99 protein-coding genes (2 of these 99 cut by a window edge) are annotated in these 114,347 nt (G+C 71.7%); 54 read left to right on the plus strand and 45 right to left on the minus strand.

Going from position 1 to position 114,347, the window contains the following annotated elements:
- Positions 1-510: the 5' portion of a carboxyl transferase domain-containing protein gene (locus tag ACTOQ2_RS14660; RefSeq protein ID WP_440100121.1), read on the minus strand. It extends 1,059 nt beyond the left edge of the window; 510 of the gene's 1,569 nt are visible here — the first part of the coding sequence; its start codon is at positions 508-510; the stop codon falls past the left edge of the window.
- Positions 511-627: 117 nt separating this feature from the next.
- On the opposite strand from ACTOQ2_RS14660, the gene ACTOQ2_RS14665 reads away from it, so the two are divergent.
- Complete coding sequence (locus ACTOQ2_RS14665) at positions 628-1,227, plus strand: SACE_7040 family transcriptional regulator (protein ID WP_440100219.1); 600 nt, start codon at positions 628-630, stop codon at positions 1,225-1,227.
- Between the two features lie 6 nt (positions 1,228-1,233).
- On the opposite strand, the gene ACTOQ2_RS14670 is transcribed toward ACTOQ2_RS14665, so the two are convergent.
- Positions 1,234-2,100 (minus strand): universal stress protein, encoded by an 867-nt coding sequence (locus tag ACTOQ2_RS14670; RefSeq protein ID WP_440100122.1) that lies wholly within the window; start codon positions 2,098-2,100, stop codon positions 1,234-1,236.
- 310 nt (positions 2,101-2,410) lie between these two features.
- Positions 2,411-3,052, minus strand: a complete 642-nt coding sequence (locus ACTOQ2_RS14675; RefSeq protein WP_440100123.1) for a hypothetical protein — start codon at positions 3,050-3,052, stop codon at positions 2,411-2,413.
- Positions 3,053-3,438: 386 nt separating this feature from the next.
- On the opposite strand from ACTOQ2_RS14675, the gene ACTOQ2_RS14680 reads away from it, so the two are divergent.
- Both ACTOQ2_RS14680 and ACTOQ2_RS14685 read left to right on the plus strand, forming a co-directional pair.
- Complete coding sequence (locus ACTOQ2_RS14680) at positions 3,439-5,655, plus strand: thiamine pyrophosphate-dependent enzyme (RefSeq protein ID WP_440100124.1); 2,217 nt, start codon at positions 3,439-3,441, stop codon at positions 5,653-5,655.
- 136 nt (positions 5,656-5,791) lie between these two features.
- Positions 5,792-6,259, plus strand: a complete 468-nt coding sequence (locus ACTOQ2_RS14685; RefSeq protein WP_440100125.1) for a hypothetical protein — start codon at positions 5,792-5,794, stop codon at positions 6,257-6,259.
- Between the two features lie 184 nt (positions 6,260-6,443).
- Here the strand turns inward: ACTOQ2_RS14685 and ACTOQ2_RS14690 are convergent, their stop codons facing one another.
- Together ACTOQ2_RS14690 and ACTOQ2_RS14695 are read right to left on the minus strand one after the other, a co-directional pair.
- Positions 6,444-7,589 carry a magnesium and cobalt transport protein CorA gene (locus tag ACTOQ2_RS14690; protein WP_440063933.1) on the minus strand — a complete coding sequence of 382 codons (1,146 nt, stop codon included), beginning with the start codon at positions 7,587-7,589 and terminating at the stop codon, positions 6,444-6,446.
- Positions 7,590-7,599: 10 nt separating this feature from the next.
- Complete coding sequence (locus ACTOQ2_RS14695) at positions 7,600-8,076, minus strand: nuclear transport factor 2 family protein (protein ID WP_440100126.1); 477 nt, start codon at positions 8,074-8,076, stop codon at positions 7,600-7,602.
- Between the two features lie 407 nt (positions 8,077-8,483).
- Between ACTOQ2_RS14695 and ACTOQ2_RS14700 the strand changes: the two genes are divergently transcribed.
- From ACTOQ2_RS14700 to ACTOQ2_RS14750, 11 genes are all read left to right on the plus strand, one after another.
- A complete protein-coding gene (locus tag ACTOQ2_RS14700; protein ID WP_440100127.1) occupies positions 8,484-9,197 on the plus strand; it encodes a M50 family metallopeptidase in 714 nt (237 codons plus the stop codon).
- Between the two features lie 491 nt (positions 9,198-9,688).
- Positions 9,689-10,390, plus strand: coding sequence for a sensor histidine kinase (locus tag ACTOQ2_RS14705; protein WP_440100128.1), 702 nt, complete (start codon positions 9,689-9,691; stop codon positions 10,388-10,390).
- A 148-nt stretch (positions 10,391-10,538) separates the two neighbouring features.
- The gene (gene lanKC / locus ACTOQ2_RS14710; protein ID WP_440100129.1) at positions 10,539-13,187 is read left to right on the plus strand and encodes a class III lanthionine synthetase LanKC; all 2,649 of its coding nucleotides are present in this window, start codon (positions 10,539-10,541) and stop codon (positions 13,185-13,187) included.
- Positions 13,188-13,191: 4 nt separating this feature from the next.
- Positions 13,192-13,323: a SapB/AmfS family lanthipeptide gene (locus ACTOQ2_RS14715; protein WP_440100130.1), complete on the plus strand. Its 132-nt coding sequence runs from the start codon at positions 13,192-13,194 to the stop codon at positions 13,321-13,323.
- 48 nt (positions 13,324-13,371) lie between these two features.
- Complete coding sequence (locus ACTOQ2_RS14720) at positions 13,372-13,506, plus strand: SapB/AmfS family lanthipeptide (protein ID WP_362692965.1); 135 nt, start codon at positions 13,372-13,374, stop codon at positions 13,504-13,506.
- A 59-nt stretch (positions 13,507-13,565) separates the two neighbouring features.
- Positions 13,566-13,697, plus strand: coding sequence for a SapB/AmfS family lanthipeptide (locus ACTOQ2_RS14725; RefSeq protein ID WP_440100130.1), 132 nt, complete (start codon positions 13,566-13,568; stop codon positions 13,695-13,697).
- A gap of 48 nt (positions 13,698-13,745) precedes the next feature.
- Positions 13,746-13,877, plus strand: a complete 132-nt coding sequence (locus ACTOQ2_RS14730) for a SapB/AmfS family lanthipeptide (RefSeq protein ID WP_362511959.1) — start codon at positions 13,746-13,748, stop codon at positions 13,875-13,877.
- Positions 13,878-14,101: 224 nt separating this feature from the next.
- Positions 14,102-16,033: an ABC transporter ATP-binding protein gene (locus ACTOQ2_RS14735; RefSeq protein WP_440100131.1), complete on the plus strand. Its 1,932-nt coding sequence runs from the start codon at positions 14,102-14,104 to the stop codon at positions 16,031-16,033.
- Positions 16,030-17,763 (plus strand): ATP-binding cassette domain-containing protein, encoded by a 1,734-nt coding sequence (locus ACTOQ2_RS14740; protein ID WP_440100132.1) that lies wholly within the window; start codon positions 16,030-16,032, stop codon positions 17,761-17,763. Before ACTOQ2_RS14735 ends, ACTOQ2_RS14740 begins: the two co-directional genes overlap by 4 nt.
- A gap of 55 nt (positions 17,764-17,818) precedes the next feature.
- Positions 17,819-19,813 (plus strand): prolyl oligopeptidase family serine peptidase, encoded by a 1,995-nt coding sequence (locus tag ACTOQ2_RS14745; RefSeq protein ID WP_440100133.1) that lies wholly within the window; start codon positions 17,819-17,821, stop codon positions 19,811-19,813.
- Complete coding sequence (locus ACTOQ2_RS14750) at positions 19,810-20,130, plus strand: hypothetical protein (RefSeq protein ID WP_440100134.1); 321 nt, start codon at positions 19,810-19,812, stop codon at positions 20,128-20,130. Before ACTOQ2_RS14745 ends, ACTOQ2_RS14750 begins: the two co-directional genes overlap by 4 nt.
- Positions 20,131-20,138: 8 nt before the next feature.
- Here the strand turns inward: ACTOQ2_RS14750 and tnpB are convergent, their stop codons facing one another.
- The 4 genes from tnpB to ACTOQ2_RS14770 form a co-directional block, all read right to left on the minus strand.
- Entirely contained in the window at positions 20,139-21,485 is a 1,347-nt protein-coding gene (gene tnpB, locus ACTOQ2_RS14755; protein WP_440100135.1) for an IS607 family element RNA-guided endonuclease TnpB, read from the minus strand.
- 83 nt (positions 21,486-21,568) lie between these two features.
- Positions 21,569-21,694 carry a hypothetical protein gene (locus tag ACTOQ2_RS14760; protein ID WP_440100136.1) on the minus strand — a complete coding sequence of 42 codons (126 nt, stop codon included), beginning with the start codon at positions 21,692-21,694 and terminating at the stop codon, positions 21,569-21,571.
- Positions 21,695-22,017: 323 nt separating this feature from the next.
- On the minus strand, positions 22,018-22,392 hold the full coding sequence (locus ACTOQ2_RS14765) for a hypothetical protein (protein ID WP_440100137.1): 375 nt from the start codon (positions 22,390-22,392) through the stop codon (positions 22,018-22,020).
- Positions 22,393-22,986: 594 nt separating this feature from the next.
- Positions 22,987-23,583 carry an ATP-binding protein gene (locus tag ACTOQ2_RS14770; protein WP_440100138.1) on the minus strand — a complete coding sequence of 199 codons (597 nt, stop codon included), beginning with the start codon at positions 23,581-23,583 and terminating at the stop codon, positions 22,987-22,989.
- Positions 23,584-23,748: 165 nt separating this feature from the next.
- On the opposite strand from ACTOQ2_RS14770, the gene ACTOQ2_RS14775 reads away from it, so the two are divergent.
- Together ACTOQ2_RS14775 and ACTOQ2_RS14780 are read left to right on the plus strand one after the other, a co-directional pair.
- Positions 23,749-25,107, plus strand: a complete 1,359-nt coding sequence (locus tag ACTOQ2_RS14775) for a helix-turn-helix domain-containing protein (RefSeq protein ID WP_440100139.1) — start codon at positions 23,749-23,751, stop codon at positions 25,105-25,107.
- A gap of 651 nt (positions 25,108-25,758) precedes the next feature.
- Positions 25,759-26,214 (plus strand): transposase, encoded by a 456-nt coding sequence (locus ACTOQ2_RS14780; RefSeq protein WP_440100140.1) that lies wholly within the window; start codon positions 25,759-25,761, stop codon positions 26,212-26,214.
- A 214-nt stretch (positions 26,215-26,428) separates the two neighbouring features.
- Here the strand turns inward: ACTOQ2_RS14780 and ACTOQ2_RS14785 are convergent, their stop codons facing one another.
- Positions 26,429-26,911, minus strand: a complete 483-nt coding sequence (locus tag ACTOQ2_RS14785; RefSeq protein WP_440100141.1) for a hypothetical protein — start codon at positions 26,909-26,911, stop codon at positions 26,429-26,431.
- Positions 26,912-27,210: 299 nt separating this feature from the next.
- A complete protein-coding gene (locus tag ACTOQ2_RS14790) occupies positions 27,211-27,966 on the minus strand; it encodes a helix-turn-helix domain-containing protein (protein ID WP_440100142.1) in 756 nt (251 codons plus the stop codon).
- 236 nt (positions 27,967-28,202) lie between these two features.
- Between ACTOQ2_RS14790 and ACTOQ2_RS14795 the strand changes: the two genes are divergently transcribed.
- Complete coding sequence (locus tag ACTOQ2_RS14795; RefSeq protein WP_440100143.1) at positions 28,203-28,868, plus strand: DUF4097 family beta strand repeat-containing protein; 666 nt, start codon at positions 28,203-28,205, stop codon at positions 28,866-28,868.
- On the opposite strand, the gene ACTOQ2_RS14800 is transcribed toward ACTOQ2_RS14795, so the two are convergent.
- Positions 28,849-29,139, minus strand: coding sequence for a hypothetical protein (locus tag ACTOQ2_RS14800; RefSeq protein WP_440100144.1), 291 nt, complete (start codon positions 29,137-29,139; stop codon positions 28,849-28,851). The two genes, ACTOQ2_RS14795 and ACTOQ2_RS14800, sit on opposite strands and share 20 nt — an antisense overlap.
- Before the next feature lie 107 nt (positions 29,140-29,246).
- On the opposite strand from ACTOQ2_RS14800, the gene rph reads away from it, so the two are divergent.
- Positions 29,247-31,871: a rifamycin-inactivating phosphotransferase gene (gene rph, locus ACTOQ2_RS14805; RefSeq protein ID WP_440100145.1), complete on the plus strand. Its 2,625-nt coding sequence runs from the start codon at positions 29,247-29,249 to the stop codon at positions 31,869-31,871.
- Positions 31,872-31,965: 94 nt separating this feature from the next.
- Positions 31,966-33,573 (plus strand): carboxylesterase/lipase family protein, encoded by a 1,608-nt coding sequence (locus tag ACTOQ2_RS14810; protein WP_440100146.1) that lies wholly within the window; start codon positions 31,966-31,968, stop codon positions 33,571-33,573.
- Between the two features lie 219 nt (positions 33,574-33,792).
- Here the strand turns inward: ACTOQ2_RS14810 and ACTOQ2_RS14815 are convergent, their stop codons facing one another.
- The 4 genes from ACTOQ2_RS14815 to ACTOQ2_RS14830 all read right to left on the minus strand — a co-directional run bounded on the left by ACTOQ2_RS14815 (position 33,793) and on the right by ACTOQ2_RS14830 (position 38,729).
- Positions 33,793-35,403 (minus strand): glycoside hydrolase family 27 protein, encoded by a 1,611-nt coding sequence (locus ACTOQ2_RS14815; protein WP_440100147.1) that lies wholly within the window; start codon positions 35,401-35,403, stop codon positions 33,793-33,795.
- A gap of 921 nt (positions 35,404-36,324) precedes the next feature.
- Positions 36,325-36,981, minus strand: a complete 657-nt coding sequence (locus tag ACTOQ2_RS14820; protein WP_362692920.1) for a response regulator transcription factor — start codon at positions 36,979-36,981, stop codon at positions 36,325-36,327.
- Positions 36,982-37,398: 417 nt separating this feature from the next.
- Positions 37,399-37,782, minus strand: coding sequence for a hypothetical protein (locus ACTOQ2_RS14825; protein ID WP_440063952.1), 384 nt, complete (start codon positions 37,780-37,782; stop codon positions 37,399-37,401).
- An 83-nt stretch (positions 37,783-37,865) separates the two neighbouring features.
- Complete coding sequence (locus ACTOQ2_RS14830) at positions 37,866-38,729, minus strand: helix-turn-helix domain-containing protein (RefSeq protein WP_440100148.1); 864 nt, start codon at positions 38,727-38,729, stop codon at positions 37,866-37,868.
- A 360-nt stretch (positions 38,730-39,089) separates the two neighbouring features.
- Here ACTOQ2_RS14830 and ACTOQ2_RS14835 point away from each other — a divergent pair, with 360 nt between their 5' ends.
- From ACTOQ2_RS14835 to ACTOQ2_RS14860, 6 genes are all read left to right on the plus strand, one after another.
- Positions 39,090-39,290: a hypothetical protein gene (locus ACTOQ2_RS14835; RefSeq protein ID WP_440100149.1), complete on the plus strand. Its 201-nt coding sequence runs from the start codon at positions 39,090-39,092 to the stop codon at positions 39,288-39,290.
- Positions 39,290-39,631, plus strand: coding sequence for an ArsR/SmtB family transcription factor (locus ACTOQ2_RS14840; RefSeq protein ID WP_440100150.1), 342 nt, complete (start codon positions 39,290-39,292; stop codon positions 39,629-39,631). Before ACTOQ2_RS14835 ends, ACTOQ2_RS14840 begins: the two co-directional genes overlap by 1 nt.
- Positions 39,632-39,636: 5 nt before the next feature.
- Entirely contained in the window at positions 39,637-41,328 is a 1,692-nt protein-coding gene (locus ACTOQ2_RS14845; RefSeq protein WP_440100220.1) for a SulP family inorganic anion transporter, read from the plus strand.
- A gap of 154 nt (positions 41,329-41,482) precedes the next feature.
- Positions 41,483-42,700, plus strand: coding sequence for a hypothetical protein (locus tag ACTOQ2_RS14850; protein WP_440082250.1), 1,218 nt, complete (start codon positions 41,483-41,485; stop codon positions 42,698-42,700).
- Positions 42,690-44,075, plus strand: coding sequence for a hypothetical protein (locus ACTOQ2_RS14855; RefSeq protein WP_440100151.1), 1,386 nt, complete (start codon positions 42,690-42,692; stop codon positions 44,073-44,075). Before ACTOQ2_RS14850 ends, ACTOQ2_RS14855 begins: the two co-directional genes overlap by 11 nt.
- Positions 44,076-44,248: 173 nt before the next feature.
- Complete coding sequence (locus tag ACTOQ2_RS14860) at positions 44,249-47,701, plus strand: chromosome partitioning protein ParA (RefSeq protein WP_440100152.1); 3,453 nt, start codon at positions 44,249-44,251, stop codon at positions 47,699-47,701.
- 41 nt (positions 47,702-47,742) lie between these two features.
- On the opposite strand, the gene ACTOQ2_RS14865 is transcribed toward ACTOQ2_RS14860, so the two are convergent.
- The 3 genes from ACTOQ2_RS14865 to ACTOQ2_RS14875 all read right to left on the minus strand — a co-directional run bounded on the left by ACTOQ2_RS14865 (position 47,743) and on the right by ACTOQ2_RS14875 (position 50,119).
- Positions 47,743-48,201, minus strand: a complete 459-nt coding sequence (locus ACTOQ2_RS14865) for a nuclear transport factor 2 family protein (RefSeq protein ID WP_440100153.1) — start codon at positions 48,199-48,201, stop codon at positions 47,743-47,745.
- Positions 48,202-48,354: 153 nt separating this feature from the next.
- Positions 48,355-49,119 carry an SDR family NAD(P)-dependent oxidoreductase gene (locus ACTOQ2_RS14870; protein ID WP_440100154.1) on the minus strand — a complete coding sequence of 255 codons (765 nt, stop codon included), beginning with the start codon at positions 49,117-49,119 and terminating at the stop codon, positions 48,355-48,357.
- A gap of 40 nt (positions 49,120-49,159) precedes the next feature.
- Complete coding sequence (locus ACTOQ2_RS14875; protein ID WP_440100155.1) at positions 49,160-50,119, minus strand: NADP-dependent oxidoreductase; 960 nt, start codon at positions 50,117-50,119, stop codon at positions 49,160-49,162.
- A gap of 158 nt (positions 50,120-50,277) precedes the next feature.
- On the opposite strand from ACTOQ2_RS14875, the gene ACTOQ2_RS14880 reads away from it, so the two are divergent.
- Together ACTOQ2_RS14880 and ACTOQ2_RS14885 are read left to right on the plus strand one after the other, a co-directional pair.
- On the plus strand, positions 50,278-50,661 hold the full coding sequence (locus tag ACTOQ2_RS14880; protein ID WP_440100156.1) for a winged helix-turn-helix transcriptional regulator: 384 nt from the start codon (positions 50,278-50,280) through the stop codon (positions 50,659-50,661).
- Positions 50,662-50,743: 82 nt separating this feature from the next.
- Positions 50,744-51,472, plus strand: coding sequence for a class I SAM-dependent methyltransferase (locus ACTOQ2_RS14885; RefSeq protein ID WP_440100157.1), 729 nt, complete (start codon positions 50,744-50,746; stop codon positions 51,470-51,472).
- Between the two features lie 13 nt (positions 51,473-51,485).
- Here ACTOQ2_RS14885 and ACTOQ2_RS14890 read toward each other — a convergent pair whose 3' ends face one another.
- Positions 51,486-52,388, minus strand: coding sequence for a DNA-3-methyladenine glycosylase family protein (locus ACTOQ2_RS14890; protein ID WP_440100158.1), 903 nt, complete (start codon positions 52,386-52,388; stop codon positions 51,486-51,488).
- 270 nt (positions 52,389-52,658) lie between these two features.
- Between ACTOQ2_RS14890 and ACTOQ2_RS14895 the strand changes: the two genes are divergently transcribed.
- Positions 52,659-53,039: a VOC family protein gene (locus tag ACTOQ2_RS14895; RefSeq protein WP_440100159.1), complete on the plus strand. Its 381-nt coding sequence runs from the start codon at positions 52,659-52,661 to the stop codon at positions 53,037-53,039.
- A gap of 90 nt (positions 53,040-53,129) precedes the next feature.
- On the opposite strand, the gene ACTOQ2_RS14900 is transcribed toward ACTOQ2_RS14895, so the two are convergent.
- The gene (locus ACTOQ2_RS14900) at positions 53,130-53,582 is read right to left on the minus strand and encodes an ATP-binding protein (protein ID WP_440100161.1); all 453 of its coding nucleotides are present in this window, start codon (positions 53,580-53,582) and stop codon (positions 53,130-53,132) included.
- A gap of 192 nt (positions 53,583-53,774) precedes the next feature.
- Between ACTOQ2_RS14900 and ACTOQ2_RS14905 the strand changes: the two genes are divergently transcribed.
- Together ACTOQ2_RS14905 and ACTOQ2_RS14910 are read left to right on the plus strand one after the other, a co-directional pair.
- Positions 53,775-54,605: a helix-turn-helix domain-containing protein gene (locus ACTOQ2_RS14905; RefSeq protein ID WP_440100162.1), complete on the plus strand. Its 831-nt coding sequence runs from the start codon at positions 53,775-53,777 to the stop codon at positions 54,603-54,605.
- Complete coding sequence (locus ACTOQ2_RS14910; protein ID WP_440100163.1) at positions 54,596-54,805, plus strand: DUF397 domain-containing protein; 210 nt, start codon at positions 54,596-54,598, stop codon at positions 54,803-54,805. The genes ACTOQ2_RS14905 and ACTOQ2_RS14910 overlap by 10 nt, the downstream gene beginning before the upstream one ends.
- 85 nt (positions 54,806-54,890) lie before the next feature.
- Here the strand turns inward: ACTOQ2_RS14910 and ACTOQ2_RS14915 are convergent, their stop codons facing one another.
- The 3 genes from ACTOQ2_RS14915 to ACTOQ2_RS14925 form a co-directional block, all read right to left on the minus strand.
- Positions 54,891-56,291 carry a serine/threonine-protein kinase gene (locus ACTOQ2_RS14915; RefSeq protein WP_440100164.1) on the minus strand — a complete coding sequence of 467 codons (1,401 nt, stop codon included), beginning with the start codon at positions 56,289-56,291 and terminating at the stop codon, positions 54,891-54,893.
- Positions 56,292-56,336: 45 nt separating this feature from the next.
- The gene (locus tag ACTOQ2_RS14920; RefSeq protein WP_440100165.1) at positions 56,337-57,023 is read right to left on the minus strand and encodes a response regulator; all 687 of its coding nucleotides are present in this window, start codon (positions 57,021-57,023) and stop codon (positions 56,337-56,339) included.
- A 67-nt stretch (positions 57,024-57,090) separates the two neighbouring features.
- Positions 57,091-58,200: a sensor histidine kinase gene (locus ACTOQ2_RS14925; RefSeq protein WP_440100166.1), complete on the minus strand. Its 1,110-nt coding sequence runs from the start codon at positions 58,198-58,200 to the stop codon at positions 57,091-57,093.
- Between the two features lie 111 nt (positions 58,201-58,311).
- Here ACTOQ2_RS14925 and ACTOQ2_RS14930 point away from each other — a divergent pair, with 111 nt between their 5' ends.
- Positions 58,312-59,376 (plus strand): DUF418 domain-containing protein, encoded by a 1,065-nt coding sequence (locus ACTOQ2_RS14930; protein WP_440100167.1) that lies wholly within the window; start codon positions 58,312-58,314, stop codon positions 59,374-59,376.
- Between the two features lie 151 nt (positions 59,377-59,527).
- On the opposite strand, the gene ACTOQ2_RS14935 is transcribed toward ACTOQ2_RS14930, so the two are convergent.
- Positions 59,528-60,661 carry an ice-binding family protein gene (locus tag ACTOQ2_RS14935; protein ID WP_440100168.1) on the minus strand — a complete coding sequence of 378 codons (1,134 nt, stop codon included), beginning with the start codon at positions 60,659-60,661 and terminating at the stop codon, positions 59,528-59,530.
- A gap of 411 nt (positions 60,662-61,072) precedes the next feature.
- On the opposite strand from ACTOQ2_RS14935, the gene ACTOQ2_RS14940 reads away from it, so the two are divergent.
- Positions 61,073-61,198 (plus strand): hypothetical protein, encoded by a 126-nt coding sequence (locus ACTOQ2_RS14940; protein ID WP_440100169.1) that lies wholly within the window; start codon positions 61,073-61,075, stop codon positions 61,196-61,198.
- Between the two features lie 92 nt (positions 61,199-61,290).
- Here the strand turns inward: ACTOQ2_RS14940 and ACTOQ2_RS14945 are convergent, their stop codons facing one another.
- The gene (locus tag ACTOQ2_RS14945; protein WP_440100170.1) at positions 61,291-65,403 is read right to left on the minus strand and encodes an AAA family ATPase; all 4,113 of its coding nucleotides are present in this window, start codon (positions 65,401-65,403) and stop codon (positions 61,291-61,293) included.
- The gene (locus tag ACTOQ2_RS14950; protein WP_440100171.1) at positions 65,404-66,531 is read right to left on the minus strand and encodes an exonuclease SbcCD subunit D; all 1,128 of its coding nucleotides are present in this window, start codon (positions 66,529-66,531) and stop codon (positions 65,404-65,406) included.
- 142 nt (positions 66,532-66,673) lie between these two features.
- On the opposite strand from ACTOQ2_RS14950, the gene ACTOQ2_RS14955 reads away from it, so the two are divergent.
- Entirely contained in the window at positions 66,674-68,191 is a 1,518-nt protein-coding gene (locus ACTOQ2_RS14955; RefSeq protein WP_440100172.1) for an alpha/beta hydrolase family protein, read from the plus strand.
- A 125-nt stretch (positions 68,192-68,316) separates the two neighbouring features.
- Here ACTOQ2_RS14955 and ACTOQ2_RS14960 read toward each other — a convergent pair whose 3' ends face one another.
- The gene (locus ACTOQ2_RS14960; protein WP_440100174.1) at positions 68,317-69,255 is read right to left on the minus strand and encodes an alpha/beta hydrolase; all 939 of its coding nucleotides are present in this window, start codon (positions 69,253-69,255) and stop codon (positions 68,317-68,319) included.
- A gap of 359 nt (positions 69,256-69,614) precedes the next feature.
- Here ACTOQ2_RS14960 and ACTOQ2_RS14965 point away from each other — a divergent pair, with 359 nt between their 5' ends.
- Together ACTOQ2_RS14965 and ACTOQ2_RS14970 are read left to right on the plus strand one after the other, a co-directional pair.
- A complete protein-coding gene (locus tag ACTOQ2_RS14965) occupies positions 69,615-71,093 on the plus strand; it encodes an LCP family protein (RefSeq protein ID WP_440063992.1) in 1,479 nt (492 codons plus the stop codon).
- A gap of 156 nt (positions 71,094-71,249) precedes the next feature.
- Positions 71,250-71,363 (plus strand): transposase, encoded by a 114-nt coding sequence (locus tag ACTOQ2_RS14970; protein WP_440100221.1) that lies wholly within the window; start codon positions 71,250-71,252, stop codon positions 71,361-71,363.
- Here ACTOQ2_RS14970 and ACTOQ2_RS14975 read toward each other — a convergent pair.
- From ACTOQ2_RS14975 to ACTOQ2_RS14990, 4 genes are all read right to left on the minus strand, one after another.
- Positions 71,360-72,181, minus strand: coding sequence for an APH(3'') family aminoglycoside O-phosphotransferase (locus ACTOQ2_RS14975; protein ID WP_440100175.1), 822 nt, complete (start codon positions 72,179-72,181; stop codon positions 71,360-71,362). The two genes, ACTOQ2_RS14970 and ACTOQ2_RS14975, sit on opposite strands and share 4 nt — an antisense overlap.
- A gap of 102 nt (positions 72,182-72,283) precedes the next feature.
- Entirely contained in the window at positions 72,284-73,297 is a 1,014-nt protein-coding gene (locus ACTOQ2_RS14980) for an enolase C-terminal domain-like protein (protein WP_362846451.1), read from the minus strand.
- A 428-nt stretch (positions 73,298-73,725) separates the two neighbouring features.
- Positions 73,726-75,171, minus strand: coding sequence for an MFS transporter (locus ACTOQ2_RS14985; protein ID WP_440100176.1), 1,446 nt, complete (start codon positions 75,169-75,171; stop codon positions 73,726-73,728).
- Between the two features lie 49 nt (positions 75,172-75,220).
- On the minus strand, positions 75,221-75,958 hold the full coding sequence (locus tag ACTOQ2_RS14990) for a TetR/AcrR family transcriptional regulator (protein WP_440100177.1): 738 nt from the start codon (positions 75,956-75,958) through the stop codon (positions 75,221-75,223).
- Between the two features lie 171 nt (positions 75,959-76,129).
- On the opposite strand from ACTOQ2_RS14990, the gene ACTOQ2_RS14995 reads away from it, so the two are divergent.
- Positions 76,130-77,587: an MFS transporter gene (locus ACTOQ2_RS14995; protein ID WP_440100178.1), complete on the plus strand. Its 1,458-nt coding sequence runs from the start codon at positions 76,130-76,132 to the stop codon at positions 77,585-77,587.
- Positions 77,588-77,733: 146 nt separating this feature from the next.
- Here the strand turns inward: ACTOQ2_RS14995 and ACTOQ2_RS15000 are convergent, their stop codons facing one another.
- From ACTOQ2_RS15000 to ACTOQ2_RS15020, 5 genes are all read right to left on the minus strand, one after another.
- On the minus strand, positions 77,734-78,894 hold the full coding sequence (locus ACTOQ2_RS15000; RefSeq protein ID WP_440100179.1) for a VWA domain-containing protein: 1,161 nt from the start codon (positions 78,892-78,894) through the stop codon (positions 77,734-77,736).
- On the minus strand, positions 78,887-81,604 hold the full coding sequence (locus ACTOQ2_RS15005; protein WP_440100180.1) for a DUF5682 family protein: 2,718 nt from the start codon (positions 81,602-81,604) through the stop codon (positions 78,887-78,889). Before ACTOQ2_RS15005 ends, ACTOQ2_RS15000 begins: the two co-directional genes overlap by 8 nt.
- A gap of 174 nt (positions 81,605-81,778) precedes the next feature.
- Entirely contained in the window at positions 81,779-82,846 is a 1,068-nt protein-coding gene (locus ACTOQ2_RS15010; protein WP_440100181.1) for an ATP-binding protein, read from the minus strand.
- Positions 82,846-84,258 carry a DUF5691 domain-containing protein gene (locus tag ACTOQ2_RS15015; protein ID WP_440100182.1) on the minus strand — a complete coding sequence of 471 codons (1,413 nt, stop codon included), beginning with the start codon at positions 84,256-84,258 and terminating at the stop codon, positions 82,846-82,848. The genes ACTOQ2_RS15010 and ACTOQ2_RS15015 overlap by 1 nt, the downstream gene beginning before the upstream one ends.
- Positions 84,255-85,754: an SWIM zinc finger family protein gene (locus ACTOQ2_RS15020; protein WP_440100183.1), complete on the minus strand. Its 1,500-nt coding sequence runs from the start codon at positions 85,752-85,754 to the stop codon at positions 84,255-84,257. The genes ACTOQ2_RS15015 and ACTOQ2_RS15020 overlap by 4 nt, the downstream gene beginning before the upstream one ends.
- A 97-nt stretch (positions 85,755-85,851) precedes the next feature.
- Between ACTOQ2_RS15020 and ACTOQ2_RS15025 the strand changes: the two genes are divergently transcribed.
- The 4 genes from ACTOQ2_RS15025 to ACTOQ2_RS15040 all read left to right on the plus strand — a co-directional run bounded on the left by ACTOQ2_RS15025 (position 85,852) and on the right by ACTOQ2_RS15040 (position 89,025).
- On the plus strand, positions 85,852-86,283 hold the full coding sequence (locus ACTOQ2_RS15025) for a cupin domain-containing protein (RefSeq protein ID WP_440100184.1): 432 nt from the start codon (positions 85,852-85,854) through the stop codon (positions 86,281-86,283).
- A 19-nt stretch (positions 86,284-86,302) separates the two neighbouring features.
- Positions 86,303-86,428: a hypothetical protein gene (locus ACTOQ2_RS15030; RefSeq protein WP_440100185.1), complete on the plus strand. Its 126-nt coding sequence runs from the start codon at positions 86,303-86,305 to the stop codon at positions 86,426-86,428.
- Positions 86,429-86,484: 56 nt separating this feature from the next.
- Positions 86,485-88,020, plus strand: coding sequence for an aldehyde dehydrogenase family protein (locus tag ACTOQ2_RS15035; RefSeq protein WP_440100186.1), 1,536 nt, complete (start codon positions 86,485-86,487; stop codon positions 88,018-88,020).
- Between the two features lie 195 nt (positions 88,021-88,215).
- Complete coding sequence (locus ACTOQ2_RS15040) at positions 88,216-89,025, plus strand: class I SAM-dependent methyltransferase (protein ID WP_440100187.1); 810 nt, start codon at positions 88,216-88,218, stop codon at positions 89,023-89,025.
- 39 nt (positions 89,026-89,064) lie between these two features.
- On the opposite strand, the gene ACTOQ2_RS15045 is transcribed toward ACTOQ2_RS15040, so the two are convergent.
- Positions 89,065-90,894 (minus strand): M14 family zinc carboxypeptidase, encoded by a 1,830-nt coding sequence (locus ACTOQ2_RS15045; RefSeq protein ID WP_440100188.1) that lies wholly within the window; start codon positions 90,892-90,894, stop codon positions 89,065-89,067.
- Between the two features lie 152 nt (positions 90,895-91,046).
- On the minus strand, positions 91,047-91,454 hold the full coding sequence (locus tag ACTOQ2_RS15050; RefSeq protein WP_440064013.1) for an ATP-binding protein: 408 nt from the start codon (positions 91,452-91,454) through the stop codon (positions 91,047-91,049).
- Positions 91,455-91,646: 192 nt separating this feature from the next.
- Between ACTOQ2_RS15050 and ACTOQ2_RS15055 the strand changes: the two genes are divergently transcribed.
- Together ACTOQ2_RS15055 and ACTOQ2_RS15060 are read left to right on the plus strand one after the other, a co-directional pair.
- Complete coding sequence (locus ACTOQ2_RS15055; RefSeq protein WP_440064015.1) at positions 91,647-92,471, plus strand: helix-turn-helix domain-containing protein; 825 nt, start codon at positions 91,647-91,649, stop codon at positions 92,469-92,471.
- 33 nt (positions 92,472-92,504) lie between these two features.
- Positions 92,505-92,735, plus strand: a complete 231-nt coding sequence (locus ACTOQ2_RS15060) for a DUF397 domain-containing protein (RefSeq protein ID WP_440064758.1) — start codon at positions 92,505-92,507, stop codon at positions 92,733-92,735.
- Between the two features lie 303 nt (positions 92,736-93,038).
- Here ACTOQ2_RS15060 and ACTOQ2_RS15065 read toward each other — a convergent pair whose 3' ends face one another.
- On the minus strand, positions 93,039-96,020 hold the full coding sequence (locus ACTOQ2_RS15065; RefSeq protein ID WP_440100189.1) for an AAA family ATPase: 2,982 nt from the start codon (positions 96,018-96,020) through the stop codon (positions 93,039-93,041).
- Positions 96,021-96,034: 14 nt separating this feature from the next.
- Entirely contained in the window at positions 96,035-96,727 is a 693-nt protein-coding gene (locus tag ACTOQ2_RS15070; protein ID WP_440100190.1) for a hypothetical protein, read from the minus strand.
- Between the two features lie 896 nt (positions 96,728-97,623).
- Between ACTOQ2_RS15070 and ACTOQ2_RS15075 the strand changes: the two genes are divergently transcribed.
- The 10 genes from ACTOQ2_RS15075 to ACTOQ2_RS15120 are packed head-to-tail and all read left to right on the plus strand — an operon-like array spanning position 97,624 to position 103,534.
- Complete coding sequence (locus tag ACTOQ2_RS15075; protein ID WP_440100191.1) at positions 97,624-98,337, plus strand: hypothetical protein; 714 nt, start codon at positions 97,624-97,626, stop codon at positions 98,335-98,337.
- Positions 98,338-98,342: 5 nt separating this feature from the next.
- Complete coding sequence (locus tag ACTOQ2_RS15080; RefSeq protein WP_440100192.1) at positions 98,343-99,542, plus strand: SRPBCC family protein; 1,200 nt, start codon at positions 98,343-98,345, stop codon at positions 99,540-99,542.
- A gap of 25 nt (positions 99,543-99,567) precedes the next feature.
- On the plus strand, positions 99,568-100,008 hold the full coding sequence (gvpJ, locus tag ACTOQ2_RS15085; RefSeq protein ID WP_440100193.1) for a gas vesicle protein GvpJ: 441 nt from the start codon (positions 99,568-99,570) through the stop codon (positions 100,006-100,008).
- A 1-nt stretch (position 100,009) separates the two neighbouring features.
- Positions 100,010-100,888, plus strand: coding sequence for a GvpL/GvpF family gas vesicle protein (locus ACTOQ2_RS15090; RefSeq protein ID WP_440100194.1), 879 nt, complete (start codon positions 100,010-100,012; stop codon positions 100,886-100,888).
- Between the two features lie 16 nt (positions 100,889-100,904).
- On the plus strand, positions 100,905-101,126 hold the full coding sequence (locus ACTOQ2_RS15095; protein WP_440100195.1) for a gas vesicle protein GvpG: 222 nt from the start codon (positions 100,905-100,907) through the stop codon (positions 101,124-101,126).
- Between the two features lie 45 nt (positions 101,127-101,171).
- The gene (gene gvpO, locus ACTOQ2_RS15100; protein ID WP_440100196.1) at positions 101,172-101,615 is read left to right on the plus strand and encodes a gas vesicle protein GvpO; all 444 of its coding nucleotides are present in this window, start codon (positions 101,172-101,174) and stop codon (positions 101,613-101,615) included.
- A 10-nt stretch (positions 101,616-101,625) separates the two neighbouring features.
- The gene (locus ACTOQ2_RS15105) at positions 101,626-102,051 is read left to right on the plus strand and encodes a gas vesicle protein (RefSeq protein WP_440100222.1); all 426 of its coding nucleotides are present in this window, start codon (positions 101,626-101,628) and stop codon (positions 102,049-102,051) included.
- The gene (locus ACTOQ2_RS15110; RefSeq protein ID WP_440100197.1) at positions 102,044-102,838 is read left to right on the plus strand and encodes a GvpL/GvpF family gas vesicle protein; all 795 of its coding nucleotides are present in this window, start codon (positions 102,044-102,046) and stop codon (positions 102,836-102,838) included. Before ACTOQ2_RS15105 ends, ACTOQ2_RS15110 begins: the two co-directional genes overlap by 8 nt.
- Positions 102,828-103,103: a gas vesicle protein gene (locus ACTOQ2_RS15115; RefSeq protein WP_440064030.1), complete on the plus strand. Its 276-nt coding sequence runs from the start codon at positions 102,828-102,830 to the stop codon at positions 103,101-103,103. Before ACTOQ2_RS15110 ends, ACTOQ2_RS15115 begins: the two co-directional genes overlap by 11 nt.
- Positions 103,100-103,534: a gas vesicle protein K gene (locus ACTOQ2_RS15120; RefSeq protein ID WP_440100198.1), complete on the plus strand. Its 435-nt coding sequence runs from the start codon at positions 103,100-103,102 to the stop codon at positions 103,532-103,534. The genes ACTOQ2_RS15115 and ACTOQ2_RS15120 overlap by 4 nt, the downstream gene beginning before the upstream one ends.
- Before the next feature lie 101 nt (positions 103,535-103,635).
- On the opposite strand, the gene ACTOQ2_RS15125 is transcribed toward ACTOQ2_RS15120, so the two are convergent.
- The gene (locus ACTOQ2_RS15125) at positions 103,636-106,299 is read right to left on the minus strand and encodes a glycoside hydrolase family 3 N-terminal domain-containing protein (protein ID WP_440100199.1); all 2,664 of its coding nucleotides are present in this window, start codon (positions 106,297-106,299) and stop codon (positions 103,636-103,638) included.
- Between the two features lie 589 nt (positions 106,300-106,888).
- A complete protein-coding gene (locus ACTOQ2_RS15130; RefSeq protein ID WP_440100200.1) occupies positions 106,889-108,259 on the minus strand; it encodes a hypothetical protein in 1,371 nt (456 codons plus the stop codon).
- A 253-nt stretch (positions 108,260-108,512) separates the two neighbouring features.
- On the opposite strand from ACTOQ2_RS15130, the gene ACTOQ2_RS15135 reads away from it, so the two are divergent.
- A complete protein-coding gene (locus ACTOQ2_RS15135; RefSeq protein ID WP_440100201.1) occupies positions 108,513-108,980 on the plus strand; it encodes a glycine-rich domain-containing protein in 468 nt (155 codons plus the stop codon).
- 100 nt (positions 108,981-109,080) lie between these two features.
- Entirely contained in the window at positions 109,081-109,824 is a 744-nt protein-coding gene (locus ACTOQ2_RS15140; RefSeq protein ID WP_440100223.1) for a phosphotransferase, read from the plus strand.
- Positions 109,825-110,038: 214 nt separating this feature from the next.
- On the opposite strand, the gene ACTOQ2_RS15145 is transcribed toward ACTOQ2_RS15140, so the two are convergent.
- Positions 110,039-111,583, minus strand: a complete 1,545-nt coding sequence (locus tag ACTOQ2_RS15145) for an MFS transporter (protein ID WP_440100203.1) — start codon at positions 111,581-111,583, stop codon at positions 110,039-110,041.
- 180 nt (positions 111,584-111,763) lie between these two features.
- Positions 111,764-114,347, minus strand: partial view of an AfsR/SARP family transcriptional regulator gene (locus ACTOQ2_RS15150; RefSeq protein WP_440100204.1) — the 3' portion only. It continues 749 nt past the right edge of the window; the window shows 2,584 of its 3,333 coding nt (coding positions 750-3,333); its start codon lies off the right edge, out of view — the gene reads right to left on this strand; its stop codon occupies positions 111,764-111,766.

A 114,347-nucleotide genomic window follows, 5' to 3' on the forward strand; every position in this document is an offset into this window, starting at 1 on the left:
GAAGATCCGGCCGAAGTGCTCGCGGTCAGGGAAGACCTCGTCCTGCCTGGGCAGGAACGCGCCCCCCGAGTCGACGAGGTAGACGCACGGCAGGTTGTTGTGGAGGGCGACCTCCTGGGCGCGCAGGTGCTTCTTGACGGTGATCGGGTAGTAGGTGCCGCCCTTGACGGTGGCGTCGTTGGCGACGACGACGCACTCGCGCCCGGAGACGCGGCCCACCCCGGTGATGATCCCGGCGGCGGGGGCCGCGTCGCCGTACATCCCTCCTGCGGCCAGCTGGGAGAGCTCCAGAAAGCGCGAGCCCGGGTCGAGCAGGGAGTCGACGCGGTCGCGGGGCAGCAGCTTGCCCCGGGAGACGTGCCGGGCGCGCGACCTCTCCGGGCCGCCCAGGCCCGCCGCGGCGACGCGTTCCCGAAGGTCGGCGACGAGGCGCTCGTTGACCTCGGCGTTGCTCTTGAACCCCTCGCCGCCCGGGTCGCAGGCGCTTCGCAGCACCGGCCAGCCACTCATCCGAGCCTCCCCGTCCGGCCTGCCCGGCCTGTCTGATCTGCCCGGCTTCGCCGACGCTGGGTCACCGGTCATCAACTCCATCGCAGATGTTAGTCATTATTAACGTTACCGTCTACCATACGAGGGGTGACGACTGCTCAGCCTTCCACCCGCAACCGCGGCTCACGACGCGCGGAGATCCTGGACGCCGCGGCGGAGCTGTTCGCCGCGCGCGGCTTCCACGGCGTCTCGATCGAGGACATCGGCAGCGCGGTCGGCACCTCGGGCCCGGCCCTCTACCGGCACTTCAGCGGCAAGGAGGCCCTGCTCGCGGAGATGCTGCTGGACGTCAGCGAGCGCCTGCACACCTCGGGCGCGCGCCGCGTGACCGAGGCCCCCGACGCGGAGCAGGCGCTGGACGCCCTGCTCGGCTGCCAGATCGAGTTCGCGCTCAGCCATCCGGCGCTGATCACCGTGCACGACAGGGAGCTGGGCAACGTCCCCGAGCCCGCCCGGCGGCGGATCCGCCGGCTCCAGCGGCTGTACGTCGAGGAGTGGGTCACCGTCCTGAGCGAGCTCTACCCGGGACGCTCGCAGGCCGGGCTGCGCGCCGCGACCCACGCCGTCTTCGGGCTGCTCAACTCCACCCCGCACAGCGCGGGCGAGCTGCCGCCCGCGGCGATGGCCGAGCTGCTGCGCGGCATGGCCCGTGCGGCGCTGGCCGCCGCCCAGAGTTAGGAAGCGCTAACTCCTGACGAGGCGTTCCCATCGCGGGGACGGGTGCCACGCCTGCGAGGGGGTCACCACGACCGTGCACGGCGCCTCGCGCAGCATCACCTGGCAGACCGGGCCGATGGCGGGATCCAGCGGGTCGTCCCGCTCCCGGTCGGCGACCACCAGCAGGTCCGAACGGTCGGCCGCGTGGCGGAGCACCTCGACGTGGGAGCGGGTCTCGATCAGGCTCTCCACCTCGACCGTGGGGTACTTCTCCTCCCACACCGCGACGTCGGTGTTGAAGCGGACGGCCGCCTGCCTGGTGTCGTGGGCGTTCTCGGGGCAGAGGCAGATGATCAGTAGCGCCGCCCTGCGCAGCCTCGCCTCCTCGAAGGCGATGCCCAGCTCCGGCGAGTCGAGGCCGGAGTCCTCCACCGCGATCGCCACGCGGCCGGAGCGCGGGTGGCCGGACCGCCTGACGACGGCCACCGGGCAGTGGGCGTGCGCGGCGACCTCGACGGTCGAGCCGATCCTCAGCTCGTCGGGACCGCCGGCGCCACGCGGGCCGATCGCGATCAGTTCGGCGGCGCCCGACAGGCCCACCAGTGCCGCGGCCGGTGTCCCCTCCACCAGCTGCCCGCGCACCCTCACCCTGGGCGCCAGCTCGCGCACCATCGTCAGCCCGCTGTCGAGGACGCGCCTGCCCATGCGGCGTACGACCTCGGTGGTCTCGGGGGCGAGGGAGAGCCTGGGGTAGGGCCACTGCCAGGCGTGGCAGACGAGCAGCGGGAGAAATCTCAGGCGGGCCTCCTCGACGGCCCACCGCAGGGCCAGCCGGCTCTCCGCCGAGCCGTCGAATCCGGCGACCACCGGCCGCCCGTCGTCCTGTACCGGCATCACGGCTCCTCTCCCCCGTCACTCCTTTCCATCCTTCTCCGATCCGCCTGCCGGGAAGGGTGTGCTTTTCCAAGACTCTTCGCGTTTTGCGGCCTGTATCGGCAAAGACGCCTTCTCCCGCCCGAGGGGCGGCGGGAGGGCGTCGTAAGCGGGAGGGCGCTCATAACCGGTCAGGGCCGGAACACGTGCCGCCCGGGCCCGCGGGAGCGGTACCGCGGCCGGTCACCGGCACGGCCGCCGATCTGTCACCGGCATGTCACCGGAACAGGGCGGTCACGGGCCTGGATCTCGGATCACCGGCACGAACCGGTCACAGGCAGGATCCCACCGCCACGACGGCGGCCGGCGTGCAGAGCACGCTCGCCCAGGCGGCGACGGCCGACGTGACCGCGAGCGGGGTGCCCGGCGCGGCGAATATCACCGGAGCCGGTGCGACCGGGACCGGCGGGACGGCCACGGGCGGCACGACGCCCGACGGCGGGGTGCCGTCGACCGGCGGGACGGCACCGGGCGGGACGGCGTCGACCGGCGGAACGGCACCGGGCGGGACGGCACCGGGCGGGGTGTTGTCGGGCGGGGTGGTGTCGACCGGCGGGGTGGTGCCGGGCGGGACTGCGCCGGGCGGCAACTGGTCGTCCGGCGGCGGCGGGGTCCCGGGTACCCCGGCCGTGGGCGCCGGGGCGGTCCCCGACACCGGGGCGGGCGGGGGCGGTGTCTCGGCCGAGGGTGACAGCGCGGACATCGATGCGGCCCCCGGCACCGGTGCGCTTCCGGGCGCCGGTGCGCTCCAGGCGGCCGGTGCGGCGGGGTCCGGTATCCCGGGTACCGGCGTGTCGCCGGAAAGCGCCGGGACGGGCGACGCCGTATCCAAAAACGGCACGGCGGCGTGGGCGGCGGCCGGCAGCATGACGGCCGCCCCCACCGCCCCGGTGAGAATCAGTTTTCCAAGCATGTGCGCCTCCACTGATGTGACCGATGTGGCCGGTGTGATGGACGTGAACTCCGAAGATGCTGGCAGCCGCTGTGTCCGCGGATGGCAAAGACACCCCCCTGGGGAAGTCCGCAGGAGGAACGGCTTGTGGCAACAGGGGCGCGAGATGCCCGGGGATGGCAACACAGGACCCGGAAACGAATGTGCTCCCACCGTTCGGGGCTTCCGCCCCTTGTGCTGGTCAGACCCGGCATGAGGGTTCCGGTTCATTCATCGGGCGGATCGGTGAAAACAGCCCTGACGAGCTGTCATGAATAATGGTTAAATGCGATCGGCCCGCGAGTCCGTACGCATCAAAGATGTCAAGGTTGAGGACGGCATCCATCCATGGGGGACATAATCGGGCTGTGGCGCGCGACACTGTTGAGACCCATTTCACCGAGGCCGTGACCGCCCTTTCCCCCGGGGCGCCGCGCGATCCCGGCCTGCCCGTGCGGGAGGGCACGACCCTGACGGGCGCCCGCTGCCGCGAGCTGTTCGAGTTCCAGCTCGGCAGCAGGCTGCTGGACGTCACCGCCCGCTGGCTGCGCGAGCAGGGCCAGGGCTTCTACACCATCGGCTCGGCCGGCCACGAGGGCAACGCCGCGGTCGCCGCCGCGCTGCGCGCCACCGACCCCGCCCTCCTGCACTACCGGTCGGGCGCCTTCTACCTGACCCGGTCGGCGATGGCGGGCCGGCTGCCCGAGGAGGGGCTGCGCGACGTGCTGCTCGGCCTGACCGCCTCGGTCGAGGAGCCGATGGCGGGCGGGCGGCACAAGGTCTTCGGCCACCCCGACCTGGCGGTGATCCCGCAGACCTCCACGATCTCCAGCCACCTGCCCCGCGCGGTGGGCGTGGCCTTCGCCATCGAGCGCGCCCGCCAGCTCGGCCTGCCGGGGCCGTGGCCCGCCGACGCGATCGCGACGTGCAGTTTCGGTGACGCCTCGATGAACCACGCCAGCGCCCTGTCGGGCCTCAACACGGCCGCCTACGGCTCGTACCAGAAGCTGGCGCTGCCGATCCTGTTCGTCTGCGAGGACAACGGACTGGGCATCAGCGTGCGCACCCCCGACGGCTGGATCAGGGCCGCCCACCACCCGCTGATGAGGTATTTCGAGGCCGACGGCTGCGATCTCGCCGACGTCCACGACGTGGCGCTGGCCGCCGCCGACCATGTCCGCGCGCACCGCGCCCCCGCCCTGCTGCGCGTCGGCACCGTCCGGCTGATGGGCCACGCGGGCTCGGACGTGGAGCTGTCCTACCGGACCAAGCGGGAGATCGACGCCGACCTGGAGCGCGACCCGCTCGTGGCGACCGCCAGGCTGCTCGTCGAGGCCGGCCTGATCACCCCCGACGAGCTGCTGCTCCGGTACGAGACGACGCGCGAGCACCTGTTCAAGATGGCGATGGAGAGCTCCCGGCGGCCCCGGCTCGTCTCCGCCTTCGACATCGTGGAGCCGCTGGCCCCGCGCACTCCCGCGGCCGTCGCCGCGGCCGGCACCGGGGTGGCGGCCCCGGAGGCCAGGGCGAGGGCCTTCGCCGGCAGGCTCCCGGAGCAGGAGGGCCCGCTCACCTTCTCCCAGTCCGTCAACCGCACCCTCGCCGACTCCCTGGCCGCCCACCCCGACGTGCTGGTCTTCGGTGAGGACGTGGCACGCAAGGGCGGCGTCTACGGCGTCACGCGCGGCCTGCAGAAGCGCTTCGGCCCGGGCCGGGTGTTCGACACCCACCTGGACGAGCAGGCCGTGCTCGGCCTCGCGCTCGGCTCCGGGGTCTCCGGCCTGCTGCCGGTGCCCGAGATCCAGTATCTGGCGTACCTGCACAACGCCCTGGACCAGATACGGGGCGAGGCCGCGACGCTGCAGTTCTTCTCCCAGGGGGCCTTCCGTAACCCGATGGTGGTGCGCGTCGCCTCCTACGCCTACCAGAAGGGCTTCGGCGGCCACTTCCACAACGACAACTCCGTCGCCGCGCTGCGCGACATCCCGGGCCTGGTCGTGGCCTCCCCCGCCCGGCCCGACGACGCCGCCTCGATGCTGCGCACCTGCCTGGCCGCCGCCCGCGTCGACGGCAGTGTCTGCGTCTTCCTCGAGCCCATCGCCCTGTACAACACCCGCGACATGTTCGAGGAGGGCGACAGCGGCTGGCTCGCCCCGTACGCTCCCCCGGCCCGGTGGGCGGAGACGCACATCCCGATCGGGCGGGCCCGCAGCTACGGCGACGGCCGCGACCTGACCATCGTGACCTTCGGCAACGGCCTGCGGATGAGCCTGCGCGCCGCGGTGAGGCTCACCGCCGAGGGGCACGGCTGCCGGGTCCTGGACCTGCGCTGGCTCTCCCCCCTTCCGGTGGAGGATCTGATGCGGGCCGCCGAGCTGACCGGCAAGGTGCTGATCGCCGACGAGACCCGCCGCACCGGGGGCGTCTCGGAGAGCATCGTCGCCGAGCTGCTCGACGCGGGCTTCACCGGCAGGATCGCCCGGGTGACCTCCTCGGACAGCTTCATCCCGCTGGGTGAGGCGGCCCGGCACGTGCTGCTGTCGGAGGCCGAGATCGAGGCGGCCGCCCGCAAGCTGCTCGGCTGACCCGCCCCTCGGTCCGGAATCCCGGAATCGGCCTCACCGCCCCACCGGAACGTGTTCAATTGCTCACATACCGTCACGGGTCGTGGCCCCGGCCCGCCGGCAGGCCGACCCTCCATTCCCCCGAGCAGGAGGTACCATGCCCGACGTGGCGACCAAGAGCACCGTTCAGCGCGTGGCGGACCTGGAGGCCTGGGCCTTCAGGACCGGCAGGGACCTGGCGGACATCAAGGAGACACTGCACGATCTTCCCAAGATCATCCGCGAGGAGGTCATGACCTACACCGCGCCGATGTTCGAAGAGATCATGAACCGGATGGCCACCAAGGAGGATCTCTTCGCCCTCTCCGCCAAGGTGGACGGCCTCGACACCAAGGTAGATGGCCTGGAGACCAAGGTGGACGGCCTTGACACCAAGGTCGACAACCTTGACGCCAAGGTCGACGGCCTTGAGGCGAAGATGGACACCCGGATGGAGTCCTTCGAAGGCCGGATGAAGTCCTTCGAAGGCCGCATGGAGTCCTTCGAAGGCCGCATGGGCTCCGTGGAAGGCCGGATGGACTCCATGGAGGGCAAACTGGACCTGATCCTGGCCAAGCTCAGCTGATAGCGAGGATGGAGGTGAACGCCTCCCGGTGAGGTCTGGCTCGTCATCTGACTGACCGCGGTGTCTTCAACGGGATCTGCCGGCCTCGGCCAGCACAAGAAGATCTGGCTTCTGCCGCTTGACGAACCATGGGAGCATCCTTCGCCGTGAGCCCCGGGCCGGTGGTCCGGGGCCCGTGGCGGGGTCAGAGCCAGTCGCGGCGTTTGAACACCAGATAGAGCGTGAGGCAGACGCCCGCCATGAGCAGGACCGCGAAGGGATAGCCCCACTTCCAGTGGATCTCGGGCATCACGTCGAAGTTCATGCCGTAGATGGTGCCGACGAGAGTGGGGGCGAACAGGATCGCGGCCCAGGCGGAGATCCGCTTGACCTCCTCGTTCTGGGCGTTGCTCGCCTCGGTGAGGTTGGTCATGTGCTCGTTCTGGGCCTGGGCGACCATGGTCGAGTTGACCACGAGGATGTCGTGGAGCATCTGGCGGAAGCCGCTGACCCGCTCGGCGACGGTGATCGCGTGGTCGGCCACGTCCCGCAGGTATCTCTGCAGCTCCTGGTCCACCCCGTACTTGGCGGCCCCCGCGATGAAACCCTCGATCATGCCGAGGAGCGGCTGGGTGGCCCGCTGGAACTCGATCACCTCGCGCGACAGCTCGTAGATGCGGCGGGAGACGCCGGGCTCGTTGCCGAAGACCTGGACCTCGATCTCGTCGATGTCGTTCTGCAGGCCGGCGACCACGGGGGCGTAGCCGTCCACGACCGCGTCGAGGATGGCGTAGAGCACCGCCTGCGGGCCCTGGCCGAGCAGCTCGGGGTCGTGCTGCATGCGGCGGCGGACCTGCGACAGGTCGGGCGCCTCGCTGTGCCGCACGGTGATCACGAAGTTACGGCCGACGAAGACGTGCAGCTCGCCGAAGTCGACCTCCTCGGCCTCGTCGAGGTAGCGGGCCGGGCGGAGCACCACGAACAGGGTGTCGCCGTAGCGGTCGGCCTTGGGCCGCTGGTGGGCGACGATGGCGTCCTCGACCGCCAGCTCGTGCAGGTCGAACTCCTCGGCGACGTTGAGGATGACACCGTCCTCCGGCCGGTAGAAGCCGATCCAGGCCATGCTGTCGGGGGTGTTCTTCAGGCGTTCGAAGGCGTCGGGCAGCGACTCGGGGGTCGCGGCTCGATGGCCGTTGACGTAGATCGCGTTGTCGATGACGCGCGAGCGGGGCGGGACCGGCCGCCCGTCGCCGACGGACCTGGGGTCCATCGACCGCTCGGGAGACTCCCGGCCGGTGCCGGGACGCCCGCGCATCAGGCTCCGCAGGCCCCGCATTCGCCGGTCGGTCACGCGTCTCTCCTCATCGGGCGCTCATGAACTCCTGCAGCGACCGCATCGCGGTGGTGCGGATCTTCGCCCTGAGCATCGGGGTCCAGCCGAGGACGATACCGGCCGGCCGGCCCATCGCCATCTTGGACCAGCGCCTGAGGTCGAAGTCGTCGTGGTGGCGGACGATCAGGCCGTCCTCGAAGCGGAAGAGGGCGTCGACCTCGTTGACGACCTTCCTGCCCGTCTTGCCGAAGGTGTAACGGCCGGTCCAGTGCGCCGTGCCCTCGTGCGGGCGGGCGGTGATGTCGCGGACGGTCACGTTGAGGTCGGCGCTGCGGCCGAGCAGCATCCGCCACATGCCCATGACCCTGTCGCGTCCTTCGAGGTCCTGGAAGACGGGGTCACCGAAGGTGACGTCGGGGTGGTAGCAGAGCTCCATCGCGTCGGCGTCGCGGCGCGCGAAGGCTTCGTAGAACGTCTTGATGAGCTCGGCGTTCCGATCGTTCACGAGTTTCTCCCGGTCATCAACATCCTGCCGACCGAGTGTAGTGCGCGGAAAGGTCGGGGAGATTGCCCGCGTTGTTCCAGCACACCGCGCGGAGTCGGCCGTCGCCGAGGCCGAGGCGGTCGAGCGCGTGGAGCCGGTGGGCGTACGGGTGGGGGATGCTCGGGGCCACCCGTTCCCCATCAGGGGGCTGCCGTGCTCGAAATGGTGCCAGACTCGGCGTTCCATCCGCTCCGACAGGAAGCGGACGTGCACGTCCGCCAGACCGGGCAGGCCCAGCCCTCGCCACCGGGCGGGGACGCCCGCGTCCGCGAGTTCCGGAATCATGTTCGGCACGGTTCCGACTTTATCGCCAGCACACCGGCAGTCGTGGGACGCTTTGCTCTCACGCCGCAAAGGAGAAACGAGCGTTGTCCGACCTCTGGGTGACCCTGACCACGACCCGTTCCGGGCCGCCCCTGTGGGTCGTGCTGCTGTCCGCCCTGGTCGCGCTGGGCGTGGTGTCGTGGTCCACCTCGTGGCAGCTGTCACGAGGGCTGATCACCATCGCCCACGAGGGCGGGCACGCGCTGGTGGCCCTGCTCACCCGGCGCAAGCTGGAGGGCATCCGGCTGCACTCCGACACCTCGGGCGTGACCCTTACCAGGGGAAAGCCCCGGGGGTTCGGCATGATCCTGACCGCCGCCGCCGGATACGTCGCCCCCTCCCTGCTGGGACTGGGCGGGGCGTGGCTGACCGCCTCCGGCTACGTGGCGGTGCTGATCACGATGGTGATCGGGCTGCTGTTCTGCATGCTGCTGCTGATCCGCAACCTGTTCGGCGTGGTGAGCCTGCTGGCCACCGGGGGCGCCATCTTCGCCTTCACCTGGTACGCCGCGCCCGACATGGACGCGGTCCTGGCCTATCTGGCCGTGTGGTTCCTGCTGCTGGGAGGCGTACGGCCGATCGTGGAGCTCCAGCGCAAGCGGCGTCGCCACCAGGCGCCCGACTCCGACGCCGACCAGCTCGCCAGGCTGACCTTCCTGCCCGGCGGGTTCTGGGTGTTCCTGTTCCTGGTGGTGGCGGGCGCGTGCCTGGTGGCCGGGTCCTACCTGCTGCTCCCCCCGGTGTTCGCACTGCTCTGAACGGCTCCGTCCCGCCTCGCTCCGGCTAGGTCCGCCCCGCCGTCGCGCCCCTCGGGTTCCCTTTCGCGTCCGCCGTCATGTTCTCCGTCGCCTCCGTCGCCTCCGTCGCCGCCGTCCGGGGCCGCCCCTGCGGTGGCCTCTCATCACGACGGCGCATGAGAGGGAGCGAGATCGGCAAGGGCGCGGAACCGTATTCAACGGTCACTCGCCGTAACGGTTCGTCGCCATGCCGCGGCTTCGGGAGATCCGACCGCGTCCGGTCACGACGGCCGTCCGTCCGGGCGGCGCGCCCGGAACGGGAGCGTGGCACCCCGGCATGTCCACTTCTCCGAGATTCGCCTAATTGTGCGATTCATATCATGATGTTGGGGTAATTATCAGGCACTCACCCCTCGCCTGGTTACGCTCAGTAACCACACCTCTGAATTGACGCTCAGATAATTTTTCGATTTTATCATCGGGAATATCATTTCTCCTGCGAGAGGCGTTCCATGCCCCACCCCGCTTACCTCGTCGGAGCGGCCGGGGCGGGCGTCCTGCTGGTCTCGCTGGGCGTGACGCTCACGCTCCTCCGGCGGCTCAGGCGGCTTCGCGCCGAGCGGGAGAGGGCGCTCACCAGAGCGTACGAGGGGTTCGCCCGCGACATGCACGACATCGTGGGGCACTGGCTCTGGCTGGCGTCCATCAAGGGAGAGCTGGCCCACCGCAGGGCGAACGGCGACGCGCGCCTGCGCGAGGACCTGGAAGAGGTGCTGCGGGCGGTGCGACAGGCCGCGCACGCCGTACGGAACGTGTCGGAGGCCCGTCACCGGCTGTCGTTCTCCGGCGAGGCCGCGCGGGCCAGGACCCTGATGGAGGGCTTCGGGGCCTACTGCTCGGTCCGGGTGGACGTGGACGAGCTTCCCGAGGCCGTGAGCGCCACGCTGGGCGCCGTGGTCCGCGAGGGCGTGACGAACATGCTGCGGCACAGCCAGGCGAAGCGGTGCGCGATCGAGTTGGTCGAGCACGACGGCCGGCTGCGCCTGACCGTCGTCAACGACGGGGCTCCCCGGCGGGAGGCGCACTCCACCGGCAGCGGCGTGGACAACCTGACCCACCGCGTGGGCAAGCTGGGCGGCACGGTGCGGGCGGTCGGCGGCGCGGACGGGTGGTTCACCCTGATAGCCGAGGTTCCTGGGAATTTTTCCGAATAACCTTCACGTCCGCCGCGAAAGCGCAGGTAGCGTACACCTTCACGGTTGACACTGTGAGTTTCGCATATACGAGTGGTTTAATTTGTAACTAGTGGTTTCTCGGGTTATCCGTAATTCTCTCTTCTGGAAGACAGCAGGGGAGAATGCCATGGATGACCAGTATGAACTTTATTGCCTGGCGGACCCGCTTTTTTATGACACGCTTGACGGCCGCCGGGGGGATCACCCCGATTTCGCGCTCGCTGCCCGGGACGTCCCGGACGGCTGGCAGCACCAGGCGACCGACACCTGGATGCACTACGCGCCGCTCGCCGGCCGCACCCCCGCCCAGGGCTGGAAGATCCACGTCTCCGCCCGCGCCGAGGACGCCGACCGCGCCATAGAGGCGGTCTGGGACTACTGCGTCCCCCGCGACATCGCGTTCAAGTTCCTGCGCAGCCTGCCGGTCATGACCATGCTGAACTCCAAGGCCGCCCCCCGCGGCGCCAGCGGGAAGCTCGTGACGATCTACCCGGTGGACGAGGCGCAGCTGGAGCTCACGCTCAAGGAGCTCGACGAGCTGCTGCGGGGCGTCGAGGGGCCGTACATCCTCAGCGACCTGCGCTACGGCCAGGGCCCGCTCTTCGTGCGGTACGGCGGTTTCGCCGGACGGCGCTGCCTGGCCGACAACGGCGAGCTGGTGCTGGCCATCGAGGACGGTGAGGGGCGGCTCGTCCCCGACGTGCGGGAGCCCGCCTTCGGCGTGCCGTCCTGGGTGACGCTGCCCGCCTTCCTCGAACCCCACGTGGCCGCCCGCAACGCGGTCACCACCGAGGGGCTGCCGTACCGGGTCGAGAGCGTCATGCAGTTCTCCAACGGCGGCGGCGTCTACCTGGGAGAGGACCTGCGCACCGGGGAGCGGGTCGTGCTGAAGGAGGCCCGTCCGCACGCCGGCCTGGACGCCGCCGGCCGGGACGCGGTGGCGCGGCTGGCGCACGAGCGCGACATGCTGGAGCGCCTGGCCGGGCTGGACGCGGTGCCCGCGCTGATCGACTACTTCACCCTGGGCGGGCACCACTTCCTGGTCGAGGAGTTCGTCGACGGCAACCCGCTCCAGCGGCAGCTCGTGCACAAGTACCCGCTGACCAGAGCGACCTGCGACGACGACGCCATCACCGAGTACACCGGCTGGGTGCTCGACACGCTCCCCAAGGTACGCCGGGCGGTGGAGTCCCTGCACGGGCGCGGGGTGGTCTTCGGCGACCTGCACCCCAACAACATCCTCGTGACCGAGGACGGCCGCCTGGCACTGATCGACTACGAGGTGGCGACCCTCATCGAGGACCGCGGCCGCGCGGCACTCGCCCACCCGGCGTTCGGCGCGCCGGCCGACCGGCAGGGCGTCGACGTCGACCTGTACGCCCTCGCCTGCCTCTGCCTCGGGCTGTTCGCCCCGCAGCTCACCATCATGCTGCCGCTCGACCGCGCCAAGGTGACCGACCTGGCCAGGCTCATCGGCGAGACCTTCCCCGTACCGCGCGAGGTGCTCGACGAGGCGGTCCTGACCGTCGCGGGCCCCGAGCCCGTGGCGGCCACGCCGTACCCGAAGCCGGGGCTCGACGACTGGCCCCGGCTCAGGGAGGCGATGACCAGGGCCATCCTGGCGAGCGCCACCCCCGAGCGCGAGGACCGGCTCTTCCCCGGCGACGTCGCCCAGTTCCAGCCCGGCGGGGGCGTCAACCTCGCGTACGGCGCGGCGGGCGTGCTCTACGCGCTGGCCGCCACCGGAGCCGAGCGCCGTCCCGAGTACGAGGACTGGCTGCGCGCCAGGGCGCTGGCCCCCGACCCGGGGACGGGGATCGGGTTCTACGACGGCCTGCACGGCGTGGCCTACGTCCTCGACCTGCTCGGGCACCGCCAGGACGCGATCGACACCGCCGACCTGTGCCTACGCCAGAAGTGGGGGTCGCTGGAGCTCGGGCTGTTCAGCGGCCTGGCCGGCATGGGCCTGAACCTTCTCCATCTGGGCGGGACCACCGGCGAGCGGACCTTCACCGAGGTGGCCCTGCAGATCACCGACATCTGCTCCGACAGGCTGGGCGGGCCCGACGACGTGCCGGAGGTCAGCGGCGGCGCCAACCCCCGGGCCGGGCTGATGTACGGCTCCTCCGGGCCCGCCCTCCTCTTCCTGCACGCCTACGAGCGCACCGGTGACGCGTCGCTGCTCGAGCGGGCGGCCGTGGCGCTCCGGCAGGACCTGCGGCGCTGCGTCACCGGCGAGGACGGCACCCTCCAGGTCAATCAGGGCTGGCGCACGCTGCCCTACCTGGACGAGGGGTCGGTGGGCATCGGCCTGGTCCTCGCCCGCTACCTGGCCCACCGCGAGGACGCGGACTTCCGCGCCGCGCTCGACGGCTGCCGGCGCGTCACCCGGGGACGCTACTTCGTGCAGTCCGGCCTGTTCACCGGCCGGAGCGGCATGATCGGCGGGCTCGGCTGGGGCCTGGGGCCCGAGCCGAACGCCCCCCACACCGGCCGCACAGACCTGGCAGAGCAGCTCCGCGGGCTGGACTGGCACGCGCTGCCCCACGGCGGCGGGCTGGCCTTCCCCGGCAACCAGCTGCTCAGGCTTTCCATGGACTTCGCGACCGGTACGGCCGGAGTCCTGTTCGCGATGAGCGCCGTGCTGCACGACCGGCCGGTGTTCCTCCCCTTCATCGAGCCGCCCGACGGCACGAGCGCCCCGGCAGGGGTGTCCGCGCACGGATCCGCCGGGTGGTTTGGCCCCCACGACACATCGACATCAAAGGAGGTGTAACGACATGGTTCTTCTCGACCTGCAGTCCCTGGAGGCCCCCACCGGCGGCGGTGGCGGCGGCGGTGGCAGCACCCTCACGGTCCTGGGCTGCCAGTCCGGCAAGCCCAGCAACCTGAGCGTCGTCCTCTGCCACTAGGCACCCGGTTTTCCCGATATCGGTTCCCACCAGAAGTGAGGCAATCCCATGGTCCTTCTCGACCTGCAGTCCCTGGAGACCCCCGACGGCGGCGGCCACGGCGGTGGCGGCGGCAGCACCCTCACGGTCCTGGGCTGCCAGTCCGGCAAGCCCAGCAACCTGAGCCTCCTGCTCTGCCACTAGTTCCTCCCGTTCCACAAAACCCAGAACCCGCAGAACCCCGTAGAAACGGAGCAACTCCCATGGTTCTTCTCGACCTGCAGTCCCTGGAGGCCCCCACCGGCGGCGGTGGCGGCGGCGGTGGCAGCACCCTCACGGTCCTGGGCTGCCAGTCCGGCAAGCCCAGCAACCTGAGCGTCGTCCTCTGCCACTAGGCACCCGGTTTTCCCGATATCGGTTCCCACCAGAAGTGAGGCAATCCCATGGTCCTTCTCGACCTGCAGTCCCTGGAGGCCCCCACCGGCGGCGGCGGTGGCGGTGGCGGTAGCACCCTGACGGTTCTCGGCTGCGAGTCCGGCAAGCCCAGCAACCTGAGCGTCGTGCTCTGCCACTAGTGAGACCCCGTGCCCGGGACGGCCAGCGACGGCGGCCGTCCCGGGCACTCCCGTTCCGGGAGGTTCCGGTACGCCGAGGACGCTGCGGACGCCGGGAGACCGGGGAGGTCCGCGACGTCGAGGGCGTTCGGGGCGTCGGGCACATCGGGGAAGTCGGGGAAGTCGGGGAAGTTCACGAAGTCGGGGAAGTTCGGTAAGTCGGGAAGGTTCGGGGAGGAGCCAACGTGCGGGCAGCGGACCGGCTGGTGGCCGAGACCGTGCGGCGTAGCGGACCCTGGCTGGCCGTCCTCGCGGTCACCTCCGTCCTGGGCGCGTTCGCGCAGCTCGCGCTCCCGTTCATTCTGGGCAGGACGGTCGACGAGCTCGTGGCCGGTACGAGTGGCGGCACCGGCGCGGCGACCTGGCTCGGTGCCTGCGCCGCCGCCGTGATCCTGACCGTGCTCTGCGACACCCTCGGCGTCTGGGCCGCCGGATCGAGCGGCGCGCGCTCCTCGGCCTGGCTCAGGAACCGGGTCGTACGGAACGTGCTCGGTGTCGGGCCGGTGATCACCCGCCGGTTCCCCGAGGGGGACCTGGTCACCCGGATGGGCCTGAACACCGAGGAGATCGGGCGCGCCCCCGAGTCGATCGTCACCGGGGCCGCGCTGGTCATCCCCACCGCGGGCGGCGTGGTGGCCCTCACTCTCATCGACCCCCTGCTGACCGTGACGCTGGTCGCCGGGCTCGTCCTCATCGCGCTCGTCCTGCGGGCCTTCCTCACCGTGAGCACCTCCATCGCGGGCGACTACCAGGCGGCGCAGAGCGACATCGCCGCCCGCCTGGTCGACGCCCTCGCCGGGGCCCGTACGATCGCCGCGGCCGGCACCGCCGACCAGGAGCGGGCGCGGGTGCTCACCGCCCTGCCCCGGCTGCGCGGGCACGCCATGGACATGTGGCGGGCCAACGCGCGGGCCGGTGTGCAGGCGGGAGCGGTGGTCCCGCTGCTGGAGGTGGCCGTGCTCGGGGTGGGCGGGCTGCGCCTGGCCGCCGGCGACCTCACGGCCGGAGAGCTGTACGCCGCCGCCCGCTACGTCGTGCTCGGCGCCGGTCTCGGCTCGGCGCTGGGCTACGTCAGCCGCCTGGCCAGGGCGCGGGCCGCCGCGGCCAGGGTGGAGGAGCTGACCGCCGAGAGCCCGCGAGCCTACGGCACGCGCCCGCTGCCTCCCGGTCCCGGCACGCTCGAGTTTCGCGGCGTCGACGCGGGCGGCCTGCGCGACGTCGATCTCGTCATCCCCGGCGGGCAGGCGGTGGCCGTGGTCGGCCGCTCGGGGGCGGGCAAGTCCCTGCTCGCCGCGGTCGCCGGGCGGCTGGTGGACCCGCGGCACGGCACGGTCCTCCTCGACGGCGTGCCGTTGCCCGACCTCTCCCGCGAGGCGCTGCGCCATGCCGTCGGGTACGCCTTCGAGCGCCCAGCGCTGCTCGGCGACACCGTCGGCGCCGCCGTCGCCCTGGGACTCGACGCTCCCGCCGCCACCCCCGGCACCGGCCGCCACGGCGCCTCCGGCCGCGGCCGTCGCGGCACCCGTACCGGCACCGGGTCCGGCCACCGGCACGACGGCCGGGCGGACGGGAGGGGCGAGGTCGTGCGGGCGGCGGCGCGGGCGGCCCGCGCCGACGCCTTCGTCCGGCGGCTTCCCCTGGGGTACGACACGCCGCTGGAGGAGGCGCCCATGTCCGGCGGTGAGCGGCAGCGGCTCGGCCTGGCCCGCGCCTTCGCGCAGGGATGGCGCCTGCTCGTCCTGGACGACGCCACCTCCAGCCTGGACACCGTCACCGAGCGCCAGGTCGCCCGCGCGCTCTCCAGAGAGCTGCGCGACCGCACGCGCCTGATCGTGACCCACCGGGTGGCGACCGCCGCGGCGGCCGACCGGGTGATCTGGCTGGACGACGGCCGGGTGCGCGCGTGCGGCGGGCACCGGGCGCTGTGGGCCGACCCGGCCTACCGCGCCGTCTTCCAGGCGGACACGTCCTCCCCGGCCGACGCGTCCTTCCCGCCGGGTGCCTCCTCCCCGGCGGGCACGTCGTTCCAGGCGGGTGCCTCCTCCCCGGCGGGCGCGTCGTTCCAGGCGGGCGCGTCGTTCCAGGCGGGTGCCTCCTTCCGGGCGAGCACGTCGTGAGCCCTCCGGACGGGCACGTCGTCAACAGACCCCTCCGGCGGGCGCTCAGGAGGGACCCCTACCAGCTGGTCAGGCTCGCGGGCTGGTCCGTCGCGGAGACAGCGCCCTCCCTGGTCATCGGCCTGGCCATCGCGCGGGCGATCGACGACGGCTTCGGCGCGGGACGCCCCGCGACCGGGTTCGCCTGGCTGGCGCTGCTCGGCGGCGCGTGGCTGCTGGCCGCGGTCGGCGCGCGGCAGGTGGTGATGGCCGTCGCCGCGATCGTGGAGCCGTTCCGCGAGGAACTGCTCGCGCACGTCGTCGACGACGCGCTGCGCCACTCGGTCATGTCCGGACGGGGACCGGGAGCGGCCGCGGTGGCCCGCTCCAACCTGCAGGTCGAGCTGGCCCGCGACGCCTTCGCCTCGGTCATCACGGTGGTCAGGTCGTTCGCGTTCACCGTGGTGAGCGTCATGCTCGGGCTGGCGACCCTCGTGCCCGAGGTGCTCGCGCTGGTGCTGCCCCCCTTCGTCGCGGGTCTTGTCATCTTCCTGCTGTCGCTGCGCGCCCTGGCCAGGCGGCAGCGGGACTTCATCCTGGCCGACGAGCGCACCGCCGGGTCGCTGGCCACCATGGTGGGCGGGCTGCGCGACATCACCGCCTGCCGGGCCGAGGAGCGGGTGGCGGGCGACGTCGGCCTGCGGGTGGCAGAGCAGGCCCGCGCGGCCCGGTCGCTGGCGCGGGTGACCGCGTTGCGCACGCTGTCGCTGGCGGTGGGCGGCTGGCTGCCGGTCCTGCTGGTGCTGGCCGGGACCCCCTGGCTGGTGGGTGAGGGCGCGGGCGCCGGGGTGATCCTGGGCGCCTTGGCCTACGTCACGCAGTCGCTGACGCCCGCGCTCGGCAACCTCGTGGAGGGGCTGGGCATCAACGGGGTCCGGCTGCGGGTGGCGCTCGGCCGGCTGCTGCGCGACGGCGACCCGCCCGTACGGGCGCGCGGGCGGATCGCGGCACGGGACGGCGGCGACGGCGGGGCCGGGGCGGCCGAGCTGCGCGGCGTGACGTTCGCGTACGGCCCGCACGCGGAACCGGTGATCGACGGCCTGGACCTGTCGGTCCCCGAGGGGGACCACATCGCGGTCGTGGGCCCCAGCGGCATCGGCAAGTCCACGCTCGCCGCGCTCCTGACCGGGGTGCTCGCGCCGGGGGCGGGCCAGGTCCTGGTGTGCGGGGTGCCCGCCGACCGGCTCGACCCCGCCGACCGGGTGCTCATCCCGCAGGAGGCGTACGTCTTTCGCGGCTCCCTGCTGGAGAACCTGACCTACCTGGCCGACGCCTCGCCGGAGGCGGTGGACGACGCGGTGGCCGCGGTCGGCCTGACGAACCTGGTGGCGCGGCTGGGCGGCTACTCCACCGAGATCCACTCGGGGCTGCTGTCGCCCGCCGAACGGCAACTGGTCGCCCTGGCCCGCGCCTATCTCGCCCCGGCCCGGCTGGTGATCCTCGACGAGGCGACGTGTCATCTGGACCCGGCGGCCGAGGCCCGCGCCGAGGAGGCGTTCGCCCGCCGGGGCGGCACGCTGCTCGTCATCGCCCACCGGCTGACCTCCGCCCTGCGGGCCCGGCGGGTCCTCGTCATGGACGGCACCAGCGTCCGGCTGGGCACGCACGAGGAGATGCTCGCCGCCTCCCCGCTCTACGCCGACCTGGCCGGGCAGTGGAACCCGTCGAGCGCGCAGGAGCTGGTGCCGTGACGTCCTCACCGCGTTTCCCGTCCAGAGTCCGAGATCTCCACATCGGAGGAAGCCGATGATCTACCCTCCCGCCGAGCGGCAACCGGTCGTCGACCACCTCCACGGCCACACCGTGCCCGACCCGTACCGGTGGCTGGAGGATCCCGACAGCCCGGAGACCCGGAGCTGGACGGCCGCCCAGGAGGAGCTCTGGCGCGAGCACGCGAGCACGCTGCCGGGCCGCCACCTGTGGCACTCGCGGGTGGCCGCGCTGACCGGGGCCGGGACGGTAGGCACGCCGATGTGGCGCGGCGGCAGCCGGTTCTTCCTGCGCCGTACGGCCTCCCAGGAGCACGCGGTCCTCTACCGCACCGGCCCCGACGGGGTGGAGGAGACGCTGCTCGACCCGATGGAGCTCGACCCGAGCGGGCTGACCACGCTCGACCACTGGCAGCCCGACCTGGACGGCAGGCTGGTGGCGTACCAGCTGTCCAGGAGCGGGGACGAGCGGTCGGAACTGCGGGTCATGGACGTCGCCACCCGCCGGACGGTGGACGGCCCGATCGACCGCTGCCGGTACGCGCCCGTGGCGTGGCTGCCCGACGGGAAGGCGTTCTTCTACGTCCGCTCCCGCCAGGTATGCCTGCACCGGCTCGGCACCCCCGCCGAGGACGACGCCGTGATCATGGGTGAGGAGCGCTCGTACGGGCTGGGGATCAGCTACAACGGCCGCTGGCTGACGGTCTCGGCGATGGCGGGCGACGGCAACGACCTCTGGCTGGCCGACCTGTCGTCCTCCTCCCCCGAGCGCCCCGACCTGCGGGTGGTCCAGCGGGGGGCGGGCGCGGTGACGGCGCCCGCCGTCGGCCGCGACGGGCGCCTGTACCTGCTCACCACCCTGGACGCGCCGCGGGGACGACTGTGCGTGGCCGACCCGGCGCGGCCGGGCCCCGAGCACTGGGTCGACCTGGTCGACGAGGATCCGGAGGCGGTGATCGGTGAGTTCGCGATCGCCGGGCAGACGCTCCTCGTCGGCTGGACCCGGCACGCGGTCGGCGAGATCAGCGTCCACGACCTGGCGACCGGGAGACGGCGCGGTTCGGTGCCGCTGCCCGGCCTCGGTTCCGCCGGGGGGATGACCACCCGCCCCGAGGGCGGCCACGAGGTCTGGTTCACCTACACCGACAGCGTCACGCCCGCGGGGGTGCACCACTACGACACGCGCACCGGGCGGACGTCGCTGTGGAGCGCCGCGCCAGGCGCCGTGGAGGTGCCGAGGCTCGAGGCCCGCCGGCTGGTCTGCGCCTCCGCGGACGGCACGCCGGTGCGGATGGTCGTGCTGGCCCGCCCCGGCTCGGGCCCCAGGCCCACGATCCTGTACGGCTACGGCGGGTTCGGGCTCTCGCTCGCGCCGTCGTACTCCAGCTACATCCTGCCCTGGGTCGAGGCGGGCGGGGTCTTCGCCCTCGCCCAGCTGCGCGGCGGCGGCGAGGAGGGGGCGGCCTGGCACCGCGACGGCATGCTGGAGCGCAAGCAGAACGTCTTCGACGACTTCGCCGCGGCGGCCGAGAAACTCGTCGCGGACGGCTGGACCACCCCCGCGCGGCTGGGCGCGTGCGGCGAGTCGAACGGCGGGCTGCTGGTGGGCGCCGCGCTGACGCAGCGCCCCGACCTGTTCGCCGCCGCCGTCTGCTCGGCGCCCCTGCTCGACATGGTCAGGTACGAGCGGTCGGGGCTCGGCCCGGTGTGGCGCTCGGAGTACGGTTCGGCCGACGACCCCGAGCAGCTGGGCTGGCTGCTTGGCTACTCCCCCTACCACCGGGTCGTCGACGGCGTCGACTACCCGGCGACGCTGCTGACCACGTTCGGCGGCGACTCCCGGGTCGACCCCATGCACGCGCGCAAGATGTGCGCGGCGCTGCAGGCGGCGACGTCGGGCTCGCGGCCGATCCTGCTGCGCCACGAGGGCGACGTCGGCCACGGCTCCCGCTCGGCGGGCCGCGCCGTCGACCTGGCCGCCGACATGCTCGCCTTCCTGGCCGCCCACACCGGCCTGGAGGTCGGTACGTGAAGGCCTCTCAGGCTTCCAAGCAGTTAAGCGTCGGTGTCCTTGGGGTGGCGCGTCGAGGCGTAGACGAGGTGGACAGTGCGCCGGGACTCGTCGACGAGGTAACGCACGCGACCGCCCGCGGTGACCTCGTACTCCCACTGCGGGTATTCGCGACCGCCCAGAGTCCCGGCGGCGAGACGGCCTCGCAGGCGGTGCTGCCGATCTGGGTCGTCCTGCGACAGCGGGGCGTCGCGCAGCGCCTCGAAACAACGCCGGGTGTTGCCCGCGGCCTCGGCGCACAGATCGGCCCACCGTTGCTTGTGAGTGTGCTGTGGTGAGCGCGCTCTCAGGCAGCTTCCGGCTTGCGCCGGAGCGTTCCCCGTTCCCGGGGTTCCCGTTTCACCGGTGCGCGCCCGGCACGGGTGCCGGGTCCTACCGCTCCTCCACGGGCGTTTCGCGTCTCCCCGCAACTCTGGGCGACGTCGGCCGCGAGCGCGGCCAGATTCAGCGCGGCATTGAGATCCCGCCCCAGGGCAAGGCCGCACTCGGCGCAGGTGTAGGTGCGTTCGGACAGGGCGAGCTTGGCTTTCACCGCGCCGCAACCCGAACAGGTCTTGCTGGAGGGATACCACCGGTCGGCGACGACGAGCCGTCCGCCGCTCCATGCGGTTTTGTAAGACAGCTGCCGCCGCACCTCGGCCATGCCCGCGTCGGAGACGGCGCGGGCCAGGCTGCGGTGGGCGAGCATCCCGGCCACGTTGAGGTCTTCGACCACGACCGTGCCCCAGGTGACCGCCAAGCGGCTGGTGAGCTGGTGGATGCCGTCGCGCCGCTGATTGGCCACCCGCGCATGTGCTTTGCCGAGGGCGGCCTTGGTCTTGGCCCAGCGGGCGGAGGCCTCGCGCCTGGCGCCGTCGGGGGCGCGGGGCCCGGTTCGGCGGGCGAGCTGCTTGTTCAGCCTGCGCAGCCGCTTGAGCGCCGAGCGGTGATGTTTGGGATTGGCGACGACTTCCCCGGTGGACAGCACCGCGAGGTCCTTGACGCCCAGGTCGACGCCGACCACGGCCTCCGGTTGGGCCGGGGCGCGGTCGGTGCGGTCGATCTCGCAGGTGAACGCGACGAACCACCGTCCCCCCTCGCATCGGACGGTGGCCGACAGGATCCGCCCCGTGCCGCGCTCCAGGTGCCGGGCCAGTTTCCGGGTCGACTCGCCCGTACGGATCGTCCCCAGGCGGGGCAGCGTCACGTGGCGGCGGTCGGCCTCCACCCGGATCGCTCCGGTGGTGAACCGGCACGAGGGAGCGGCGCGGTGCTTGGACTTAAACCGGGGAAACCCCATCTTCGGCCCCTTACGGGTGCCGTGACGCGAAGCCGCCCAGTTCCTCAGCGCCCGCGCCACCCCGTCCAGGCCGGTGGTGTAGGCCTCTTTGGAGTGCTCGGCCCACCACGGCGCGACGGTGTTCTTGGCGGTGTTCCAGGCCCGGCGCAGACCGTACAGCGACCACGGCACCTCGGTCAGCATCTCATCCGCGAGGCCGTAGGACTGCTCAGCCGCACGCTGGGACAAGGCGGCCTTGACGCGGGCCAGGCCCCAGTTGAAGGCGAACCGGGCCGCACCGCAGTGGGAGGCGAGCAGGCGCGCCTGCTCGGGGGTGGGGTCCAGGGCGTAGCGGTAGGCCTGGTGGACCCGCATCAACCCTCCCCCTCACGGTACGTCGCCGACTGTTAACGTACCGTAGGAGTCATGATCAATGACTACCCGATCGGCGAAGAGACCTACGCCCGCCTCGATAGCGCAGGAAGCCGCAGGGAGCCGGTGGTCTTGCCAGCGGTGGCGGTGGCGTCGAGCTGGATCTCGTAGCCGCCCGCGACCGCCGGGTCGGGGCCGGTGGAGGTGGGCACGCCAGTGAAGACGCCTCCACAGAAGAGACGCAGGCGTACCCCACGGTGGTTGCGCCGTGCGAGGCGGCGGGATCGACGTCTGCGACCAGGATCAGCCGTCCGACCTTACGAGCGGGCACAGGCAAAATGCCTTCCCGATACCACCGGTAAGCGGTGATCGGGTGGACACCCCGCGCCTTAACCCACCCTTTCACGATCACTCACACATCCTGATACACGCTCCACCACCAACTGCTTCCAACCCCTTGGCCGCCTCACTGGTAGCGACCGTAGGTGCCACTCGTCACCGATCGGCGGGGCTACCGCGTCGCCACGCTTGGGACTCACAGCGCGATCACCTCACCGTGATCGTCATCGGGCAGCGCACGGGTGAGCTGTACAGTCAGCGAGGGGTCGGCGAGGACGCGGGCGGTAGCACGCCATTCGACGATGAGCCGGTGCAGGGTGGCGTGAACGTCCAGCTCGACCGCGTCGCGTGTGGCGTCGACCAGTTCCTGGACGAACTCCCTCTTCTCGTCCAGGGAAAGGTGTCTCACCCAGGGGAAGACCGTGGGCAGGGCGTGCAGGACGGCGCGGGTGCCCTCGTCGCTGGCGAGGAGGGCCGCGACCATGCGGGCCGCGATGTCCGCGGTCTCCTCCCGCTGTCGGTCATGCCGTGCGGTGGAGATGAACAGGTCTTCTCCGTCTCGACGCTTCACATGCACCCGGTGAACGCGATCAAGGGTCTCGGCGACTCGCTTGGAGTGCTTTGACAGGTCGGAGAACGGGACGGTCGGCGTAACCATGCCACATGGTACTTCGGAACGTGTTCCGAAGTACAGCGGACCGTTCAGCGGGCCCATGTCACGCTCGGCGGGCCCGGCTTCCGCCGATGAGACGGAAGCGCCCTGGCCTTCAAGGTCACGCTCGGGCCGGAATCTCCTGAGGTCCGCGCCAGTCCATCTACGCCGCGACCAGACAGTAGATCGGCATCGGCCCGTTCGCCCTGTTCGACAGGGAGCCGCACCCCGACTTCGTCGGCTACCCGAGGGAGTGGGGCTGGTCCGTCACGGTTCACACGCCCTTCGACTTCGCCCGCCACTACAGTTGTGGCCCACTCCCCGAGCCGAACGACACTCTGTCGAGCGACCGCTGGATGTGCATCGACAAATCCGGCATATCCAACGGCGCATCTCCGTAATCAATACGAGAATGCAGGACGTTCCAGCCCGGGTGATCTTCGCCGCGTACGCCTCGTTAAGCACCGGACCCGAGACCGGCGGCGAGGCCTGTCATCGCCGCCGGTCCTGGCGTCAGAGGTGCCGGCGGTGGTCGAGGAAGGCCGGCGCCCACGGTTGTGGGGAAAGGTGGACACCGGCCTTCCGGGGCGGTCCGTCGTCCTGCACGGGGGCACTCGGACACGGACCGGTCTTGGTGGGCAGCACGAAACCAATGGCCTTGCCGAGAGTCGCGGTGGCGCACATCCTGGTCGGGTACACCCAACAGCGGCCCGCCGACAGCGCATGCACCAACAACAAGCCCCGGCCGTGCTCCTCAAACAAGCTCAAATCGGATTCGTCACCGCGGGCGCGCAGCTGATCAAGGATGGCGGAGACGCCTTTGAGGTTGCGATCGGCGTCGACCACCTCGCACCACGACGGCTCACCGTCCACGAAGACGATGCGCAGTTCGAAGGGGGGCCGGCCGTGCTCTTCGGCGTTGGCAGCGAGTTCGGCCACGGCATTCTCTGCGTCGTCGATTTCCTGGTGGTCGCCTCCAGCCCGTGAAAGCACCTCGCGGATGACCGAGCGGGCACGGCGCGAAGCCGTACCGGCCTGAAGGACACGTACGAGGACCTGGTAACCACCGAGAGGTTTCCAGTCGTCGATTCGAGTGTCGGCGTCGAGCATCCAATGCGGGACCACGTCGCACCTCCCCATGTCCGGGTGAAGATCACCGTCAGGCGTTACACTTAGCGCGATCAATTCCTTACTTAGAGTTTCCTAACGGTGAGCCGCTGCCCAGAGGGTCGGTGTTGCCGCACCGTTGCGGCAACGCTCGAAGGGAGCCCTGCCATGGAGTCCGGTCCGATCAGCGCGGCGGCGAACATGTTCGGAATGGTCCTGCGACATCTGCGCGGGCAGGCGAAAATGTCGCTGCGCGAACTCGGCAAGCTGGCGCTGTACGACTACACGCGCCTTTCTCGGGCGGAGAACGGCGAGATCCTCATCCCACTGGAGCAGGTCCGGCAGCTCGATCGCCTACTCAACGCACAGGGAATGCTGATCTCGTTACGCGAAGCGATCAGCTGTGACACCACAACGAGATCAATCGCTCCGCCTGGTGGCGCCTCCGACGACGGACCGGTCATGCTGGAGTTGCGAACGCCTGACGGAGGGAGCGTCCACGTGACCATGTCGCGACGCGAGTTCGCCCAGTTGCTCGCCACCGGTGCGCTCTCTTCAGTCCTTCCCGGGACCGTCGACATTGCCCAGACCGAACGGATCGCCCGCGCAATCGAGCAACCCACCCGGGTTGACGCTGACGTCATCGACTACTTCCGCCGCCTGCTGGCAGAGCACTACACCGCCGACAAGATGCTCGGCCCCCGGCTGCTGCTCCGGCCGTTGATGGCACACATCGAGGTGCTGAACGAGCTGCGACGCGGCGCACGGTCAGCGAACGTGGAGCCGCTCTTCCAGGTCCTCGCCCAGTACGGGGAGATGGCCGGTTGGCTGCACCAGGACATCGGCAATCTTGACGCGGCACGGCACTGGTCGCGTCTCGCGGCCGAATGGGCACAGTGCGCCGGTGACGTTCAGATGGCCGCTTACCTACTCGTCCGTGAATCCAATATCGCCTGCCTCACCGACGACCCGGCAGCCGTTGTTCAGTTGGCCACAGCCGCCCGCCGCTCCCCCGGCCCGCTCGACCCGAAACTCCGCGCACTGGCCGGCCAGCAGCAGGCTCGCGGACACGCCATGCTCGGCGAGTATGACCGCTGCTTCGCCCTCCTGGACGAGGCCGCCGATCTCCTGAACGACCATCCACACGTCAGCGATCCGAACGCGCCGGTCTACCTGCACCACTATGACCTGGACACGCTCTGTGAGCAGAGCGCGGTCTGCCACCGCGCCGCCGGACGCGCGGACACGGCTGTCACCCTCCTGGAGAACAGGATCGCCTCAACGGGCGAGCACCTCACCCGGGACCGTGGACACCTCACCGCAAAACTCGCCCTCGCCGTCTCACAGGCCAGCCAGCCCGACCCGAGCCGAGCCACCCACCTGGGACTCACCGCACTCACCATCGCCCGCCAGACCGACTCGGCACGGATCATGCGCGAGCTGCACACCCTGGACAACGAGCTTCAGAACCACTGGCCCGCCCACAGGGAAGCCCGCACCCTACATGATGCGTTGAAAGCTGTCTGAGCCCTCATCGGGCGACCTCCCCGCGGCTTTCGAACCGCTCCTTGCAGACCGAAGAAGACACGTACCGGGGCGAGCTCTACAGACAGCTACTCAACCGTACCTAACAGCAATTATTGGTTGTGAATAGCATAAACAACTGCTTTACTTGCACCTGGTATCAACCGAGGAGTAGCCCGAAGCAACCTTTCCGATGCTGAGATTGAAGCTTCATCTATGTAACGCTCGACGTGATATGGCGACTAACTCTTTAGCCTGTGCAGCACGGCGCCTCCATCGCTCTCTGGCCTTGACGGACACGGTGTAACGACATGTCACAGATCGGTAGCCTCGGTTCATCTACTCGGACACAGCCATCCGAACTCCTCGACGTTCTTGAAACCGAGTGGAAGCCCCGGCTTCAGGGCTCTCGCTCATCACTGACAGAGTGTTTGAGAGCTGATCGTGAAGTCGTCCCTGTAGCCGGGTAGGACTGCGGGTATGACACGACGACCCTTTCTACCCTTCTGATCTCAGGCGTCACCCAGAAGATCCTGGATGTGCTGCGCTGGCGAGTGCGCAAAAGAGCCGGGCGGGAGGCGGAGCCGTCGGCGGCGGTCATCGACAGCCAGAGCGTCAAGGGCGCCGACACCGTCGGGGCCGTCGGCCGGGGTTATGACGCGAACAAGAAGATCAACGGTCGTAAGGTTCGTGGTCACCGACACTCTCGGGCTGCTTTTGGCGGTGATGGTGCGTCCGGCCGGTGTGCAGGACCGGGCCGGGGCCAGGAGTCTGCTGCTGGGGCTGTATCTGTCGAGCGCGTGCCGGGTGGTCTTCGCCGATCAGGGATTCGCCGGGCAGTTGGTGGTCTGGGCGCGTCAGGTGCTGGGGATCATCGTGCACATCGTGGCCAAGCCCGCTGAGCAGCGAGGTTTTCAGGTGCATCCCAAGCGGTGGGTGGTGGAGCGGGCGCTGGCGTGGCTGATGCTGTATCGGCGGCCGGCGCGCGGTTACGAGCGTCGGCCACCGATGAGCGAGGCCATGATCCGGTGGGCAGCGATCAACACGCTGCTGCGGCGGATCACACGGGACCATCCTGCTCAGCGCCCCGGACCCCGGCCGCTCGAATGAGTGCGATGAGCCCGACGATCAACTCTCAAACACCTTCTGAGACATCCAGCTCCGGGCCCCGCAAAGGAGGACGGCGCCGAGGAGGATGGTCCCGCCCGAACACGACGGCACTTCTCAGCACCTCTCGCGAGACCTCCTCGGAACACCGCGAGAGCACCGCGCCGCCTCCGGCCGGCCGAAGAGGGCCGGAGGCCGCGCCGTGCCGGGGGGCGGGCTACTGGACGGCCCCGAGCCGGTACCGGCCGTTGCCGCCGCAGCAGAACTCGTAGTCCCAGGTCGCGTCCCGGTTGATGGTGACGCCGCCGATGAGGTCGTCGGGATCGATGTCGTCGTACTCCATGAGGCGGAGCTGGGCGCCGACGGGGACGCACTTGTCGACCTCGACCCGCTGGCCCGCGGCCATCGACACGTAGGGCGCGGTCACCGGCCAGATCTTCGTGCCACCGCTCGTGATGAACACCTCGTCGCGGCCGTTCTCGGTGACCGCGAGGGCCCGGAGGCCGTCGAGGAACACGCCGGCGCCACAGGTGAGCGCGGCCTTCTCCCGGGCCGGGCCCGCGTCGGCGACCGCCGCCGAGGTCGCGGTCAGCGCGAGGCATCCGGCCATCATGGCCGCGGCCGCGAGCTTCGACGGTTTCCGCCAGGTGCGCATGCCGGTTCCCGTCCGTCGCCCGCGGGAGTTCTCTTCGACTCGCATTCGTGTGCACTCTCCGTTTCGGCTGGTGGTGACGTGTGTTCGCGCCACGCGTGCACCCCGACCTCGGTGGCCGCGTGGCTCTCCTTGCCTCCACCAGATCTACGGCACAGCCGCCCGGGCGGACCATGATCGGGCCCGCTCCTGTCGATAAACCTGGAGTTCGTGTCCGTTTTCGACAGGGTGCGCACTCCTGGACGGGCGGCCGTCCGCGACCGCGCTCGACACGCCGGCCGGGGAAGCTCCGTTCCCCGAGGACGCGGCCGGCCTCGTCTCATGGCCGTGACGATCGAGACGGCCGCCTATCCGTGGTCCGGACCTGGCCGGGCGGTGTCGTTCGAGGTTCTTCCTGGTCTGGTGTGGAGGACCTCGCGGGCCTGTTCGGCGGCGCGGGTGATGCTTTCGCTGATGAAGTCGAGGAAGCGGGCGATGTTCTCCAGGCGGTCGGCGGCGGGGGTGTGGGGGCCGAGGACGGCGACGCCCTGGCGTGCGGTCTCGACGAGCAGGTCGTTGGATCGGGCGCTGGCGATCGTCGCCTGGTAGAAGAGTTCGTCGTCGACGACGTAGCGGTCGCGGCGACGTTCGTCGCGTTCCCGGCGGACGAGGCTCTGGCTCTCCAGGAAGGCGATCGCCTTGGAGATGGACGCCGGGCTGACCTGGAGGTGCCGAGCGAGCTGGGACGCGGTGAGACTGCCCGCGTCGGTGGTGAACAGGCAGGTCAGCACCCGGGCCGTCATCTTGGTCAGGCCTGAGGCCATGAGGACGGTGGTGAACGTCTCCTCGTACTCGGCCACGGCCTCGGCGTCGCGTCCGTGCGGCTGGGGGACCGGGTCCGGCCCTCGGGAGGAGGCGGGCCTGCGCCGGTTGGCTCGGCGTTCGGTGGCTCGGTGGGCCAGGTCGGCGCGGTAGGCGGCAGGGCCGCCGTTGCGCATCACCTCACGCGTGATCGTCGAGGTCGGGCGGTCGAGGCGCCGGGCGATCTCGGCGTAGGGGAGGCTGTCGGCCAGCCCCAGCGCGATCTGCCGGCGGTCCTGCTGGGTGAGTCTGCCTCCCGGCATCGCGATCTCCCTGGTGATCCTTCGTGGTGGTCCCCGATCCCCCACCATAGCGTTCACTTCTCATTCATTGCAATGATCAGAGCATCTCCGTTGCTTTAGAATCAGGATCGTTGCAACAGTTTATGGGCTTTCAACTGCGAAAATGTCCTTTGTGTGCAACAAAAATGTTGCCAGATTCGGGAACGCAACGTAGCGTTTCCAATGTCAGAAACAACGAGTGAGCACGGGAGAGCACGATGCAGAAGTTCGACACCCCCGCCCCGATCTCCGCCGTCCTGGACATCCCCGCCGGACGCGTCCAGTTCATCGCCGCGGACCGCGCCGACACCACCGTCGAGGTCCTGCCCGCCGACCCCTCCAGGAGCCGCGACACCAAGACCGCCGAGCAGACCACCGTCGCCTACGCCGACGGCGTCCTGCGGATCACGGCCTCGACCCTCGACAACCGGCTCTTCGGCCCCTCCGGATCCCTGGAGATCACCGTCCAGCTGCCCGCCGGCTCCAGCGTCGAGGCCAGGGCCGCCGCCGCCGAGCTCCGCGGCGTCGGACGCCTCGGTGACGTCGCCTTCGAAGGCGCGTACCGCCAGATCAAGATCGACGAGGCCGCGAGCGTCCGCCTCACCGCGATCGACGGCGACGTCGAGGTCGGCCGGCTCAACGGCCCCGCGGAGATCAGCACCGCGAAGGGCGACATCCGGATCACCGAGGCCGTGCGCGGCACGGTCGTGCTCAGCACCCAGTCCGGCGACATCTCGGTCGCCGCCGCCGTCGGCGTCTCGGCCGCCCTGGACGCCGGCACCGGCTACGGCCGCGTCAGCAACGCCCTCAAGAACAACGGCACCACCGAACTCGACATCCGCGCCACCACCTCCCACGGCGACATCACCGCTCGCAGCCTCTGAAGGAGCGGGACCGGGACCATCCGGCCGGGTCCGTCGCGATCGAGATCCTGCCGGTCGTCGCCAGGGCCCGGCCGTCCGTCCCGGGGGGCCTGCGATCCGCGTACGCGCCCCTGTCCACGTCCACCGCACCCTGCGGCAGGCCAGGGCAGGTCAGGGCAGGGCGCGGGGGCTCGGTGCGGGCGCCGGCCGGTGCCCAGGAGATCACCGCCGCCGAGCGTGAACGGCGGCCCGGGATGCCGGTGCGGGGAGGCCGGGTCAGGCCGCGCGCCACTCCCCGCCACTTTCATTTTGTATCAGATCCGCGCGTCTCATGAGACGTCAGAAAGTGCTTCATACTGCCCGTTGCGAACCGGCCCGACAAGCAATGGAGCAACGAAATTGGGTTACGTGCTGGGTTTCGAGGAGATCGACTCGACGAACATCGCGGACGTCGGCGGAAAGGGGGCGCAGCTGGGCGAGCTCTCGCGAATCGACGGCATCCGCGTGCCGGACGGCTTCTGCGTCACGACGGACGCCTTCCAGCGGATCGTGGCCGAGGCGCCGTCGGTCGACGCGTCGCTCGACCTGCTGTCGCGCGTGAACCCGGACGACCGCGCGGCGATCCGCACCCTGAGCGCCGATGTCCGCCGCGCCGTCGAAGGCGTCGCGATTCCCGACGATCTCGAGGCGGCGATCGGCGAATCGCTCGCCCGGCTCGGAGAGCGGGCCTCCTACGCGGTGCGTTCCAGCGCGACGGCCGAGGACCTGCCGACCGCGTCCTTCGCCGGCCAGCAGGACTCGTACCTGAACGTCGTGGGCCTGCCGGCGATCCTCCACCACGTCCGAAGGTGCTGGGCCTCGCTGTTCACCGAGCGGGCGGTGACCTACCGGCGCCGTAACGGCTTCGACCACCGCAAGGTACGGATGGCCGTGGTCGTGCAGCGGATGGTGTTCCCCGACGCGGCCGGGATCCTCTTCACCGCGGACCCCGTGACCTCGAACCGGAAGATCGCCACGGTGGAGGCCGGTTGGGGGCTCGGCGAGGCGCTCGTCTCCGGCCTGGTCGCCGGGGACGTCTACACGGTGCGCGACGATCAGGTCGTCACCACGGCGGTCGCCACCAAGCCGCGGTCCGTCCAGGCGGCGCCGGGAGGCGGTACCCATGACGCGCCGATCGAGCCGCGGCGGCAGACGCAGCCGGCTCTGACGGATGCGCAGGTCGTGCGCCTGGTGCGGCTGGGCCGACGCGTCGAGGCGCACTTCGGCAGGCCCCAGGACATCGAATGGTGCCTGGCAGGCGATGACTTCCACATCGTCCAGAGCCGGCCGATCACCACCCTGTTCCCCCTCCCCGGGACCGATGACCAGGAGAACCATGTCTACGTCTCCGTCGGTCACCAGCAGATGATGACCGACGCGATGAAGCCGCTGGGACTCTCCGTGTGGCAGCTGACGACCCTGCGGCCGATGCACGAGGCGGGCGGACGGCTGTTCGTCGACGTGGCCCCCGTCCTGGCGACGGCCGCCGGTCGCGCGAACCTCATCGGGACCCTGGGGAGGTCCGACCCGCTGGTCCGGGACGCGCTGCAGAGCGTCCTGGACCGCGGCGACTTCATCCGCCTGCTCGCGGACGAGGATTCCGTCGCCGCGCCCGCCGGTGCCCCACCCGCCCCGATCGAGACCGATCCGGCCGTTGTCGCCCAGCTGATCCGGCAGAGCCAGGCGTCCGTCGCCACCCTGCGGAGCGAGATCCGGACTCTGTCCGGGCCGGCGCTGCTCGACTTCATCGAGGCCGACATCGCGGAGCTGAGGCGCATCCTGTTCGATCCGCGGAGCCACCAAGTGATCATGGCGGGGATGGAGGCGACCTGGTGGCTCAACGACCACCTCGAGGAGTGGCTGGGCGAGAAGAACGCGGCCGACGCGCTCACCCAATCCGTCCCCCACAACGTCACCTCCGAGATGGGGCTGACGCTCCTCGACGTCGCGGACACGATCCGGCCGCACGCGGAGGTCGTGGCGTTCCTGCACCGCGTCGCGGCCGAGGGCCGGGAGGGCGACGGCTTCCTGGACGAGCTGGCCGAGCTGGACGAGCCGGCCGGGCCGGTCGGCGGACGGGAGGCACGTGACGCCATCCGGGGCTACCTCGACGAGTACGGCATGCGCTGCGCGGGCGAGATCGACATCACCAGAACCCGCTGGAGCGAGCGTCCCGCCATGCTCGTGCCCGCCATCCTCGGCAACGTCAAGAACTTCGAGCCGGGCGCCGGCGAACGACACTTCGAGCAAGGACGCCTGGAGTCGCGGCGGAAGGAACAGGAACTTCTGGCGCGGCTGCGCGCCCTGCCCGGCGGGGAGCGGAAGGCCGAGGAGACCAAGCGGATGATCGACCGCGTCCGCGGCTTCGCCGGATACCGGGAGTACCCCAAGTACGGCATGGTCAGCCGCTACTTCGTCTACAAGCAGGCGTTGCTGCGGGAGGCCGATCGCCTCGTCCGCTCCGGCACCCTGCGCGAGAAGGAGGACATCTTCTTCCTCCGGTTCGCGGAGTTGCGGGAAGTCGTGCGCACCGGCGACGTGGACGCCGGGCTCATCCTGGAAAGGCGGGAGGCGTTCCGGTCGTACGAGGCGCTCACACCTCCCCGGGTCCTCACCTCGGACGGTGAGGCCGTCAACGGCCGGTACCGGCGTGACGACGCCCCGCCCGGCGCGCTGGCCGGCCTCCCGGTCTCGGCCGGGACCGTCGAGGGCCGTGCCCGCGTCGTCCTGGACATGGCGCGGGCCGACCTCGAGGCGGGCGACATCCTGGTCACCACCTACACCGACCCCAGCTGGACCCCCCTGTTCGTCACCGTCGCCGGGCTGGTGACGGAGGTGGGCGGCCTCATGACGCACGGGGCGGTGATCGCGCGGGAGTACGGCCTGCCGGCCGTCGTGGGTGTGGAGCAGGCCACCCGGCTGATCCGGGACGGGCAGCGGATCCGCGTTCACGGGACCGACGGGTACGTCCAGATCCTGGACTGAACCGCCGCCTCGGCTCAGGCGAGGACATTTGTCCTGGGGCGTTCGGGATCGATGGATCTGCTGGAGCGGCCCGTCCGTTGACAGCGTGGAGGGTATGAGACGAAAGGCGACAAGTGCCGCGATGGCGGCGACGATGCTGGTGCCGGCGTGCGCGGGCGTGCCCGCGGGGCGGGCGCCGGAGAAGACCGGCGAGAGTGTGGTCCGGACGGACGCGGGAGCCGTACGGGGAACGGTGACGAGCGAGCACCGGATCTTCCAGGGGATTCCCTACGCGGCCCCGCCGGTGGGCGGGCTGCGGTGGAACTCTCCGGCGCCGGTGAGACCCTGGAGCGGGATCAGGGAGGCCACCAGGCCGGGCAGCGTGTGCCCGCAGGTGGGGAGCGACTACGCGAAGGTGACCGGCTCCGATGAGGACTGCCTGTTCCTCAACGTGACGGCGCCGCGCACGCCGGGGAAGAACCGGCCGGTGATGGTGTGGATCCACGGCGACGGGGCCCTGGGCTCCGGCGACCTCAGCGATGTGCGCCGGATCGCCACCCGCGGGGACGTGGTGGTCGTCACGATCAACTACCGGCTCGGGGTGTTCGGGGGCTTCGGGTACCCGGGGCTCGAGGGGTCGGGCACGTACGGCCTGCAGGACCAGCAGGCGGCTCTGCGCTGGGTCCGCCGCAACGCCGCCGCGTTCGGCGGGGACCCGGCGAACGTGACGGTGTTCGGCGTCTCGTGGGGCGCGCTGAGCATCAGCGGGCACCTGACCTCGCCGGGCGGCGGAGGTCTGTTCGACCGGGCCGTCGTGCAGAGCGGCGAGGGCATGATGGACATGCTCGCCGGCAGCATGGGTGAGGGCGTCCCCGCCTACCCGTCCTACGCCTGGCGCCCGGTGGCGGAGGTCGAGAAGATGGGGACGTACGTGGCCCCGCGGCTCGGCTGCGAGGATCTCCGCTGCCTGCGGGCCCTGCCGGTGGAGAAGATCCTCGAAGTGCCGCAGATCATGAACATGTTCCAGACATACGCCTACGGGGGCGAGACGCTGCCCGGATTGCCGTCCGCGGAGTTGCGGGCAGGTCGTTTCCACCGGGTTCCGGTGATCTCCGGGGCGACTCGCGACGAGCACCGGATCTTCGTCGGGTTGTTCCACGACGCGGCGGGAAAGCCGGTGACCGCCGAGCGGTACGGCAGGCTGCTGAGAACCGCGTTCGGCAAGGACGCGGCGAGGGTGCGCGCGGAGTATCCGGTCGCCCGGTACGGCTCGCCGGGGCTGGCGTGGGCCGCCGTGATCACCGACCGCATGTGGGCCAGGGCCACCTTCGAGCAGAACGGGCTGCTCAGCGGGAAGGCGCCGACGTACGCCTACCAGTTCGCCGACCGCCGGGCCCCGATGTTCCTGCCGTTGGGGACGGACTTTCCCTGGGGCGCCTACCACGCGGGCGACATGCCGTACCTGTTCACCGAGAAGGCGGTCACGTTCACCCCGGCCCAGCGGAGGCTGTCCGACCAGATGATCGCCTACTGGACCAACTTCGCCCGGACGGGCGATCCCAACGGAAAGGGGCTGCCCCGCTGGGAGCGCTTCGACCGTGCCGCCCCCGTCCCGTACACCCAGTCCCTGGAGCCGGACGCGATCAAACCGGTCGACTACGCCGCCGACCACAATCTCGGCTTCTGGCCGGCACCGGGCGCCGGATCCGCGCCCGGCGGGTGAGAATGCCCGCGGCCGGATCCGCAGCGCGCCCGAGGACGCCGAAGGCGCCGCCGCCCGGTGCGGGTTCTGACGACCACACGCGGTGGATTCGATGCCGTCCACGGCGACGGTGGCCGATCCGCGGGTCGACGCTCGGCGCGGCTCCGAGGGGCGGGGCGATGTGACGGCGTTCGCCGGGGCGCCGGTGCCGTCCGGCGAACGCGCGTCATCGCCGGATGTTCAGGTGCGGGTCCAGCGCTGGTTGGAACCGCCGTTACACGTCCAGATGGTGAGCCTGGTGCCGTTGGCGGTGCCGTTGCTGGACGCGTCCAGGCACTTGTTCGCACCCACGGCGGTGATGGTGCCGTCGGTGTTGAGCCGCCACCGCTGATTTTCCTGGCCGTTGCAGTCCCAGACGACCACCTGAGCACCGTCCGCGGTGCCCCGGTTGTACACATCCAGGCACTTGCCGCCGTAGACCCGCAGCTCACCGGCGGCGGTCGGCGTCCACCGCTGGTTCGCCTGCCCGTTGCAGTCCCAGAGCTGCACCTGGGCACCGTTGGCCTGCGAGGCCCCGGACACGTCGACACACCTGCCCGACCCCGCGCCCCGGATCGCACCGGCACCCGAGGACGGCGTGGGCGTGGGGGTCGGGCCTTCGCTCGCGGTCACGGTGAGGAGGACGGCCTCACGGGCGGGCACGGTGGTCGTGTAGGCGCCGGAGAAGGTGCCGAGGTCGGCCCCGGTCCACGGATTCCGCACGGCCGCCGTACCGGTGAGCCCCAGGTCCGAGAGGCGGGCCGTGATGGACGCCGGCGAGGTGGTCCGATTGAGCAGGAGCACGGCCCGGCGGCCGGTGCCCGACAACACCTTGCTGTAGACCTGGCGTCCGGTCTGGTCCTCGGCCACCTTCACGCCCTGCCGCGCGAGCGGGTCCTGGTTGACGGCCAGCACCTCCCGGTTGGTCAGGATCGCCCTGGTCTCGGCACTCATGTCGGTGAGCTTGTTGCCTGCCAGCAACGGCGCCCCCGATATGGCCCACAGACCCATGTGGGTGCGGTTCTGAGAGGCCGAGAACCCGTTCATGCCCACCACCAGCATGTCGGGGTCGTTGTAGTGGCCGGGGCTCTGGGCGGACGGGTGCTGGGCGGAGTCGAAGTTCGCCAGCACCCGGTCCATCGACGCGGACTGCCCCCAGTAGATGATGTCACCGCTGGTGCGCCACATGGTGGACATGCCGGGCGCCCAGTCCCAGGGGCTCTGGACACCCCAGTTGCAGACGGACAGGACCATCGGCCGCCCGGTCTGCGCCGTGGCCCGGGCGATCGCGTCACTGATCGCCTGGTAGGTGGTGCGGGGGTTGAGACCCTCGGCGCTCCCCCCGCACCAGTCGACCTTGACGAAGTCGAAGCCCCATTGGGAGAACTGCAGGAAGTCCTGGTCGTAGTGGCCCTCGCTGCCGCTGTTCGGAGCGGCCGGTCGCCCGGTCGGGTAGTAGTAGCCACATCCGTCACGGCCGGCGTCGGTGTAGATGCCGGCCTTCAGGCCCTTGCTGTGGATGTAGTCGGCGATCGCCTTCATCCCGCCCGGCCACTCGGCCGTGTCGACCGTGATGTTGCCCGCGCTGTCACGCGTACCCTGCCACCAGCCTTCGTCGATGTTGACGTACTGGTAGCCGGCGTCCTTCATCCCTGAGGACACCATCGCGTCCACCTGGGCCTTGATCACGTTGTAGTTGATCTGGGCGGCGAAGGTGTTCCAGGACGCCCAGCCCATCGGAGGCGTCGGCGCCAGCTCGACGGGCGCGGGAGCCCGGACGGCCGTTCGCGCCGCGGCCTTCGCATCGTCCATCGAGACCCATCCCCCCGCGAGCATCGCGAAAATCACCATCTGTACGGCCATCATCAGCCGAACCGCCCTCCAGATCGGTGGTGGACCGGCGGTGGCCGGATGGATGACGGGTCGTGTTCGCACAGGTCTGCCTAATCGCATCCATGTCTCCTGCGGGTAAGGGAATCGCGCGCGCCGGGGCGCGACCGGACTACGGAACGGGTCGTCGGGGCGACCCCGTGGCGGCACATCCGACCGGCCGCTCCGGCGCGGGCGAGCCCCGCCGTGCCGGGATGCCCTCTCCGCCCCGTACCTGGGCCGTCACTGCGGATCCGGGAAACAGAGGTGCGCGAAGGCAGCCGGACGATCGACGGACACAGCCCGTCACCGGGCCGGCACCACTGATGGCGCCATCGGCGTCGCGGGCTACGGCCCCCGCCGCCCACCACCGATCCCGGCAGGGCGAGCCGTCTTTGCGATCTCAGTGTGGAAACCTGATCGAAACATGTCAAGACTTTCGGCGAATCGGTTCGACCGCTTCGGCGGGAATGCACTTGCCGCCGATAACGCCCCGCCCCGCCGTTTGACGAAAATCACCTCACCATTCGCTTGACATAAAGCAAACCACTCCTGGTGAGAGCGCATGAGAAAGGTCATAGCGGGTTTGTGCCCGATGAAATCGGCAGGCCTGGACCCTTGACGGAACCTCACCACGTCGTGTTTGCTCCGCTGCACCACCACAAGCAGTCGCCCGAAGGGGAGAAAGCCTCGCAAAAATTCTGTTAGCGCTAACAGCAGATTCGCGATGCCTACCGGCCCGTCGACGAGAAACCGGATCCGCTCGTCAACGATCTCCGTGACGTGCCCGGCGGCCGTTCCGGCCATGGTCATCGCGGCTGACCGGATTCCCCACCGGCGCCGAAGCCCGCAGGGGGCGGGCGGTCAGTTGAGCGAGCGGTAGCGGCTCAGGGTCGGTTCGGTCAGGTCGTGGGACCACAGCCAGCCCGCCTCCCTGGCGATCCTGACCGCCTCGACGCGCGTGCGGGCGTCGACCTTGTTGAGGATTCGCGCCAGGTAGTTGCGTACCGTGCCGCCGGACAGGCAGAGACGGTCGGCGATCTCCCCGACCGGCGCCCCCTCGGCCGCGGCCTGCAGGACCTCCAGCTCACGTGCGGTGAGCGGGTTTCTCTTCGCGTTGAGGGCGGCGACGGCCAGTTCGGGGTCGACGACCCGCTCACCGGCGGCCACCCGGCGTACGCAGCCCGCGAGCTGGCCCGCGGGGGCGTCCTTGACGACGAAGCCGCGCGCCCCGGCGTCCAGTGCCCGGCGCAGCGCGGCCGGGGTGGCGAGCCCGGTCAGGATCACCGTCCCGCACTCGGGAAGCCTGCGATGCACCTCCGCCGTCGCGGTGAGACCGTCGGTGCCGGGCAGGCCGATGTCGATGAGCGCGACGTCCGGCCGGTGGAGCAGGCAGGAGCGGACCACCTCGTCGCCGTGACCGACCTCGGCGACGACCTTGATGTCACTCTCCGTGGAGAGCAGGGCGACCATGGCTCCTCGGACGAGATGCATGTCCTCGGCGATCAGGACGCTGATCATGAATCGTCTCCCCCTTGCTACACCGCGCGCTCTCATCTGGCCCGGGGACACTACCCAAGGAAGTCGGGTGACTACCGCAAGTCCGAGTTAAACACGAAACACGGGGCATTGAACCGTGATTCGCGCAGGTCGGAGACTTCACCGCGCACCCGATGAGGGCCGGTGGCCGGCGGGCGCCCTCTCGAAAGGGCCGCGCGACCCGTGCGAAACCGCCGAACCGGCCGCGAGCATCGGTCACGACGGGCCGCGCGGCCCTCTCTCCTGAGCGACCGGCCTCGTGCTCGCCGGACGCCGGGGGCGGGCTCCGGGAAGGCGGTTCCGGCTGCGGTCCGTAACCGGGACGACAACGGCGGGTGCCATCGAATCAGGACGTGCTCGGCAAGAGCCGTCGAACCATGACAGGCTCGGCCGGCGTCGTCATATCGGGGCGGCGGCCTCGTGGTGTTCCATCAGGACGTCGGTCAGCAGGTAGCCGCCGCGTATCAGGTGGACCAGCGGGCGGGCCCGCAGTTCCCGGTAGTGAGCGGCTATCCGGATCGCCGCCGCCACCGGGGTCGTGGCACTCGTCCACAGCGGCCTGTCCCGGTCCGCGGGCACCGGGACCATCCACCAGAAGCGGCACGCGTCGTCCAGGCGGGCGACCAGGCCGTAATAAACGGAGATGACGATCTTTCCGGACGGCAGGCGGTGGACGTCCGCCGGGATGTTGTGGGATCGGGCCAGCAGGGCCGCCAGTTCACGGGCCCGGAGTTCGGCGGGAGGAGGCGCGAGGTCTTCGGGGATTCTGTGATCAACGGTCACGCTGGCGAGGGTAAGGATCTTCGGATGCCCGCCTCAACGATGTTGCGTGATGTTGCGCGTTCGCCCCTCGCGAAGCATCCCCTTCACCGATCTTCGCCTCCGCGGAACCCCCCGGCCGCGGCCCGCAGCATGTCGCGAGCCTCCTTCCCGTACGCCGCGGCACCGCTCAGCGCCTGGAACGCCTTCTCGTACACGGCCACGTCGCTGGGGGCCTTGTGCTGGATCTGGCCGGGCACGGTGTCGACGCGGACCCGGTTGGCGTCGTATATCCAGAAGTTCTCCGGCGGCATGAGCGGCGGCCTGATCGTCGCGGAGACGATGCCGAAGGACACGTTCGCGGTGCCGGAGGTCAGCTCCGCCAGCCGGTCGAGCTGGGCGGCCATCTGCTCGGGGCCGACCAGCGGCATGCGGAGCGCCTGCTCACCGACGATGAACGCGAACCGCTTGCTCCCGTTGCGCAGGATCTCCTGCTGTTTCAGCCTCGCCGCGACCGCGGTCTCGATGTCGTCCGGGATGCCGCGGAAGTCGATGATGGCGCGCAGGTGACCCCGGGCGTAGTCACCGGTCTGGAGCAGGCCGGGCACGGCCGAATGCTGCCAGACGCGGAACTGGTGGGTCTTGTCGTACAGCGGCTGGAAGGAGCGCTGGACGTGGCCGAGGCCGCTCTCCTCCAGGCGGCGCCAGTCGGTGTACATCGCGTCGATGTTCTGTGCGGCCGCGATGAGGTCGACCACCTGCTCGTCCGCGTCGCAGGCCTCGCACCACGTGCGGATGTCCGCCTGGTTGGGCATCTGGACCGCGTTCTCGATCTTGGAGATCTTGGTGTGGTCCAGGCCGGTCTTCGCCGCCAGCGCTCGCCCCGTCAGCCCGGCGTCGGCGCGGAGCGCCCTGAGCCTGGCGGCGAGAATGCCTTTGGCCTCGTCGATGCGTGCCGTGGAGGTCGCCATCTCCATCACCTTGTCACCGCGGGGGGTTGGTTCTCCGACCGTACGTCGGATGTTGCGATCTGTCTTAAATGTTGCGAATAGTTGCCGGAGAATCGTGGGCGCGCTCCCATCGCGCTTTCCAACCCGCCCACGTCCCCGGTCCCGGCCTGTCTCCGCTCGCCGACCTCGCCGACCTCGCCGACGGACCGAGCTCGACCGGGCGGGCCGGCGATGACACCGGGGGCGGCCCGGACGGTGAGCCGGGCCGGTGAGGCGGTGGGACCGTGACCGCGGTACCCTGTCTACGTTTCATGAATTGCGAACTTACGCAATTGAGTACATGATGGTGCCGTTGGACGAGACCGAGATCAGGGGTGTGCCGTGAGCGGGTCCTTCGCTACCGCGGTCAGGGAAAGAGCACGCCGGGCGGCCGCGGCGCTGGAGGAGGCCCGCCAAGGCGATGACGTCGGCGAGCTGATGACGGCCGAAGCGGAGTGGGAGCATGTGACGCGACTGGCCCGCACGCACGGTGTGCCGATCGGCCCGGGTGAGGCCGGGCCGGGCGAGAGGACCGCTCTGTGATGTCGGTCCCGCTGTACGAGGCCAAGGCGGAGCTGTTCCGGCTGCTGGGCCACCCCGTCCGGATCCGGGTGCTGGAGCTGCTGCAGGATGGGCCGAGGCCGGTGCGGGACCTGCTGGCCGCCATCGAGGTGGAACCGACGGGGTTGTCGCAGCATCTGGCCGTGCTACGCCGTTCGGGGATGGTCACCGCGCACCGCGACGGTTCCACCGTGGTCTACGCCCTGGCCGGTGGTGATGTGGCGGAGTTGCTGCGCGCGGCGCGCAGGCTGTTGACACAGATGCTCACCGGGCAGCACGAGCTGCTGAGCGAACTGATCAAGACCGAGACCGGCACCTCGTGATCTCCATGCTCTCCTCGGGCTGGGCCCGCCTGCGCGGCGTGCTGCCCGAGGGCGAGGAGCTGGCCGCGATGGGCCGCCGTCCCCGCCGTGACCTGCTGGCCGGGCTCACGGTGGCGATCGTGGCGTTGCCGCTGGCGCTGGGGTTCGGCATCTCCTCGGGCATGGGCGCCGCGGCGGGTCTGGCCACCGCGGTGGTCGCCGGAGTACTGGCGGCGCTGTTCGGCGGTTCGCGCCTGCAGGTGTCCGGCCCGACCGGGGCGATGACGGTGGTGCTGGTGCCGATCATGCACGCTCACGGCGCCTCCGGTGTGCTGATGGTCGGCGTGCTGGCCGGGCTGCTGTTGATCGCGCTGGCGCTGGGCCGCGCGGGCAGGTACATGGCCCTGGTACCGGCCCCCGTGGTGGAGGGCTTCACCATCGGCATCGCCTGCGTGATCGGCCTGCAGCAGGTTCCGGCCGCCCTGGGCGTGCCGACCCCGGAAGGGGACAAGGTCCTCGCCGTGGCCTGGCAGGCCGTACGGGACTTCCTCGCCCAGCCGCTGTGGTGGGCCCCGGCCATCGCCCTGACGGTGGCCGCGGTGATGTTGCTGGGGGCACGATGGCGGCCCGCCGTACCCTTCTCCCTGCTCGCCGTGGCCGCCGCCACCCTGCTGACGCAACTGGCCGATCCGCCGGTGGCACGCATCGGGGACCTGCCCGCCGGGTTGCCCGCTCCCTCGCTGGCCTTCATGGACGTGAGCGCGCTGAGCTCGCTGCTCGCCCCCGCGGTCGCCGTCGCGGCCCTGGCCGCGCTGGAGTCACTGCTGTCGGCCGCCGTGGCCGACGGCATGAGCGTCAACCACAGGCACGACCCCGACCGGGAACTGTTCGGCCAGGGGCTGGCCAACCTCGTCGTCCCGCTGTTCGGCGGCGTCCCGGCCACCGGTGCCATCGCCCGCACCGCGGTCAACGTCCGCTCCGGCGCCCAGTCACGGCTGGCCGCGCTGGCCCACGCGGGCATCCTGACCGTGATCGTGCTCCTCGCCGCCGACCTGGTCGCCCGGATCCCCCTCGCCGCGCTGGCCGGTGTGCTGCTGGCCACCTCGGTGCGGATGGTGGAGGTCGGCTCGGTCAAAGCCATGATCCACTCCACCCGCGGCGACGCCGTCGTCCTGGTACTGACCGCGGTCGCCACCTTGGCGCTCGACCTGGTCCAGGCCGTCATCCTCGGCCTGATCGTGGCCGGTGCGCTGGCGTTGCGCTCCATCGCGCGCGACGTCCGCCTGGACATGACGCCGATCCATCCTGAGCTGCCCGGCGACCACAGCGAGCAGGAACACGCCCTGCTCGCCGAGCACATCGTCGCCTACCGCCTGGACGGGCCGCTGTTCTTCGCCGCGGCCCACCGTTTCCTGCTGGAGCTGTCCGAGGTCGCCGCCGTCTCCGTGGTGATCCTGCGCATGTCCCGCGTCACCACCATCGACGCCAGCGGCGCCCTGGTCCTCGGCGACGCCATAGAGCGGCTGCAACGCCGTGGCATCACCGTCTACGTCTCCGGTATCCGCCAGGGCCACCACCAGCCCCTGCACGCCCTTGGCGTCATCGCCCACCTCGACCGGGCCGGCCGTGTCTTCGCCACCACCCCCGAGGCCATCGAGGCCGCCCGCGACCGGCTCCGGCAGGCCGGAGTCCTGCCCGCGACCGCCACCACCCCCTGACATCCGACCTGAGTGATCACGACCGCGGGAGGTCCGAGCGGGCAGCCGGCGCCGGGCCGGGCGGCCCGTGTTCAGCCGTGTCCGCCCGTAGGGCACGTCCACTTCTCGGCGGTCCGGGTCAGGATTGTCGGGCGCAAGCCTTACGGTAGGGCGCGTGCCAGAGACGAACCACGAGATCACGCTCGACTCGGCCCTCACCGAGGAGGCCGTGCTCTCGACCTACCGCCGCATGTTCGCGGCGCTCGCCCGCGACAGTGGCGCGGTGGTGGACGACCCCACGCTGGTCGACATCGCCGAGACGCTGTTCGCGGCGTTCGCCGAGGCGGGCGAGGAGTGGCTGACCCACGAGCAGATGCGCCACGTCTGCCGGGCCTACCCGCTCGACCGGTTCGAGAACCGGCTCCGGGTCCTGCGCGGTCTCGGCGCGATCCGCGAGGTGTTCCCCAAGCCCAACCAGCTCCGCTACCGCGCGTCGTTCACCAGCGTGGTGGGGCTGATGTTCATCCGCCGGATGATGGACGACGGCGGCCAGTCGGAGATGCACCGCCTGCTCGCGCTTGAAGACCTCAACGTGGCCGATCCCCGCACGACGATGGAGGAGGCCCGCGCCAGCGCGCAGAACCTGTCGCGCGCTTTCCGGCTGTGGGCGCTGGAGCTGATCACCCTGACCGGCGGCACCATCGAGGAGCTGCGCGAGCAGGCGCCCAAGCTGTGGGGCACCGAGGAGATCGCCCGGCGGGCGCAGAGCCTGCACGGCACCATCCTCACCCGCTGGCCCGACCTCGACCGCACCTGCACCGAGCTGCGCGCCGCGATCTACTCCTACAGCGACGCCTCGCGCCGCGCCGCCGGGCGTCTGGCCGACTCCGCGGGCACGACGAGGAACCTGACGCTGCTCCCCGCGGAGACCTGGCGCACCTTCGCGCAGACCGCGAGCAGGGAGCGCCTGGCCGCGGTGCTCGACGGGTTCGTCTTCGACGCTCCCGCCCCCTGGCACGACCCGGCGGCGATCGTCAGGGCCGTGGATGAGAGCCCCCGCCCGGCACCCGCCCAGCCCACTCCCCCGCGCTCTGCCCTGCCCGACCCCGGCCCCGCCGGCACCCACGATCCCGGCACCGACGGGCTCGACCACCTGACCGCGGTGGCCGAGGCCGCGCTCGCCGGGCGCTCCACCGTCCGGCTGGAGGAGCTGCTCACCGCCGACGGCGAGTGGGTCTCCGCCCGCCGACTGCTGGCCGATCTCGTCTCCGCCGACCTGCGTCCCGACTCCCCCTACCGACTGCGCTGGTCCGACGGGCTCACCGCCGACCCCGGCGGCGAGCCCGCCTGGCTCTCCCACGGCCACCTCGAAAGGACCGGCGGTGCCGGCTGATCCGCGACACACACCGGCCGCGACGGCCCCGGCGGCCGGCACCGAGCCGTCCCGGACGGCGCACGTCCGCGCCAGGGCGGGCGGTCCCCTCCCGCTCGGAGCCGGAGAGGCGGCTCCCGCCGGGATGGCACGGCTGGGGCGCGGCGACGGGACGGGCCTGGCGTTGCCGGTCTGGCCCGACGGGGCGACCCCGTCGCTCCTGGAGGAATACCAGGTCGCGCCCATGGCGGTGGAACGATCCGGGGAGACCCGGCGGGTGCTGGCCGCGGCGCTGCGGTGTTGCTGGACGGACCTGTCCGCCGACCCCTGGCCCGGCACCGCGGCCACGGTGGACGACGTGCTGTCGGCGTACCGGGCGCTGATCGGGCGCGGCGACGACCTCATGCGCAACTGGGCGGTCGGCGCGCTGCGCCGCCTGCACGACTCGGCCTGGCTGGAGGTCACCGGCGGTCTCGTACGGCTCGGCCCCCGGTGCGCCTCCTGGCCCGCCGCGTCGCACGCCCAGTTGCGGGAGCTGATGCGCCGGCTGCCCACCGGTGAGGAGGTTCCGGGCGGCCCGGAGGTGCTCCCGGTCGCCGAGGGCGTCCTTGACGGCGCGGAGGCGGGGGCCGGTGTCACGGTTCCCGAGGAGGTGGACGAGGATCTGCTCGGCCCGTTCGACGAGCGGCGCAGGGCCGAGGTCGTGGCGGCCTTCATGGCGGTGGAGCACGCGGCCGAGCCGGTGCACGAGGCCCGTTTTCCCGCGTTGCGCGACCCGGTGCTGCGCCGCGCGCTCGCCGAGATGCTGGAGCGCCGCGGCCGGGTCCTCGTCCACGACCGCGACGCGTGGACCTCGGGCTACGCGGCCGAGACGCTCGCGGGAGGGGGCGTGCCCGCTGGACCGGGTCCGGGTCCGGGTCCGGGTTCGGGTTCGGGTTCGGGGGCGGGATCGGCGCCGGGAACGGTCTCGGAAGCGGGAACGGTCCCGGGAGCGGAGACCGTCCCGGGAGCGGATGCCGCCTCGGGAGCGGGCTCGGCTCTGGGTGAGTCCGAGCGGGCGGTTCTGGTGCTTGTGCTGATCCACTCGGTGGCGATCCCGCGGGCCGACGGCCTGCTGCCCGCCGACAGCTGGCTCTCGCCGTTCCCCGCCCAGGTCGACGAGCTCCGGCGGCACACCAGGCTGCCGATCGGTGAGCTGGACGCCGCGCTGCGCGTCCTGCGCCACGCGGGCCTGGTGACCCAGGTGAAGGCGGGCGAGGAGGCCGGGGGTTACGTGCCGGGGCCGCAGTTCCACCGGCTGACCCCGCAGGCCAGGCGCCGTCTGCAGGAGGAGCTGATCCTCGCCGCGGGACCGCACACCCCGCTGGCGGCGGCCGTACGGGCCAACCGGCGGTGAGCGGGTCCGGAAAGACCGCCCCTCGCGAAGGCGTGGCGCCAAAGACCCCGGTGGGCCCGGTGCCGAGCGGACGCGAAGAGGCCCTCGCTCACGATGAGCGGAACCCGGGGCGGGGTGCCGGAGACCCGGCGCTCCAGGCACCGGAAGCAGGATGGAAGAAAGGAACGACGGGGTTGACCGACCAGCGGAGCCAGGCCGAGAAGAGCTCACGCGGGAGCCGAGCCAGGGCCGCGGAGAACCGCACCGGCACGGCCGGGGCCGGAACCGGGGCCGGGGCCGGAAAGGCCTCCCCGGGCGAGGCCACCGGAGCGGCTCGCCCCGGGAACGTCCGGGCGGAGGGCGCCCGGAGCGGGAGGACCAGGGGTTCCGAGACCACCGGGGACCCGGGCGGGACGCAGGCGACCCTGGTCCCCGTGGAGACGACCCGCGCCACCGCCCCGAGCGAGAACGTGGTGGGCGACCGGGTGCTGATCGCCGTGCAGCCGGTCAACATCTCCCGGCTCTCGACCCACCCGGTGCCGACCGTGCCGGGCACGCTGATCGTGGTCGCGGGCGCGGGGCCGAAGGATTCCAACGGCGCGGGCAAGTCGTCGTTCATCGCGATGATCACCGCGCTGCTCGGGGACGAGCAGTGGCGTTTCGCCTCGGGGGCGAAATCCGTCGCGGAGCTGCTGTTCAACGCCGAGCTCGCGGCGGGCGGCGGTGGCCGGACGTGGGCCAGCGCCGACCACGGCTACATCGTCGGCGTCTTCGCGGCGGCCGACCCCGCGCACACCGGCTCCGGCCCCACGGACTCCGTCTCCACCGGCCCCGTCCCCACCGGCCCCGCGGACACCGATTCCGCGAATGCCGGCCCCGTGGACGCTGGCCCCGTGGACGGCGTCTCTCCGGGCGGCTCCTCGGGCACGGTTTCCGGGAACTCCGGGGACACGGGGGACTCCGGGGACTCCGGGGACTCCGGGGACTCCGGGGACTCCGGGGACACGGTCTCCTCGGACACCGGCTCCCCGGACCGCGCCTCCCTGGACGACGCGGTGACCGTGTGGTTGCGGGTCAACCAGGAGGCCCCGCATCTGGAGATCAGGTGGATCCAGGGGGTGCACCTGGCGGTGGCGGCCTCGGAGGCCGAGCGGGTGGCGCGGGCCGACGAGCTGTGGGCGGCGCTGCCCCGCTCGGCGGGACGCCGTGACGTGGTGGCGCGCGACCTGACCCGGGTCCTGTACGGCGACCGCGTCAGGTGCGTGTCGTTCCTGTCGACCTCGGTACGGAGCAAGGTCGCCACCAACCTGCTCTCCCAGCCGCTCAACGAGATCTCCCCCGAGCGGGTCTTCGAGGCGATCGCCGCGCTGACCGGCCTGGACTCCGAGCTCGACCAGGAGCGGGAGGCCCGCCGCGACGAGCACGCCAGGCGGGTGCGGGCGACGCGGGCCGTGGAGCTGCTCCGGGAGTTCGAGGGCGAGTCCCGTACGCTCCTGGAGACCTTCGACAGGCGTGACCGGGCCCGGGTCCGGCTGGCCGACGCGCTGCGCTGCTGGCGGGGGCGGCTGGCGCGCAGGCTGGCCGACGCCGGGCAGCGGGACGAGGCGCTGGCGGCCGAGCTGGAGCGGGTCCGCGCGGCGGGCGATCGTGCCACGGAGGCGATCGCCGAGGTCAGGGCCGAGATCGCCACGCTCAAGGACGACACCCTGGAGCGCGGGCTGGCCGAGGCCCGCAGGGAGCTGACCACCCTGCAGGCACGCGCGGCGAAGCTGGACGCCGACCGGGCGGTGGCGGAGAACTCGGTCGACGAGCTGCGCGGCTGGATTCCCGGTCTCGAGGAGCAGCGCCGCCTGGCCGACGGGCGCGACATGGCGGCGGCGGGTGCCGAGCTGGCCGAGGCCAGGACGCGGCTGAACGAGGCGCTGAAGGCGCTGGGCGTGGCCGACCGGGAGGCCGAGGGGGCGAAGGCCGCGCTGGACGACGCCGAGGGCGGCCCGGCGGCGGCCCAGCTCAACGCGCTCGCCGAGGCGGGTGTCGGGGCGACCGGCCTGCTCGACGCGATCGACGTCGCCGAGCAGGCCCGCGACGACGAGGCCGCGCCGCGTCGAGACGGTGCGGCCGCCCCCGCGCTGGGAGCTCGCGGGTGGCCGCACGAGCACGCGGTGATCGTCGACGCGGCCGACCTGGCGGCCGCCGCGCGCGCCCTGGGCGCGCTGCCCGGATCGGTGCTGGTCAGCGCGGCGGGAGTCACCGTCGTGGGATCGTTCGAGGTCGCGGTCACCGGCAGGGAGGCCCGCATCAAGGCGGCCGAGCAGCGCCTGCACCGGGCGCGTGACACCCAGGAGAGCGCGGCGGCGGTCGTACGGGCCGCGGAGGACGCCGTGGCCGAGGCGGGCAGGAGGCTCGAGGGGGCGAAGGCGTCCGTGCAGCTGGCCGACATCGAGCGGCGGCTGGCCGAGCGCCGGGCCGCGCTCACCGAGCTGTCCGAGGCGCTGGCCGGGATCGCGCCGAAGGTCGACGAGGCCGAACGCCGGGCGAGCGCCCTGGACTTCCGCGCCCGTACGAGAAACATGGAGATCGAGCGTCTGGAGGGCCGCAGGGCCCGGCACGAGTCCGACCGCGACCAGGCCGCGGAGCAGGCCGCGAGGATCACCGCCGACCGCGACGCGCTCGGGCTGGACACGCTGGCCGGTGACTGGGGCGGCACCGTCGACGGAGCCCGCGAATGGCTGGGCGCCCTGGACGAGCAGGAGCGCCCGCTGACGTCCGAGGAGTGGTGGCGGGCCGCCGAGCGCCGCCTGGACGAGGCGCTGCGCGACACCTTCCCCGGCGAGGACGAGGAGATGCCCGAGGAACTGCGCTTCCTGGTCAGGGAGAGGACCGCGCCGGGCGCCGGGCGCACCGCCCGCGAGCAGGCGACGTTCCCCGGCGTGTGCTCGGCGCTCGCGTCCTACCTGCGCGGTCAGGAGGACTACGAGCGGCACCGGCGCCGCCAGATCGAGACGCAGATCGTCACCCGGCAGCGCGACCTGACGGCCGCCGCCAGGGGTGCCGAGGAGGCGGCCCAGTCCACCGCCGTGCACCGGTCCGCGCTGACCGCCGCGATCAGGGCGCGGCTGACCCGGGTGGCAGAGGAGTTCGACAAGCTCGACACCTCCTACGGCGGTTACGGCGCGACGCTGGAGTTCCCCGTCCCGCCCGCGCCCGCCGACCCCGAGCAGCGCTGGGCGTGGCGGGTGACGCCCAAGTGGCGCAGGGGCGAGGGGCAGGGGTTCGTGCCGTACAACCGGCGGGCCAACACCGCGCTGATGGACGAGAAGGCGGTGAAGCTGGTCTGCGCGGCGGCGATCGCGTCCTCGGGCGGCGGGCACCTGTGCCTGGTCCTCGACGAGCTGGGCCGCAACCTCGGCAAGGAGCACCGAAGGGAGGCGGTGGCGCTGTTCCGCCGGATCGGCGAGACGTACGGGATCACGGTGATCGGCGCACTCCAGGACGACATGGAGCCCTACGCCGTCGATGCCTGCGGGCAGTACGTCAAGCTGCGCCGTTCCTCCGACGCCATGCCGTACAACGAGCCGCCGGTCGTCATCGGCCACGACCTGCACGCGGAGCGGGTGCGTGCCCTGGCCTCCGCGGTGAGCCGGTGAGCCGGTGACGAGCCCGGGATCGGGCGCTCGGGGGATCATCCTCACACGGGAGGCAGGCCACCCTCGAAGACCTCGAGCTTCAGGCGATCCAGCCTCAGGCGGCTGATCAACCATCTGCCGTCGATCTTCCGGTACTCCTCGTAGTAGTGCCCGTAGCCCCGCATCCCCTGCGGCAGACCGTCCCTCTCGGGCCATTCGAGATAGTCGTCCATGCTCCAGATGCCGGTGGCGGTGTCGGGACCGGTGATGTCGATCTCGGGCATGAAGCCCCGGTGGACGGCGATCGCGTTCCCGTTCCAGCCGCTGGTGATGCGGGCCAGCTCGGCGGGATCGCGGAGCACCGTCCCATCGATCTCGAGATGGATCTCCGGCGTGAACAGCCTGACCCACTCGTCCCATTTCTTGGTGTCGTGGAGCCGAAAGTAGCGTGCCTTGAGCTGCTTGATCTCTTCGATGTCGACCAGGCGCCGCAGCGCGTCGTCGTTACCCGCGGTGGTCATGTGGCGCTCCTGAACGGTTGTCCGTGACGGGGTCACGGAGGATGAGACGTCGATCGTTCGTCGGGGAAGGTCATGCGACGGCGCCGTGGCCGGCGGGCCCCGCACCGCCCGCGCCTCGGCGGCGGCCGGCGCCCGCCACGGCGGGATCCGTCGTCAGGCGGCGGTCATCCCGCCGTCGATCGCGAGCGCGGCCCCGGTGATGAACCTGGCCTCGTCGCTCAGCAGGAACGCCGCGAACGCCGCGATCTCCTCCGGCTGGGCGATCCGCCCGAGCGGGTGCATCGCCTCGGCCGCGCGCAGGGACTCCTCGGGTGTCGGGCCCAGGTTGGCGCGCAGCAGCGGGGTGTCGACGCCGCCGGTGACCAGGGCGTTGATCCGTACGCCGGCCGCGGCCTCATCGAGCGCCGCCGAGCGGGTGAGCCCGACGACGCCGTGCTTGGCGGCGCTGTAGGAGGCCATGCCCGCCGCCCCGACGACGCCGAGGTTGGAGGCGTTGTTCACGATCGCGCCGCCACCGGCGGCCCGCAGGGCGGGAATCTGGTGCTTCAGGCCGAAGAAGACGCTGCTGAGGTTGAGCGCCAGGTCGGCCTGCCAGGCGTCGCCGTCGATGCCGGTCACCGGGCCGATCGCGGTGGCGGCGCCGACGTTGTTGAACGCGCCGTCGAGCCGGCCGTACCGGCTCACCGCCTGCCGGACCAGCTCGGCCGCCTCGGCCTCCACCGTCACGTCGGCGGGGACGAAGGTGGCCTCGCCTCCGGCGGCGCGGATGCCGGCCACCAGCGCGTCGCCGGCCTCCTTGCCACGGGCGGCCAGGACGACCTTCGCGCCCTCGGCGGCGATCCGCTCGGCGGCGGCACGGCCCATACCGGAGGTGGCGCCGGTGATCAGGATGACCTTCTCCGCGAAGCGTGCGGGCATGACTACTCCTTTGTCGGCGAGGTTCGGTGAGTTCAGAAGGTCAGAAGGTGAGCACGAGCCGGCCGCGGAGACCGCCGGCCGCGAGCCGCCGGTGCGCGTCGGCCGCCTCGGCGGCGGGCAGGGTCGCCGCGACGTGCGGGATGAGCACGCCCGCCTCGGCGAGCAGGCGGACCTGGTCCAGCTTGTCCGTCCGCCCCGCGTAGTCGGGGACGAACGTCGTCTGCACCGTGATCGGGCCGTCGCCGTCGAACTCGTGGCCGCCGGGTTCATCGCCGGTGCGGAACCGGGCGTACGTGCCGCCGTCGCGTACGGCGTCGAGGAGCCGCGGCCCGACCAGCGCCGTGTCGGCGACCGCGTCCACGCCGTCCGGGTACCGGGCCCGGATGCGGTCGGCGACATCGGATCCCCTGGCCACGACGTCGGTCGCGCCGGAGCGGCGGACCAGGGCCTCGTCGGCGGGCGCGGCGTCGGCGATCACGGTCAGCCCCGCGTGCGCGCCCATCTGGACCAGGTAGCCGCCGAGTGTCCCGGCGGCCCCGATCACGGCGAGGACGGAGCCCGGCGCGAGCGCCAGCTGGTCGAGCGCCAGCCGCGCGGTGAGCCCGTTCATCGGCAGCGTCGCCGCCGCCGCGTGATCGATGCCCGCCGGTGCGCGGACGACCCAGCCGGCCGGCAGCACCACGTACTCGGCGTAGCCTCCCGCGGCCGGGCCGATCGGCATCACCATCGCCATCACCGGCTCCCCCGGGGACAGCTCGGTCTCCGTCCCCGGGCCGATCTCGTCGATCACGCCGGCGATATCCATTCCGGTGACGTACGGGGCCGGCACCCCGGCGAATGCCTGCGCGAACACGCCGGCGCGCATCAGCGTGTCCGCCGGATTCACCGCGGCCGCGTGCACCCGCACCCGGACCTCACCGGGCCCGGCGTGCGGTTCCGGAAGGTCGATGACCCGCAGCACGTCGGGTCCCCCGAACTCGTAAAACCCAATCACTTGCATAACCGCAGCTCCAGGACAGTTCTCTTTATATACCAGGTCCGTTGTTCGTACCATTGCATCGGAGCGGAGAAGGCGGCAAGAGAGCACTTCAACATGCCCAGGTATCCCCGGGAGAACCGTCCAGGACAGAACCAGGTATCTCTCGTATACTGGCGGGCATGGCGCATCCGACCACCGAGACGGACGACATCACCCCCGTGTGCGAGCAGAACCGCGCCCTGGTCCGCGACGTGCTCGACCGGATCGGCGACAAGTGGTCGGTGGTCGTCATCTGCCAGCTGGGCGACGGCACCCGGCGGTTCAACGAACTGCGCCGGATGAGCGAGCCCATCACCCAGCGCATGCTCAGCGCGACGCTGCGAGGGCTGGAGCGAGACGGCCTGGTGACACGGACCGTCCACGACACCACCCCGCCGCGCGTCGACTACGCGCTGACTCCCCGCGGGATCGGCCTGCTCGGGGTCGTCCGCGGCCTGGCCGGCTGGGCGGAGAACAACGCCGCCGGCATCCTGGAGTCCAGGACGGCCTTCGACGCCCGGTGACCCGGAGGCCCGGCGCGGCCCCTCGACCACTGGCGGCCGATAATCCGTCGCCGGAGCGCCTGAACGCGGATATGGTCGCCGGGTGCCTGATGCGATCTTCGCTCACCCTCGTCTCGCACCCGTCTACGACGTCTTCGACGGGGACCGCGACGATCTGACCGCCTACCTCGACATCGTCGGCGAGCTGGGCGCAAACCGTGTGCTCGACGTCGGTTGCGGGACGGGATGCCTGGCCGTCCTGCTCGCCGAGAGCGGCCGTACCGTCGTGGGTGTCGATCCGGCCGAGGCGTCACTTGAGGTGGCGAGGTCGAAGGATCACGCCGCGAGGATCACCTGGGTGCACGGCGATGTCACGGCGGTTCCGGCGCTCGGCGCCGATCTCGCGGTGATGACGGGAAACGTGGCACAGGTCTTCCTCACCGACGACGACTGGACACGGACCCTCCGAGGCATCCACGCCGCGCTTCGCCCACGTGGCCACCTCGTGTTCGAGACCAGGCGTCCCGAACGCCGGGCCTGGGAGGAATGGGCCGCCGACGATGCTCAGGTCATCCGCGACGTCCCGGGAAGCGGACCGGTGGAGCGGTGTTTCGAGGTCACCGACGTGAGCCTTCCGTACGTCTCCTTCCGCTACACGTACAGGTTCCTGTCGGACGGCGCGGTGGTCACCTCCGACTCGACCCTCCGGTTCCGCGGCCACGACGAGGTGGAGGCGAGCCTGGTCGCCAGCGGATATCGCGTACTGGACGTGCGCGAGGCTCCTGATCGCCCGGGGCGCGAGTTCGTGTTCGTCGCCGAGCGCACGGCCTGAAGCCCAGCCGGCTTCACGCCGCGGGCAGCCGGTTGACCGGGTGGTCGCCGGTGGCCCAGAGATACTGGACGGCGTAGGCGCGCCAGGGGCGCCAGGCGGCGGCACGGCGGGTGAGCGCCGCGGGGGTGACGGGGAGGCCGAGCCTGCGGGCGGCGACGCGGATCCCGAGGTCGGCGGGGATGAAGGCGTCGGGGTCGCCGAGGGCGCGCATCGCGATGGTCTCGACGGTCCAGGGCCCGAGTCCGGGAAGCGCCGAGAGCTGCGCCCGGGCTCGACGCCGGTCGCCTCCGGCGCCGAGATCGATCTCGTCGGCCGCCAGGGCGGCGATCAGGCCGGTGAGCGTGGCGCGGCGCGTCCGGGGAAGGGCGAGCTTGCCCGGATCCAGCGAGGCCAGCGCCCCGGGGGCGGGGAAGAGATGGGTGAGGCCTCCTTCGGGGTCCGTGATCGGCTCGCCGTGCGCGGTGACCAGCCGGGCGGCATGGGTGCGGGCGGCCGCGGTGGACACCTGCTGCCCGAGCACCGCGCGTACCGCCAGCTCGAACGCGTCGACGGTGCGGGGCACCCTGCGGCCGGGGTGCTCGTCCACGAACGATGCGAGCGCCGGGTCGGCGCGAAGGACGTCTCCGACGGCGACGGGGTCGGCGTCGAGGTCGAGCATGTGCCGGCACCGGCTGATCGCGGTGGAGAGGTCACGGCGGTCGCTGAGGGTCAGACGGCAGCCGACGTGGTCGGGCATCGGCCACAGGGTGACGATGCCGTGACCGTGCGGCAGGCGCAGCGTGCGGCGGTACGCGCCGTCGCGCCACTCCTCCACCCCGGGCACGGCGGTCGCGGCGAGATGCCCGAACAGGTTGCCGGGGCACAGCGGAGCCCGGAACGGCAGCCGCAGCGACACCGTCCCGTGGTCGTCGGCCACCGGCCGTTCGCTGGACGGCGCCGGGACGGGAAAGGCGTAATCCTCACAACCGGATTCCGTCCGGAGGGCGCGATCCCCTGACCGGGAGTGATCCTCACGGCCAGGTCCCATCTGGGCGGCGCGATCCGCTGACCGGGAGTTCTCCTCGTGCATACCTGCAGTGTCCAGGAGAGCGCAGGCCGTCGTGTCCGCGCACCCCGCGAAGGGCGCGCTTTCTCTCCCTGCCCGTGGCCCGCGTGATCCGAGCGGCTTTCGGGGCAGGACGCAGCCATGCGCGGACGAACGGACTCTCACCACTGGGGTGTGGTACTCGACGCACCCGACGCACAGGAACTCGCGCGGTTCTACGCGCGCCTTCTCGATTGGAAGATCACCAAGGACGAGCCCGGCTGGGCCACGGTCGCACCGGCCAGCGGGGGCACGTACCTGGGTTTCCAGACATCCAAGGACTACGTACGACCGGTCTGGCCGAACGCCGACGGCTCGCAGCAGATGATGCTGCACCTCGACCTGGAGGTCGGTGACCTTTACGGTGCGGTCACCCACGCGATCGAGACGGGCGCGACACTCGCCGCCCACCAGCCGCAGGACGACGTCCGGGTCCTCCTCGACCCCGCCGGACACCCGTTCTGCCTTTACACGGACGAGTAGAGAAAACACGCAAGACATACACAGCGTGTTTGTGGAGTGTGGGATTCTGCTTTCCTGCTGATTGCCATGTATCGCAGACCGCAGCGTCCGCTATTCCGGCCGTACGGCGAGGACGACGGCCTCTTCCACGGGAGCCGTGAGTTCGGCCGGAATGGCGCACCACACCGTACGGCCACCCGCCCCGAAGTCGCGGACGCCCCAGTTTCCCGCTGAGAGTTCGTCGACGATGAACAGCCCTCGCCCGTCCTCCGCGTCCGGGGAGGGATCCTTCAGGCACGGCTTGCCGGACGCGGAACCGGGGTCGGTCACCTCCACGTATACGAAGTCGTCGACCACCTTCAGGACGACCATCACCAGGTCGCCCACCGGACCGGGGGTGGAGTGCCCGACGGCGTTCGTGGTGAGCTCGGAGACGGCCAGCCGCACCCGCTCGTAGGCGGGATGATCGGGACCGAGGAGCTCGCGCACCGTCGCGCGGGCGCGTGAGACCGATTCCGGCTCTCTCCGCAGGAAGATCTCCCCTAACTTTCTGGCCGTTTGCATGGTTAACGCCCTTTCGCCCTCCGGGCTTTCTCGCCTCATTGACCGGACCCCCGGCGACCGCCCGCCGGGTATTCCAAGAATCCCAAACAACCATTACTGTCGGTAGTGGCTCCGAACGCACGGTCACTACACGGTTATGTGAAGCCGGGCGTGTATTCACAGGAACGGGTGTGTGTTCACGAGAGGACAGAAATGACCATCCCCCCGGGCATCGGCTCCACGGTCTCCCCAAAGGAATATTTCGCCGCAGAATTCCGTAGGCGTCGCAAAGAGGCAGGTCTCAGTCAAAAGGAGCTGGCCGATCGCATCGGGTGGTCGGTCAGCCTGGTGAGCATGGTGGAGCTCGCCCACCGGAAGGCTCCCCGGGAGATGACCGAGAAGATCGACAAGGTCCTGAAGCTCGACGGCGCCCTGACGAACCTGTGGGATCTCGTCAGCCACGTGGGCAGCCGGCTGCCCGACTGGTTCAGGCCCTGGATCGAGATCGAGCGGGAGGCCGAGACCCTGCGGGCCTGGCATCCTCTCGTCGTCACGGGCCTGCTCCAGACCCGCGACTACGCCGAGGCGATCCTGCGCGGCGAGCCCCGCATCACCCCCGAGCAGTTGGAGGAGTACGTGACGGCCCGGATGGAGCGCCAGGCCATCCTCGACCGGGCGAACCGCCCCATGCTCTGGGCGGTCATCGACGAGGGCGTCCTGCTCCGCCCCGTCGGCGCGGACGACGTGATGGCGGCGCAGCTCCGCCACCTCGCCGAGATGGGCGAGCGCCCCGACATCGCGATCCAGATCCTTCCCCTCGACGCCCGCACGACATCCGGCATCAACGGGGGTTTCGTCCTCGCGCACGCGCGCAGGGGTGTGGTCAACGCGGCCTACATCGAGTCGGCCGGTGCGGGCCAGGTAACCGATCGCCCCGACGAGGTCGCCGCTTTAGCATTGCGGTACGAGGCGATCCGCGTCGAGGCGCTGCCCCAGCGCGAGTCCCTGAAGCTGATCAAGGAGACGACCAAGAAATGGACCTGAACCGGGAACTGGCAGAGGCGACGTGGGTCAAGTCCACCCGCTCGGGGAGCAACGGCGGCGAGTGCGTCGAGGTCGCCGGACTGTCCGGCGGGCGCCGGGCCGTCCGCGACAGCAAGGACACCACCGGCCCCGCGCTGGTCTTCACCGCCACCGAGTGGACCGCCTTCATCGACGGCGTCAAGAACGGCGAGTTCGGCTGACCGTTCCGACCCGCAGGGGCCGGGCCCTCGCCGACGCGGGGCCCGGCCCCTGCGCGGACCATGGCCGCGATGGGCGCGTCTGCGGCTAGTTCTTCTTGCCCTTCCCCTTGCCGTTCTGCGCCGGCTTGTATTTCTTGTGCTTGTCGGAGTTGGGATTGGGCTTCTTCGCGGGGGTCACGGACGTGCCGGTCCCGGGGGAGCCAGTGGTCGCCGCCCTGGGGGCGACGTCGGTCCGTCCGCTGCGGCGAGGTGCGGCGGTGGGGTGCTCGTCGTCGATCACCTGCCGCGTCTCGGGGGTACGGGTGGCCTGTGGCGCCGTGACGGGAGCGGCCCCGGAAGGAGCGACCGGCTCCGGCCGGCCGGACTCGTCACCGCGCCATCCGGCGGTGAGGGCCGCGCCGGCGAGAACGCCGACGGCCAGAACCGCGACACCCGCCGACAGGCGCCGGCGCCCGATGACCCGCCGGTGTGCCGAGGTGGGCCCGGCCTCCTCACGAAGGTGGTACCCGGTGGAACCACGGCCGGCGTCTCCGTGGAAGTGGTGACCGGTGGAGCGGCGGTCGGCCTCGATGGGCCCGGTGGACCGCCGGTCCGCGGCCGACGCCACGACGCCGGCGGCGAGGAAGGGCGCCGCGGTGACGTCCGCGTCCCGCTCCCACAGCGTGGCCACGTCCTCCAGCTGTTTCCGGGCACGGACGGCGTCGGTGCGCCGGGCGGGGTCCTTGTCGAGCAGGCCGGTGATGACGGGCGCCAGGGGCCCGGCGTGCCGGAACGGTTCGGGGTCGGCCGTCAGCACGGCGGCGAGGGTGGCCAGTGCGGTGCTGCGTCCGAACGCGGAGCGGCCTTCGGCGGCGGCATACAGGGTGGCCCCTAAGGACCACAGGTCGCTTTCCGGACTCGACGCGACGCCGCCGGCGCGCTCGGGGGCGATGTAGGCGGGCGTGCCCACGACCATCCCCGTCCTGGTGAGAGACACGTCCTCGTCGACGGCGGCGGCCAGCCCGAAGTCGGTCAGGATGGCCTGCCCGTCCTCGGTGAGCAGGATGTTCGCGGGTTTGACGTCGCGGTGCATGACTCCGGCCGCGTGAGCGGCCTCCAGCGCCGACAGCACGTCCAGCCCGACCCGCGCGAGGGTGGGCGCGCGCATGGGCCCCTCCTCGGCGACCACCTCGGCGAGGTTGCGCGAGCGCACGAGCTGCATCACGATCCACAGGGAGTCGTCGGCCCGCACCACGTCGTACACCGCGGCGATGTTGGGGTGGTGCAGCCGCGCGGCGAGGCGCGCCTCCCGCATGGTGCGTTCCAGCAGGACCTCGCGCTCTGGCCCGGTCAGGTGATCGGGGAGCTCGACCTCCTTGACCGCGACCTCACGGTCGAGGAGGTCGTCATGGGCGCGCCACACCGTCGCCGTGCCGCCTCTGCCCAGCCCGGCCAGGAGACGGTAGCGCCCGGCCAGCAGCCATCCTTCGTAGCGCAAAGAAGACATTGGGCATGCCTACCCGATGATTGAGCCCATATGTCACTGATATCACTACATCCGATGCCTACCGGTTACCGGATCATCCTCCGGGGGCGGCCCGCCCCGGCCTCGGCCCTCCCAGGCCCACGCCACGATCTCGACCCGGTTGCGTACGCCGAGCTTGGCCGTGATGCCCGATACATACCCCTTGACCGTGCTCAGCGAGAGGAACAGCTCGTCGGCGATCTCCTGGTTGGTGCGTCCTCTGCCGATCGCCTGGACGATCTCGGTCTCCCGCGCGGTCAGGGGCTGTGCCGGCACGCGGGCCCCGGTCCGGGTCCCGCGGTCGGTGAGGTGGCGCAGCAGTCGCAGCGTGATGGACGGTGAGATGAGCGCGTCTCCCGTGTACGCGGCCCGCACGGCCTCGACCAGCAGGCGGGGACCCGCGTCCTTCAGCACGAATCCGGCCGCGCCGCAGCGCAGCGCGCCGTAGACGTACTCGTCCAGGTCGAACGTGGTGACCATGACCACTCTGGGCGGGGCTCCGGCCAGTGCGCGGGCGACCTCGATCCCGTCGAGGCGGGGCATCTGGACGTCCACCAGGCACACGTCCGGAAGCGTCCTGCGGGCCTGCTCGATCGCTTCGACGCCGTCGCCCGCCTCGGCGACCACGGTGATGTCGGGCTGGTCTTCGAGAATGATCCGCAGGCTGGCCCGGACCATCTCCTGGTCGTCGGCCAGAAGCACCCGGATGGTCATCGGCACTCCCCGACGGGCAGGGGCCGCGCCATCCGGTGTCGAAGCTCCGTGACGGGTGCGGGCGGTCTCATCGGTGTTCTCCGGTGGGGATGGTGGCGCGGACGGACCAGCCGGAGCCGGGGCGAGGGCCGGTGGTCAGGGTGCCTCCGAGGGCTTCGAGGCGTTCGCGCATTCCGATGAGGCCGTACCCGGCGCGGCGGTAGCGGCGGGCGGGCAGTCGCGGGGCGTCGTCCTCGACCTCGACCGTGACGGCCCTCTCGTGCTGGGTGATGCCGATGGTGACCTCGCGGGCGTGCGGGGCGTGCCGGGAGACGTTGGTCAGCGCCTCCCGCACGATCCGGTACACGGTGCTGCTCACCTGGGGCGGCCAGCCGGACGGCTCGGCGTCCAGCCGCAGGTGCGCCCGGCGGCCGTGGCTCTCGAAGCCCTCGATCAGCTCGCCGAGCCGTTCGTGGCCTTCGGCGGCGGGAGCGGCGTCACGCAGGAGGCCGACCACGCGGCGGGTGGCGGCCAGGGCCTCCGAGCCCGCGGTCTCGATGCCGGCGAGGGATCCGGCCGTCCTCTCCGGGTGCTTGGCGGTGACGAGCTGGGCGGCCTGGGCCTGGAGCACGATGCTGGTGATGTGGTGGGCGACGACGTCGTGCAGCTCCCTGGCCAGCTCAAGGCGCTCGGCACGTCGTACCCGCTCGGCGACGGTACGGCGGCGGGCCGCGAGCAGCCGGAGGCCGCCCCCTGCCGTCAGGGCGGCGAGCCAGAGCAGGCCGCTCACCACCGGCACGGCCGAACCGGGGTTGACGAGAAGGCCGCCCGCCACCACGGCCAGTCCCGCGGCGGCCACCGCGCAGGCCGTGCGGGCGGGCAGCGTCCTGACCGCGGAGCCGACGAGCACCGCCGCCCCCAGGGACGCGGCGGGGCTGGGTTCGGCGGGCAGGTGGACGAGGCGGGTGACGAGGACGGCGAGCGCGGCCACGGTGAGGCCGGCGACGGCGGTCCACAGCGGGTCGCGGCGGCGCACCAGGGCGAGCGCGCACACCCAGGCGGCGACCGCCGCGCCGAACGGCCAGTACCCGGCGCCCCAGCTGCCGGCGACCTGGTACGCCTGGAAGGCCACGGCCACCGCGAACACGGCGCCGAGCCCGGCGCCGGCCGCCACCTCGAACCGATCGGGAACACCCACGGCCTCCAGGCTAGGGGAGGCGTCCCACCGGCCTGTACCGGCCGAAAGTACTGTTCCCTCCCTGCTTTCCGCCGATGTGGGAGCGGGCCGGAGTCCACAGGATGAGGTCCCATGCCACATGAAACGCTCCCCCCGGCGCCGGAGGCCACCGGGCCGGGACACCCCACGACGACCTTCTCCGGCCGGCCGCGTGTCGCCGCGCTCGACGTGCTGCGCGGGTTCGCCCTGTGCGGAATCCTGCTGGCCAACGTCAAGCCGATCGCCCACATGATCCACGCCACCGAGGTCACGCGGTCCGTGGTGGTGGCCCCGGGTCAGGACGACGCCTGGCTGGGGTTGGGGCTCTTCGTCGACCAGCGCTTCTTCCCGATCTTCTCCCTGCTGTTCGGCGTCGGTTTCTCGCTGCTGCTGGACTCCGCGGGACGCCACGCCCCGCGCCCGCGGGTGCTCCTGGTGCGCCGGCTCCTGGTCCTGCTCGCCGTGGGCCTGGCCCACATGTTCCTGCTGTGGCGAGGCGACATCCTCACCATCTACGCCGTCGTCGGCCTGCTGGTGCTGCTGCCCTCGACCTGGCTGCCGCGCCAGGTCGTCGCGGGGCTCGCCGCCGTCCTCATCGCGACGCCGCTGATCCTCGACAGCAACGGTGTGCCGCTGGTGCCCGGACTGTTCCTGCTGGGGTCGGCACTCACCCGGTACGGGGTGATCGACCGGATGGAGCGCTCCGCCCGCGTTCCGGCCGCGCTGGCCCTGCTCTTCACCGCGGGGGCGGTGCCCGCCGTGTGGCTGCAGCTCGAGACGCCGGCCGGCGACGCGTACTTCAACACCTGGTTCGGCCTCGCCGGGTCGCTGATGGCGGGCGTCTACGTGTGCGTCCTGTTGCTCCTGCTCAGAACGCCGCTCCGTCCGGTGCTGCGGAGGATTTTCGCGCCGCTGGGCCGGATGGCGCTGACCAACTACCTGTCCGCCACGATCCTCGTCCTGGTGGCGGCCCGCCTCATCGGCGGCTCGCCGGACGGCTGGTCGTCGGCGACGGTGCTCCTGATCGCCGGGGCCGTTCTCCTCCCCCAGTGGCTGGTGTCCACGCTCTGGCTGCGCCGCTACCGCCAGGGCCCGCTGGAATGGCTCTGGCGGTGGGCCACCTGGGCCCGCCGCCCGCCTCTGCGCCGCACCCCCTGACCGCCGGGTTCACCTCCGGGAACGGGAAGCCGGGTTCACATCCGGGAAGCGGGAAGCGGCGGCCGGGCGGCTCGCCGGGCCCGCGTGCGCTGAGCGCGTTCGGTGTTCCGGTCCGGCCCGCCCGGCCCGGACCCGGCGATGTGGCCGCGGCTCAGGTGACCGAGTGGGTGATGGTGGCGGTGTAGGTGCCGACACGGACGCCGACGGGCAGGGTCACGGTGACCGTCGGGTTCCAGGTGGCGGAGTTCTCGCCCGTGCCCTCGGAGGCGGAGAAAGCGGTGCGCGCGGAGCCGAGGCCGCCGGGGGTGCCGGGGGTGAACTCCGCGACCCCGGTCGTGGCCGTGGCCGCGCCGGGTGCGTAGTCGATGAGGCTTCTGGCGATGGTCTCGGAGGCGGTGGCGTCACCGGTGGTGAAGGTCGTCGAGCTGACGGTCGCGATCCAGGCGGCGTCGGTGGCGTAGCGGGTGTCGGTCACGGTGACCGCGCCGAGCCGGGCCGAAACCTCGGAGCCCGGTTTCGCGGAACCCAGGTTCGCGTTCTGGGGCGTGCTGATGGACAGCGTGCCGGCGGGGCGGGTGATGGTGTCGCTGTCCAGGGTGACGGTGCCGTCACGGGCCAGGAAGCGCCCGTCGACGACCATGCCGGCGCCGGCGGTGATCGAGGCCAGCGCGAGGATGGTGCCGGAAAGGGTGGAGGCGGCTCCCAGCGTGGCCGAGGTGCCGACCTGCCAGAAGACGTTGCGAGCTTGGGCGCCGCCGATGAGGGTCACCGTGCTGGCGCCCGCGGTCAGCAGAGTGGAGGTGGCCTGGAAGATGAAGATCGCGTCCGGGTCTCCCTGGGCGTCCAGGGTGAGGGCGCCGGTGTTGCTGAAGGTGCCCGAGAGCGAGGTGTAGACCCCTGGCGTCAGCGTGGTGGCGCCGAGGTCGGTGGGCACGGTGGCGGTGGGAGTGCGGGAGGCGACGTCGTTGTAGGCGAGGGTGAAGTCACTTTGGGCCTGAACGGCGGCGGCGTCGTTCACATGGATCGTCCCGGCCACGCTCCCGGGCGGGAAACCGGACACCGTCACGCCCGGGGTCACCCCGAGGTCGCCGGTGATGACGCTGGCGCCGGTGTTGACCACGGAGTCGCCGGCCAGGACGGCGAAACTCCCGGCCGCGCCGAGAGCCACCGGCGGATCCGCTGCACTCGCGCCGGACCGCCCGGCCGGGAGCACGATCAGGAGAACGACAAGAAGACAGGACAGGAGCACACTCACGGCGGGTCCGGCCCAGATGAGGCTCCTCATACGTCCCTCTCCTCTACCTCCAAGGCCACGGCGGCTCAGGGCGCCGACTCGTGAAAGTCGTCCGGTGAACCGTGCCGCCGCGGATCGGCGCGGATCGGCCATGCCCTGCTCCGCCGCCACGACCGGGCGGGCGTGCCGTTGACGGTCGTCACCGGATCGGTGATCCAGGTCGAGGCCGAGACGGCACAGGGGCGCGACGATGGCACAGGGGCGCGACCGGTTGCGTACCGGCCGCCCTCGCCGGTCAAGCGCGGCGGCACCTCTGCCCGTCGCGGACCGTGCCCCGTCCGAAGACCGTCTCGCGGCCACGCGCCGCCCGAATGACGATCTCGCTGTAGCCGAGAATAGAGGGTCCTCGCGGTAATGGCCGTGAAACCAACGGCGTGTCGCTGACCTGCGAGGATCATCGTCGTGATCGCCGCCGATTCCCGACGCGGCAGCACCGTCTCGATCCGCTCCCCCGCCGCCGCCGCGCTGTCGGCGACCGGCGCCCGCCCCCACCTCTCCGGCGCCGGTGCGCTCACCGGTAACCGGTAACCGGATCCTCCCGCGGGCGACGGCGGACGGGGCACCGGCGCATCGAGTCACCGACGGTCGGGTCATTGGCGAACGGGTCACCGGCGAACGGGTCACTGGCGGACGGTCGAACCCCGGCGCTCCTTGCGGATGTGCAACTGCGCGGGCACCCGGGTGCGCAGCTCGGCGACGTGGCTGACGATGCCGACCGCCCGGCCTCCGTCGCGCAGGCCGTCGAGGATGTCGAGCACCCCGTCGAGGGTGTCCTCGTCCAGGGTGCCGAAGCCCTCGTCGACGAAGAGCGTGCCGAGGTCCGCTCCCCCGGCCTCGGCGGTGACCACGTCGGCCAGGCCGAGGGCGAGGGCGAGCGAGGTGATGAAGCTCTCGCCGCCGGAGAGGGTCGCCGGGTCACGGCCCACGCCGGTCCAGCTGTCCAGGATGTGCAGGCCGAGCCCGCCGCCGGACCTGCTCCGGTCTCCGGCGGAGCGGTCGCGGTTGTGCTCAAGGAGATAGCGCCCGCCCGACATGTGGTCGAGCCGCTCGTTGGCCGACTCGACCACCTGGCTGAGGCGCTCGCCGAGCACGTAGGACGACAACCGCATCTTCCACCGGTTGTCGGTGGAGTTGCCGCCGGTCAGGGTGGCGAGCCGTTCGGTCAGCCGGTGCCGCTCGTCGGCGGGCTCCCAGCGGCGCAGGCAGGCGGCCAGCTCGGTGCGGAGCGCGGCCAGCCGGGCCAGGCGGGCCTCGCCCCGGTCCCGCTCGGACAGCAGGCGGGCGTGGGCGGCGTCGGCCGCGTCCCGCGCCTCGCGCAACCCCGCGAGGTCGGGTTCCGGCTCGGCCGCGGCGGCGACCAGCTCGGGATCGGCGAGCATCGCGGCGACCGCGGCGCCCTCCTGGGCGAGCTCGCGGAGCCGGGCGGCCTTCTCCTCCCGTTCTGCGGGAGAGCGGACGGCGGCGCGGGCGTCGTCGAGCCCGAGGAAGCCCGCCTCGACGACGGCGCCCAGCGCCCGGTCGCGGGCCGTCGCGAGCTCGGCGGCGGTGACCCGCTCGTCCCTGACCGCCTCGACGGCCTCCCGCAGCAGCTCCGCCTCGTCGGCCAGCCGGTCCAGCCTGGCGGCCAGTGTCGGGTCCTGGCCGCGCGCCTCGTCGAGGCGCGCGGCCAGCCGCTCGGCGTCGGCACCGAGCCTTTCGACGTTCGTACGGCGGGAGGCCAGTCCGACGGCGAGCTCGCGCGAGCGCTCCCCGAGCCGCTCGGACTCGGCGGCGATCCGCCCGGCCTCGGCCGCCAGCACCGGCTCGGCCCCCGCCGACTCGCGGAGCGCGGCCAGCGCCCGCTCCGCCTCGGTGAGCTCGCCCGCGGCGTCCCGTACGGCCAGATCGGTCCGGTCGCGCGCCTCGCGGTGGGCCGCGGCGGCCTCGATGGCGCGGGTCGCGGCGGTGAGCGCGGCGGACAGGAGCGCGGCCTCCCGTGCCAGGCGGTCACGGCGGGCCCGCACCGAGAGGTCGGTGCCCCGGGCGCCGTCCAGGCGGGCGGTGAGGCGCTCGCGCTCGGCCTGCCAGCCCGTACGGCGGGCGCGGCCCTCGGCGAGCCGCCGGGCGATCTCCGCCGCCCGGGTCCTCGCGCCGTCCAGCTCGGCGGCGATCCGCTCCACCTCGGCGGCGAGGGCCTCCTCGGCGCTCGCGGCGGAGGTCAGCGCCTCCAGCTTCCGGCCCGCCTCGGCGAGGATCTCCCCCGCCTCCTCGCCGGTCGTCTCTCCCGCGACGGCGAGTGCCTCGTCGAGGCGGGAGACCAGCGTCGTGACGGTGTTTCCCGCGGCCTGGCGCCGTTCCATGGCCGCCTCGTAGGCGCCCTGGGCGGTGCGCTCGTCGTCGGCGGTGGGCGCCTGGTCGGCCGGGGCGGCGGGGGCGGGGTGGTCCGGTGAGCCGCAGACCGCGCAGGGGTGGCCGGGGGTGAGCTTGGCGGCGAGTTCCGCGGCCATGCCGTCGATCCTGGACTGCCGGATGTCCAGGTGCCGGTCGCGGAGCGTCTGGGCGAGGTCGGTGGCCTCGGTCTGCGCGGCGCGCGCGGACTCCAGCTCGACGCGGAGTGTCTCGCGGCGCCGTGCCGCGGCGAGCACCGCGGCGGCGGTGTCGGCGCTCGCCCGCGCCGCCGGGACCCCCGCCGCGGCGGCCCTGGCCTCACCGAGCCGGGCGGACGCCTCCGCCGACGCGGCGGGCAGCCCCTCCAGGGTCTCGCGGACCTCGGCCTCCTGCCGGACCACCTCCGGGAGCTCGGCGTCGAGCGCGGCGATCAGCCCGTCGAGCTCGGCCAGCCGGGCCTCCTCGACCCGCAGCCCCTCCAGCCCGGCCAGCTCCCGCCCGCGCTCCCTCTCCTGGGCGGCGAGGACCTCGCGGATCTCCCCGGGGTCGAAGGTCTCGCGCACCTCGTCAGGGCCGAGAGCCTCATGCACCTCGTCGGGGCCGAGGGCCTCGCGCACCTCCGGAGGGAAGGCGGCCAGCCTGGCGGCGAGGTCGGCGCGGGCGGCGGACAGGTCGGCGGCGAGGCGGTCGCGGTGCTCGGCCGCCCGGAGGCGGGTGACGGCACCCTCCACCGCCGACTCGGCGGCGGGGACGCGGGCCGCGTCCAGGCGGGCGGCGGTGAGACGTTCGTCCAGCTCCCGGCGGAGGCCGGGGAGGGCCTTCAGGCGGGCGTCGGCCTCTGCCTGAGCGGCGGCCAGCTCGACGATCTCGCGAGCGGTCCTCTCCCGCTCCCGGACGATTCCCGCCAGGCGTGACTCCTCCGCGCGCAGCTCGCCCAGGCGGGTGATCTCACTCCGGCGGTCGCGCTCCAGCGCGGCCAGGTGGCCGAGTACGGCGTGGCGGCGGTCCGCACCGGCGTCCGTGGGGTCACGGACATCCTCATGGGCACCGGCGTCCGTGGGATCGGTGTTGTCGTAGGCGCGGGTACCCCCGTGGTCACGGGCGTCGTCGCCGTGGGCCGCGCCCGCCGTACCGGCGCCGTCGCGGGCGGTGCCGGTGTGGTCGCGGACGGCGTCCCACTGGTCGAGGGGGGCACCGAGGAGGGGGAGGGCGCGGGCGACGGCGTCGGCGGCCAGGTGGTGGGCCTTGGACGCGGCCTCGGCGCGCTGCTCGGCGCCCTGGATCAGCGGCAGCACCCGGTCGGCGGCCGCCGCCTCCTCCAGGATGGTCTCCAGGTCGGCCCGCTCCTCGGCCGTCTCTTCCAGCGCCCGGCTCCTGGTCAGCGCCTCGGCGTGACGCCGTCGCCGGTCGGCCAGCGCGGCACCGCGTTCCAGGCTCTCGCGCGCCCGCCGTACGGCGGCCTCGCCCTCGACTCCCTGCCCGTCCAACCGCGCGACCTCCAGGCGCGCGAGGTTCTCGAGCGCGTGGGCCCACCCCAGCGGGTCGTCCTCCACGGACTCCACGGACCGCACGGACTGCGCGGACTGCGCGGGCTCCACGAGCTTCACGGACTCTCCCGGCTCCGTGAACTCCGTGGAGACGAACTCCGTGGAGACCCGCGGCTCGGGGAGATCGGCCAGCGCGGTCAGGAGGGCGGGGCCCGCGGCCTCCTCCAGGCGCTTGACGGCGAAGTCGACCTCCTTGCGGAGGGCCTGCTGCTCGCGGTACGCCTCGGTGCGCTGCTCGGCGAGCCAGGACTCGGCGGTGGCGTAGATCTTCACCGAGAACAGGCGCTCCAGCACCCTGCGGCGGTCCTCGCCGTCGGCGCGCAGGAACTTGGCGAAGTCCCCCTGGGGCAGCATTGCGACCTGGAGGAACTGCTCGGCGTTCATGCCGAGCAGGGTGCCGACGAACTCCCCCGCCTCGTCGACCCTGGTCGTCAGCCCCACCCACTCCCCGGAGGGCGCGAGCTCTTGGAGCAGGGCCTTCTCGTTCTCCCTGGTCGTGCCGGTGCCCCTGAGCTTGGGGCGCTGCCAGGCCGGCGACCGGGTGATCTTCAGCCTGCGGCCCCTGACAGTGACCTCCAGTGCCACGCTGGGCCCACGGCCCGGGGGCGCGTGGTCGCAGCGCAGGCTCTTGGCGCTGTCGCGCCTGCCGGGCACCCTGCCGTACAGGGCGTAGCAGAGCGCGTCGAGCACGGTGGTCTTGCCCGCGCCGGTGGGGCCGTGGATCAAGAACAGCCCCGCCTCGGCGAGGGCGTCGAAGTCGACCTGCTCCTCACCGGGAAAGGAGCCGAAAGCGGTGATCCACAGACGGTGCGGGCGCATCTACGCCTTCGCCTCCTTCATGCGGGAGAACTCCACGGCCTCCCGCAGCAGCCGGGTCTCGGCGGGGTCGGCGGCCTCGCCGCGCACCTCGCGGACGAAGTCGAGGGCGACGTCGATCTCGGGGCGCCCGGCCGCCCTGGCGCGGGTCACGGTCTCGTGGACCCCGCCCTCGGGTTCGAAGGACAGGGCGAGCGTGTGCGGGAAGCGGGACCGGAGCCGCTCCATCGCGCCCTTGGGCCGGATCCGGTCGACGAGCGTCACCTGGAGCCAGTGGTCCTCGTGACGGGCGTGCTCGGGCGCGGCCAGCAGGTCGTCGATGCGGCCGGTGAGGCGGCTGACCGGCCGGGGCACCGGGGCCTCGACGAACTCGGCGCCCTCGTAGCCGCCGGGGCCGATGTCGACCACCCAGGAGCCCTTCGTCTGGCCGCTCTCGGAGAAGGAGTAGGCGATCGGGGAGCCGGAGTAGCGGGCGGTCTCGCTCATCCGCTGGCGGCCGTGCAGGTGGCCGAGCGCCACGTAGTCGACGCCGTCGAAGGCGCGCACCGGGACGTGCGCGACGCCTCCCACGCTGATGTCGCGCTCGCTGTCGCTGCCCTGCCCCCCGGTCACGAACGCGTGGGCGAGGACCACCGACCGGGGGCCGCGCCGCCCGAGGTCGGCGCGGACCAGGGACATGGCGTGCTCGATCGCGGCGGTGTGGGTGCGCTCGGACAGCTCCCAGGGGACGCGTACCAGCTCGGGCTCCAGGTAGGGGATGCCGTAGAAGGCGACGTCGCCGACGACGACCGGCTCGCCGACCCGCTCCGGGTCGGTGCGCAGGTGGACGCCCGCCGCGTCGATGAGGTCGGCGCCGAAGCCGAGGCGGCGGGCCGAGTCGTGGTTACCGCTGATCAGCACGGTGCGCACCCGGGCGTCGACGAGCCGGCGCAGCGCCTGGTTGCACAGGTCGACCGCGTCGACCGAGGGCAGCGCCCGGTCGTAGACGTCACCGGAGACCACGACCACGTCGATCCGCTCCGACCTGACCGTCTCGATCAGGTGGTCGACGAAGACGCCCTGGGCGGCCAGGAGACTCTCCCGGTGGAACGAGCGGCCCAGGTGCCAGTCCGATGTGTGCAACACCCGCATGTCGCACGAAGCTAACAGGACTCAGCGACAAATGTGGCCACTCGCGTCACGTGAATCCCCCGCTCTGGTGGGGGCTTCCGGTGATGAGTACGCTTGAAGATCGGATGGAACGATACCGGAACAACGACGATCGCGGAGGCGAGTGACCATCGGGGATCGCGTGGGTGTCCAGGTGGGCCGCGGTGTTCTGAGCGTCGCCTCCGGCCTGATCCTGGTGGTTCTCGCGACGGTGGGCTACACCCTGCCGCCGCCGTTCGACCCGACCCCCCTGCACGTCGACCCGGTCTTCCAGGCCCTTCCGCCCCAGCCGCCGTCCGAGCTCCGGTACGTCGCCGCGGACAGGCAGATCACCACGCAGGACGTCACCGTCACGGCCGAGGACGGCACGTTGCTGGGAGCGACCATCCGCGCGCCGATGGCACCGGGGCGGCACCCGGCGCTGGTCTTCGTGCAGGGGGCGGGCCCCGGGGTCAGGGGCGAGTTCACCACCCAGGCCGAGTGGCTGGCCAGGGCCGGGATCGTCACCCTCGTCTACGACAAGCGGACCGTGGGCTACGACTTCATGAAGCGCGACTTCGGCCTCCTCGCCCGCGACGCCCTGCGCGTCCTGAAGGAGCTGCGCTCGCGCGAGGACGTCGACCCGGCCAGGGTGGGACTCTGGGGGGTGAGCGAGGGGAGCTGGGTGGTGCCCCTCGCCGCCAACGAGAGCGGCGCCGTCGGGTTCACCGTGCTGGTGTCGGCCCCCAACGTCTCCCCCATGCGGCAGGTGACGTGGGCGCTGGGCGAGCAGCTCCAGCGGCTGTACGCGCCCAGCGGGGTCCGCGAGCTTCTCATCCGCGCGATCGGCGCCGTGGACGCGGACTTCCTGCGCTACGACGGCCTGCCCGCGCTGCGCGAGCTGCGGCAGCCGGTCCTGGCCCTGTACGGCACGCGCGATCCCTCGATCCCGTTCGTGGAGAGCAGCAAGGCGCTGACCGGTGCGCTCGCCGAGGGCGGCAACGGCGCCTACACGATCCGCTACCTCGACCGCGCCGACCACGGCATGCGCTTCCACGGCGGCCCTCTCGTCCCCGACTACCTTCGGACGCTGGCCAACTGGGTGCTGGGCCTGCCGGGCACGGCCACGCCGTCGGTGCACATCGCCGGTGCCACGCCGGTCCAGCGCCTGGAGGCGAGCGACGTCCCGGCCGCTCCCTGGTACGCCGGGGGTACGGTGATCGGCCTGACGCTCTGCCTGGCCGTGGTCGGTTACGTGGTCGGACCGGTGGCGGAGATGGCCGCGCGGCTGCGCGGCCGGGCGGCGGCCGCGGAGGCCGGCGTCCTGATCTGGCCGCCGATGCGGCGGCGGTTCCGCCGGATGGCGTGGACCGGGGTCGGGCTGCTCGTCTCGGTGGTGGCGTTCATCACGCTGCTCGTGCTGTTCTCGGTCAACCAGGCCGGGGCGTGGCCCGCGGTGCTCGCCGGGTGGCTGGTCATCAGGATCCTGGCGCTGCTGATGCTGTTGCAGGAGGTCACGGGCGTGGCGGCCGTCGTGTCGGGCCTGCGGGAGGGCTGGCAGCCCTCCCGCCCGCAGAGCTTCGCGGTGGCCGGGGTGCTGGGCAGCACCGGCCTGCTGCTGGTGGCCGCGGCCTACTACGGCCTGTTCTCGTTTCCCTGGTAGGGCTTTCCCCGGTGGGGTCGCGGCGTCCCTCGCCCCCCGCGTCCCCTGGCAGGCCGCGACGCAGGCCCGATGCAGGCCCGGCGCAGGCCACGACGGCCGAAGGCGGTGTCAGGTCCTCGTGACCGTCAGGGGCAGCCGTCGAGCCAGCGGTCCATCTCGGCGAAGACGCGCTTGCGGACCGGCTCGGGTGACAGCACCAGGTCGTGTATGCCGCCCGGCACGCGAACGCACGTCACGTGCGAGCCGATGCTGGTCGACCAGCGGGCGATCAGCCGGGGGTCGAGCACGACGTCCGCCTCCTGCGCCTTCGGCACGAAGGCGCGCAGCCGCAGGCCCTTCTCCGCGCAGAGCACCAGCACCGGCACGTCCACCCGGAGGCCGTCGTGCAGCCTGCGCTGCGCCCGGCGGATCGCCCCGATCCAGGCCGCGTGCACCGGGAACCCGCCGATGGGCTTCCACTCCAGGTCGAAGTCCCACTCGCCGTGGTGGCTGCGGTGCAGGCTCGTGCCGTACGCGGTGGCGGTCACCATGGGCAGGACGGTGCGGGTGGGCAGCCTGGACAGCTGCACCCGCAGCAGGTCCGCGGCGACCCGCACGGGGGCGGGGACGTTGAGGTCGAGGAAGGGGCTGTTGAGCACCAGCGCCTGGACCAGCCCCCGGCCGCGGACCCGGTCGGCCCACAGCGGGGCGATCAGGCCCCCGGTGGAGTGGGCGTTGAGGACGACGTGATCGTGTCCGTCGCGCTCGCGGATGATCCGTACCGCCTCGTCGATCTCCGGGAAGTACTCGGTGAGGCTGCGCACGAACCCGCGGGTCTGGTGCGGCAGCAGCGAGCGGCCGTACTTGCGCAGGTCGAGCCCGTAGAAGTCGAATCCCCTGGCGACAAAGTGGTCGGCCAGGTGGGTCTGGAAGAAGTAGTCGGTGAAGCCGTGCAGGTAGAGCACGGCTCCGCGGGCGGGCTCGGCGGCACGCCGCCGCACCAGCGAGGCCACCACCGCCCCCTCGTCGTCATCGGCCATCGGCAGGACCGTGAGCTCGTAGTCGGGACCGAGAACGTCGGGCATGACGGCCAGGGTAGTTCGCACGGATTGTCCGACTACACGGACCCCCGGGGAAGGCGACGGAAGATCCCGCGAGGAAGATCCTGGAGACGTTTCCCCGGAAGGCCGTGACACCCACGGCGAGCTTGAGTCGGTGTGACCGGCCGCGAATCCCGGCCGGGATTCAGCGTGGCGACACCGTGAAGCGTGGCGACGCCGTGATTCGATCCCAGCGAAAACCATGATCGATTCTTATTGCTGTAGAAATGACGCGATATAGGAGCATTAGCTTCCCGAGTTGTTCACCGACTTGTCGCCCGCGACCTGGTTTCGCCCGCCTACCATCTCCCTGCGGCGGTCAAGCGCGAGGAAACGGGGAGCAGTTGCGGGACAGATCAAAGCCGCCCGGAGTCGGCACGGTCATCGGCTGGACGGCACTGGCCGCCATCGTCCCGGGCGCCGCGCACCTGCGCGCCGGATGGCGCAGGACGGGGCTGGCGATCCTGTGCACGTACACGGCGCTGCTGCTGGCCCTGCTCTGGGTGGCGCTCACCTCCGACCTCGGCGGGATCGCCGGGCGGCTGGCCGCCTCCTCCACGCTGACCAACGTCACCGTGGTCGTCTCCCTGGCGCTCGGCGCCGCCTGGTTCGCGCTGGTCGTGCACTCGTTCGTCGTGATGAACCCAGGCACGCTGCCCGGCGTGGGACAGGCGATCGCCGGAGGCGTGGCGGGAACGCTCGCGGTGGCCGTGCTCCTGCCGTTCGGCCTGGTCGGGCAGTACACGGCGGTCTCGCAGTCGGCACTGGACGACGTCTTCAACGCCCCGTCCACGCCACGCCCCGCGAGCGACGGAGGCAGGGGCGGCGAGGACGACCCGTGGGCGGGCCGCAGCCGGGTGAACATCCTGCTGCTCGGCGGCGACGCCGACACCCACCGGGTGGGCGTGCGGACCGACAGCATCAACGTGGCCAGCGTGGACGTCAAGACCGGCAACACCGTGCTGCTCAGCCTGCCGCGCAACCTGGAGAACGTCCGCTTCGTGCCCGGCTCCCCCATGGCGAAACGCTTCCCCGAGGGGTTCCGGCTCCCGGCCAACCCCGACGGCTCGCGCGAGGACCTGCTCTTCGCGGTCTGGGAGTACGCCGACTCCCACCCCGAGATCTTCGGGGGCCGCAAGGGCCAGGGCACCAAGACGCTCATCGACACGGTCGGCTACACGCTGGGCCTGAAGATCGACTGGTACGCCCTCGTCAACATGTGGGGCTTCGCCCGGCTGATCGACGCCATCGGGGGCGTGACGCTGACCGTTCCCCAGGACGTGGTCTTCGGCAAGTACGACGAGGGCCTGGTCAAGGCCGGAACCCGCAAGCTGCGCGGCGCCGACGCGATGTGGTTCGCCCGCTCGCGCACCAACAGCGACGACTACACCCGGATGGGACGCCAGCGCTGCGTGCTGGGCGCCCTGCTCTCCCAGTCGGACCCGGCGACCGTGCTGTCCCGCTTCAACCAGGTCGCGCTGGCCACCAAGGAACTGCTGCGGACCGACATCCCGCGCCCGATGCTGGAGCACCTGGTCCCGCTGGCGCTGAAGGTCAAGAACGCGAAGGTGACCAGCGTCCAGTTCGTCCCACCGCTGATCAACACCGGCTACCCAGACTGGAGCAAGATCCGCACGGTCACCGCCAAGGCCCTGCGCGCCTCGGCCGTCACCCGGCGCCCCCTCACCGCCACCGCGGCCCCCACCGCCACGCCGAAGGCTGCGGCTGAGCGAGGACCCACCCGCACCCCCCGCCCCGGGACGAGCACCACGGCGAAGCCCGATCCGACCTCTCCCAAGGGCATCACCGAGGGCTGCGGCTGAGCGGGGCCCTGTCTCCCAATCGTCTCCCCGTTCGCCTTCCGCTCGCCTCCGGCCGGCGGCGGGCAGGCCAGGGTGCGACCGAGCGGCCGGGCCGGCTCCCCGCGCGGGCCGCGGGCTAGGCAGTTTCGTTTGGATCAGCCGGTCGTTGGTCCGGGTGTGCCGTTGACTGACGCGCAGTGGGCGCGGATTGAGCCGTTGCTTCCGGACCGGACGCCGAAGCGAGGCGGCCGGTGGAGGGACCACCGGCAGGTGATCGATGCGATTGATTAGCCCCAGGTGAGCGGGTCGAGATGGAGGTAAAAGCGCAGGCGCTCGTGGTCCAGGGCGATACCGTACCTCTCGGCGAACGCCATGTCCGCGGCCCGCCCCCACTCCTCGTCTTTCCATGTCTCTCGCGCGTTGGCGAGCAGCAGCGCCAAGTCCGCGTAGCGGTCGGCCCGTCCGAGGCGGCCCAGGTCGATGAATCCTGACACGTCCAGGGTCCGCGGATCGAGGATGATGTTAGGCAGGCACAGGTCCCCGTGGCAGACGACCGTGTCGGCGGCCTCCTGCTCCCGTCGCCGTGGCACCTGCCGGGTGAGGCGGTCCAGTAGCTCCCCAGGGGGCGCGTGCCGCTGCTCGACGGGGAGAAACTCCGGGTTGACGGCGTCACGGGCCACGACGCCGCGCGCCACGGCGACCATAGTGTCCAGGTCCCGGCGGAATGGGCACTGCGGCACCGGCACCTCGTGCAGTCGGCGGACCGCGTCTGCGATGCGTTCCCAGGCGACCCGTAGGTCCTCAGCGGGCACCTGATCAGCAGATATGCCGGAAACGGCACTGGTCATCAGGCAAGCGCCCACGTCACCGGAGTGCCAGTCGAGCACTCGGGGACCAGGTACACCCTGATCATTCAGCCATGCGACCCGGTCACGCTCGGCCTTCAGGTCGGCTGCATCCGCAGCAGGCACGCACTTGGCATACCGGGTGGCGTCCGCGTTGCGAAAGACAGCGGCTCCCGACTCGCCCGCGGTGACAGGCAGCCAGTCGCCACCACCCACGCTGAGCAGCACCGGCGATATGGCCTGAAGTCTGGAATGATCACTCATGGCGGCCACTTTAGCTAGCTCGGCATATCGGCCCGGGACCGCAGGACCTCTTCCGTTACCACGTACCCGGCGTGCGGCAAAGCGTGATCCGAACGAAACGACCTAGACCGAGTACGACTCCTTGGACAGGCGGCGGACCCGGTCCTCGTCGATGCGGTGACCGAGGCCCGCCTGGGTGAGCGGCACCGCCACCACACCGCCCGAGGCGCCGACCGGCGGGTCGACGATCTGCGCGCTGCGCGGCGGCTCGGCCACGTCGCAGGGCAGGCCGCAGCCGGGCAGGCTGGCCGCGGCGACGGTGGCCGCGCGGGCCAGCCCGGTGCCCTTGCCCCCGGCGCAGGCGATCTCCCATCCGGCGCGTACCGCGCGGTCGTGCACCCGCCGCACCTCGCGCAGGGAGCCCAAGGCCGCGGGACGGAGCAGCAGCGCCCGGCCCGCCCTCGCGGTGATCGCCTCGTCCAGTTCGGCGGCCGAGGCGACCTCGAGCAGCACCGGGGCGGCGACGCGCTCCTGCAGGTCGGCGTGGTCGCCGAGACTCGCGAGACCGGTGAAGGGGCGTTCGATGACGGAGAGCGTGTAGGCGTCCAGCGCCTCGAGGGCGTCGACGTCGGTGTAGGCGCCGCGGGCGTCCACGCCGATGCCCAGCGCGGGATACGCCCGGCGGACGGCGCGCAGCGGCTCGATGTCCCAGCCGGGGTGGACGTCCAGGGTGACGTGGGCGTACCCGGCGCAGACGTGCCGGTTCACCCTCGCGACCAGGCTCTCCAGGTTGCGGTCGGCGCCGATCCTGACGGTGGCCATGAGGGAGGTGCGGGTGCCGCCGAGCGCGTGGGCCAGCGGCACCCCGCGCATCTTCGTCCACAGGTCCCAGCAGGCCATGTCGGCGGCGGACCCCCCGGGGACGGCCCCCAGCTCGTCGGGATGCTCCCAGTCGACGCCGATCAGCGCCTGGGCGAGCCCCTCCTCCAACGCGACCCAGGTCTTGGGGTCGGCGTCGACGACCTCTCCCCACCCGGTCATGCCGCCGTAGTCGGTGAGCCGGACGAGGATGCTCTCCGGCCGCCTGCCGTACGGCAGGACCAGCCGAAACACCTCAAGCTCACGGACGCGCGGCATGGACCCCCCTGGACCTCTCCGAGCCCGGACGACTCCGGGCTCCGACGACTTCCCAGGCTCGGAGGACCCGGGCTCTGGAAACGCGAATCCCGCCCGGAGGCGGGACTCCCCCCTCAACACCGCGAAGAACGGCGTTCTTCCCATGGTGCCACGGTGACGTGGGAACGCCTCCGGCGTGGAGGGGGAATCCGGTCCGGGGCTTCCGGTGCTCCCGGCGCTCCCGGTGCTTCCGGCCATTCCGGCTCGAAGGGCTTGGGACCTGGAGCCCGGGGCTCGGGGCTCGGAGGGCTTGAGCGTCGGAGGGGTGGAAGAACGGGGTGGACTCAGCCCCGGGGCCAGCCCAGCCCGAGGCCAGCCCAGCCCAGCCCAGGCCAGCCCAGGCCAGCCCGGGTCAGCCCGAGGCCAGCCCACGCCAGGTCAGCCCGAGGTCAGCCCCGGGGAAGGACGCGGCCGGAGACCAGGGCTCCGGTGGCCGCCATCAGCGCCGTCAGCCCGAAGCAGAGCACGTAGACGGCGACGTCGGCGCCCAGGGCCGCCAGGAGCGCTCCGGTTATCGCTACCGCGACGACCGTGTAGACCGACTCGGCGACGCCGAGCGACGCGCTGTTCTCCCCCTCCTCGCCCGGGGGCGACAGCTCCAGGATGAGCACCGACAGCGTCGGGTACACGATGCCCATGCCGAGCCCCAGCAGGATCTCACCAAAAAAGGCGGTGGCGACCGGGACGGCGGCGAAGACGGCCAGGCCCATCAACGCGAGGCCCACGGCGATCAGCACCGAGCCGGAGCGCAGCACCAGGACCCGGTCGAACCGCTTGCGGCCCACCACCCAGGAGCCGAACGACCAGCTCAGCGCGCCACCGGTCAGGGTGAGCCCGGCCATGGTCAGCGACAGGCCGCGCTCCTCGTTGAGCATCAGCGGCAGGAACGCCTCGCCGCCGATGGCCGCGCCCGCCGCGATCCCCCGCAGGGAGATCACCGCGGGCAGGCCGCGGGCCGCGCGCAGGGTTCCCGGGGGGAGCAGCCGGGGCAGCGCCGCGACCAGCATGGCCAGCCCGGCGGCGAGCAGGACGAACCCGGTGCCGGGCGCCGCGCCGCCGGACCGCGTGAGTGCCGACGCGCCGTACTGCATGAGCGCCGCTCCGGCCGCGACGAGCAGCGCCCAGCCCAGCCGGCGCGCGATCGAGGAACGGGCGCCGGACGGCCGCTCCGGCATCGCCCCCGACACCGGCCCCTGCTCCGTCACCGGCCTCGTCACCGGCTCCGTCACCGGTTCCGTCATCGGCGCGGAGGCCAGCCCGCGCCAGAGCAGCAGGGCCGCCGGGAGGAGGATCGCCGTCACTCCGATGAAGACCCAGCGCCAGCCCGCGTTCTCCACCACGACACCGGTGATCGCGGGCCCCACCATGGAGGGCACCACCCAGGCGGTCGCGAAGATCGAGAATACCCGGGGGTGAAGATCCGCCGGATAGGACCGCGAGACCAGCACGTACATCGAGACCTGCAACATGCCCGCGCCGAAGCCCTGGACGAACCGGCCCGCGACGAACACGTCCATCGTCGGCGCCACCCCGGCGACGACCAGCCCGGCGGCGAAGACCACCACCCCGGTCCACAGCGGCGCGACCGGCCCCCCGCGGTCGCCCCACCACCCGCCCAGCACCGTCGCGACCACCCCGGCCGCGAGCGCCCCGCTGAACGCCAGCCCGTACAACGCGTGACCGTCCAGCTCGTCGGCCACGACCGGCATGGCGGTGGCCACCGCGAGGTACTCGAAGGCGGCCAGGGAGATGAGGGCCACCATCCCGACCGTCAGGGCGCGGTGACTCCGGGCGAATATCCCGGCAGGAGGCTCTTCGGTCATCACGGTAGTCATGGGGTCGACGGTACGGCCGGCGCGCGGTGGCACGCATCAGGCTTTCGGATCAGCCCTTGGTCGTAGGACCGGCGTCCCGGACGTGGGAGACCAGGCCCCGCAGGAGCAGGTCGAGCCCGAACTCGAACCGCTCGGTGCCGTTGGCCGCCATCAAAGTGTCGACCTGGGCGACGATGTTGGGGAACCGGTCGGCGGGCAGGCTGCGGTAGAACGTGGCGATCTGACCGAAGAATTCACCCAGGAAGCTCGCCAGGTCCTTGCCGCTGCCGCGCTGCCGGGTGACGTAGAGCGAGCCCTCGTAGGCGTCCGAGCAGACGTACAGACCGAGGCGGTCGATCATCAGGGCGGCGGCCCTGGGCGGCACGCCGCCCGCGAGCATGACGGCCAGCTGCCCCTCGGCCACCCGTAGCGCGTTGGGCCCGGTCGGGATGCCCGCCAGGCCGACCCTGGCGATGTCGGCGTGGGCGCTGAACACCCGGAAGGCGTCGAGGACCATCTCCCTGAGCTGCTCCAGCCAGCGCTCCGGCTCGGGCTCGGGCACGTGGATCTCGCCCACGACCTCGTCGTACATCAGGTCGAGCAGCTCCTCCTTGTTCGCCACGTGGGCGTAGAGGGAGGCGGGACCGGTGCCGAGCTCCTGGGCGACGCGGCGCATGCTCAGCGCGTCCAGCCCCTCGGCGTCGATGAGGCGCAGCCCGGTGGCGACGATGAGATCCCTGCTCAGGACGGTTCGCGGAGCGCTCACCTTGCGAGTCTTGCGCCACGGCGGGACGGGGATCTCGGTCACGCGCCGATCCTATACCGCGGAGGATCACGGTCGCGAACACCGTACTTTCAACGAACATCGTTCGTTTACTGCGAACGATGTACTTGACGCAAACATCGTTCGTTTATAAAACAGTGTTCGTAGCTAACGAACACCGTTCTCCGACCATCGAATCCCCAGATCGGATCCCCCATGGCACACACGGTCGAGACCGGCTCCTCGCCCACCGGCGCGGAGCCGTACCGATGGCGCCGGCCCGCCCTCTTCGTGGTTCTGGCCGCGGAGGTGATGGACCTGATGGACGCCATGATCACGATCATCGCGGCGCCGTCCATCCAGAAGGAGCTGGGCGGCTCGTCGAGCATGATCCAATGGCTCAGCGCCGGATACACCCTGGCGATGGCCATCGGCCTGGTCACCGGGGGCCGCCTCGGCGACCTCTACGGGCGCAGGCGCATGTTCGTGGCCGGCGCCCTCGGCTTCACCCTGTTCTCGCTGCTGTGCGGCCTGGCCACCTCCCCCGAGATGCTGATCGGCGCGCGGGTGCTGCAGGGCCTGGCCGGGGCGGTGATGGTGCCGCAGGGCCTCGGCATCATCAAGGAGGTCTTCCCGCCCAAAGAGCTGGCCGCCGCGTTCGGCGCGTTCGGCCCGGTCATGGCGCTGTCCACGGTGGCGGGCCCCGTCCTCGCGGGCTGGCTCGTCGATGTCGACCTCTTCGGCACCGGATGGCGCATGATCTTCCTGATCAACCTGCCGGTCGGCCTGATCGCCCTCCTCGGCGCGCTCCGCTACCTGCCCGCGTCGAAACCCTCGCACGCCTCGCGCCTGGACCTGACCGGCACCGGGCTCATCTCGGCCGCCTCCTTCCTGCTGATCTTCCCCCTGGTCCAGGGCCGCGACCTCGACTGGCCCGCGTGGACCTTCGCCCTGATGGCCGCCTCGATCCCGGTCTTCGCGCTCTTCTGCCTGCACCAGTCCCGCAAGGAGCGCGCGGGCGGCGACCCGCTGGTGGTGATGAGCCTGTTCCGCAAGCGCTCCTTCACCGGCGGCCTGATCACCGGCCTCGTCTTCTTCTCCGGGATGGTCGGCTTCTCCCTGGTGTTCGGCCTCTACACCCAGATCGCCCTGGGCTACGACCCGTTGAAGGCGGGGCTCGCGGGCCTGCCGAACGCCATCGGCACCCTGGTCGGCTTCGGCTTCGTCAACGCCTCGGGGCTGGCCAGGAAGGTGGGGCGCAGGCTGATCCACATCGGCGCGGTCGCGATGGCCGGGGGCGTCACGGGGGTCGCCCTCACCCTGAACGTCGCGGGCATGGCCGTCACCCCCTGGCAGCTCGCCCCCGCCCTGCTGCTCACCGGCGCGGGGATGAGCCTGATCATGGCGCCGTTCTTCGACATCGTGCTGGCCGGGGTGGAGCCCCACGAGTCCGGCTCCGCCTCCGGCACCCTCACCGCCGTCCAGCAGCTCGGCGGCGCCCTGGGTACGGCGGCGATCGGGACGCTCTTCTTCGGCCTGGTCGGGCAGGGCCGCGGCCTTGAGGACGCGATGCTGCTGACGATCTGGGTCGAGGTGGGCCTGCTCGCCGTCACCTTCGTGACCGCCTTCCTCCTCCCCCGGCGGGCGCGGACCGAGCAGGAGGTCGCGCACTGACACCCGCCGGCGAACGGGCGGGCTCCCGAGGGCCCGCCCGTTCACGGCGCCCCGAGCACCGCGACCTCCGCGAAGGTGACCCGGCCCTTCCTGGCGTCCCGGCGAGGACAGGCCCCCGTGGCCCTGCCGCCCTCGCCGGGACGGGATCAGGTGGCGGCGCGCTCCAGCCGGCGCTCCGCCCACTGGCCGATGTCGCGGCGCTCGATCGCCGCGGCCATCAGGTCGGGGAAGGCGTCGGGAGTGCAGGCGAAGGCCGGCACCCCCATGGCCGCGAGCGCCGCGGCGTTGTCGTGGTCGTAGAAGGGCGCGCCCTCGTCGGAGAGCGCGAGCAACACGATCACCTGGACACCGGCCGCGGTCATCTGGGCGACCCTGCGGAGCATCTCCTCCCGCACGCCGCCCTCGTAGAGGTCGCTGATCAGGATGAAGATCGAGTCGCTGGGGCGGGTGATGAGACCCTGGCTGTAGGCGATGGCCCGGTTGATGTCGGTGCCGCCGCCGAGCTGGGTGCCGAACAGCAGCTCCACCGGGTCGTGGAGCTGGTCGGTGAGGTCGACGACCGCCGTGTCGAAGACGACCAGCGAGGTCCTCAGCGAGCTCATCGAGGCGAGCACCGCGCCGAAGACGCTCGAGTAGACGACGGAGGCGGCCATCGACCCGCTCTGGTCGATGCAGAGCACGACCTCGCGCTGGACGGCCCGCTGCCGCCTGCCGTATCCGACCAGCCTCGACGGGATCACGGTGTTGCGCTCGGGCAGGTAGTTCTTCAGGTTGGCCCGGATCGTGCGGTCCCAGTCGATGTCGGCGGCCCGCTTGGGCCGGTGGGTCCTGGCCGAGCGGTCCAGGGCGCCGGTCACGGCGGCCTTCGTCTTCTGCACGAGTTTCCGCTCCAGCTCGGAGACGACCTTGCGCACCAGCGCCCTGGCCGACTCGCGCGCCTTCTCGGGCATCACGCGGTTGAGCGACAGGAGCGTGCCGACCATGTGGACGTCCGGCTCGACCGCGTCCAGCATCTCCGGCTCCATCAGCAACCGGGTCAGGTTCAGCCGGTCGACGGCGTCCTTCTGCATGACCTGGACGACGGTCGAGGGGAAATAGGAGCGGATGTCGCCCAGCCAGCGCGCCACCCTGGGCGCGGAGGCGCCCAGGCCCCCGCTCCGCTCGGCGGAAGCACCACCATCACCGCCGCCGTTGTACAGCGCGGCCAGCGCGCCGTCCATCTGGGCGTCGGTCCCGGTGAGCGAGCACCCGGTGCCGTCCGCGTCTCCGCCCAGGACCATCCGCCAGCGGCGGAGCCTCTCATCCATCGGCGCTGCCCGTCCTTCCCGCAATCGCCGGGCCCGCGGTCGCCGGTCCCAGAATCGTCAGCACGGTCCGCACGGCCGCCGCCGCGCGCTCCTCGTCGAAGTCCTCCGCGTCCGGCGCCGGGCCGCCGGCGCCCGCCCCCAGGGAACGGACGCGCGAGCCGATCGAGCGCCGCTCCGGGGCGGCGAAGGCTCCGAACGTCCTGCGGAGCAGGGGCAGCACGTCGACGAAGGTCTCCGGGGCGAGCCCGGTGAGCCACTCGTCGACCAGCCCGAGCAACCGGGAGTCGTGTACGAGCAGCAGCCCGCCCCCCGACAGGAACCCCTCGACCCAGGCGGCCGCCCTGGCCGGTGGGTGTCCCGCCGACATCGCCCGCGACATCCGCCGTCCCACCTCGTCCGTGTCGAGGTCGGCGGCGTCCAGCAGGATCCTGGTGAGCCGTCCCTCGATGAGCCCGTGCAGGTCGGCGCGGCCGGAGGCACCGCGCAGCGCCACCAGCCACCGGCCCTGCGGTGTCTCCTCCCCGGAACCGGCCGGGCCTCCCGGGACTCGCGAGCCACCCGCGCCCTCGGACACGTCCCTTTCCCCTTCCCCGGAACCGTCGATTTCCCCGGTACCGCCGAGGGCAGGGGAACCGTCCGGGCGGACGGATCCGGTGCCGAGCAGGGCGACGGCGGCGTGGACGGCGTCGATGTGGCGGATCACGTCGCGGGCGGCGTCGTCGTCGAGACCGGTGACGGCCCCGCCGAGGCCGACGCAGATCCTGGTGAGCATGGCCTCGACGATGGTGACCAGGCCGGTGGCGGGGGTGCCGCGCACGTCGCCGTAGCGCTGGGCGCGGACCATCGCGGGGAGCGCGGCCATCAGGTGCGTGACGTCACCGTCGAGCGCGGCCCGCGCCGACAGGGCGTCGAGCACATGCGGCAGCGCCTCCGGCAGGTCGGCGAGCAGGCAGCGCTCCACCAGGCCGGTGAGCCCGGCCAGCGTGACGCCGCCGGACATGCCGCCGGACCCTCCGCTCCCGCCCGGCCCGCTCCCTCCAGGACCGGCCGTCCCCGGCCCGTTTCCTCCAGGACCGCCTCCTCCAGGACCGGACGTCCCGCCGGGCGCCCGGCCCCGGGTGGCCGGGCCGGACGGCCCTCCCCCGTCGGCGAGGTCGCGGACGCGGGCGGCGGCCGCCGCGGGGACGGTCGTGCCCCAGGCACCCGCCTCGATCAGGTCGATGTCGAACTCGGGCCGCCAGGCGAGCGACCACGACTCGCGGAAGGTGCCCTTGCCCCTGCTCTCGCGGGGAGTGCCCCAGTCGACGCCGATCAGGCGCAACCGGTGCAGCAGCCTGCTGCGCTCCAGGTCGAGGGGCTTGCGCAGGTCGAGGTCGTACTCCCGATCGAGCGCCTCGGGCTTGAGTTTCACCCGCCGCTGCTCCTCGCGCAGGTGGCGCTGGAGAGGGACCATCGGGGTGGCGTCGGGCACCTGGCCGAGCCGCTCCCCCACGACCATGCGCCGCTGGATCAGCTCCACCGGCAGGTCGTCGCCCTCGCACAGCACCGCCCTGACCGCCTCGGTGACCTCCGCCAGCCCGGCCAGCGGCCGTCCCCTGAGCACGGCCAGGCTCTCCGCGAGCCGTACCGCCTCGATGACGTGCGCGGAGGAGACCGGCAGGTCCTCCTCGCGGAGCACCCCGGCCGCCCCGGTCAGCCACCGCTCGACCGGCCGGTCGGGTGAGGCGAACAGGTGGTGGTACCAGCCCGGGGAGGTCACTCCCGCGCCGTACCCGCTCCAGGCGGCCAGCCGCCCGTACGTCCACGGCACCCAGGTCATCTCGGCCCTGACCTTGGGCAGCCCCCGCAGCAGCGCGTCGTCGGCCTTCACGGTGGGCAGCCCGGCCCCCCACGGCGCGCCCTCGCGCGCCGTGCCCGCCAGCGCGGGGACGTGCCAGGCCCCGCAGACCACGGCGATCCGCTCGAACCCGTCCCTGACCGCCCTGCGGATCGTGCGACGCATGAAGGCCTCGCGCCGCGCCTCGTACTCGTCGGCGACGTGCCCCTCGCGGACGGCCTCCATGGCCTGGGCGATCATGTGGAACGGGGTGTCGCCACGGTGCTCGACCGCGTCCTCCCACCACCGCTCCGGGTCGTCGTACCCGGCAGCGCGGGCGAGAGCCCCGATCGGATCGATCCGCACGGCCGCCGGGGCGGCATCGTCCGGCTCACCGTCTGTGTCACCGTCTGTGTCACCGCCCGTGTCGCCACCGGCCGTCTCCCCCGGGGAGCCGGGGACCATCCCGCCCGGTCCCCGCGCCCCGGCGCCTTCCGGCGTCTCCCCCTCCCGGGGTTGCGCCGGTCCGGCGTCACCGGTCTCCCCCGGCTCCGCGTGACCGCTCGCGCCGGGACGGGAGGCGAGGCTGTGCACGGCCGGCAGGTCGCAGAAGCGGACCGGGACGCCCGCCTCGACGGCGTGGCGGATCGCCTGCCACTCGGGGGAGAACACCGCGAACGGCCAGAACGCGGCCGTGGACGGCTCGCCCGGCACGTGGGCGAGCAACGCGACCGGCGGCTGGAGATCGGGGTCATGGGCCAGCGTGACCAGTTCGTCGGCCTCGGGCGGACCCTCGATGAGCACGACGTCCGGCTTGAGACGTTCGAGCTCGTCGCGCAGGGACCGCGCCGACCCCGGGCCGTGGTGCCGGATGCCCAGCACGGAGACGCTCATCCGCGCCCCCCGCCCGGCCGGGGAACCATCGTCACCACCGTCACCGGCGGCACCGGCGACGCGGGCGCCGAGAACGTAGGCGCCGAGAATGCGGGAATCGGAAACACGAGAGCCGGGAGCGCAAGGACCGGAAGCACGGAGGCCGGAAGCGCGCCCGTCCCGGGGGCCGTCGCCTCAGCCCGCGTCACGGCAGGCCCGGTAGAAGTCGCGCCAGTCCTGGCGCTCGCGCACCACGGTCTCCAGGTATTCGCGCCAGACGACGCGGTCGGAGACCGGGTCCTGGATCACGGCGCCGACGATGCCGGCCGCCACGTCGGAGGGGCGGAGCACCCCGTCACCGAAGTGCGCGGCCAGGGCGATGCCGTTGGTGAGGACGGAGATGGCCTCGGCGGTGCTGAGCGTTCCGCTGGGGGACTTGACCTTGGTGCGGCCGTCCTCGGTGACGCCGGTGCGCAGTTCCCTGAAGACCGTGACGACGCGGCGGATCTCCTCCAGGCCGGTGAGGGTCTCGGGCAGCTCCAGGGAGCGGCCGAGCTGGCCGACCCGCCGGGAGACGATGTCCACCTCCTCCTCCGCGGTGGCGGGAACCGGAAGCACGACGGTGTTGAACCGGCGGCGCAGCGCGCTCGACAGGTCGTTGACGCCGCGATCCCGGTCGTTGGCGGTGGCGATGATATTGAAACCGCGCGCGGCCTGGACCTCCCGGTTGAGCTCGGGGATCGGCAGCGTCTTCTCCGACAGCACGGTGATCAGCGCGTCCTGGACGTCGGAGGGCATGCGGGTCAGCTCCTCCACGCGGGCGAGCCGCCCCTCGGCCATCGCCCGCATCACCGGGCTCGGCGTGAGCGCCTCCATGGACGGGCCCTCGGCCAGCAGCCTGGCGTAGTTCCAGCCGTAGCGGACGGCCTCCTCGGCGGTGCCGGCCGTTCCCTGCACCAGGAGGGTGGAGTCACCGCTGATCGCGGCGGCCAGGTGCTCGGACAGCCAGGTCTTGGCGGTGCCGGGCACGCCGAGCAGCAGCAGCGCGCGGTCGGTGGCGAGCGTCGCCACGGCCACCTCGACGATGCGCCGCGGCCCGATGTACTTGGGGCTGATCTGGTCCCCGTCGCCGAGGACGTAGGTGGTCACCGCCCAGGGGGACAGCTTCCACCCCGGCGGGCGGGGGCGGTCGTCGCCCTTGGCCAGGATCGCCAGCTCCTCGGCGTACTGGTCTTCGGCATGGGCCCGCAGAACCGTTGTCACTACGTGAGCTCCTTCAACATGTCGTCACGGAAACGCAGGAGGGCGGCGACCTCCTGGATGGACGGCTCCGGCGAGAGCCGCCCGGCCATGCCGTGCAGGGCGGGGTCGATGCGTTCACCGGCGAGCTTGGTCAGCTCCCCGAGGTTCCACGGCTGGGTCCCGGAAACATCGATGATCTTCTGGAGGACGGCCGTGGCCAGGGTGGGCCCCCAGGGGGCCGCGGCCCCGCCGAGAACCATGATCAGCTGGCCGTCCAGGCCGTGTCGCCGGACGAAGTCGGCCGCGACGATCTCCTGCTTGTCACGGGGCAGCGCGGCCAGCAGGTCGGCGAGCGGATCCCAGGCGAAAAGCTCCAGCGCCCACTCCGGATCGGCCTGGAGGACGGAGGCCCTGACCCAGCCGGCCATGACCTCGCGACCCCAGTCGACGATCTTCATCCGGACCAGATCGCGGGGCGGCCGTCCGAGCAGCCGGGGCCAGACGCCGAGCGGGGTGCGGGCCACGGTCTGCTGCAGCCACCAGCTCCGCTGGCCGATCCCCCGGGGGGCCTTGGCCCGGACACCGTCGCGCTCCAGGGCGCTGTCGCAGGCCATCGGCGGGTCGACGTGGATCTCGCCGTCGACGACGGTGACGTACCGGGCGGCCCGCTCGGCCATGCGCAGGGCCAGGCGCGACTCGGGGAGCCGGGTGAGCAGGTCGGCGGCCCGATGGCGGACCTCGCGGCGGCGGTCGTCGAGGGCGGCCTCCAGGAACGGCTCGTCGTCGGGTGAGAGCCCGGTGACGAGGACCTCCAGGAACGCCGCCCGGTCGTCGGGCGTCTCCTTCTCCCAGGTGGCGGCGAGCAGCTCCCTCGCCCTCGCCGGGTCGGCCGCCCGCAGCGCTCCCAGGTGGACGCGGCGGTCACCGGAGGTGCCGAACTCCCAGACCTGGGAGGCCCCGTCGGCACCGGTGCCGGCGATCCCGGTGACCTCCTCCAGCAGGAAGCCCCACGCCGGGTTCAGTCCCGCCAGCCAGCGTCCCCGGTTTCCGGCCAGGACCCCGAGGTGCGGGCGGATCGACCGGTCCTTGGCCGCGTGGTCGAGAAGCTCGGGCAGCAGGTGCGGCGAGAGGCGGTATCCGCGCGCGGCCGCGGTCTCCAGCCACTCGGTGAGCAGCCTCGGCTGCTCACCGCCGAGGATGCGGGCGAGCCTGTCGCCCGCGGCGCGCGAGACCGCGGGCTGCTCCTCGGAGGCCGCGACGGCAGGCGACTCGGCCGGGACGACCGGCCTCCGCCCGGCGCGCATCCGCAGCGTGTGCACGGCCGCGCGCCCGAGCAGCTCGACCTCGCTCGCCCCCTGACCGGGCAGGGGGCGCCGGTCGGTCCCGACGAGCGCGGCGGACACCAGGTCCTCCCATTCGGCGGAGGTGCTCACAGGACGATCACCCGGCCTTCCTCGTCCCAGGTCGTGAGGGGACGCAGTCCCCTCGGGGTCCATTCGACGGCGACGGTCAGCGGGTGACCGCCGGAGGTGGCGACCAGCCGCCACGGGGTGCCCGCGGACGGGTGGAGCGGCAGCCCGCCGGAGGGCCCGGCCAGGAGCCGCGAACCGCTCCCCGCGGGAGTCACCCCCGCCAGCACGAGCGGCCAGGAGTCGAGCCAGGGGTCACCGGCCAGGGCCTCGGCCACCTCGTCGAGGGCCTGCTCGACGGTCGAGCCGGGCGGCGGACCGGCCGGGGCGGCACGGTGACGGGCGGCATGCCGGTGGGCGGCGTCGTCACCGGCGGGTTCGTCCCGGACGGCGTCATCGCCGAGGTGTTCGTCCCCGGCCGGATCGTCCGGAACGGGGTCATGACGAGCGGCACCGTGCTGGGCGGCGTCACGGGAAGCGGGGTCGTGACGGGCGGCGACCACCGCGCGCAGCGGGGCCGAACCGGGATAGAACGCCAGGTCGGCGTCGATGGTCGTGCCGGTGACGAGCGAGGCGTCGAGGGCCTGCCCGACCGGGGCGAAGGAGAGCACCAGGGCCGCCCGGCCCGTCGCGCGCCCGCGAAGCCAGACCCGGCGCGCGATCAGCCGGTCGTACTCCTCGTCGCGCCGTCCCAGCACGTCCCACCGGTCGCGGACGGCACCGCGGGCGAGCACCTCCTCCTTCGTCACCGGGAAGCCGATCCGGTCGCGCACCCTTTCGAGAAGCTCGGCGGGAGCCGTTTCGCGGTCCGCCCCCTGGGAACCGGCCCCGTCACCGTCCGGGGAGGAAAGCCGGCGGTGGGCCACGCAGAGCAGGTGCAGCAGCGCGTACTCGCCGAGCAGGCGGGCGGGCCAGTCGTCGCCGTCCAGCACGGCGCCGAGGCGGGACAGCGAGCCCGCGACGGCGGGAGCCTGGGCGTCGACCAGGCGTTTGGCCAGGTCGTCCCACAGGTCGTGGCGCCGTGACCCGGCGATGCCCTGCCTGATCTGGTCGGCGAGCCAGCGCTCCAGATCCGACAGCCCCGCGGTCACCCGCTGCTCGCGCCGCGCTGCCCGGCGGCCGTCCGCGGGACCGGCCTCGGCGGCCTTGGCGGCGCGGGCCGTCCCCGCCTCCGCGGCCCTGGCCGCGCGGCCGCGCCGCCCGTCGAGCCACTCGCCCACCCAGTCGGCGGGCTCCCCGGCGGCGGGGACACCGTCGGCCGACCACAGGAGCAGCAGGCCGAGAGCGTGCTTGCACGGGAACTTCCTGCTGGGGCAGCTGCACCGGTAGGCGGGCTCGGACAGGTCGACACACGTCCGGTAGGGCTTGGAGCCGCTGCCCGCGCACTCGCCCCACACCGCGTCGGCGGTGGCCCCGGACCCCGACCACTTGCCGGGAGAGGAGATTCCCCGGGCCGCTTTCTGGGACGAGGCGTCGGGCGCGAGCGCCAGCACCTGATCCCGGTTCCACCGTTCGATCACGGACCGAACCTAGCCAACCCCGCCGACAAATCCGGGCCCGTCCTCAACGGCCGTCCCACAGCACGCCCTCCGGGACCGGGCCCCTAGAATCGGTGCGATGACGACCCCTTCGCGCCCTCCGCTCGCCGAGGCCCTTGACCTGCTGCCGCACCCCGAGGGCGGCTGGTTCCGCGAGACCTGGAGGACCTCCGTCGACCTCACCCCGCCCGGGTACGCCGGCACGCGGGCCACCGCCACAGGCATCTACTTCCTGCTGGAGCCGGGCGAGGAGTCGCGACCGCACGTGGTCGCCTCCGACGAGGTGTGGTTCTGGCACCGGGGCGGCCCGCTGACATTGATCCTCGGCGGTCACGAGGGCCAGCCACCTTCCACCGTGACCCTGGGGCCGCTGGTGGAGGAGGGGCAGGTCCTCCAGGCCGTGCTGCCCGGCGGCACCTGGCAGGCCGCCCGCCCGGCCGGGGCCGAGGGCGTGCTGGTGAGCTGCGTCGTGTCCCCCGGTTTCGACTTCGCCGATTTCCGGATGGCCTGACGGACGGCGTGCGGACGACGTGACGGACGACACGGCGGACGATGCGACGAACACCGTGACGGACGGCGTGACGGACGGCGTGACGGACGGCGTGACGGACGGGCCGCTGGGGGAGATGACGCGAACGCCCGCCCGGTCGATGTGACGGCCTCCCCCGACGCGGGGAGAATGCGGTCACAGGTCGACACCGGGAGGTCGAAGGTGACCAGCGAGATCGTCTCCGTCATCGGCGGAAAAGAAACGTCCAGCGGCACGGCCTACGAGTCGGTCAACCCGGCTCGCGTGGACGAGGTGGTCGCGCGGGTCCGGCTGGCGGACGCGAGCACGTTCTCCTCCGCGTGCCGCACGGCCGCCACCGCGCAGCGGGAGTGGGCGCGGGTCCCCGCGCCCGTCCGGGGAAGGGTGGTCGCCTCGATCGGACGCCTGGTGGAGGCCAACGCGGAAGAGCTGGCCCGCCTGGTCACCCGCGAGATCGGCAAGCCGTACGCCGAGGCGCTGGGCGAGGTACGCGAGATCGTCGACACGTGCGACTTCTTCCTCGGCGAGGGCAGGCGGCTGTACGGGCAGACGGTTCCCTCGGAGATGCCGGACAAGAACCTGTTCACCTTCCGGGTCCCCGTGGGGGTGGCCGCGGTGATCACCGCGGGCAACTTCCCGGTCGCGGTGCCGTCGTGGTACCTCGTCCCGGCGCTGCTGTGCGGCAACGCGGTGGTGTGGAAGCCCGCCGAGTACGCGGCGGCCTCCGCGCACGCGCTCTACCGGCTGTTCACCGCGGCCGGCCTGCCCGACGGCGTGCTGAACCTGGTCCTCGCCGACGGTGCCGCGACGTTCGAGGGCCTGGAGGCGGCGCTGGCCGAGGGCACGGTGCACAAGGTCGGGTTCACCGGCTCCACCGAGGTGGGCCGCCGCGTCGGCGAGCTGTGCGGGCGCCACCTGCAGTCCCCCTGCCTGGAGCTGGGCGGCAAGAACCCGATGGTGGTCATGCCCGACGCCGACCTCGACCTCGCCGTGGAGGGCGCGCTGTTCGCCGGCTTCGGCACCGCCGGGCAGCGTTGCACGTCGCTCGGCACGGTGATCGTGCACGAGAGCGTCCACCAGGAGTTCCTCCGCCGCTACGCACACGCCGTGGCCGGGGCCGCGGTCGGCGACCCCGCGGGGGACGTGCTGTGCGGGCCGCTGCTCGACCGGAGGTTCGCCTCGCGTTACGAGGAGTATCTGGGCTGGATCCAGCCGCACCACACGGTCGTCTCCGGTCCCGTCGGCCGCATCACCCCGGACAACCCGCGCGGCGACTTCACCGGGGACGGCGGCCTCTACTACCACCCGGTGGTCGTGGACGGCGTCCGTCCCGATGACCGGCTCTTCCTGGAGGAGACCTTCGGTCCCATCGTCGGCGTGACGCCCTTCGGCACGCTGGACGAGGCCGTCGACCTGGCCAACCTCCCCGGCTACGGGCTCTCCTCGTCCATCTACACCACCGACCCGGCGTCGGCCTTCCGCTTCCGCGAGGGCATCGGCGCGGGCATGGTCAGCGTCAACAACTCCACCTCCGGCGCGGAGGCCCACCTGCCCTTCGGCGGCAACGGCAAGTCGGGCAACGGCAGCCGCCAGTCGGGGATGTGGGTCCTCGACCAGTTCACCCGGTGGCAGGCGATGAACTGGGACCATTCGGGCAGGCTTCAGAAGGCCCAGATGGACGTCGCCGAGATCGTCCCCGACCTGGGGTTCCGCCTCTGACGCGCCTGACGTCCCTGACGTCCCTGACGTCGCCCGGTGCCGGCCGGACGTGCCGGTACCGGTCCTTCGCATGCCCTGACGCCACCCGCGGATGATTCCCGCCACGTTCATGACGCTCATATAGTGAGACTATTTTTCTTGAAATATGAGACCCATGTTATGGTCCGACCAGCGGACGAGAACGGGGAGGACCTCATGACCGGCAAGGACGCCATATACACGCACGGGCACCACGAGTCCGTGCTCAGGTCACACAGGTGGCGTACGGCGGAGAACTCGGCAGCCCACCTCCTGCCGCACCTGAGGCCGGGCATGACGCTGCTGGACGTGGGCTGCGGGCCGGGCACCATCACCGTCGACCTGGCGGAGCGGATCGCGCCCGGCGCGGTCACCGCGGTCGACATCACCGAGGCGGCACTCGGGCCGGCCCGCGCGGAGGCGGCGCGGCGCGGGCGCTCCGACATCACGTTCGCCGTGGCGGACACGCACGCGCTGGAGTTTCCCGACGACACCTTCGACGTCGTCCACGCCCACCAGGTGCTGCAGCACGTCGGCGACCCGGTCCGGGCGTTGCGCGAGATGCGGCGGGTCTGCAGGCCGGGCGGGATCGTCGCGGTGCGCGACAGCGACTACGCCGCGTTCGCCTGGTTCCCCGAGACGCCCGAGCTGGAAGAATGGCTGGACCTGTACCAGAGGGTGGCGAGGGCCAACGGCGGCGAACCCGACGCGGGACGGCGGCTGCTGTCGTGGGCGCACGCGGCCGGGTTCACCGACGTCTCGGCCACCTCCTCGACCTGGTGCTTCGCCACTCCCGACGACCGCGCGTGGTGGGGCGGCATGTGGGCCGAGCGGATCCTGGAGTCCGACATGGCCCGCCAGGCGCTCGCCTCGGGCGCCGCCGCCCAGGAGGACCTGCGCCGCGTCTCGGAGGGCTGGCGGGCCTGGGCCGGGGAGCCGGACGGCTGGCTGTCGCTGCTCCACGGCGAACTGGTCTGCCGCGCCTGAAGCTCGGGGCGCCCCCGGTGGAGACGCCCCGAGAAAGGATCAGGGCTGCTGGGTGATCTTGACGTTGTCGACCCCGGCCTCGACCAGGGAGGCGCCGGAGGCGTCACCGGCCTCGATCAGGATCCGGACGCTCTGCCCGGCGAAGGCGGACAGGTCGGCGGTGGCCACGGCCCAGGCACCGTTGCGGTTGGAGGCCGCGCCGAGTTGCTGGAACACCTGGGTGGTGGTGGAGCCGACGACCTTCACCCGGAAGAAGTCGGCGCTGGAGGCGTTGGAACCGTGCGCCAGATACCACGACAGCGACAGGTTCAGCGTCCCGGTCGACGGCAGGGTGATGGCCGGTGACCGGATGCTGGTGATGCCTCCGTCGATGTCGTGTTCGCCGGCCGAGGCGCCCGCGAGCCTGCCGGTGACCAGGTCGTTGGTGCCGCTGACGGTGGTGCCGAGCTGCTTGGCGCCGCTGGAGGTGGTGGCCGCCGGGTCGCCGCGTTCCCACTGGCCGGAGGTGGCGGTGTCGGTCCCGGACGGGTTGGTCGTCCAGCCGGTCGCCGTCTCGAACTCGTCGGAGTAGACGGTCACCGGCGGGGTGCCGGTGCCGCAGTACTGCGACTCCTTGCCGATGATCCGGTAGACGCAGTCGGCGTACTCCAGGAAGCGCAGCGTGGCCTCCCGGTTGCGGGTGGTCTGCGGGCCGATCTGCTCGTCGGGGGGGTAGAAGCCCGGCGAGGAGCTGACCGGGTACATCTCGAAGGTGTAGCTGAAGATCTTGTAGACGCCCCACAGCCAGTCGTCGATCGTGCCGTCGGTGATGTAGAGGTCGCTGGCCTGCTGGGGGGTGTAGTTGTTGGTGGAGGCCATGTTCTGGCCCAGGGCCGCGTGGGCGTCGCGGTCGTCCTGGGTCAGGCCGGGGCCGGTGTCGTTGTAGGTGTAGCCGTACGGCCACAGGATCAGCTCGCTGTAGGTGTGCCAGTCGATGTGCGCCTTGATCTGCTGCACGCCGCCGACGACCCGGCTGCGCACCCAGTTGGCCACCGCCCGCACCTCGGGGGCCGACTCGGCCGCCGATCCCCGGTAGGTGTCGCTGGAGGGGGAGCCGGAGGAGCCGCCGCAGCAGCCCCAGTTGTAGCCCCAGTTGCGGTTCATGTCGGTGCCCACGGCCGAGGAACCGGAGTTGGGCTGGCGGTTCTTGCGCCACGAACGGTAGGAGCCCGTGGCGATGTCGTACTCGCCGCCGTCGGGGTTGAGGTCCGGCATGATCCAGATCTCGCGGCCGTTGACCAGGTTGGCGATGCGGCTGTCGGTGGCGTACCCGTCGGTGAACAGGTTGAGCAGGTAGATCGCCATCTCGACGGTCAGGTGCTCGCGGGCGTGCTGGTGGTGGGTGAACAGCACCTCGGGTTCGTTCTCGTCCGTGGCGACGTTGTCGCTGATCTTCACGGCGATCAGGTCGCGTCCCTCGTACGAGGTGCCGTAGCTGATCTTGCGGGCGATCGTCGGGTGGTCGGCGACGATCTGGTTCACCGCGGCGGTCATCTCGGCGTAGTTGTGGTAGCCGGAGTCCGCCGACGGGAAGTCGGAGCGCTGCTCCGGCCCGGTCGGGTATAACGACCTGGGGATCTTCGTGACGGTGTAGCCGAGCTTCTTGATCTCGGCGACCTCGGCCTCGCTGGCGGTGATCACGACCGAGTCGGGGTCGACCTGGTCGATCGCGGCACCGGTGGCGGCCACCGCGCTTCGCTGCTGGGCGGTGCTCGGCCCCTGGACCTTGTACTGGCTGTTCGGTTGTGGCTCGGCCGAGGCTCCCGCCCCGGTCACACCGAGGCACAACAGCGCCAAGGCGGCGAACACCACGATCAGACGGCGTCTCACCTGCGTCCTCCTCAGGCACGCACTCTAGGGTTTTGTCGCGTGCCTCCACCGAGAGTCAAACAGCCGCGTTGATTAGCAAAGGCCCAAATTTTGGGAGCGGCGGGAACTCGGCTCCGCGCCATGGAAAGGAGCGGGGTGAGGGCGAGAGAGATTCAGAAGACGACCTCGAACCAGAGCGTCCTGGACCCCTCAGGGGCGTCGTCCTGGATGCCCCAGTTGTCGGCGAGCAGATCCACCAGGAACATGCCCCGCCCGCCCTCCGCCTCCGGGTCGTTGCGCACGTGCGGCGCCGACGCCCCGGACCCGGCGTCGCAGACCTCGACCAGCACCGCGGCCGACCCCACCGCCACCGTCATCGCGACCTCGCCGCCCCCTCCGGAACCGGAGTGGAGCACCGAGTTCGTCACCACCTCGCTCACCAGGAGGACGACGTCGTCGGACGCGGGGTGCCCCTCACCGAGCAGCTCCCTGACCCGGCTCCGCGCCACCGACACCGACTCCGGGACCCCCTTGAGGGTCACCGTTGATCGGGGTGAGACGGCCCGCCGTCCGGTCGTCATGATTGACCTCACTCCCTGACACGCATATTCCATGCACATCGCCCTGTGAGATGGCACACTCACTCACGGTGAACTGTTCTATCAAGGACTGCAATACCTCATGTTGGGATTCCACAGATTTGCTATCAAAGGACGGAGGGAGGTAGATGCGTGGCTTCTCGACGCAGCCCCACGGCCCGTCATCGCCGTCTGATGGCTGAGCTGAGCCGTCTGCGAAAGGACAGCGGGCTGACGCGGGTGGAGGTGGCCGAGCGGATCGGCTCCACCGACACCACCGTCTGGAGGTACGAGACGGGCCTGTCCCGGCCTCGCCCCTCGGACGTGTCGGCCCTCACCGATGTGTACGGCGTGACCGGGGAGGCTCGAGACTCCCTGATCCAGATGGCCGTCGAAGCCAGGAGACGGGGCTGGTGGCACCCTCACCGCGAGACCCTGAAACCCGGTTTCGACTCCTACATCGGGCTCGAGGCGGAGGCGTCGCTCGTGCGCTCGTACGAGCCGCTGGTCGTCCCCGGCCTGATGCAGACCGAACCGTACGCACGCGCGGTGACCGAGGCGACCTCAGTAGTGCAGACCCCCTCCAAGGTCGAGGAGACGGTCTCCGTGCGCATCTCGCGTCAGCGGTTGCTGCACGGACCCGGTGACCCTATCCACCTCGTGGCCGTGCTCGACGAAGCGGTGATCCGGCGTCGGATCGGCGGTCGCGACATCATGTCGGAGCAGCTGGAGCATCTCGTCCACCTCAGCGGGCTGCCCAACGTGGAGATACGGGTCATCCCGTTCTCCGCGGGGGCCCACCCCGCGATGGACGGCCAGTTCTGCCTGCTCAGCTTCCCCGAACCGGAGGATCCCGACCTGCTCTACCTGGAGCAGGCCGCGAGCGGGAACGTGCCGGACGATCCTGCGCAAGTCAGCCGATACGCCTCCATGTTCGAGAGCCTCTGCGCCATGGCTCTCAGTCAGGAGGCGTCGGCGGCCTTCATCGCCCAGATGGCGAGAAGGTTTTCCACCCCCTAGTACCCGAAGGAAGAAAAAGTGCGAGGGTCCACGATGGATCTGTCCGGCGCCCAGTGGCGTAAGAGCGTCCGCAGCACCAACGGAGGCAACTGCGTGGAGGTGGCGGTCGTCCCCGGTGACGCGGCGGTCGCCGTCCACAAGGCCGACTCCGACCACCTCTACCTCGTCCGCGACTCCAAGGATCCGGGCGGCCCGGCGCTGGCGTTCACCCGGAGCGAGTGGGACGCCTTCGTCGGCGGCGTGAAGGACGGCGAGTTCGACTGACGGACCTCCGGGGAGACCTGCCTCACGGTTTCCCCGGAACCTCCGACCACAGCCCGCCCGCGGCCTCGGCCCGGCGGGCTGTGCTCGTCGTCCGTCACTCGTCGCCCGTCACTCGTCGCCCGTCACTCGTCGCCCGTCATTGGCGCTCGTCGCCTCGTCGCTCGGCATCTCGTTTCTCGCCGCTCGTCGCCTCGTCGCTCGTCATCTCGTTTCTCGCCGCTCGTCGCCTCTCTTCCACGTCACTCGTTGCTCGTTTCTCGCCACTCGTCGCCTGTCGGAAATCCCGCGACCCGCCGGGAATCCTCAGCGCGGGGGCCGTTCGTCGTCGCCGTTGTACCCGAGGATCCGCATGGCGACCTCGGGCTCCATCGCCGCGGCGAGCAGCTGGGCCCGTTCCACGGCGCTGTCCCGCTGGGCCTCGGCCCTGGCCCTGGCCGCCTGCGACCCCCGGGTGACCGCCGCCACGATGGCCGCTCCCGCGATCGCCGCCAGCACGGCGACGACCACCACCACGAGCGTGCCGGAATCCGGCGAGCCCGCCCGGCCCAGCGCGACCGTCCCGCCGTTGAGCGCGTAGGTGCCCAGTGCCGTGAAGGTCGCCAGCGCGGCCAGGCTGGCCGCGATCACGAACACCGTCCGCGGTTTCCCGCCGCGCGTCGCGGGGGCGGCGGGCGACGGCGTGGGCGACGGCGGTGACGGGCGGCGCACCGGGGTGTCGTCGCCCCAGGGCACGAAGTCGGGTTCGGCCATGGACACCGGGGACACCGGGGACACCGGGGACGCCATGGACACCGGAGACACCGGAGACACAGCGGTCGGCACCATACCCGGCATCGTGTTCTGCACCGTGCTCGACACCGTGGAACCGTGACCGTTGCCCGTGAGCACCGCGCCGTGGACGACCGCGGCGGGTTCGAGCCGGGGCAGCGCCGGCGGGACGGGCAGGGCGCGCGCCACGTGGCTGTGCTCGCGGTGCGCCCGCGCCGCCTCCAGGTGATACTCCTCGATCTCGTCGTAGAAGTCCTCCGAGAGGTAGACGGAGCCGTCGATCAACGGCCCCCGCCTGCGTTCCAGGATCGCGACCACGTCGTCACCGTTGAGCGTCTTGTGCGCCTCCAGCGCGTGCGCCAGGCACAGGACGTCCCGCCGGTGCTCGCGCAGCAGTTCCTCGGTCCGGTCGAGCAGGCCCACCAGGTTGAACTCGATGCGCTCGCCCAGCACGTCGGGTGCGAGCGGCTGGCTGCCGCCCGGCGCCTTGGTGAAGCCGATCCCCCCGCCGCCGGGCTTGGGCATCGACTTGCCGCCCATGATCTCCAGCTCCTGCAGCGCGGGCACCGAGGTCACCCCGCGGCCCATGCCCCAGTGCGCCTCCATCAGCGCGGTGAGGTACGTCGCGGAGAACAGGTCGCCGGAGACGCCGGAGGAGTTGTCGTCGCCAAAGAACATCCGCTCCCCCGCCAGGGAGGCGAGCGAGACCATGATGTCGGCCTCGTGCTCAGACTTCCAGCGGGTGAACTGGTCCTCGGGCTTGATGCTCGCGACCATGCCGAGATAGTCGGCGCCCTTCTCGATCGTGGCGATGTCGATCTCGAGGTGGTAGCGGGTGCGGTACGCCGCCACGGCGTGGCAGGCCTCGTGCACGGCCACGGCGTGCCGCTCGCGCTCGATGTACTCCACGTCCTCGGGCGGCCCGAGCTGCTTGAGCCGCTTGGCGCGGGTCACGTCCGACCAGGTGATGGTCTCCCTGCCGTCGCGGATCGCGGTGATCAGCGACTCGTTCACCAGGTCCTTGATCGTGGCACCGGTGGCGTAGGGCGTGATCGTCGCCAGCTTGTCCAGCTGCGCGTCGGTCAGCTCGTGGTCGACCTTGTCGAAGTAACCGCGGTAGGTGCGGACCCGGCCCGCCTTCGACGGGTAGCCGACCTTGTAGATGCGGTCGATGCGGCCCGGCCGCAGCAGTGCCTCGTCCAGCGAGTTGGGCATGTTGGTGGCCATCATGACCAGGATCCGGTACTTCGGCGGCGGCTTGGGCCGCATGCCGAAGAGCCTTCGCACGTGCCGGTTCACGATGCCCCTCGGCTTCTTCAGGCCGGACAGCTCGGTGAGCAGCGCCTGCAGCGTGCCCGGGTCGCCGCCACCCCCGCCCATGCCGCCCATCATGAAGCGGCTGCGGCCGGTGTCGGGTTCCTTCGGTCCGGCCGCGCCCTGACGGGTCAGCAGCCAGCGGGTGTCCTCGCTGAGGTAGCCGAAGCCGTGGCATCCGGCGGCGTGCGGGGAGAACCCGGGGGCGCCCCGGGGGCCCTGCTGCGCCAGCGAGCCGCGCTTGCCGAGGGAGTCGGCCTCGTCGAAGAAGACGATCACGCCGCCGTACCGCAGCGAGAGCTTGCGCAGCTTCCTGAACAGCGACTTCACCTTCAGGATGCCGATGCCCATGAACATGTTGACGAACGCGCCGGGGTCGACGAACACGTACGGCTTGCCGGTCTCCCCGGCCACCGCCTCGGCCATCAGGGTCTTGCCGGTGCCCGGCGGGCCCCACAGCAGCAGGCCGCTGGGCACGTAGCCGCCGCGCTCCTCGATCGCGTCCGGCCTTTCCAGGAAGACGATGTTCTCCTTGACCCGCTCGACAACGTGGTCCTGGCCCCAGACGTCGGTGAAGCGGGTCTTGATGTCGTCGGGGAAGTACGTCTCCACGCCGCCCCGCGACAGCAGCCAGAACAGGCCGATGAACTGGAAGGCGATGAAGAAGAACGCGAAGGCGAGCTGCGCCATGTACGGCAGGGCCTGCCAGAGGAGGGCAGGCGCCTGGAACAGCGCGAGCGCCGGAGAGGTGTCCAGCACCTCGCCGAGGATGAGGGCGAGCACCGCGATCCAGAACACCCACTTGATGGCGCGCGCCATCCTGAAACGGTTCCAGTCGGAGAAGCGGCGATGGGTCCAGCGCTCGAAGCCGCCGAACACGCCGCGCGTCCAGAACCGGTTGTATCCGGCGGACCGCTCGCTGACGAAGAAGTGGAGTTGCCGCAGGAACTCCGCCCCGAGGAGCCAGAAGATCCACGGCGCCGCGATCGCGGTGATGATCATCGCATCCCGGAACGTGATGATGCCCTCGTACGAGGCCATCTCACTCCACACCAGGATGAAGTAGATGATCGTCAGGATGAGCAGGAATTTGATCCGGTCCCAGAACGGCATCTTCTTGCGCTTGTCGGGATGCGGATCCGTCGGACCGGAGCCGGGAGCCCGGAGTCCTTCGAAGTTGGGAGGCGGTGGAGGTGACTTCATGGACGGGCTTCTCCTCACCCGGCGAGCCGCTTGACCTTGAAAGATTGCGCGATCTTCTCGAATTCCCCGGCGCGCTTCCGGTAGCAGGCGGCCGAGCAACGGATCAGCAGGGTGGAGATCTGCTTGCCGTCCTGGGCCAGGTAGGAGGTGAGGTCGAAGGTCTCGATCCCGGCCCCCTGGATCGCGTAGTTGAACCGCACGTGCACCCCGCGCAGGCCGTCTCCCGGCTGGAGCACCTCGTCGGCGAGCAGCTCGAAGTCCCGCAGCGGATAACCGGGGATCTTCGCGTACTCCTCGCGCACCGTCTCGGTGACGGGCAGGACGGAGTTGCGCATGGTGTTCAGGGACAACGAGTCCTGCTCCTCGGGGAGGAGCTTGGCGATCCGGGCGAAGACGAACGGCTCGTCTCCGGTGCCGTAGCCGAGAAGGTGGTCGGCGGACGGCTCGGCGTGGGCGTCGTAGGCGGCCGACCAGATGAGCTGCTTGCGCAGCCGCGCGGTGGCCGATTCGGGATCGGCCCCGACGGTCGCCTTGTCCAGCGCCGCCTGGTCGACCTTCCGCCAGGTCGCCGGAACCTTGAAGTACGTTTGCCCGTCGTCGTGGCGGACGTAGGTGAACTCGGCACGTGCGCATCCCGTGAGCCCGCCGGCCATGGCGGAGACGACCGCCACGGCCACTACAGCGAACCCGGCCCTTGATCTTTTCACCAGGGCTATACCTCCGCTTTACGGGTTAACGAGGTGGTTGTGCCCGTTTTCCAGGCAACTCTCTCCTCTCTTAGCTCTCCCAATCTGCGAAAAATTGACCAAATCTTTCCAGGAACCCGGCTTCACTTGTTACACAGTGCCGGTGTTGGATTCCCGACATCATTGAACCCTCAACCTCCGCTTCGGAACAGAGGCCGGGCGGGCCTTCCCTCTCCCTTTTTCTCCGGACCGGACGCTCCCCGGAGCACACGACGCGTTGAACCGTGCCGCGAGCGGGCGGGAACCGGCGCGGGGCCCGCCGGCCGTGCCCCGCTACGTTCCCGAGCGGCCCCGGGCCGGACTCCGGCCGTCCCCGGCACGGCCGGGGCGGTGAGGGACCGGACTCCGGCCGCGGAGGATCCTCCCCCGCCATGACATGAATCGACGAATGGCGCGCGTACCCATTCGGAGCGACATTAACAATAACGACGGATCATGTTCCGCGATAAATTCTCAAAAGCCGATCGTGAGCCGTCGCCACCGGTCGAGGTCACGGCCGCCGGCGATCACCGGCCCCCATGGGAGTGGCGGGTCCCCGGCGATCGGGCCGCCGAGTTAGGGCGGACACACCCCTGCCCGCCCCACACGGGGGCGCCCGCTCCGGCGGAGGACACGAAAGAGCTCGCGGAACACCCCCTGCCAGAGCAATGCCCCTTTTGTTACCTTTTTACCCATATATACCCTTATTCAGATTTTTCAGGGTAAGGAGATATATAGCCTACGAAATATAATGATTTTATGCCTTTAAAAGAAAAGGCATTAAAAATCATCAATGCCGCCTTCCTTAGCGATGCGCCGGTGAAAACCCCTCGGGGAGGTGGAGCGCACGACGAGACAGCCGACAAGGAGTGATGATCGTGAACAATGAAGTACGAATAGCCCTCGCCGTAGCCGGCGGCTACCTCCTGGGGCGACGCCAGAAGCTACGGCTGGCGATGGCGCTGGCCGCCGCCGGAGCGACCGGCCGGTTGACCTCCGGCCAGGGCGACCTTCTCCAGCAGGGGCTGAAGGTGCTCAGTTCCTCCCCGGAACTGGCGAAGATCACCGAAAGTATCCGGGGCGATCTCGTGGACGCGAGCAAGACCGCCGCCAAGGCCGCGGTGAGCAGGCAGATCGACTCGCTGAGCACCAGGCTTCACGACCGGGCGGAGTCCCTGCGCAACCCGCTGGAGGACCTGGGAGAGGAGCCCGAGGAGGGCGAGGAAGGCGAGGAGCCCAAGGGACGCCGCGGGCGCATAAAGGGCATCCTGTCCCGCAGGAAGGCCCGGCGACACGAGGAGGACGAAGAGGAGCCGGAGACCGACGAGGAGGAGCAGGACGAGGAAGAAGAGGAAGAGGAAGAAGAGGAAGCCCCGCCCGTCCGCAGGCGTCCCGCCTCCTCCAAACGCCGTGGTGCGGCCAAGCCCACCCGGAAGGCACCCCGGGACTCCGGTGACGAGGAGGATGAAGCGGACGAAGAGGACGAAGAAGAGGAAGAGGAGCCACGGCCCAAGGCCAAGCGCCGGCCTCCCTCCCGGAGCGGATCGGCCTCTTCCCGCAGCAAGCCGACGCCCGCCAGGGCACGGGGGTGACCTTGATGGCCGAGACCTCAAAGAAGCGTCCCGACCGTGAGGGCGGCGACGAGCCGCCCACCAACCGGCTCAGCCAGGAATTCCACAACCTCATGGGAGCCCTCGGAGAGCGGGCCCTGTCGTCGGTGAGCGGAAAGGTCGAAGGCGTGACCGGCCGGCTGGCCGACTACGCCGGAAGCGGCGGATCCAGTCTGATCAGCGCGCTGACCGGCTCCAAACACCCCAAAACGGCGATCGCCGGGGGCATGGTGAAGGGGCTGGGCAAGATGGCGGTCGGCGGCCTGGTCAAGAAGTTCACCGGAGGCGGCAAGGGTGGTCAGAGCGGGAAGCTGAAGATGATCAACATCATCGAGACGATCGACGTCGGCGCCCCCGTCCGTGTCGTCTACGACCAGTGGACCCAGTTCGGCGACTTCTCGAGCTTCATGAAGAAGGTCGAGGGCGTCGAGCAGAAGTCCGACGAGAAACTGGAGTGGACGGCGAAGGTCTTCTGGTCCCGCAGGATCTGGGAGTCGACGATCCTCGAACAGCTGCCGGACAGGCGGATCATCTGGCGGTCGAAGGGGCAGAAGGGCCACGTCGACGGCGCGGTGACCTTCCACGAGGTCGCTCCCGAGCTCACGCGGATCCTGCTCGTCCTGGAGTACTACCCGCAGGGCCTCTTCGAGCGCACCGGCAACCTGTGGCGTGCCCAGGGCAGGCGCGCGCGCCTCGAGCTCAAGCACTTCCGGCGGCACGTCATGAGCCGGGTGCTCCTGCATCCCGACGAGCTGGAGGGGTGGCGCGGCGAGATCCGCGACAGCGAGGTCGTCAAGGACCAGGAGACGGCACTCCGCGAGGAGGAGGAAAAGAAGAAGGCCGAGGAGGAGGGGTCCGGAGGCCCTGAGCAGGATCGCGCCGAAACCGAGGAGGAGCCCGAGGAGGACGAACTCGAAGAGGAAGAGGAAGAGGAAGAGGACGAAGACGAGGAAGAGGAGCCCGAAGAAGAGCGCGCGGCCGACGAGGACGAGGAAGAAGACGAGATAGAGGAAGAGGAAGAGGAGCCCGAGGGAGAACGCGCGGCCGACGAGGACGAGGAGCCCGAGGAGGAGGAAGAGGAGGAGGAGCCCAAGCGCCCGTCGCGGCGCCGCGGCACCGCAGGTCCCAAGAACGCCAAGGAGGCGCCCAAGCGCCCCGTCCGCCGCAAGGCGGCAAGCCGTACGTGACCGGGGAGACCAGGGAGGAAACGCCATGACCATCGTTCAGCCCTCGGGCGGCGGGGCGAGCGGCCACGGGTCCTCATCGGGCCTGGCCGACGTCATCGACACGATCCTCGACAAGGGACTCGTGATCGACGCCTACGTCAGGGTCTCCCTGGTCGGGATCGAGCTGCTGACGATCGACGCACGCGTCGTGGTGGCCAGCGTCGACACCTACCTGCGCTTCGCCGAGGCCGTCAACCGCCTCGACCTCACCCAGACCGGCAACCAGAAGGGGCTGCCGGAGCTGGTGGAGGGCATGACGGAGAACGGCAGCAGGAAAAAGGTCAAGGGCGCGACGCAGGGACTGCTGGACACGGCAGAGGAGAAGCTCCGCGGCCTGACGAGCGGCGAGTCCGGCGAGGACGAGTTCGCGGAGGCCGACGAGGAGCGCGAGCCGGCGCCCCGCCGCAAGCGGCGCAGGGAGGAGTGAGATGCGCGGTTCCAGTGAAAAGCGCGGAACGGTCCGGACCGGCAGGTCCAGGACCGAGGCCCCCAGGACGGCCGGACGGCACGACACCGGTCGCGGTGATCGGGCCGCCACGGCCCGGTCCGGAGGGCCCGACGCCCCCGGGCGCGTGACCGGCACCTACGTGTACGGGATCATTCCCTCCGACGTCGAGCTGACCCCGGGCACCCGGGGGGTGGGGGACCCGCCCAACGCGGTCGAGCTGGTGCGCCACGAAGAGATCGCCGCCCTGGTGAGCGACATCTCCACCGACCGCCCCCTCGGCAGGCCGGCCGACCTCATGGCCCACCAGCGGCTGCTGGACGCCACCGCCGCGGAGGTGCCCGTGCTCCCCCTGCGTTTCGGGGCGGTGGTGACGGACGCCCGGGCGGTCGTCGACGAACTGCTCGCCCCCCACCACGACGAGTTCCTCGCCACGCTGAACGAGCTGGAGGGACGCGTGGAGTACGTCGTGAAGGGGCGCTACATCGAGCAGGCCGTCCTGCGGGAGGTGCTCGACGAGAACCCGGAGATCGCGCGGCTGCGCGACGAGATCCGCGGACAGCCCGAAGAGGTGACGTGGGACGCGAGGATGCGGATCGGAGAGCTGGTCAACACGTCGATCGCGGCCAAGCGCGAGGCCGACACCGGCGCGCTGGTCGACACCTTCGACCCGCTCTGCGTCTCCATCGTCGTGCGCGAGCCCACCCACGAGCAGGACGCCGCCCACGTGGCCCTGCTCGCGGACACCGACCGGCGGCCGGAGATCGAGGAGGCCCTGGACGAGTTCCGGACCCGGTGGGCCGACCGTGTCGAGCTGCGCCTGCTCGGTCCGCTGGCGGCGTACGACTTCGTCAGGACGTGAAGGAAGGTGATCGATCGTGGAACCGCTGGGGCTGATCCTCGGACTGCCGTTCGCGCCGTTGCGCGGGCTGATCCGGCTCGCGGAGCTGCTTCAGGAGCAGGCCGAGCAGGAACTCCGGAGTCCCGCGGCGGTCAGGCGCCGTCTGGAGGAACTGGCGGAGGCCAGGGCCTGCGGCGAGATCTCCGAGGAGGAGGAGGCCGCGGCGGCGGAGCGGATTCTCACAGAGATGATCGCCTAGCCGGTACGACCGCACCGGCACGGAGACGACGAGGGGAGTGATCGCGTGCCTGTCAGGCGCAGAACCCGTGAGGAACGCTCCACCGACGATTCCTACACAACCGCCGGTGACGAGGCCTTCGAGGACGAGGAACCGTACGAGGAGGACCTGGACGAGGACCCAGACGAGGACCTCGATGAGGACGAGGACGAGCCCGCGAAGGAGCCGCGGCGGCGTTCCCCCGCCCTGTCGGCGGCGACCGCCGGAGCGGCCGGGTTGCGGCACATCGTCAGCCTGACCGCGAAGGACACGGAGGGGGTGACGCTGGTGCGACGGACCGAGGACGGCTGGCTGGTCGAGGTCGAGGTCGTCGAGGACCGTCACATCCCCTCGTCGGGCGACATGCTGTCGCTCTACCAGATCGAGATGGACCCCGCCGGCGACCTGTTGGCGTACCGCAGGGCGAGGCGTTACAGGCGCGGCCGGGCGGACAGCGGCGAGGCGGGCTGACGTGGCCGACGTGACGCGACCCGGCGGCGCCTTCCCCCGGTCCTACGGCGGGGGGACGCCCGGCGGGCGGGAGTCGTCCGGCAACCTCGCCGACATCCTGGAGCGGGTGCTCGACAGGGGTGTGGTGATCGTGGGCGACATCCGGGTGAACCTGCTGGACATCGAGCTGCTCACCATCAAGTTGCGCCTGCTCATCGCCTCGGTCGACACGGCGCGGGAGCTGGGGATCGACTGGTGGGAACACGACCCGTGGCTCACCTCCCGCGATCGCGACCTGGTCGAGGAGAACCGCGTCCTCCGCGAGCGGCTGGCCACCGTGGAGACCGGCGAGGGCACCCGGCGCCGTTCCCTCGGCAGGGGGGAGCGCGCCCGTTCGCCCGACGACGCCCGGGAGCCGAGAAGGGCCGCAAGGCCGAGGGAGGAGCGCGATGCCTGAGGCGGGCACGTATCTCTACGCGATCGCCCGGGACGTGGGCCGCGTCCTCCCGGATCACGTGGTGGGCGTGGCCGGAGCACCGGTGCGCGCGATCACCCACCAGGGCCTGGTCGCGTACGTGAGCCCGGTGCCTTTGGAGGAGTTCGGCGAGGAGCCGCTGCGGCGTTCCCTGGAGGACCTGGACTGGGTCGGGGGGACGGCCCGCGCCCACAACCGCGTCGTGGAGGCCGTGGCGGAGGAGGCTCCCACGGCCCCGGTCCGGCTGGTGACGGTCTACAGCACCGAGGACCAGGTCCGCGACCTGCTCCGGCGCAGGCACGACGACTTCACCGAGCTGCTCGCCCACGTCACCGGGTGCAGGGAGTGGGGGGTGAAGGCGTACGCCGAACCGGGCACGGACGCTCCCCGCGCCGAGGAGGCGCCCGCGAAGACCGACAGCCCGGGAAGGGCGTACCTGGAACGCCGCCGGGCGGGCCTGCGCGGCCGGGAGGACGCCTGGCGCCGGGCGGCGCGGCGTGCCGAGGACATCCACGCCGCCCTGGTGTCCGTCTCGGTCGCCGGCCACCGCCACCGGCCGCAGGACCCGCAACTGTCCGGCCGCGAGGAGGTCATGCTGCTCAACGGCGCCTACCTCGTCGCCGAGGACCGCCGCGAGGAGTTCACCGCGGCCGTCGACGCGCTGCGGAGCCAGGGGATCGAGATGCAGCTCACCGGTCCCTGGGCACCGTACTCCTTCACCTCGATGGACCTCGGCCCGGCCAGCGCGGAGACGTCCGATGACCGGTGACCACCGGCCGCGAGGCGCCGAGCTCGCCGCCCAGGGGCGCATTCCCCCCGAGCGCGTGGCACTCGTGGACCTGCTCGACCGGCTGCTGGCCGGCGGGGTGGTCGTGAGCGGGGACCTCGTGCTGTCCATCGCCGACATCGACCTCGTCCGCATCTCCCTGCGCGCCCTGATCACCTCCGTACGGGACTCCGACCCGATCCCGTCCGCCCGGCCACCCGGTGCGGTCACACTCCTCGGGACCTCAGGGGAAGGAGGCCCACCGTGACCCGCCTCCCCGGCGACCCCCTCGCGGAGGACCTCCGCGGCACGGAGGGCCCTCGCGTCACCCGGGAGCGGCCGCGCCCCGCCGCGAGAAGGTTCAAGGTCACGCGAACCGCGCCCGCGGGCACGGCCGGGAACGCGCGAGGAGCGGCGCGGGCCGTCCGGTGGCGGGTGAACACCGACCCGGAGGCCGTCGAGCGGGACCTGACCCGCCTCGTGCTCACCCTCGTCGAGCTGATACGGCAGCTGGTGGAACGCCAGTGCGTGCGCCGGATGGACCAGGGGGACCTGTCGGACGAGCAGGTGGAGGTGCTGGGCGTGACGCTGATGCGCCTCGAGGAGGCCATGACCGAGCTGTGCGAGCGCTTCGGGCTCTCGCCGTCCGATCTCAACCTCGACCTCGGGCCGCTCGGAACCCTCCTGCCCACCGACTGACGCCCGCCGGGAGTCGTGCAGTCCTCCGGACGCGCGACGTGGCCGGAGGGGCGAGCCCCTCCGGCCACGTCGCCTTCGGATTCCCGGGTGAGGTCTTCTTCCTAGGTCAGGTCCTCACACTTCTTCGCGTCTGAATCGTCGGCCGCCTGCGGCACCCAGCGGACGTTGGCGAACGAGGCGGAGAAGGCCCCCTCGGTGTAGACGAGGAACGGAGTGTTGACCACTTCCAGATCGAGGCCGCCCGCGGCGAAGCAGGCGATGGGGATCTTGACGGTCGACTTCGTACCGACCGGAAGCCCCTGGAAGAGGGAGGTCGCCACCACCTCGGAGAAACACGGGTAGACGCAGTGGACGCTGAGCACGGTCCTGGCGGCCGGGGGCTGGTGGACGATCGTGTCGAAGACCAGCGCCCCCTTCGCGTTGAGGTAGCCCCGCAGGTCCGTACCGCCCGCCGGGTTCTGCATGTAGATCTGGGCGGGACCGGTGCCGGTCCAGGTCGCCTTCAGGGCGTCCTGCTGCACGTTGACGTCCGACTGCACCACGCCGATCTCGGCGTGCGCCGCCTGGCCGTCGGCGCCGATCTCGGTGCCGCCCCAGTTCTCAGGGGAGCCGATGAAGCTCCTGTACGGCGCGATGTCGGTCCGGTTGAAGATCTCCAGCTCCTCGCTCGCCTCGCCGCCACCGCCCTGCTCGCCACAGCCGAACGGGGGCGCGGTCTCGTCGAGCGTCCCGACCGACCCGCTCTGGCCGTCGCGCAGGCCGTACCCGAGCGGGAACAGCGGGTCGTAGCCCTCGGCGCCCGGGTTCAGCGGCGACTGGCAGGCGCTCTTCGGCCACGAGTACGGCAGCCTGCCGGTGAAGCCGTCACGGTGCCTGCCCCGGACGAGCACGTCGGCGACGCCGCCGCCCTCGGTGCCGGGCAGCCACGCGGCGACGAAGGCGTCGGAGCGGTTGAGCTCCTTGTTCATCCACAGCGGCCGGCCGCCGACGTAGACGGTGACGACGGGCGCGCCCTTGCCGGTGACCTTGTCGAGCACCGCGAGGTCGGCGGGGTAGATCTTGGCGGCCTCCAGCGTGCGTCGCGAGAGGTCGCCCACGCCCTCGGCGTAGGGCGTCTCGCCGATCACCGCGATGACCGCGTCGTACGCCGAGGGGTCGACGCCGTCGCCGGTCTCGCTGAAGGTGACGTCGGCCTCGCCGAGCGTCTCGCGCAGGCCGCCGAGGATCGTCGTGCCGTTGGGGAAGTCGGCGTTGACGTTGCCGGTGCCCTGCCAGGTGAGGGTCCAGCCGCCGGTCTGGTTCTGCAGGCTGTCGGCGCTCTTGCCGACCACCAGGACCTTGGAGTCGGCGGCCAGCGGCAGCACCCTGCCGTTGTTCTTGAGCAGGACCTGCGACCTGCGCACGGCCTCCCTGGCGAGTCTCTTCGACTCCAGCGCCTCGGCCGACCCGGCGAAGGCGCGCCTGGACGGCTTGGGACCGTCGAGCACCCCGGCGCGCAGCTTCACCCGCAGGATGCGCGTCACCGCGTCGTCGATGCGCGCCACCGGGATCGCGCCGCTCTCGACCTGGGCGATCGTGTTGGCGATGAACGCCTTCCAGTCGTTGGGCACCATCACCACGTCGATACCCGCGTTGATCGCCTGGGGGCAGCTCGCGTTGGTGCACCCGGCGACCTGGCCGATGCCGTTCCAGTCGGAGACGACGACGCCGTCGAAACCCATCTTCTGCTTGAGGATGTCGTTGACGACGCGCTTGCTGCCGTGCAGCTTGCCCTCGGCGATACCGAGCTCGGCGTTCGTCCAGCTGTTGAACGAGACCATCACGCTCTGGGCCCCGGCCGCCAGGGCTCCGTAGTAGCCCTGGCCGTGCACGTTGATCATCTCGGCCTCGGAGGCGGGGTTGACGCCCTGGTCCACGCCCTTGAGGGTGCCGCCGTCACCGATGAAGTGCTTGGCGGTGGCGATGACGCCGTCGTGGCCGATGCCGCGCGGGTGCCTGCCCTGCAGGCCCCTGACGGCCTCGTACCCGTACGCCCGGGTGATCCGGGGGTCCTCGGAGAAGCCCTCGTACGTGCGGCCCCACCGGTCGTCCTGGGGGACGGAGACGCTGGGCGCGAACGCCCAGTCCTGGCCGGTGGCGCGCATCTGCCGGGCGGTCGCCGCCCCGATGTCGCGCACGAGGCACGGGTCCTGGGCGGCGCCCAGCCCGATGTTGTGCGGGAAGACCGTCGTGCCGTAGACGTTGTTGTCGCCGTGGACGGCGTCGATGCCCCAGATGACGGGGATCTTCGCGCGGGTGGCGACGGAGGCGTTCCAGTAGGCGTCGGCGAGGTCGAGCCAGGCCTTCTGCGTGGCGTGCTTGTCCCGGCCCGGCCAGGAGCCGCCGCCGTTGAGCACCGAGCCGATGAAGTACTGCCTGACCTCGTCGGGGGTGATCGCGGCGATCTCCGGCTGGGTCATCTGGCCGACCTTCTCGGCGAGCGTCATGCCCGCGAGGATCTTCGCCACCCGCTTCTCGTCGGACCGGTTCCGCCCGATCCTGCTTTCGACCTTGGGCCACTCGGAGAGGGCGGGCAGCTTCCTCTCGATGCGGGCGCAGCCGCGGGAGTCCAGGGCGGGCTTGCCGATCACCGGCTGCCGGCCGCCCGTCGCGGTCTCGGCGCCCGCGCTCGGAATCCCGGTGGCACCCGCTGACAGGACGGCGAGACTCGCCAGCACCGCGAGTCCGCTCCGGCGGGCGCCCGGTCGGGCGAAGGGTCTGATCATCGAGGATCCGTTCTTCAGGTACTGCGATGGGCGTGGCGAATCCCCCGAGTCCGCACTGCGCAGATCCTGACGCTGTGACACAGCCGAGTCAATACCCTCGCGAGAGCGCTCTCTCGATCCAATCTGTGATCCACAGGCGTTTCGCCGCTCGCGAACCGCTTCCACCAGGCGCATCGCCGCGTCCGCCCCCAGCGGGTGCGACATCCATATGAGAGCGCTCTCAGCAAACCGGGCGCCCCCGCGACGAGGCTTCGCCGGACGGCGGGCGGTCAAAACGCGGTGTCGCCGCCGTCGACAACGAGGCGCCGACCGATGACGAAACGGGCGCCGGACGAGGCGAGGAAGGCGATCACCTCGGGACCCCGCGGTACCGGCTACTCGTCGGTCGCATCGACCCGGGCCGCGACACCTGCCCTCCGGCGGCGGAGACGCACTCGACGACGGTCACGGCGCCCGCGGTGTCGTGGACGTGGTTGAGGGCGACCGTCCAGCTGTTCTCGGTGAGCCGTACACGTGCCCGACGCCGTGGAGGCGGACACAGGCGGCGAAGGGGCCGTGCAGGGTGAAGTCCCCTCGGCAGCCGCGGCCTTCACGCAGTGGCGTCGCGACCGTGCACGTCGATGAACGGCGCAAGCGTCCGCACTTGCTCGCGAAGATCCCGCACCGTGGCTGTATCCGCGTCGCCCAGCGTGATCGTGATCCGCCTCAGACGCTCCCGGGAAGTGGACCGCAGCCGATCAGCCGGGACCCGCTCCAGCACATCAAGAGCCCGCGCAGCCGCGTCCCCGGGCCGCGCCTCGGCTTCCGCCTGGGCGAGCACGAGCGTTGCCGCCGCCCAACCCGGCGTGTACGGCACACACCCCGCTGTTGACGCCTCAGCGCGACCCACTGCCCGCTCGGTGCGTCCCAGAGCGAGCCACGCCTCCGCTTCGTGCAGGTCGAGCTCAACAGCGTCGAAGCCGAACCGGCCCGGGGCGCCGCCGGCAGGGTCCGCGGCGAGAATGCCGGTCGCCTCCCCCAGAGCACGCTCGGCCTCGGCCGCCCGGCCCAGCTGCGCCAATGACGGCAGTACCGCCCAGCCCAACAATTGAGCCCGCACCAGCGGCGACGCCGCTTTCTCGACGCCGGCCCGCGCGTAGGCGAGGGCTGCGGCCTGGTCGTGGCGGGCGCGAGCCACCATGCTCTGGGCTCCCAGCGCCCACGCGGACAGGCGAGCGTCCCCTACGTGGTCGCCGAGTGCCGCGGCGACCACCAGGTGCGCGCGAGCGCCGCTGTGGTCGGCCAGGTGGAATGCGAGGTTTCCGAGCAGCGCCGACAGCCAGCCGGCCGCGCGGCGCAGCTGGACGCCGGTCGTAGTGTCGGCGGGGGCGGCAAGCGCGTCCCTGAGCAGGCCGCGTGTGGCGTGCACCTCGTCGAACAGCACGCCCGGCGCGTGGCGGGAGTAGTTGAGGGCGTAATGCTCGACGACCGCCTCGACGAGCTCCACCGCCACCGGGCCACCACGCGGGGTGTCCAGCAGGGCCAGGCGCAGCGACTCTCGGACGGCGGGCAGTCCACTGGCTGTGCTCATGAGCTCTACTCCTGACAGCAGGACCGGCGCCCACCCGGAGTAGGCCTCGTACGGCTGACCGTACCGAAGCTCGTCATGCCCGTGCCCGCACACACACCGCAGCCTCAAGCCGAGCTGATCCAGGTGGGTTCCGTACACGCGGGCGAGCATCCCGGCGTACTCCGGGCCTGGCCGGTCCGGACCGTGCTCGAACCGGCACAGCATCGCCTCCGACAAGGTCGGCGGCTTCAGTCCGTCAGCAAGGTAGAGACCAGCGACCTGGGTGATGGTCTGGGCCCGGGACCAGCCCAACGCCAGCCGCCACGCCTCCAGCGGTGACACCTCCGGAAAGGTGGAGCGCAGCGCGGTGACAATCCGCTCCAGCGGGAAGCCCTCGCGCTGTGCGCGCATCCGGATGAGTGTTGCCTCGCGTTGAATCTGTGCACGTCTGGACCTGGTGATCTTCCCCATCGGGGGGACCTCCGCACGTCGCGAACACCGATAGGCGAACCGTGACCGACCAGGCACCTACCGTGCGGGACATCGTGTCCTGATTGACCCTCACCCTCAATGACCAGCGCTCAGCCCTGCAATGACGTGGGCTCCGGCGGCGACGATCGTGAGGGAGCAAGCCGACTGGCACCACCGACTGGGAAGGCCCATCATGACCGTCATCCTCGACCGGCCCGCCACCGCCCGTACCCTCATCAGCTCCGCCCTGTTCGACCGGCTGACCACACGAATCGCCATCGACCACCCCGAGTACGCCCACCACGCCGACGTCATCATGGAGCAGACGCTCGCCTTCCTGGCCACCTGCGCCGCCGACCCCGGCGTCGGCCTCGGCCCGTCCGACACCGTCGACATCGGCTGGCACACGTTTCTGATGTACACGCGAGAGTACGCCGAGTTCTGCCAGGACGTCGCGGGCCGGTTCATCCACCACAACCCCGATGACGAGGCCGACGCGCCCGGGAGGGGTGGCAGTCTCGCGGCTACCATGGCGGCAATAGAGGCGGCCGGCCACCGGGTGGATCCGGCGGTGTGGCCGACCTCGGCCGAGTGCAGCAGCGGCAAGTGCAACCAATGTTACGCGGGGTGCAGCGATTCACCGAAGAAGGCAGTGGGCTGATCTACCCGAGCAAGCGCGCACGGCAATCGAAGAGCAAGTCGGAACGGTCGTCGGCATTCGACCGGCCGAAGCTGGGCTGACCTCGGGACTCGCCGCACATATCACCACCGAGGGGGCCGTTTTCTTCGTGAAGGCGGCCCCCGCTGTCGCACCGGTCGCCGAGCACCTGCTGCGCGAGCGCATCGCCAACCAGGCGCTCTCCGCGCACATTCCGGCGCCTCGCATGATGTGGACCGATGACGTCGCCGATTGGCACCTGCTCGTCTTCGAGCACGCGCCCGGCCAGGAGGCGAACCTGGCGCCCGGCTCCCCAGACCTCCCCTTCGTGATGGACACGGTCGCCGCCATCTCCGGGCCGTGCCCATGGACCGAGGCGCCGTCAGTGACGGCCAAGGCCGCCGCCCTGCTGCGCGAGGCCGAGGCGTTCCTCGCGGACTCCCCTGGCCGCGGCGACTACGAGCCGCTCGTCAAAACCCTCGACCTGAACGAGCTGGGCGGAGCGGCCCTGCTGCACGCGGACCTGCACGCGGGCAATCTGCTGGTCGACGGCGACCGGTGCCAGGTCGTCGACTGGTCGATGGCCTGCCAGGGCGCCGCCTGGGTCGATGTCGCCCTGCTGATCCCGCGGCTGATCGACGCCGGACACGCGCCCATCGAGGCTGAGGGGGTCGCCGCGCGGGTGCCCGCGTGGAGGGCGGCGCCTGCGGGCGCGGTGACCGCGCTGACCGCCACCCGCGCCCTGTTCGCCGCCCGGTTGGCCGAGGTCGGGCCGACGCATCTACGGGCGAAACGGCTGCGGACCGCTACGGCGTGTCAAGCATGGGTGGAATACCGCACCGGCTGACCGAAGCACCCGCCCCCTGAACCTCGCAGGGCAGGCGAGCCGTACCTGCCGCCCTCTGGAGAGGCGTACGGCCAACCGCTATGGCCCGGGGACCGGCTGATCAACGCTCATGGGGAACGGAGCGGAGGAAGTCCTCGCAGTCATCCCCGGACCACGGTTTCGCAGTCGCCCCGCGGTCCTGAGCGCCGGGCAACGGCTCCGGCCACGCCCCCGTTCACCCACGCGCTTCGGGAAGAAGCTCCTCGGGGATCACGTCGGGGACGCCGCGCAGGCTGACGAGCGAGACCACCGCGAGTACGGCGATCGTCACCGCGGCGGTGATCGCGGTCACGTGGACCCCGGCGACGAAGGCCAGCCTGGCGGCCTCGGCGACGGACCTGCCCAGCTGGGCGGGCAGTGCCGCTGCCGCCTCCAGAGCGGTGGGCAGCGACTCCCTGATGAGGCCCACCACCTCACCGGGCACCCCCGCCGGAAGCCTGAGCTCGCCCCGGTAGACGCCGGTGAGGACGCTGCCCAGGACGGCGATGCCCAGCGCGCCGCCCAGCTCGAAGGAGGTCTCGGAGATCGCCGCCGCGGCGCCGGCCCGCTCCCTGGGCACGCTCGCGAGCACGGTGTCGTTGGTTACGGCGAACGTCAGCCCGATGCCCACCCCGCAGACGATCATGGGGGCGAGGAAGTAGAGGTAGGGGGTGTCGAGAGCGGTCTGGCTGTAGCAGGCGAAGCCCGCGGCGGTCATCGCCAGGCCGAGCGCCACCACCCTGGCCCGGCCCCAGCGGGTGATCAGCCCCGCCGCCAGGACCCCTCCGACCGCCGCCGACATGCCCCCGGGCAGTCCCGCGAGGCCGGCCCGCAGGGGCGACCAGCCCAGCACGAGCTGGAAGTACCAGGCGAAGATCAGCGACAGCGCGGACATGCCGAAGATGGCGACGAGGTTGGCGCCGACCGAGGCGGTGAAGGCCCGGCGCCGGAAGAGGCGGATGTCGATCAGCGGCTCGGCGAGCCGGGTCTGCCGCCGGGCGAACAGCGCCAGGGCGGCGATCCCGACGGCCCCCGGCACCAGGACACCGGCGCCGGTGAGACCGTGCACGGCAGCCTCCTTTACAGCGTAGATCAAGCCGATCACCCCGGCGATGGACAGCGGCACGCTCACGAGGTCCACCCGCCCCGCGGCGGGGTTGCGCGACTCCGGGAGCACGACGAGGCCGACGAGCAGAATGAGCAGCATCACCGGCAGGTTGATCAGAAAGACCGAGCCCCACCAGAAGTGGTCGAGCAGCAGGCCGCCAACGACCGGTCCCAGGGCGAACCCGGCCGCGCCCATCCCGCTCCACAGGCCGACCGCCGTGGTCCGCTCCTTCGGATCGGTGAAGACGTTGCGGATGATCGAGAGCGTCGAGGGCATGATCGTGGCACCCGCCACCCCGAGCAGGACGCGGGCGGCGATGAGCAGCTCGGGGGTGGGGGCGTAGGCGGTCACCGCCGAGGCCACGCCGAAGGCCGCGGCGCCGACGAGGAGCAGCCGCTTGCGGCCGATCCGGTCGCCGACGTTGCCCATCGTGATCAGCAACCCGGCGAGCGCGAAGCCGTACGCGTCGCCGATCCACAGGATCTGGGTCGACGAGGGCCGCAGGTCGGCGACCAGCTGGGGAAGGGCGAGATGCAGGACCGTGACGTCGACGGACAGGAGCAGCGCCGCCAGGCAGGCGACGGCGAGGGTCGCCCATCTGCGGCGACCCGTGATCGGAGATTGGTCGTTCATGCCCGTCATCGTGACCGGCGGCGCTGACGGCCCACGCACCTCCCGCTGACGCCCGCCGCACCGGGGGCGCGTGCCGTCCACGCCTCCATCCCCGTCGGGCCGGCCCGGTGTGGGGACAGTCCGGGCCGTCCGGACCATCAGGCCGGGATCACGGGGTCACGGGGTCACGGGGTCACGGGGTCACGGGGCGAGCATCGCGAGCATCCCGCTCCGCGACATCCGGGTTCCCGCGCGCCACTCCTCCTCGTACGCGGCGTCGCCCATCCGGGCACGGACGGCCGCCGTGACACCGGCGCCGGAGTCCGCCGCGGCGGTGCCGCAGAGGGCCGCGGCCGCGCCCAGCAGCCGGGCCGCGCCCTTGGCGTCGCCCTCCAGCAACGCGACCTCCGCCAGCCCCTCGATCGCCGAGCCCGCCACCAGGGGGTAACGCTGCAGCGCCGGTTCCAGTGCCCTGCGGTACCAGGTCCCGGCCCCGGCGCCGTCTCCGCCCGACGCGGTGATCCGTCCCAGGTCGACGATGATGCGCAACCGGATCTCCTCGGTGCTGTACCACTCCTGCGTGCACAGCTCCAGGGCCCGCAGGGCGAGGTCGAGCGCCTCGTCCAGATTCCCGCGAAGCCTGGCGATCTCGGCGAGACCGTGGTGGACCTTGGCCATCACGTCGGGGGCGCCCGCCCGGCGGGCGTGGTCGATCGCGCGAAGGTACTCGGCGTGGGCGGTCGCGAGGTCGCCGTCGCGTACGGTCCCCGCGGCCCCGCGGCAGACGAGCTCCGCGATGTCCTCGTCCGACCCGAGCTCCTCCGCCAGGCGAAGCGCCTCCCCGCCCAGCGCGCGCGACGCGTCCCTGTCCTGCCGCAGGTCGGCGAGCCCGGCCAGCTCGGCCAGTGTGAGCGCGCTCCCCCAGCGCTCCCCGAGGGACCGGAACAGCTCCAGCGCCTCCCCGAAGGAGCGCTCGGCGCTCCCGGCGTCGCCGCCGTACCGGTAGAAGTAGCCGTAACCGAAGTGGGACAGCGCCCGCAGCCACGGGTCGGCGATGACGAAAACCTTCGGCTCCTCCGGCAGGAAGTCGGGCGGACCGGTGAACATCGGCCACAGCATGCCCAGGAACGGCCACCGGTACGGCAGGTCGATCGGCGGGATGATCTGGACGATCGTCTCCAGAAGGGCGAAATGCCTGGGCGACCGCGTCTCCCCGGAGGAGGCTACGAGCACGCACATGGCGTACTCCTCCTCCATCCCCTCGACCGGAACGGCCGCCGTCGCGCTCCCCGCCGGAGCGGACCCCGTCACGTCCCCGGACGGCGCGAGCCCGATCGCGCGCTCCGCCGGCGCGGACCCGTCCGGCCCCCCGTCCGATCTCCCGGCCGGAGCGGCCCCGGTCGCGCCCTCGGCGGGGACCGACCCGATCGCGGCGAGCAGGTCGGCGGCGATGGCCGCGCCCTCCGAGCGGCGGCCCCGCAGCCACCAGTACATGGCGAGCCCGGCGAGCAGGCGCAGCCCCAGCCCGGTCCTGCCGGTGTCGACGGCCCAGCGCAGCGCGGCGTGCAGGTCGTCGTGCTCCTCGTCCAGCCGCCGCAGCCACTCCAACTGCCCGGCGTCGCGCAGGTGGGAGTCCGCCGTGGCCACCAGGTCCGCGTAGTACGCGGCGTGCGCCTCGCGGCGCGCCTCGGTCTCACCGGTCTCGGCCAGCCGTTCCGCGCAGTACACGCGGATGGTCTCCAGCATCCGGTAGCGCTCGCCCACCCGCTCGACGAGCGACTTCTCCGCGAGGGAACTCAGCAGGTCGACGGCCTCGTCCTCGCGCAGCCCGCACACCCGCCCGGCCGCCTCCAGCGTCGCGCCGCCCACGAAGACGGTGAGCCGCCCGGCCAGCGACCGCTCGTCGTCGTCGAGCAGGTCCCAGCTCCAGGCGACCACGGCGCGCAGCGTCTGGTGCCGGGGCAGCGCGGTGCGGCTGCCCCGCGACAGCAGCCGGAACCGGTCGTCCAGCCGGGAGGCCACCTCGGCCACCGGCAGGGAACGCAGGCGCGCCGCGGCCAGCTCCAGCGCGAGCGGCAGCCCGTCCAGGGCCCGGCAGATGCCCAGCACCTGCTCGACGTTGGCGTCGTCGACGCGGAAGCCGGGGAGCACGGCCGCCGCCCTGTCGGCGAAGAGCCGCACGGCCGGGTAGGCCAGGGCCTCTCCCGCGGCGGTGCCCGTCCTCGGCACCGGCAGCGGCGCGACCGGGTGGATCACCTCTCCGGTGATGCCGAGCGCCTCCCTGCTGGTGACCAGGACGCGCAGCCCCGGGCAGGCGGCGAGCAGGCGGTCGGCGAGCTCGGCGACCTCCGCGACCAGGTGCTCGCAGTTGTCCAGGACGAGCAGCACGGGACGGTCGGCCAGCACCGCGACCAGCCTGGCCAGGGGGGCGGGCGTCGGGCGGGCGGAGCCGGGGAACAGTCCGGCGTCGCGGACGCCCAGCGCGCCGAGGACGGCCTGGGCCGCCTCCCCCTCGCCGAGGACGGGGGCCAGTTCCACGAAGCACACGTCGCCCCGCTCCCCCGCGGCGACCTCACCGGCCAGCCGGGTCTTGCCCGCGCCGCCGGGACCGACCAGGGTGACCAGTCTCGCCTCGCCGAGCAGCGCGCGGAGCCTGGACATCTCGTTCTCCCTGCCGACGAAACTGGTCAGCGGGGCCCACAGACCCGATCGGACGGGCGCGGCACCGTCGACTGTGACGCCGGCCGTGCCGTCGCCCGTAGCGTCGGCCGCGATGTCGCCGGAG

It is taken from the genome of Streptosporangium sp. H16, from assembly GCF_051918855.1.
Taxonomy (GTDB): domain Bacteria; phylum Actinomycetota; class Actinomycetes; order Streptosporangiales; family Streptosporangiaceae; genus Streptosporangium.

What these genes read in the sequence shown, in the direction of transcription:
- ACTOQ2_RS15025 (WP_440100184.1), top strand. Translation starts at nt 85,852, where the DNA reads ATGACGACCCCTTCGCGCCCTCCGCTCGCCGAGGCCCTTGACCTGCTG.
- ACTOQ2_RS15110 (WP_440100197.1), top strand. Translation starts at nt 102,044, where the DNA reads ATGCCTGAGGCGGGCACGTATCTCTACGCGATCGCCCGGGACGTGGGC.
- ACTOQ2_RS15040 (WP_440100187.1), top strand. Translation starts at nt 88,216, where the DNA reads ATGACCGGCAAGGACGCCATATACACGCACGGGCACCACGAGTCCGTG.
- ACTOQ2_RS14920 (WP_440100165.1), bottom strand. Translation starts at nt 57,023, where the DNA reads ATGACCATCCGGGTGCTTCTGGCCGACGACCAGGAGATGGTCCGGGCC.
- ACTOQ2_RS14900 (WP_440100161.1), bottom strand. Translation starts at nt 53,582, where the DNA reads ATGCAAACGGCCAGAAAGTTAGGGGAGATCTTCCTGCGGAGAGAGCCG.
- ACTOQ2_RS14745 (WP_440100133.1), top strand. Translation starts at nt 17,819, where the DNA reads ATGATCTACCCTCCCGCCGAGCGGCAACCGGTCGTCGACCACCTCCAC.
- ACTOQ2_RS14995 (WP_440100178.1), top strand. Translation starts at nt 76,130, where the DNA reads ATGGCACACACGGTCGAGACCGGCTCCTCGCCCACCGGCGCGGAGCCG.
- ACTOQ2_RS15065 (WP_440100189.1), bottom strand. Translation starts at nt 96,020, where the DNA reads ATGAAGTCACCTCCACCGCCTCCCAACTTCGAAGGACTCCGGGCTCCC.
- ACTOQ2_RS14985 (WP_440100176.1), bottom strand. Translation starts at nt 75,171, where the DNA reads ATGACTACCGTGATGACCGAAGAGCCTCCTGCCGGGATATTCGCCCGG.
- ACTOQ2_RS14880 (WP_440100156.1), top strand. Translation starts at nt 50,278, where the DNA reads ATGGCGCATCCGACCACCGAGACGGACGACATCACCCCCGTGTGCGAG.
- ACTOQ2_RS14770 (WP_440100138.1), bottom strand. Translation starts at nt 23,583, where the DNA reads ATGCTCGACGCCGACACTCGAATCGACGACTGGAAACCTCTCGGTGGT.
- ACTOQ2_RS15080 (WP_440100192.1), top strand. Translation starts at nt 98,343, where the DNA reads ATGGCCGAGACCTCAAAGAAGCGTCCCGACCGTGAGGGCGGCGACGAG.
- ACTOQ2_RS15130 (WP_440100200.1), bottom strand. Translation starts at nt 108,259, where the DNA reads ATGCGCGCACAGCGCGAGGGCTTCCCGCTGGAGCGGATTGTCACCGCG.
- ACTOQ2_RS15050 (WP_440064013.1), bottom strand. Translation starts at nt 91,454, where the DNA reads ATGACGACCGGACGGCGGGCCGTCTCACCCCGATCAACGGTGACCCTC.
- ACTOQ2_RS14780 (WP_440100140.1), top strand. Translation starts at nt 25,759, where the DNA reads ATGACGCGAACAAGAAGATCAACGGTCGTAAGGTTCGTGGTCACCGAC.
- ACTOQ2_RS14960 (WP_440100174.1), bottom strand. Translation starts at nt 69,255, where the DNA reads ATGCCCGACGTTCTCGGTCCCGACTACGAGCTCACGGTCCTGCCGATG.
- ACTOQ2_RS14785 (WP_440100141.1), bottom strand. Translation starts at nt 26,911, where the DNA reads ATGCGAGTCGAAGAGAACTCCCGCGGGCGACGGACGGGAACCGGCATG.
- ACTOQ2_RS14685 (WP_440100125.1), top strand. Translation starts at nt 5,792, where the DNA reads ATGCCCGACGTGGCGACCAAGAGCACCGTTCAGCGCGTGGCGGACCTG.
- ACTOQ2_RS14840 (WP_440100150.1), top strand. Translation starts at nt 39,290, where the DNA reads ATGTCGGTCCCGCTGTACGAGGCCAAGGCGGAGCTGTTCCGGCTGCTG.
- ACTOQ2_RS14930 (WP_440100167.1), top strand. Translation starts at nt 58,312, where the DNA reads ATGCCACATGAAACGCTCCCCCCGGCGCCGGAGGCCACCGGGCCGGGA.
- ACTOQ2_RS14875 (WP_440100155.1), bottom strand. Translation starts at nt 50,119, where the DNA reads ATGCAAGTGATTGGGTTTTACGAGTTCGGGGGACCCGACGTGCTGCGG.
- ACTOQ2_RS14715 (WP_440100130.1), top strand. Translation starts at nt 13,192, where the DNA reads ATGGTTCTTCTCGACCTGCAGTCCCTGGAGGCCCCCACCGGCGGCGGT.
- ACTOQ2_RS14725 (WP_440100130.1), top strand. Translation starts at nt 13,566, where the DNA reads ATGGTTCTTCTCGACCTGCAGTCCCTGGAGGCCCCCACCGGCGGCGGT.
- ACTOQ2_RS14815 (WP_440100147.1), bottom strand. Translation starts at nt 35,403, where the DNA reads ATGGACGATGCGAAGGCCGCGGCGCGAACGGCCGTCCGGGCTCCCGCG.
- ACTOQ2_RS15145 (WP_440100203.1), bottom strand. Translation starts at nt 111,583, where the DNA reads ATGAACGACCAATCTCCGATCACGGGTCGCCGCAGATGGGCGACCCTC.
- ACTOQ2_RS14795 (WP_440100143.1), top strand. Translation starts at nt 28,203, where the DNA reads ATGCAGAAGTTCGACACCCCCGCCCCGATCTCCGCCGTCCTGGACATC.
- ACTOQ2_RS15115 (WP_440064030.1), top strand. Translation starts at nt 102,828, where the DNA reads ATGACCGGTGACCACCGGCCGCGAGGCGCCGAGCTCGCCGCCCAGGGG.
- ACTOQ2_RS15135 (WP_440100201.1), top strand. Translation starts at nt 108,513, where the DNA reads ATGACCGTCATCCTCGACCGGCCCGCCACCGCCCGTACCCTCATCAGC.
- ACTOQ2_RS14865 (WP_440100153.1), bottom strand. Translation starts at nt 48,201, where the DNA reads ATGACCACCGCGGGTAACGACGACGCGCTGCGGCGCCTGGTCGACATC.
- gvpJ (WP_440100193.1), top strand. Translation starts at nt 99,568, where the DNA reads ATGACCATCGTTCAGCCCTCGGGCGGCGGGGCGAGCGGCCACGGGTCC.
- ACTOQ2_RS14945 (WP_440100170.1), bottom strand. Translation starts at nt 65,403, where the DNA reads ATGCGCCCGCACCGTCTGTGGATCACCGCTTTCGGCTCCTTTCCCGGT.
- ACTOQ2_RS14935 (WP_440100168.1), bottom strand. Translation starts at nt 60,661, where the DNA reads ATGAGGAGCCTCATCTGGGCCGGACCCGCCGTGAGTGTGCTCCTGTCC.
- ACTOQ2_RS14670 (WP_440100122.1), bottom strand. Translation starts at nt 2,100, where the DNA reads ATGCCGGTACAGGACGACGGGCGGCCGGTGGTCGCCGGATTCGACGGC.
- ACTOQ2_RS14905 (WP_440100162.1), top strand. Translation starts at nt 53,775, where the DNA reads ATGACCATCCCCCCGGGCATCGGCTCCACGGTCTCCCCAAAGGAATAT.
- ACTOQ2_RS14895 (WP_440100159.1), top strand. Translation starts at nt 52,659, where the DNA reads ATGCGCGGACGAACGGACTCTCACCACTGGGGTGTGGTACTCGACGCA.
- ACTOQ2_RS14870 (WP_440100154.1), bottom strand. Translation starts at nt 49,119, where the DNA reads ATGCCCGCACGCTTCGCGGAGAAGGTCATCCTGATCACCGGCGCCACC.
- ACTOQ2_RS15000 (WP_440100179.1), bottom strand. Translation starts at nt 78,894, where the DNA reads ATGGATGAGAGGCTCCGCCGCTGGCGGATGGTCCTGGGCGGAGACGCG.
- ACTOQ2_RS14775 (WP_440100139.1), top strand. Translation starts at nt 23,749, where the DNA reads ATGGAGTCCGGTCCGATCAGCGCGGCGGCGAACATGTTCGGAATGGTC.
- ACTOQ2_RS14720 (WP_362692965.1), top strand. Translation starts at nt 13,372, where the DNA reads ATGGTCCTTCTCGACCTGCAGTCCCTGGAGACCCCCGACGGCGGCGGC.
- lanKC (WP_440100129.1), top strand. Translation starts at nt 10,539, where the DNA reads ATGGATGACCAGTATGAACTTTATTGCCTGGCGGACCCGCTTTTTTAT.
- ACTOQ2_RS14810 (WP_440100146.1), top strand. Translation starts at nt 31,966, where the DNA reads ATGAGACGAAAGGCGACAAGTGCCGCGATGGCGGCGACGATGCTGGTG.
- ACTOQ2_RS14675 (WP_440100123.1), bottom strand. Translation starts at nt 3,052, where the DNA reads ATGCTTGGAAAACTGATTCTCACCGGGGCGGTGGGGGCGGCCGTCATG.
- tnpB (WP_440100135.1), bottom strand. Translation starts at nt 21,485, where the DNA reads ATGCGGGTCCACCAGGCCTACCGCTACGCCCTGGACCCCACCCCCGAG.
- ACTOQ2_RS14730 (WP_362511959.1), top strand. Translation starts at nt 13,746, where the DNA reads ATGGTCCTTCTCGACCTGCAGTCCCTGGAGGCCCCCACCGGCGGCGGC.
- ACTOQ2_RS15125 (WP_440100199.1), bottom strand. Translation starts at nt 106,299, where the DNA reads ATGATCAGACCCTTCGCCCGACCGGGCGCCCGCCGGAGCGGACTCGCG.
- ACTOQ2_RS14845 (WP_440100220.1), top strand. Translation starts at nt 39,637, where the DNA reads ATGCTCTCCTCGGGCTGGGCCCGCCTGCGCGGCGTGCTGCCCGAGGGC.
- ACTOQ2_RS14915 (WP_440100164.1), bottom strand. Translation starts at nt 56,291, where the DNA reads ATGTCTTCTTTGCGCTACGAAGGATGGCTGCTGGCCGGGCGCTACCGT.
- ACTOQ2_RS14980 (WP_362846451.1), bottom strand. Translation starts at nt 73,297, where the DNA reads ATGCCGCGCGTCCGTGAGCTTGAGGTGTTTCGGCTGGTCCTGCCGTAC.
- ACTOQ2_RS14910 (WP_440100163.1), top strand. Translation starts at nt 54,596, where the DNA reads ATGGACCTGAACCGGGAACTGGCAGAGGCGACGTGGGTCAAGTCCACC.
- ACTOQ2_RS14790 (WP_440100142.1), bottom strand. Translation starts at nt 27,966, where the DNA reads ATGCCGGGAGGCAGACTCACCCAGCAGGACCGCCGGCAGATCGCGCTG.
- ACTOQ2_RS15060 (WP_440064758.1), top strand. Translation starts at nt 92,505, where the DNA reads ATGGATCTGTCCGGCGCCCAGTGGCGTAAGAGCGTCCGCAGCACCAAC.
- ACTOQ2_RS14830 (WP_440100148.1), bottom strand. Translation starts at nt 38,729, where the DNA reads ATGGCGACCTCCACGGCACGCATCGACGAGGCCAAAGGCATTCTCGCC.
- ACTOQ2_RS14950 (WP_440100171.1), bottom strand. Translation starts at nt 66,531, where the DNA reads ATGCGGGTGTTGCACACATCGGACTGGCACCTGGGCCGCTCGTTCCAC.
- ACTOQ2_RS15055 (WP_440064015.1), top strand. Translation starts at nt 91,647, where the DNA reads ATGGCTGAGCTGAGCCGTCTGCGAAAGGACAGCGGGCTGACGCGGGTG.
- ACTOQ2_RS14705 (WP_440100128.1), top strand. Translation starts at nt 9,689, where the DNA reads ATGCCCCACCCCGCTTACCTCGTCGGAGCGGCCGGGGCGGGCGTCCTG.
- ACTOQ2_RS15005 (WP_440100180.1), bottom strand. Translation starts at nt 81,604, where the DNA reads ATGAGCGTCTCCGTGCTGGGCATCCGGCACCACGGCCCGGGGTCGGCG.
- ACTOQ2_RS15090 (WP_440100194.1), top strand. Translation starts at nt 100,010, where the DNA reads ATGCGCGGTTCCAGTGAAAAGCGCGGAACGGTCCGGACCGGCAGGTCC.
- ACTOQ2_RS14820 (WP_362692920.1), bottom strand. Translation starts at nt 36,981, where the DNA reads ATGATCAGCGTCCTGATCGCCGAGGACATGCATCTCGTCCGAGGAGCC.
- ACTOQ2_RS14975 (WP_440100175.1), bottom strand. Translation starts at nt 72,181, where the DNA reads ATGAGTGATCATTCCAGACTTCAGGCCATATCGCCGGTGCTGCTCAGC.